This is a genomic window from Pseudomonas sp. NBRC 100443 (assembly GCF_030268185.1).
GTDB lineage: Bacteria > Pseudomonadota > Gammaproteobacteria > Pseudomonadales > Pseudomonadaceae > Pseudomonas > Pseudomonas citronellolis.
Genome location: NZ_BSQE01000004.1, coordinates 108742 through 221810, shown reverse-complemented (window position 1 = coordinate 221810; position 113069 = coordinate 108742). Strand labels below are relative to the sequence as shown.

The 113069-nt window shown below is 63.9% G+C and carries 101 protein-coding genes and 1 pseudogene (1 of these 102 running past the window's edge); 47 read left to right on the top strand and 55 right to left on the bottom strand.

What is annotated here, in order from left to right:
• From QSJ95_RS07265 to QSJ95_RS07230, 8 genes are all read right to left on the bottom strand, one after another.
• Positions 1–188, bottom strand: partial view of an enoyl-CoA hydratase gene (locus QSJ95_RS07265; protein ID WP_285641187.1) — the start only. It extends 586 nt beyond the left edge of the window; the window shows 188 of its 774 coding nt (coding positions 1–188); the start codon lies at positions 186–188; its stop codon lies beyond the left edge, outside the window.
• Positions 189–209: 21 nt separating this feature from the next.
• Positions 210–1721, bottom strand: coding sequence for a CoA-acylating methylmalonate-semialdehyde dehydrogenase (locus QSJ95_RS07260; protein WP_285641185.1), 1512 nt, complete (start codon positions 1719–1721; stop codon positions 210–212).
• A 70-nt stretch (positions 1722–1791) separates the two neighbouring features.
• Complete coding sequence (locus QSJ95_RS07255; protein WP_285641183.1) at positions 1792–2568, bottom strand: SDR family oxidoreductase; 777 nt, start codon at positions 2566–2568, stop codon at positions 1792–1794.
• 10 nt (positions 2569–2578) lie between these two features.
• Entirely contained in the window at positions 2579–3580 is a 1002-nt protein-coding gene (locus QSJ95_RS07250; protein ID WP_285641181.1) for a zinc-dependent alcohol dehydrogenase family protein, read from the bottom strand.
• A 55-nt stretch (positions 3581–3635) separates the two neighbouring features.
• A complete protein-coding gene (locus QSJ95_RS07245) occupies positions 3636–4799 on the bottom strand; it encodes an acyl-CoA dehydrogenase family protein (protein ID WP_285641179.1) in 1164 nt (387 codons plus the stop codon).
• A gap of 116 nt (positions 4800–4915) precedes the next feature.
• Entirely contained in the window at positions 4916–5707 is a 792-nt protein-coding gene (locus tag QSJ95_RS07240) for an antibiotic biosynthesis monooxygenase (RefSeq protein ID WP_285641177.1), read from the bottom strand.
• A gap of 2 nt (positions 5708–5709) precedes the next feature.
• The gene (locus QSJ95_RS07235; protein ID WP_285641175.1) at positions 5710–6138 is read right to left on the bottom strand and encodes a MaoC family dehydratase; all 429 of its coding nucleotides are present in this window, start codon (positions 6136–6138) and stop codon (positions 5710–5712) included.
• The gene (locus QSJ95_RS07230) at positions 6135–6578 is read right to left on the bottom strand and encodes a hypothetical protein (RefSeq protein ID WP_285641173.1); all 444 of its coding nucleotides are present in this window, start codon (positions 6576–6578) and stop codon (positions 6135–6137) included. Before QSJ95_RS07230 ends, QSJ95_RS07235 begins: the two co-directional genes overlap by 4 nt.
• 204 nt (positions 6579–6782) lie before the next feature.
• Between QSJ95_RS07230 and QSJ95_RS07225 the strand changes: the two genes are divergently transcribed.
• From QSJ95_RS07225 to QSJ95_RS07215, 3 genes are read left to right on the top strand one after another with little or no spacing between them, the layout of a single operon-like run.
• The gene (locus tag QSJ95_RS07225; protein WP_285641171.1) at positions 6783–7994 is read left to right on the top strand and encodes a cytochrome P450; all 1212 of its coding nucleotides are present in this window, start codon (positions 6783–6785) and stop codon (positions 7992–7994) included.
• Between the two features lie 11 nt (positions 7995–8005).
• On the top strand, positions 8006–8332 hold the full coding sequence (locus QSJ95_RS07220) for a 2Fe-2S iron-sulfur cluster-binding protein (RefSeq protein WP_285641169.1): 327 nt from the start codon (positions 8006–8008) through the stop codon (positions 8330–8332).
• Complete coding sequence (locus QSJ95_RS07215; protein ID WP_285641167.1) at positions 8332–9570, top strand: NAD(P)/FAD-dependent oxidoreductase; 1239 nt, start codon at positions 8332–8334, stop codon at positions 9568–9570. Before QSJ95_RS07220 ends, QSJ95_RS07215 begins: the two co-directional genes overlap by 1 nt.
• A gap of 8 nt (positions 9571–9578) precedes the next feature.
• On the opposite strand, the gene QSJ95_RS07210 is transcribed toward QSJ95_RS07215, so the two are convergent.
• From QSJ95_RS07210 to QSJ95_RS07185, 6 genes are all read right to left on the bottom strand, one after another.
• Complete coding sequence (locus QSJ95_RS07210) at positions 9579–10256, bottom strand: TetR/AcrR family transcriptional regulator (RefSeq protein WP_285641165.1); 678 nt, start codon at positions 10254–10256, stop codon at positions 9579–9581.
• Between the two features lie 210 nt (positions 10257–10466).
• A complete protein-coding gene (locus QSJ95_RS07205) occupies positions 10467–12965 on the bottom strand; it encodes an efflux RND transporter permease subunit (RefSeq protein WP_502945263.1) in 2499 nt (832 codons plus the stop codon).
• A 39-nt stretch (positions 12966–13004) separates the two neighbouring features.
• Positions 13005–14015 carry a WD40/YVTN/BNR-like repeat-containing protein gene (locus QSJ95_RS07200; protein ID WP_285641161.1) on the bottom strand — a complete coding sequence of 337 codons (1011 nt, stop codon included), beginning with the start codon at positions 14013–14015 and terminating at the stop codon, positions 13005–13007.
• 179 nt (positions 14016–14194) lie between these two features.
• Positions 14195–15553, bottom strand: a complete 1359-nt coding sequence (locus QSJ95_RS07195; RefSeq protein ID WP_285641159.1) for a DUF1329 domain-containing protein — start codon at positions 15551–15553, stop codon at positions 14195–14197.
• Between the two features lie 33 nt (positions 15554–15586).
• The gene (locus QSJ95_RS07190; RefSeq protein WP_285641157.1) at positions 15587–17284 is read right to left on the bottom strand and encodes a DUF1302 domain-containing protein; all 1698 of its coding nucleotides are present in this window, start codon (positions 17282–17284) and stop codon (positions 15587–15589) included.
• Between the two features lie 97 nt (positions 17285–17381).
• Positions 17382–17648: a ferredoxin gene (locus QSJ95_RS07185; protein WP_285641154.1), complete on the bottom strand. Its 267-nt coding sequence runs from the start codon at positions 17646–17648 to the stop codon at positions 17382–17384.
• Positions 17649–17909: 261 nt separating this feature from the next.
• Between QSJ95_RS07185 and QSJ95_RS07180 the strand changes: the two genes are divergently transcribed.
• The 9 genes from QSJ95_RS07180 (at position 17910) to QSJ95_RS07140 (ending at position 26963) form a co-directional block, all read left to right on the top strand.
• On the top strand, positions 17910–19301 hold the full coding sequence (locus QSJ95_RS07180) for an aromatic ring-hydroxylating dioxygenase subunit alpha (RefSeq protein WP_285641152.1): 1392 nt from the start codon (positions 17910–17912) through the stop codon (positions 19299–19301).
• Positions 19302–19336: 35 nt separating this feature from the next.
• Positions 19337–19888 (top strand): 3-phenylpropionate/cinnamic acid dioxygenase subunit beta, encoded by a 552-nt coding sequence (locus QSJ95_RS07175; protein ID WP_285641150.1) that lies wholly within the window; start codon positions 19337–19339, stop codon positions 19886–19888.
• Positions 19888–21039 (top strand): NAD(P)/FAD-dependent oxidoreductase, encoded by a 1152-nt coding sequence (locus QSJ95_RS07170; RefSeq protein ID WP_285641148.1) that lies wholly within the window; start codon positions 19888–19890, stop codon positions 21037–21039. The genes QSJ95_RS07175 and QSJ95_RS07170 overlap by 1 nt, the downstream gene beginning before the upstream one ends.
• 25 nt (positions 21040–21064) lie before the next feature.
• The gene (locus tag QSJ95_RS07165; protein WP_285641147.1) at positions 21065–21961 is read left to right on the top strand and encodes an SDR family oxidoreductase; all 897 of its coding nucleotides are present in this window, start codon (positions 21065–21067) and stop codon (positions 21959–21961) included.
• Positions 21962–22789 (top strand): SDR family NAD(P)-dependent oxidoreductase, encoded by an 828-nt coding sequence (locus QSJ95_RS07160; RefSeq protein ID WP_285641146.1) that lies wholly within the window; start codon positions 21962–21964, stop codon positions 22787–22789.
• Entirely contained in the window at positions 22786–23592 is an 807-nt protein-coding gene (locus QSJ95_RS07155) for an SDR family NAD(P)-dependent oxidoreductase (protein WP_285641144.1), read from the top strand. The genes QSJ95_RS07160 and QSJ95_RS07155 overlap by 4 nt, the downstream gene beginning before the upstream one ends.
• Before the next feature lie 260 nt (positions 23593–23852).
• Positions 23853–24584 (top strand): TetR/AcrR family transcriptional regulator, encoded by a 732-nt coding sequence (locus tag QSJ95_RS07150; RefSeq protein WP_285641142.1) that lies wholly within the window; start codon positions 23853–23855, stop codon positions 24582–24584.
• Positions 24585–24855: 271 nt separating this feature from the next.
• Positions 24856–26079 (top strand): acyl-CoA dehydrogenase family protein, encoded by a 1224-nt coding sequence (locus QSJ95_RS07145; protein ID WP_285641140.1) that lies wholly within the window; start codon positions 24856–24858, stop codon positions 26077–26079.
• A gap of 68 nt (positions 26080–26147) precedes the next feature.
• Positions 26148–26963, top strand: a complete 816-nt coding sequence (locus QSJ95_RS07140) for an SDR family NAD(P)-dependent oxidoreductase (protein WP_285641138.1) — start codon at positions 26148–26150, stop codon at positions 26961–26963.
• A 51-nt stretch (positions 26964–27014) separates the two neighbouring features.
• Here QSJ95_RS07140 and QSJ95_RS07135 read toward each other — a convergent pair whose 3' ends face one another.
• The 6 genes from QSJ95_RS07135 to QSJ95_RS07110 form a co-directional block, all read right to left on the bottom strand.
• Entirely contained in the window at positions 27015–27818 is an 804-nt protein-coding gene (locus tag QSJ95_RS07135) for an SDR family NAD(P)-dependent oxidoreductase (RefSeq protein ID WP_285641136.1), read from the bottom strand.
• 66 nt (positions 27819–27884) lie between these two features.
• Complete coding sequence (locus QSJ95_RS07130) at positions 27885–28607, bottom strand: alpha/beta fold hydrolase (protein WP_285641134.1); 723 nt, start codon at positions 28605–28607, stop codon at positions 27885–27887.
• Between the two features lie 33 nt (positions 28608–28640).
• Positions 28641–29090, bottom strand: coding sequence for an ester cyclase (locus tag QSJ95_RS07125; protein ID WP_285641133.1), 450 nt, complete (start codon positions 29088–29090; stop codon positions 28641–28643).
• Between the two features lie 40 nt (positions 29091–29130).
• On the bottom strand, positions 29131–30075 hold the full coding sequence (locus QSJ95_RS07120) for a VOC family protein (protein WP_285641131.1): 945 nt from the start codon (positions 30073–30075) through the stop codon (positions 29131–29133).
• A gap of 59 nt (positions 30076–30134) precedes the next feature.
• On the bottom strand, positions 30135–31058 hold the full coding sequence (locus QSJ95_RS07115; protein WP_352230811.1) for a fumarylacetoacetate hydrolase family protein: 924 nt from the start codon (positions 31056–31058) through the stop codon (positions 30135–30137).
• Between the two features lie 268 nt (positions 31059–31326).
• Positions 31327–32061 carry a GntR family transcriptional regulator gene (locus tag QSJ95_RS07110; protein WP_285641129.1) on the bottom strand — a complete coding sequence of 245 codons (735 nt, stop codon included), beginning with the start codon at positions 32059–32061 and terminating at the stop codon, positions 31327–31329.
• A gap of 144 nt (positions 32062–32205) precedes the next feature.
• Here QSJ95_RS07110 and QSJ95_RS07105 point away from each other — a divergent pair, with 144 nt between their 5' ends.
• Entirely contained in the window at positions 32206–32976 is a 771-nt protein-coding gene (locus tag QSJ95_RS07105; RefSeq protein ID WP_285641127.1) for an SDR family oxidoreductase, read from the top strand.
• 50 nt (positions 32977–33026) lie between these two features.
• Here the strand turns inward: QSJ95_RS07105 and QSJ95_RS07100 are convergent, their stop codons facing one another.
• From QSJ95_RS07100 to QSJ95_RS07090, 3 genes are read right to left on the bottom strand one after another with little or no spacing between them, the layout of a single operon-like run.
• Entirely contained in the window at positions 33027–34211 is a 1185-nt protein-coding gene (locus QSJ95_RS07100) for an acetyl-CoA C-acyltransferase family protein (RefSeq protein ID WP_285641125.1), read from the bottom strand.
• 1 nt (position 34212) lies between these two features.
• Positions 34213–35196, bottom strand: a complete 984-nt coding sequence (locus QSJ95_RS07095) for a flavin reductase (RefSeq protein ID WP_285641123.1) — start codon at positions 35194–35196, stop codon at positions 34213–34215.
• Positions 35197–35247: 51 nt separating this feature from the next.
• Positions 35248–37242: an acetoacetate--CoA ligase gene (locus QSJ95_RS07090; protein WP_285641121.1), complete on the bottom strand. Its 1995-nt coding sequence runs from the start codon at positions 37240–37242 to the stop codon at positions 35248–35250.
• A 375-nt stretch (positions 37243–37617) separates the two neighbouring features.
• Between QSJ95_RS07090 and QSJ95_RS07085 the strand changes: the two genes are divergently transcribed.
• The 3 genes from QSJ95_RS07085 to QSJ95_RS07075 are packed head-to-tail and all read left to right on the top strand — an operon-like array spanning position 37618 to position 40026.
• Positions 37618–38586 (top strand): Rieske 2Fe-2S domain-containing protein, encoded by a 969-nt coding sequence (locus QSJ95_RS07085; protein WP_285641119.1) that lies wholly within the window; start codon positions 37618–37620, stop codon positions 38584–38586.
• Between the two features lie 29 nt (positions 38587–38615).
• Positions 38616–39644, top strand: a complete 1029-nt coding sequence (locus QSJ95_RS07080) for an aromatic ring-hydroxylating oxygenase subunit alpha (RefSeq protein WP_285641118.1) — start codon at positions 38616–38618, stop codon at positions 39642–39644.
• Positions 39645–39702: 58 nt separating this feature from the next.
• Complete coding sequence (locus QSJ95_RS07075; protein ID WP_285641116.1) at positions 39703–40026, top strand: 2Fe-2S iron-sulfur cluster-binding protein; 324 nt, start codon at positions 39703–39705, stop codon at positions 40024–40026.
• A gap of 8 nt (positions 40027–40034) precedes the next feature.
• Here QSJ95_RS07075 and QSJ95_RS07070 read toward each other — a convergent pair whose 3' ends face one another.
• From QSJ95_RS07070 to QSJ95_RS07025, 10 genes are all read right to left on the bottom strand, one after another.
• A complete protein-coding gene (locus tag QSJ95_RS07070; RefSeq protein ID WP_285641114.1) occupies positions 40035–40733 on the bottom strand; it encodes a TetR/AcrR family transcriptional regulator in 699 nt (232 codons plus the stop codon).
• Between the two features lie 93 nt (positions 40734–40826).
• Positions 40827–41438, bottom strand: coding sequence for an FMN-dependent NADH-azoreductase (locus tag QSJ95_RS07065; protein ID WP_285641112.1), 612 nt, complete (start codon positions 41436–41438; stop codon positions 40827–40829).
• A 31-nt stretch (positions 41439–41469) separates the two neighbouring features.
• Positions 41470–42654 carry an acyl-CoA dehydrogenase family protein gene (locus tag QSJ95_RS07060; protein WP_285641110.1) on the bottom strand — a complete coding sequence of 395 codons (1185 nt, stop codon included), beginning with the start codon at positions 42652–42654 and terminating at the stop codon, positions 41470–41472.
• 179 nt (positions 42655–42833) lie between these two features.
• A complete protein-coding gene (locus QSJ95_RS07055) occupies positions 42834–44051 on the bottom strand; it encodes a cytochrome P450 (RefSeq protein WP_285641108.1) in 1218 nt (405 codons plus the stop codon).
• A 14-nt stretch (positions 44052–44065) separates the two neighbouring features.
• Positions 44066–45220, bottom strand: a complete 1155-nt coding sequence (locus tag QSJ95_RS07050; RefSeq protein WP_285641106.1) for a CaiB/BaiF CoA transferase family protein — start codon at positions 45218–45220, stop codon at positions 44066–44068.
• Positions 45208–46464: an MFS transporter gene (locus tag QSJ95_RS07045; RefSeq protein ID WP_285641104.1), complete on the bottom strand. Its 1257-nt coding sequence runs from the start codon at positions 46462–46464 to the stop codon at positions 45208–45210. The genes QSJ95_RS07050 and QSJ95_RS07045 overlap by 13 nt, the downstream gene beginning before the upstream one ends.
• Complete coding sequence (locus tag QSJ95_RS07040; RefSeq protein WP_285641102.1) at positions 46461–47459, bottom strand: alpha/beta fold hydrolase; 999 nt, start codon at positions 47457–47459, stop codon at positions 46461–46463. The genes QSJ95_RS07045 and QSJ95_RS07040 overlap by 4 nt, the downstream gene beginning before the upstream one ends.
• Positions 47456–48613 carry an acyl-CoA dehydrogenase family protein gene (locus QSJ95_RS07035; protein WP_285641100.1) on the bottom strand — a complete coding sequence of 386 codons (1158 nt, stop codon included), beginning with the start codon at positions 48611–48613 and terminating at the stop codon, positions 47456–47458. The genes QSJ95_RS07040 and QSJ95_RS07035 overlap by 4 nt, the downstream gene beginning before the upstream one ends.
• Before the next feature lie 31 nt (positions 48614–48644).
• Entirely contained in the window at positions 48645–50819 is a 2175-nt protein-coding gene (locus tag QSJ95_RS07030) for a 3-hydroxyacyl-CoA dehydrogenase NAD-binding domain-containing protein (protein ID WP_285641098.1), read from the bottom strand.
• 10 nt (positions 50820–50829) lie between these two features.
• A complete protein-coding gene (locus QSJ95_RS07025; protein ID WP_285641096.1) occupies positions 50830–52038 on the bottom strand; it encodes an acetyl-CoA C-acetyltransferase in 1209 nt (402 codons plus the stop codon).
• Positions 52039–52386: 348 nt separating this feature from the next.
• On the opposite strand from QSJ95_RS07025, the gene QSJ95_RS07020 reads away from it, so the two are divergent.
• The 3 genes from QSJ95_RS07020 to QSJ95_RS07010 are packed head-to-tail and all read left to right on the top strand — an operon-like array spanning position 52387 to position 57169.
• Entirely contained in the window at positions 52387–54054 is a 1668-nt protein-coding gene (locus QSJ95_RS07020) for an arylsulfatase (RefSeq protein ID WP_285641094.1), read from the top strand.
• 58 nt (positions 54055–54112) lie between these two features.
• Positions 54113–55801, top strand: coding sequence for a DUF1302 domain-containing protein (locus QSJ95_RS07015; protein WP_285641092.1), 1689 nt, complete (start codon positions 54113–54115; stop codon positions 55799–55801).
• A 24-nt stretch (positions 55802–55825) separates the two neighbouring features.
• Positions 55826–57169, top strand: coding sequence for a DUF1329 domain-containing protein (locus QSJ95_RS07010; protein WP_285641089.1), 1344 nt, complete (start codon positions 55826–55828; stop codon positions 57167–57169).
• 20 nt (positions 57170–57189) lie between these two features.
• Here QSJ95_RS07010 and QSJ95_RS07005 read toward each other — a convergent pair whose 3' ends face one another.
• The 3 genes from QSJ95_RS07005 to cysD form a co-directional block, all read right to left on the bottom strand.
• Positions 57190–57861: a TetR/AcrR family transcriptional regulator gene (locus QSJ95_RS07005; RefSeq protein WP_285641087.1), complete on the bottom strand. Its 672-nt coding sequence runs from the start codon at positions 57859–57861 to the stop codon at positions 57190–57192.
• A gap of 264 nt (positions 57862–58125) precedes the next feature.
• Positions 58126–60036 carry a sulfate adenylyltransferase subunit CysN gene (gene cysN / locus QSJ95_RS07000; protein WP_285641085.1) on the bottom strand — a complete coding sequence of 637 codons (1911 nt, stop codon included), beginning with the start codon at positions 60034–60036 and terminating at the stop codon, positions 58126–58128.
• Positions 60036–61019 (bottom strand): sulfate adenylyltransferase subunit CysD, encoded by a 984-nt coding sequence (gene cysD, locus QSJ95_RS06995; RefSeq protein WP_285641336.1) that lies wholly within the window; start codon positions 61017–61019, stop codon positions 60036–60038. Before cysD ends, cysN begins: the two co-directional genes overlap by 1 nt.
• A gap of 1067 nt (positions 61020–62086) precedes the next feature.
• On the opposite strand from cysD, the gene cysQ reads away from it, so the two are divergent.
• From cysQ to QSJ95_RS06965, 6 genes are all read left to right on the top strand, one after another.
• Complete coding sequence (cysQ, locus tag QSJ95_RS06990) at positions 62087–62860, top strand: 3'(2'),5'-bisphosphate nucleotidase CysQ (protein WP_285641083.1); 774 nt, start codon at positions 62087–62089, stop codon at positions 62858–62860.
• Positions 62861–62862: 2 nt separating this feature from the next.
• A complete protein-coding gene (locus tag QSJ95_RS06985) occupies positions 62863–63399 on the top strand; it encodes a VOC family protein (protein WP_285641081.1) in 537 nt (178 codons plus the stop codon).
• A 23-nt stretch (positions 63400–63422) separates the two neighbouring features.
• The gene (locus QSJ95_RS06980) at positions 63423–64667 is read left to right on the top strand and encodes a hypothetical protein (protein WP_285641078.1); all 1245 of its coding nucleotides are present in this window, start codon (positions 63423–63425) and stop codon (positions 64665–64667) included.
• A gap of 37 nt (positions 64668–64704) precedes the next feature.
• Positions 64705–65892 carry a sulfotransferase family protein gene (locus tag QSJ95_RS06975; protein WP_285641076.1) on the top strand — a complete coding sequence of 396 codons (1188 nt, stop codon included), beginning with the start codon at positions 64705–64707 and terminating at the stop codon, positions 65890–65892.
• A 25-nt stretch (positions 65893–65917) separates the two neighbouring features.
• A complete protein-coding gene (locus tag QSJ95_RS06970) occupies positions 65918–66691 on the top strand; it encodes an SDR family NAD(P)-dependent oxidoreductase (protein ID WP_285641074.1) in 774 nt (257 codons plus the stop codon).
• A 433-nt stretch (positions 66692–67124) separates the two neighbouring features.
• Positions 67125–67829, top strand: a complete 705-nt coding sequence (locus tag QSJ95_RS06965; RefSeq protein ID WP_285641072.1) for a GntR family transcriptional regulator — start codon at positions 67125–67127, stop codon at positions 67827–67829.
• Between the two features lie 354 nt (positions 67830–68183).
• Here QSJ95_RS06965 and QSJ95_RS06960 read toward each other — a convergent pair whose 3' ends face one another.
• Positions 68184–68336: a hypothetical protein gene (locus tag QSJ95_RS06960; RefSeq protein WP_285641070.1), complete on the bottom strand. Its 153-nt coding sequence runs from the start codon at positions 68334–68336 to the stop codon at positions 68184–68186.
• Positions 68337–68573: 237 nt separating this feature from the next.
• Here QSJ95_RS06960 and QSJ95_RS06955 point away from each other — a divergent pair, with 237 nt between their 5' ends.
• From QSJ95_RS06955 to QSJ95_RS06940, 5 genes and pseudogenes are all read left to right on the top strand, one after another.
• Positions 68574–70274 carry a class I adenylate-forming enzyme family protein gene (locus QSJ95_RS06955; RefSeq protein WP_285641067.1) on the top strand — a complete coding sequence of 567 codons (1701 nt, stop codon included), beginning with the start codon at positions 68574–68576 and terminating at the stop codon, positions 70272–70274.
• Positions 70271–71122, top strand: a complete 852-nt coding sequence (locus QSJ95_RS06950; RefSeq protein ID WP_285641065.1) for an alpha/beta fold hydrolase — start codon at positions 70271–70273, stop codon at positions 71120–71122. The genes QSJ95_RS06955 and QSJ95_RS06950 overlap by 4 nt, the downstream gene beginning before the upstream one ends.
• A 38-nt stretch (positions 71123–71160) precedes the next feature.
• Positions 71161–71994: pseudogene (locus tag QSJ95_RS32965) on the top strand (HAMP domain-containing protein); the annotation flags it as partial.
• A gap of 132 nt (positions 71995–72126) precedes the next feature.
• On the top strand, positions 72127–72852 hold the full coding sequence (locus tag QSJ95_RS32960; protein WP_502945265.1) for a methyl-accepting chemotaxis protein: 726 nt from the start codon (positions 72127–72129) through the stop codon (positions 72850–72852).
• A 20-nt stretch (positions 72853–72872) separates the two neighbouring features.
• The gene (locus QSJ95_RS06940) at positions 72873–73616 is read left to right on the top strand and encodes a hypothetical protein (protein ID WP_285641061.1); all 744 of its coding nucleotides are present in this window, start codon (positions 72873–72875) and stop codon (positions 73614–73616) included.
• Positions 73617–73649: 33 nt separating this feature from the next.
• Here QSJ95_RS06940 and QSJ95_RS06935 read toward each other — a convergent pair whose 3' ends face one another.
• The 4 genes from QSJ95_RS06935 to QSJ95_RS06920 form a co-directional block, all read right to left on the bottom strand.
• Positions 73650–73892, bottom strand: a complete 243-nt coding sequence (locus tag QSJ95_RS06935) for a hypothetical protein (RefSeq protein ID WP_285641060.1) — start codon at positions 73890–73892, stop codon at positions 73650–73652.
• A gap of 76 nt (positions 73893–73968) precedes the next feature.
• The gene (locus tag QSJ95_RS06930; RefSeq protein WP_285641058.1) at positions 73969–75549 is read right to left on the bottom strand and encodes a phytoene desaturase family protein; all 1581 of its coding nucleotides are present in this window, start codon (positions 75547–75549) and stop codon (positions 73969–73971) included.
• Positions 75550–75607: 58 nt separating this feature from the next.
• A complete protein-coding gene (locus tag QSJ95_RS06925; RefSeq protein ID WP_285641055.1) occupies positions 75608–76813 on the bottom strand; it encodes a cytochrome P450 in 1206 nt (401 codons plus the stop codon).
• A 45-nt stretch (positions 76814–76858) separates the two neighbouring features.
• Positions 76859–77650 (bottom strand): SDR family NAD(P)-dependent oxidoreductase, encoded by a 792-nt coding sequence (locus tag QSJ95_RS06920; protein ID WP_285641053.1) that lies wholly within the window; start codon positions 77648–77650, stop codon positions 76859–76861.
• Positions 77651–77861: 211 nt separating this feature from the next.
• Here QSJ95_RS06920 and QSJ95_RS06915 point away from each other — a divergent pair, with 211 nt between their 5' ends.
• The gene (locus QSJ95_RS06915; protein ID WP_285641051.1) at positions 77862–80561 is read left to right on the top strand and encodes a winged helix-turn-helix domain-containing protein; all 2700 of its coding nucleotides are present in this window, start codon (positions 77862–77864) and stop codon (positions 80559–80561) included.
• 222 nt (positions 80562–80783) lie between these two features.
• Here QSJ95_RS06915 and QSJ95_RS06910 read toward each other — a convergent pair whose 3' ends face one another.
• The 4 genes from QSJ95_RS06910 to QSJ95_RS06895 all read right to left on the bottom strand — a co-directional run bounded on the left by QSJ95_RS06910 (position 80784) and on the right by QSJ95_RS06895 (position 82934).
• Positions 80784–80930 (bottom strand): hypothetical protein, encoded by a 147-nt coding sequence (locus tag QSJ95_RS06910; RefSeq protein ID WP_285641049.1) that lies wholly within the window; start codon positions 80928–80930, stop codon positions 80784–80786.
• On the bottom strand, positions 80915–81286 hold the full coding sequence (locus QSJ95_RS06905) for a histone-like nucleoid-structuring protein, MvaT/MvaU family (protein ID WP_285641047.1): 372 nt from the start codon (positions 81284–81286) through the stop codon (positions 80915–80917). The genes QSJ95_RS06910 and QSJ95_RS06905 overlap by 16 nt, the downstream gene beginning before the upstream one ends.
• Before the next feature lie 85 nt (positions 81287–81371).
• A complete protein-coding gene (locus QSJ95_RS06900; RefSeq protein WP_285641046.1) occupies positions 81372–82322 on the bottom strand; it encodes a YagK/YfjJ domain-containing protein in 951 nt (316 codons plus the stop codon).
• Positions 82323–82727: 405 nt separating this feature from the next.
• Positions 82728–82934, bottom strand: coding sequence for a helix-turn-helix transcriptional regulator (locus QSJ95_RS06895; protein ID WP_024128445.1), 207 nt, complete (start codon positions 82932–82934; stop codon positions 82728–82730).
• 440 nt (positions 82935–83374) lie between these two features.
• On the opposite strand from QSJ95_RS06895, the gene QSJ95_RS06890 reads away from it, so the two are divergent.
• The 4 genes from QSJ95_RS06890 to QSJ95_RS06875 all read left to right on the top strand — a co-directional run bounded on the left by QSJ95_RS06890 (position 83375) and on the right by QSJ95_RS06875 (position 87767).
• On the top strand, positions 83375–84226 hold the full coding sequence (locus QSJ95_RS06890; protein WP_285641044.1) for a hypothetical protein: 852 nt from the start codon (positions 83375–83377) through the stop codon (positions 84224–84226).
• 910 nt (positions 84227–85136) lie between these two features.
• Positions 85137–85448, top strand: a complete 312-nt coding sequence (locus QSJ95_RS06885) for an ArsR/SmtB family transcription factor (protein WP_043273253.1) — start codon at positions 85137–85139, stop codon at positions 85446–85448.
• Between the two features lie 48 nt (positions 85449–85496).
• Positions 85497–86660 (top strand): MFS transporter, encoded by a 1164-nt coding sequence (locus tag QSJ95_RS06880; protein ID WP_285641041.1) that lies wholly within the window; start codon positions 85497–85499, stop codon positions 86658–86660.
• A 57-nt stretch (positions 86661–86717) separates the two neighbouring features.
• The gene (locus tag QSJ95_RS06875) at positions 86718–87767 is read left to right on the top strand and encodes an alkene reductase (RefSeq protein WP_058070295.1); all 1050 of its coding nucleotides are present in this window, start codon (positions 86718–86720) and stop codon (positions 87765–87767) included.
• A 432-nt stretch (positions 87768–88199) separates the two neighbouring features.
• On the opposite strand, the gene QSJ95_RS06870 is transcribed toward QSJ95_RS06875, so the two are convergent.
• The 3 genes from QSJ95_RS06870 to QSJ95_RS06860 form a co-directional block, all read right to left on the bottom strand.
• Entirely contained in the window at positions 88200–88445 is a 246-nt protein-coding gene (locus QSJ95_RS06870; RefSeq protein WP_009615887.1) for a hypothetical protein, read from the bottom strand.
• Positions 88442–88759, bottom strand: a complete 318-nt coding sequence (locus QSJ95_RS06865; RefSeq protein ID WP_285641038.1) for a hypothetical protein — start codon at positions 88757–88759, stop codon at positions 88442–88444. Before QSJ95_RS06865 ends, QSJ95_RS06870 begins: the two co-directional genes overlap by 4 nt.
• A gap of 438 nt (positions 88760–89197) precedes the next feature.
• On the bottom strand, positions 89198–90037 hold the full coding sequence (locus QSJ95_RS06860) for a kinetochore Spc7 family protein (protein ID WP_043273258.1): 840 nt from the start codon (positions 90035–90037) through the stop codon (positions 89198–89200).
• A 263-nt stretch (positions 90038–90300) separates the two neighbouring features.
• Here QSJ95_RS06860 and QSJ95_RS06855 point away from each other — a divergent pair, with 263 nt between their 5' ends.
• A complete protein-coding gene (locus QSJ95_RS06855) occupies positions 90301–90570 on the top strand; it encodes a hypothetical protein (RefSeq protein WP_024128440.1) in 270 nt (89 codons plus the stop codon).
• A gap of 81 nt (positions 90571–90651) precedes the next feature.
• Here QSJ95_RS06855 and QSJ95_RS06850 read toward each other — a convergent pair whose 3' ends face one another.
• Entirely contained in the window at positions 90652–91641 is a 990-nt protein-coding gene (locus QSJ95_RS06850) for an NAD-dependent epimerase/dehydratase family protein (RefSeq protein WP_043314051.1), read from the bottom strand.
• Between the two features lie 178 nt (positions 91642–91819).
• On the opposite strand from QSJ95_RS06850, the gene QSJ95_RS06845 reads away from it, so the two are divergent.
• Positions 91820–92872 (top strand): saccharopine dehydrogenase family protein, encoded by a 1053-nt coding sequence (locus QSJ95_RS06845; RefSeq protein ID WP_285641035.1) that lies wholly within the window; start codon positions 91820–91822, stop codon positions 92870–92872.
• Here QSJ95_RS06845 and QSJ95_RS06840 read toward each other — a convergent pair.
• Positions 92859–93758 carry a LysR family transcriptional regulator ArgP gene (locus QSJ95_RS06840; RefSeq protein ID WP_285641034.1) on the bottom strand — a complete coding sequence of 300 codons (900 nt, stop codon included), beginning with the start codon at positions 93756–93758 and terminating at the stop codon, positions 92859–92861. The two genes, QSJ95_RS06845 and QSJ95_RS06840, sit on opposite strands and share 14 nt — an antisense overlap.
• Positions 93759–93933: 175 nt before the next feature.
• On the opposite strand from QSJ95_RS06840, the gene QSJ95_RS06835 reads away from it, so the two are divergent.
• From QSJ95_RS06835 to QSJ95_RS06795, 9 genes are all read left to right on the top strand, one after another.
• Positions 93934–94536: a LysE/ArgO family amino acid transporter gene (locus QSJ95_RS06835; RefSeq protein WP_009615881.1), complete on the top strand. Its 603-nt coding sequence runs from the start codon at positions 93934–93936 to the stop codon at positions 94534–94536.
• A gap of 309 nt (positions 94537–94845) precedes the next feature.
• Entirely contained in the window at positions 94846–95427 is a 582-nt protein-coding gene (gene sodB / locus QSJ95_RS06830; protein WP_043314054.1) for a superoxide dismutase [Fe], read from the top strand.
• A 193-nt stretch (positions 95428–95620) separates the two neighbouring features.
• Positions 95621–97693 (top strand): putative bifunctional diguanylate cyclase/phosphodiesterase, encoded by a 2073-nt coding sequence (locus tag QSJ95_RS06825; RefSeq protein ID WP_043314055.1) that lies wholly within the window; start codon positions 95621–95623, stop codon positions 97691–97693.
• A 128-nt stretch (positions 97694–97821) separates the two neighbouring features.
• Positions 97822–99168 (top strand): imelysin family protein, encoded by a 1347-nt coding sequence (locus QSJ95_RS06820; protein WP_285641029.1) that lies wholly within the window; start codon positions 97822–97824, stop codon positions 99166–99168.
• Between the two features lie 174 nt (positions 99169–99342).
• Positions 99343–100761: a di-heme oxidoreductase family protein gene (locus QSJ95_RS06815; protein WP_285641027.1), complete on the top strand. Its 1419-nt coding sequence runs from the start codon at positions 99343–99345 to the stop codon at positions 100759–100761.
• A gap of 10 nt (positions 100762–100771) precedes the next feature.
• On the top strand, positions 100772–101833 hold the full coding sequence (locus tag QSJ95_RS06810) for an imelysin family protein (RefSeq protein ID WP_285641026.1): 1062 nt from the start codon (positions 100772–100774) through the stop codon (positions 101831–101833).
• Between the two features lie 63 nt (positions 101834–101896).
• The gene (locus tag QSJ95_RS06805) at positions 101897–102994 is read left to right on the top strand and encodes a DUF1513 domain-containing protein (protein ID WP_285641025.1); all 1098 of its coding nucleotides are present in this window, start codon (positions 101897–101899) and stop codon (positions 102992–102994) included.
• A gap of 223 nt (positions 102995–103217) precedes the next feature.
• The gene (locus QSJ95_RS06800) at positions 103218–104330 is read left to right on the top strand and encodes an efflux RND transporter periplasmic adaptor subunit (protein WP_009615867.1); all 1113 of its coding nucleotides are present in this window, start codon (positions 103218–103220) and stop codon (positions 104328–104330) included.
• A gap of 88 nt (positions 104331–104418) precedes the next feature.
• A complete protein-coding gene (locus tag QSJ95_RS06795; RefSeq protein WP_285641024.1) occupies positions 104419–107472 on the top strand; it encodes a multidrug efflux RND transporter permease subunit in 3054 nt (1017 codons plus the stop codon).
• 930 nt (positions 107473–108402) lie between these two features.
• Here the strand turns inward: QSJ95_RS06795 and QSJ95_RS06790 are convergent.
• The 4 genes from QSJ95_RS06790 to QSJ95_RS06775 form a co-directional block, all read right to left on the bottom strand.
• Positions 108403–109773 (bottom strand): spinster family MFS transporter, encoded by a 1371-nt coding sequence (locus QSJ95_RS06790; RefSeq protein ID WP_285641022.1) that lies wholly within the window; start codon positions 109771–109773, stop codon positions 108403–108405.
• A 434-nt stretch (positions 109774–110207) separates the two neighbouring features.
• A complete protein-coding gene (locus QSJ95_RS06785) occupies positions 110208–110825 on the bottom strand; it encodes an SOS response-associated peptidase (RefSeq protein ID WP_043314061.1) in 618 nt (205 codons plus the stop codon).
• A gap of 18 nt (positions 110826–110843) precedes the next feature.
• Positions 110844–111110 (bottom strand): putative signal transducing protein, encoded by a 267-nt coding sequence (locus QSJ95_RS06780; RefSeq protein ID WP_058487500.1) that lies wholly within the window; start codon positions 111108–111110, stop codon positions 110844–110846.
• Positions 111110–111292: a CPXCG motif-containing cysteine-rich protein gene (locus QSJ95_RS06775; protein ID WP_043314063.1), complete on the bottom strand. Its 183-nt coding sequence runs from the start codon at positions 111290–111292 to the stop codon at positions 111110–111112. The genes QSJ95_RS06780 and QSJ95_RS06775 overlap by 1 nt, the downstream gene beginning before the upstream one ends.
• 136 nt (positions 111293–111428) lie before the next feature.
• Here QSJ95_RS06775 and QSJ95_RS06770 point away from each other — a divergent pair, with 136 nt between their 5' ends.
• Complete coding sequence (locus QSJ95_RS06770) at positions 111429–112586, top strand: 1-acyl-sn-glycerol-3-phosphate acyltransferase (RefSeq protein WP_043314064.1); 1158 nt, start codon at positions 111429–111431, stop codon at positions 112584–112586.
• 60 nt (positions 112587–112646) lie between these two features.
• Here the strand turns inward: QSJ95_RS06770 and QSJ95_RS06765 are convergent, their stop codons facing one another.
• Positions 112647–112934, bottom strand: coding sequence for a hypothetical protein (locus QSJ95_RS06765; RefSeq protein ID WP_043314065.1), 288 nt, complete (start codon positions 112932–112934; stop codon positions 112647–112649).
• Between the last annotated feature and the right edge of the window lie 135 nt (positions 112935–113069).

The following is a 113069-nucleotide window of genomic DNA, read 5'->3' as shown; positions in this document are numbered from 1 at the left end:
GCGGCGAAGGCCTTGCTCGAGCCGGTCAGCACGATGCAGCCGATGTCCGGGTTCCTCTCGAAGGCATCCAGGGCCAGGTTCAGTTCGCCGATCAGCTGCGAATTCAGCGCGTTCAGGGCCTTGGGCCGGTTCAGCGTGATCAGCCCCACGCGACCTTGCACCTCGGCCAGCAACGTCTCGTATTGCATGGTGTTATCCCCTACACGGATTCACTTGAGATTGATGGTGGTGTTCACCGCGCCACCGACTTCGTTCTCGTCGAACCAGCGCTCGGTGACGGTCTTGGTCTGGGTGTAGAACTGCACCACCTGCTTGCCGTAGGGGCCGAGGTCGCCGAGCTTGGAAGCACGCGAACCGGTGAAGGAGAACAGCGGCACCGGGACCGGGATCGGCACGTTGATACCCACCTGGCCGACATCGATCTCTTCCTTGAAGTGGCGGGCGGCGGCGCCCGAACGGGTGAACAGTGCCGTGCCGTTGCCATTGGGGTTGGCGTTGATCAGCGCGATGGCTTCGTCCAGGGTCGCCGCATACATGACGCAGAGCACCGGACCGAAGACCTCCTCGCGGTAGATGCTCATCTGTGGCGTCACGCCGGAGAACACCGTCGGGGCGACGAAGTTACCGCTCTCATAGCCCTCGACATTGGGGTTGCGGCCGTCCAGCTCCAGCGTGGCGCCTTCCTGCACGCCGCGCTCGATCAGGCTGCTGACGCGATCCAGGGCCGCACAGGAGACCACCGGACCGACATCGGTACCCGGCTCGACGCCCGCGTTGACTTTCAGGCTCCTGGCTTTTTCCACCAGCTCCGGTAGCCAGGCTTGCGCCTCGCCCACCAGCACCACCACCGACAAGGCCATGCAGCGCTGCCCCGCCGCCCCGAAGGCGGCACCGGCCAGGTTGTTCAAGGTCTGGCCCTTGTGCGCATCCGGCAGCACCACGGCGTGGTTCTTGGCGCCCATCATGCACTGCACGCGCTTGCCGGCCTGCGAGGCGCGGTTGTAGACGTGGGTACCGACGCGGGTCGAGCCGACGAAGGACACCGCCTTGATGTCCGGGTGGTCGCAGATGGCGTTCACCGCATCGACGCCACCGTGGATCACGTTCAGCACGCCCGGCGGCACACCGGCTTCATGGGCCAGCTCGGCCAGGCGCATGGTCACCATCGGGTCCTGCTCGGAGGGCTTGAGGACGAAGGTGTTGCCGGTGGCGATGGCCATCGGGAACATCCACAGCGGGATCATCGCCGGGAAGTTGAACGGGGTGATGCCGGCGCACACGCCCAGCGGCTGCAGCAGGGTGAAGGTGTCGACGCCGCCGGCCACGTTGTTGGCCAGCTCGCCCAGTTGCAGGTTGCCGATGGCCGCGGCGTGCTCGACCACCTCCAGCCCGCGGAACACGTCGCCTTCGGCGTCGGGCAGGGTCTTGCCCTGTTCGGCGGTGAGGATGGCCGCCAGTTCCTTCATGTTCTCGCGGATCAGCTGCTGGTACTTGAGGAAGATGCGCGCGCGGGCGCCGATCGGGGTTTTCTTCCAGGTCTTGAACGCGGCCTTGGCGCTGGCCACGGCGCGTTCGATTTCCTCGGCGGTGGCGAAGGGCACGCGCGCCAGGACTTCCTGGGTGGCCGGGTTGATCACCTCGCGCCATTGGCTGGTGACGGACTCGACGAGTTGGCCGTCGATCAGCAGCTTTACCGTAGGGACATTCGCGTTAGCAGTCATGGATAGAGGCCTTGAGATAGGAGTTCAGCCGGGCTCAGCAACGCTCGCCCGATCACGCAGGTAAAGTGGGTTAGCGACAGCCGAGCATTCCGCCGTCCAGCGACAGTTCGCTGCCGGTGATGTAGGCCCCCGCCCGCGAGGACAGGAAGATGCACATGCCGGTGATGTCCTCGGGCGAGCCGAGCCGCTGCAAGGGGATACGCGCTTCCAGTTCTGCGAAGCGCTCCTCCTCCTGGCGCAGATGGGCGGTCATCTTGGTGGGGAAGTAGCCCGGTACGATGGCATTGACGGTGATGAAGGCCGGTGCCAGCTCCGCCGCCAGGACACGTGACAGATGGTGAATGGCTGCCTTGCTGGCGACGTAGGAATACGCTGGCACCGGCTCCACCAGGGCGCCGGCGAGGGAGCCGATGTTGATCACCCGGGCCGGGGCGTCGCGTCGGGCTGCGGCGCGCAATAGCGGCAGCAACTCGCGGACCAGGGTGAACGGCCCCTGCACGTTGACCGTCATCACCGGAGCCCAGGCCTTGTCCGGGAAGGATTCCAGCGGTGCGCCCCAGGTCCGGCCGGCATTGTTGACCAGAATGTCCAGACGACTTTCGCGGGCCTTGAGCTGCTCGGCCAGCGCTACGATCGCCTCCGCTGAATCCAGGTCGGCCACCAGCCCATGGCAACTGCCGAAGGCGGACATCTCTTCCACCGCCGATGCGCACACATCGGCCTTGCGCGAGCTGACGTAGACCTTGGCGCCGGCACGGACCAGGCCCTCAGCGATCATCCGACCCATGCCCTGGGCACCGCCGGTGACAAGGGCGACCTTGCCTTTGATATCGAATAGAGCGTTCACGGCAAGCTCCTCAGATACGCACGACGACTTTACCGAACTGGTGCGCCGACTCCAGGTAGCCAAGGGCATCCTTGGACTGCTCCAGGTCGAACACACGGTCGATGACCGGCTCGATTCTATGTTCTTCGATGAAGGTGACCATCCGCTGGAATTCACCCAGCTCACCGACGTTGGTTCCGATCAGGCTGATATTGCGCAGGAACAGGTCCGGCGCATTGAGGCTGACCTGTGCCCCACCGGTGGAGCCGTAGACCACTACCCGCGCGCCCATTCGCAGGCTGCGCACATAGTTGCCGAAGGAGCTGGCCGGCGCGCCATCGAAGACCACATCGATGCCGCCGCTCTGCTTGCCCAGTACCTTGCGCCACTCGGCGTCGTGGTAGTTGAAGCCTGCCGTGGCACCCAGCTCGATGGCCTTGTCCAGAGTCTCGTCGGAACCGCTGGTGACAAATACCCGCGCCCCCATGGCCACGGCGAACTTCAATGCGAAGGTGGCGACACCGCCACCAACCCCGGTGATCAGAACGTTTTCGCCCGCCCGCAAGGCTGCCTTGGTGGTCAGGCCGCGCCAGGCCGTGAGCGCCGCCAGCGGAATCGCCGCCGCCTGCTCGAAGCTGAGGAAGGCCGGTTTGGCAACCGCGCTCTGGGCTGGTACACAGATGCTCTGCGCCAGGGTTCCCGGGCCGGGCATGCCCAGCAGCCCGAAGTCCGCCGCCGGCAGGCGCGGGTCGTCACCCCAGCCCAGCCCGGGATACAACAGCACTTCGCGTCCGATGAGCGATTGACTGACGCCCTCGCCCACCGCCTCGACGACCCCGGCACCATCGGCCCCGAGGGTGCACGGCAGGGTCATGCCGGGGTACTGGCCACGACTGATCCAAAGCTCACGGTGGTTGAGCGAGGCGGCCTTGAGTGCAACTTGCACTTCGCCCGCCAGCGGCGCACGCGCCTCGATCTCTTCAAGCACGACGCCAGCCAGGCCGTCGGGGGTTTTCAGGGTGAGTGCCTTCATCGGGTGCTCCAGGATTCAGTCGCACCGGCCGGCGCACGGGCGGCCGGTCGTTGGGTCAGAACGAACGCGGCAGACCCATGCCTTCGGCAAGGGTGTTGCGGCACATCTCGCTGGTGATCGGGCCAATCCGCCACAGGCGCGAATCCCGCCAGTAGCGCTGCATGTCAGTCTCCGCGGAATAGCCCATGCCGCCGAGAATCTGGATACCCATGTCGGCGCTTTTGTTGGCGTATTCGGAAGCGAGCAGCTTGACCATGGTCGACTCCATGTGACACGGACGGCCACTGCTCTGCAGCCAGGCGGCGTGGTACATCATCAACTCCACCGACTGGCGCCAGGCGACCATGTCGGCGACGTAGTGCTGCAGGGACTGGAATTTGCCGATCACCTGACCGAAGGCCTTGCGTTGCAGCATATATTCGACGGCATCCTCGATGACGCCATCCATGACCCCGGTGCAGAACGAAGCGACCATGATCCGCTCGTTGTTGAGCGTCGGCAGCAGCGTGTACCAGGCCTTGTTGGGCTCGGCCAGCACCAGCGAGTCAGGCACGAAGACGTTATCGAAGTGCACGGTGCACGAGCCCATGGAGCGCATGCCCAGCTTGGGCAGCGGTGTGATCTTCACGCCCTCCTGCTGAGCCGGCACCCAGAACAGCGTGAGACCCTGGTGGCGCTTCTCCACGTTCTTGTCGGTACGCGCCAGCACCAGCAGGTAATCGGCCACATGCGCCGAAGAACTCCAGATCTTCTCGCCGGAAAGGATCCAACCGCCGTCACCGCGCACGGCTTCGGTACGCAGGGCGCCGAGCACATCGGTGCCGCCATCGGGCTCGGTGAAGGCGATGGCCGCACGCAGCTTGCCCTCGGCGATGCGCGGCAGGAACTCGCGCTTCTGCTCTTCGGTGCCATAGATACCGATGGACTTGCTACCCGCGAACGAGGTGATGCCCCAGATCCAAGCCAGGCCGCCCAACGAACGGGCCAGCTCGCGAGCCAGGATCATCTGCATCAGCACGTCACCGCCGGCGCCGCCGTACTCTTCGCTGATGCCGATGGCGTGAAAGCCGGCTTCGCTGAATTTGTCCCAGAGGGCGAACGGATAGTTGTGCTCGTCCATCTCCAGCTCACGCGCCCAGCTCTTGGGCACTTCCTTGCTCACCCACTTGCGCACCGAATCCTGGAAGGCACGGTGTTCTTCAGGCAGTTCGAAATCCATGTTGGTCTCCAGCTGTCAATCGAGGCCCGACCGGTCGGTGGGCATATGGCGTGTTCGATGCAGGCAGTCTCGGCCCGCAGCGGCGGGCCGGCACCTATCGGAAAAGATAGAGAGCGCTAGCGCGGCGCCACCGGGTCGAGCAGCGCGCTTTGCAGCGCGACGGTACGTCCCAGCTCCGGCAGCGCGGCAACGAAAGCGCGGGTATGCGGCGCATCGGCATGGGCACGCCGGGCCTGTTCGTCGCCCCAGGTTTCCAGTACGTGGAAACGCCCTTCCTCGTCGATGTCGAGGCTGCAGCGATAGTCCACGCACCCGGCCTCTTCGCGGCTGGCGCGGGCCTGCTCTTTCAAGGCTGCAAGTAGTGCTTCCTGCCGCCCGGGCAAGGCCTGCAGCGTTACCCTGACCATGATCGAGGGCTCGGCGAGCGCATCACTCTGCGGATGCCAACGGCCATCGCCATGGCTCTCGTACGGCGAGGCGACTTCGATCAGCACTCCATGGGCACTCTTCGCCGAAACCCAGCCCCAGCGCTGCCAAGGCATCTCGTCATCGACGTAAGTCTCGCGCGAGGCAAGCTCGATCCCGCTGTCGGCCAGACGGGCCAACGAACCTGGTACGTCCTGAGTGGTAAAACACAGGTGGTGCACATGCTCGCCATGTTTTTCCAGGCGCCGCCCCAAAGGCGTTCCCGGCGCCGGCTGGATGAACTGGATCTCCGAGCCATGCGGGTTCACGTAGGTCGCCCAGCGCAACCCCGAGTCGGCCGCACTAGCGAAGTCTTCATAACGCACGATCGGCTCGCGGCGCTGGGCGGGATCGAGCACATCGAGAATCCTGTCCCAGTCAGCGATGGCCTGGTCCAGGTCGTGTACGAGCAGGCAAACATGGGCGAAGGGTCCGCTGGGCATCTTCAGTTCCCCCGCTTCTGGCTGTGGTGAGGCAACGTCAGAACGGCCCGCAGGGCGACGACCTTGTCGCGCCCTTGCGCGCGCAACCAGGCCTCGCAGGTCACCCTCGTGCCCTCCCCCAGCGATTCCACCGCACTGACCTGGCCACCGGCTTCGAGGTTGTCGCCGGCGAAGGCATTGCCCAGGTAACGAGCATCCAGCGTTTCGATACGCCCCTGCGGAAATGCCGCTTGCAGCATGCTGATGACGTAGGCGAGGTTCGCCGGCCCCTGGTTGATTACGCGGTCACCCAGGCCCTGGGCATGCACCGCCTCGGGGTCGAGATGAATCGGATTGGGGTCGCGCAGGATGCGTGCCCAGACCTTCATCGACTCGGCGCTCAGGTCGGTGATCTGCAACGACGGCAGGGTTTGTCCGATTTCGGGCGTCATGCCAGATTCCTCCGCGGCAGCATCCAGGTATTGGTGGTTTCCAGCACTGGCGTGCCGTCGGGCAGGCTCAGCCGCAGCTGGTAATCGAGGACATCCATGGCACCAAACGTTCGACTGGGTTTGCGCACCAGCCCGAGAATCTGACCGCTCACCCGATACGCCTGATCGGTCTGCAGGACGCCACTGAAGGTCGTGCGCGAGGCGCCCATCATCGGCCCGTCGGCAACGTCGAAATCACAGGCGGCGCACAACCCGGCGACGGTCTCGCCCATGCCCACCTGGGTCGCGATGAAGAAGAAAATCGGGTGCGCGGAACCATCGGCAGCCGGCTCGACGCCCAGCGTCTGACACAGCTGGCGATTCTCCTCGGCGCTGATGACATAGGGCTCGTGCCCGGCAAGGGAGTAGCCGGACACCTCTGGCGGAGGGGGAAGACTCATGGACGTGGGGCTCCGGGATGCATCGAGTGGAGTCCACAGGATTGGACCGCCCGGTAGCAGCGTCACCTACCGAAAAAGATAGATAGGCCGGTTGTGCCGTCGCGCCAAATAAAACGAGACCGTTTCGTTCTTCTCGTTGAGGCGTCGGAAAAATGGGCGCTCTAATCCCGCTCAGCTACAACCATAACAACAGAGAGCGCAACCATGACCACAGCCGAGAAGATCCCTGCGCACGTCCCCGCGGAACTGCAGTTCGACTTCGACATTCTCCAGGCGGCAGAGCTCAAGCACTGCCCGCACCACAACGTGGCCAACGCCCTGCACGGAAAGCGCCCGCCGATCTTCTACACCACTCGCAATGGTGGGCACTGGGTCGTCACCGGCGCGGAATGGGCCGCCGACATCATGGCTCATCCGGAACTGTTCTCCAGCAACTCGACCAAGTACGACCCCAACCTCGAACCGGGCGTGCCGCACCTCATCCCGCTGATGGAAGACCCGCCGGAGCACGCCAAGTATCGCCGCCTGATCAACCCCCTGTTCGCTCCGGCGCGTACCGCCGCCATCGAAGACAAGGTGCGCGGCACCGCGCGCAAGCTGGCCGAGAGCGTCAGGGCGGCAGGCAGCTGCGAGTTCGTCAGCCAGATCGCCAAGTACTACTCGGTGTCGATCTTCCTGGAGATGTGCGAGATCCCCGATGAGCAGCGAGACATATTTATGGGCTGGGTCGAAGACATCGCGCGGGCCTCCACCCCCGAGGCGATGGGCGCCGGCTACGCCAAGCTGTTCGGCTTCATGGCGCAGAAGCTCCAGGAGCGCGCGGCGAACCCCGGCAACGACCTGCTGAGCACGCTGATCCAGGGCCAGATCGATGGCCAACCGGTGCCCTTCGAGGCGGCCCTGAGCATGTGCTCCACCGTATTCATCGGCGGGATGGATACCGTCGTCTCGTTGCTCTCGTTCATCATGAACCACCTGGCGCAGCATCCCGAGCAGCGCCAGGCGATCACCGCGCAACGCGAAGCGATCGGCATCGAAGTGGTGGATGAACTGCTGCGCCGCTTCGGCGTGGCCAATATCCGTCGCCTGGCCACCGGTGACTTCAGCTATCGCGGCGTCGACTTCAAGCGCGGCGAACGGGTCGTGATCATCACCCCGCTGCTGACGCTAGACCCCACCTACACGGAAAACCCGCTGGAAGTCGACTTCGCCCGCAAGCAGCCGCTCAACCTGGTGTTCGGCTCCGGCCCGCACCGCTGCCCGGGTGCGCCGCTGGCCCGCTTCGAGATTCGCGTGTTCCTCGAGGAATGGCTGAAGGTGATCCCGGACTTCAGCCTCGCGCCCGGTACCGAGGTCGAGATCGGCACAGGCCTGGTCTGGTGCCCGCTGGCCGTCCCGCTGGTCTGGAACACCTGAGGAGGCCCACCATGCCAACCATTACCCTGATCCAGGCCGACGGCAGCCAGCGCGTGCTGGAAAACCTCCCAAACGACGGCACCCTGATGCAGGCCGCGCTCAGCCACGATGTCCCCGGCATCATCGGCGAGTGCGGAGGCTTCTGTCAGTGTGCGTCCTGCCACGTCTACGTCGATGAGGCCTGGGTCGACGCCCTGCCCGCGCCGGACGAAATGGAGGAAGCGATGCTCGACTGCACCTATTCGCCGCGCCAGTCCAATAGCCGCCTGTGCTGCCAGATTGCCCTGAGCGAACAGCTCGAAGGGCTGGTGGTACGGATTCCGGAGAAGCAGATGTGATGAGCGATGCCACTGCAGTGGTGATCCTGGGAGCCGGCCAGGCCGGCTTCCAGCTCGCCAGTTCACTGCGCGAAGGCGGCTATGACGGCTCCATCGCCCTGATCGGCGAGGAGCCGCACTTGCCCTACTCGCGTCCACCGCTGTCCAAGGCGTTTCTCTCCGGCAAGGTCAGCGAAGGCAAGCTGGCCCTGCGTCCCGAGAGTTTCTACCGCGACCAGCGCATCGACCTGTACCTGGGGCGCCGGGCGGTCGCAGTGGATCGCACCACCCGCACAGTCGCCCTGGATGATGGAGAAAGTCTTGGTTACGACCACCTGGTGTTCGCTACCGGCGCGCGCAATCGAGCGCTGCCGGTGGAGGGCGCGCAAGGGCTGGGCGGTGTGTACGGCCTGCGCACACTCGACGATGCCCGGCAGTTGCGCGGCGCCCTGGCGTCCGCTCGCCGGGCGGTGGTGATCGGCGCCGGTTTCGTCGGCCTGGAGTTTGCCGCCACTGCCCAGCAACAAGGCGTGCAGACCACCGTGATCGAGCTGCAGCCACGCCCGCTCGCCCGGGCGGTGAGCGCGAGCATGGCGGCGATCTTTAGCCGCGAGCATCGGCACAGCGGCGTAGACCTGCGCTTTGACGTCTCGGTACGCAGGTTGCTGGGAGACAACGGCAGGGTCTGCGCCCTGGAGCTCTCCAACGGCGAGCACCTGAGTGCAGACCTGGTGCTGGTAGGCATTGGCGCGCAAGCCAACAGCGAACTCGCCGATGCCTGCGGACTGGACGTGGAAGGCGGGATCGTCGTCGACGCGCAACTGCGCACCCGGGACCCGCATGTTTCGGCCATCGGCGATTGTGCGGTACATCCCAACGCCCATGCCGCCGGGCGCGCCATTCGCCTCGAATCGATCCAGAATGCGGCGGACCAGGCACGTTGCCTGGCCGCGCGCCTGTGCGGCCAGGCAGCCGACTACGGCAGCCTGCCGTGGTTCTGGAGCGACCAGGGAAGTCTCAAGCTGCAGATCGCCGGCCTTATCGATGACCACGACCAACTGGTGGTGCGCGGCGACCCGCAGGGCACCGCCTGCTCTGTGTTCTGCTTCAAGGACAAACGCCTGGTAGCGGTGGAGTCGGTCAACCGCCCTGCCGACCACATTCAGGCGCGACGCTTGCTCAAGGATGGCATCGGGTTGAGCCCCGAGCAGGCCGCCGATCCCCAGGTGGACCTGCGCTCGCTGACAACGCTGGGCTAAGCCGGCGGCTACACGCAGGGGCGCGGCACACAGCCATGCAGAAACATCCTCACGCACCGGCTAATACGCGCCTCCTGTCCCTCCAGCTCTACCTCCCCCAGCAGATCGGCATTGGCGAAAAACGTCGCCTGGATGAAGTAGGCGGCGACGAACTCGGGGTCTTCGAGGATCAGTCGGCCCTTGTCGGTTTGCCGGCGCAGATAGTTGGCCAGCGGCACGCAGGAACGCTCGAAGAAAATCTTCCGGCAGGCCCCGACACTATCGGGCAGCCGTGCGGCCTCGGCGATTAGCAGTCGGGCCAGCTCTCGCGTCAGCGCAGCCGAACGACCGTGCCCACGCACAAGGTTGACGTGGCTGAGCGCGAATCGCAGCAACGCCTCTTCAATCGGCAGATCTTCTTCCAGCACCTGGCCCAGGTCCGGTAACAACTCGGCACTGGCCTCGAGGACGACGCTGCGGAACAGATCGGCCTTGTCGATGTAATGCCGGTAGATGGTGACCTTGCTGATCCCCGCGGCAAGCGCGATCTGCTCGAGGCTCGCCCCCTCGTAGCCGTGGGCGATGAAATGCTGCATGGCCAGCTTGCGCAGGTGCCGTAGACGCTCCGGGACTTCATCCTTGCGCGGCCGTCCTACGCCATGTGCAACTTGACCTGCGACCAGTCGAACTCGTGCCTGTTCTCGCATGGCGATCACCTCGTGATGGTTCAAAGCTGTTATGCCGGCGTGCCCGGCCCGCCTGCGCGGACGGGCTGCGCTGCACGTCCCGCGCGGCCAAAGCGACCTCGCCGGCAACGACCGCTCGACGGGAAGCGCCCGGGACTCCGGGCGCACACTCACACCAATACCCGACCCCTTGCCCCCTCGGCAGAATCGACGGCGCGGCCTACCACCTGGCTAGCGGGCATGGGCATGCCGCCCCGTTATGCGCGGCAACGGGTTCTGCGGATTCTGGGGGCAGGCCTCTTCATCCGCCGGCACCTGGGCGCAGGTCACCGGCAGGTCCCTGGTCGGCAGGAGGAAATGCGACAGCGCGGGAATCAGGACCATCGCGCCGATCATGTTCCAGAGGAACATGAAGGTCAGCAGGATCCCCATGTCGGCCTGGAACTTGATCGGCGACCAGGCCCAGGTGATCACCCCGGCCGCAAGGGTCAGCCCCACCAGGCCGACGACCTTGCCGGTGAACCCCAATGCATCGCGGTAGGCATCGGCCAGGCTAGCGCCGGCACGCTGGCGGGCGACTTGGACTGACAGCAGGTACAGCGCGTAGTCGACACCGATCCCCACGCCCAGGGCTATCACCGGCAGAGTGGCGACCTTGACGCCTATGCCGAGCAGCACCATGAGCGCCTCGCACAGCACCGAGGTCATCGCCAGTGGAATCATTGCTACCAGCACTGCGCGCCAGCTGCGGAAGGTTACGAAGCACAACGCCGCCACCACCAGATAGACCAGCATCAGCATTTCCCGGTTGGCCTGGTGTACGACTATGTTCGTGGCCGCTTCGATCCCGGCGGACCCGGCCGCCAGCAGGAACTGACGCTCACCGTTGTCGTGCTGGGCGGAGAACGCCTGGACCGTATCCACCACCGAGGCCAGCGTCTGCGCCTTGTGGTCCTTGAGGAAGGCCAGCACAGGAGCCACCGTGCGCTCCTGGTTGGAGAGTTCCGGCTGACTGATGATCACGTTGGAGAACGCATCACCCAGTACGAACGGATCGCGGTTGATGGTCATCCACTTGGGATTGCCTTCGAAGTTGCCGGCCGTGTAGACACGCAGGATGCTCGCTGCCGACAGTGTGGCCTGGACCCCCGGCAGAGCCTGCAACTGCTGCTCCAGGCGGTCCATCTCGACCAGCGTGGGAAAACTGGCGACGCCGCCGGGCGGAGTCTTGACGATAATCGCGAACTGGTCGCTGGAGAGACCGTAGTGATCGCTGATGTAGGCGTTGTCGCGGTTGTAGCGTGAGTCGGCTCGCAGCTCCGGGGCCCCCGGGTCCAGGTCGCCGACCTTCAGGTGCAGACTCACGGCGAAGCCAACCGCTGTCAGCAACAGGCTGCCGATCAGCGCGGCACTGGCCCAACGGCGGGTGGTGAAGCACACCAGCAGCTCGATCAGCCGTGCCGACAGGTTGCGCCCCTGCAGGATACCGTCGTCCTCAACCAGACTACGCTTGGCGGCCTTGGCGCTGACACCGATGTACGACAACAGCATAGGCAGCAGCAGCAGGTTGGTGAAGATCAGTACACCGACTCCGATGCTGGCAATCATCGCCAGGGAGCGGATCACCGGGATGTCGATCATCATCAGTACGGCGAAACCGACCACATCCGCCAGCAGAGCGGTCAGCCCCGCGACGAACAGGCGGCGGAAGGTGTAACGCGCGGCCACGTACCTGTGAGTCCCGCGACCGATATCCTGCATGATGCCATTCATCTTCTGCGCGCCATGGGAGATCCCGATGGCGAATACCAGGAATGGCACCAGTACAGAGTATGGGTCGAGTACGAAGCCGAGCAGTTGCGCGATGCCCAATTGCCAGACCACCGCCGCCAGCGAACACAGCAGCAGCAGGATTGCGCTGCGCAGGCAACGGGTATACAGATAGATCACCGCGACAGCGATGCCGGCGGCCACGGCGAAGAAGGTCAGTACCTGGAGCATGCCGTCGATCAGGTCGCCGATCAGCTTGGCGAACCCGACGATATAGACGTGGCTGTCCGTGCCCTGCAGGACGCGAACCTTCTGCTCCAGAGCCTTGGAGAAAGCGGCATAGTCCAGCGGCTTGCCGGTTGCCGGGTCGACGTCCAGCAGCGGCACCACGATCATGCTGGAGCGCTGGTCGTTGGCCACCAGGGAGCCGATGATGCCCGCCCTCTGGATGTTCGCCCGCAGGCGCGCCACCATCTCCGCTGAGGCGTTGTAGTCGTCGGGCATCACCGGCCCACCGCTGAAGCCCTGCTCGGTAATCTCGGTCCAACGTACCGTGGGCGTCCACAGCGACTTCATGTAACTGCGGTCGACCCCTGGCAGCAGGAACAGCGCATCGCTGATCTTCTGCAAGGTCATCAAGTACGCCGGGTCATAGATGTCGCCCTTGCGATTCTCCACCACCACCCGCACCGAGTTGCCGATGCCACGCAGCGCCTCGGCATTGTCGAAGTAATTGCGCACGAAGGGGTGCGACTGCGGGATCATCTTGTCAAAGCTGGCGTTGACCTGCAGACGCGATGCAGACCAGCCGAACAGCACCGTCAGTGCCGCGCAGATCAGCATGATCGGCAGGCGGTAGTTGAAGACCAGGCGCTCCAGCATGCCGCCGCTGCTCGCATCGAAATCTCGCCGGTCCGCGACCACACGCATCGATTGACTTGCCTTTCCCGCTACCGCCATTTCAGACCTCTCATCATCATGTGCTACCGACGTCCGCCACTACTGCTTGGGCGCGCTGATCTCGCCAACGCCTTGAGCTTGCATGCCCGCCAGGCTGCTCAGGACCAGGCGCCCTTGCAGTGAAGCGATCCCGGTGAGGATGGCCGGCCGAGGCGCCATCTGCGGTGTGAAGCTCGACCAGTCGGGGGAACTGGTCCAGAAACGCCCGGCGATGCTCGCCAACGCTACCCGTCCATCGGGCAACAGGGTTCCGGCGCTCAGCAGGGCCTGCTCGCCCACATTGACTGGGATCCAGTGCTGCCCGGCATCCTGACTCAGGTAGGCGGCCCCCCTCAGGCCAAAGGCGAGCAGGCGATCACCCTTGCCGACGAGGCCAAAGAAACTTCCGGTATAGCCGCTATCCAGGCGCTCGAAGCGCTGGCTGCTACGATTGAGACGGAACACGCTGCCCTGCTCGCCGGCGATGTAGACCTGCTCTCCGATGCGGCGAATAGCGTTGAGGTTGAGCAGGTTGGGGTTGTCGATAAGCTCGTAGCCGGGTTGCCAGGTCGCACCGCCGTCGCTGGTCACCGACAGGGTGCCGAAAGAGCCCACCGCGTAACCGTGCCGGGCGTCTTCGAACAGCACATCTAAATATGGCAACCCCGGGCCCGAGCCGTAGTTGCGCTCGATTTCGGCAAGCCAGCGATCCAGCCCCTGCTCACCGGCGGCGCTGCGTCGCTGATAGAAGGATTTAAAATTTTCGGCGGCGGCGCGCCCATCCAGTTGCCGCTGCCAGTGCACACCGGCGTCTTCACTACGCAAGATCATGCCGTCGTGGCCCACAGCCCAGCCGATCTTGGCGTCAACGAAATAAACCGCGGTCAGATCGCTCTGAACCGGTACCTGGGCTTGAGACCAGGTCGAGCCCTGATCATCGGAAAACAGAATGATCCCGCGCATGCCAACGGCGACCAGACGCGAGCCGGCCAGCACCACAGCGGCCACCGGCTTTGCGCCGACGTTCTGCACGCTGATGGCGGCTACGTCCAGCGGGTCGACAAAGGACACGCTGGGAGACACGGAAGAAGCAACGCCCAGGCAGCTCCAGAGAGCCAGGCTGGTCAGGGCAGGTACACGCCAAGCAAGGCAAGTCATCAACAGGTCCCTTCTTGTTCTTGAAAGGTGGACCGTCGGGCGGCCCCTTGACTGCTAAGGGTCCGCCCTCTCATGCACGCGATGTTCGGTGCTTAACGTATCCCGGAAGCAGCCATCGTTTCCGGCGTGAAGCGCGACTGATTGGGCAATTCGTCGTACGGGATCATGTGGGTGCGCGGATCAGCCAGGTAGGCAGTGGCAGCCCAGGTACCCTTGGTCAGGTCATAGACCATCTGGTTCGGCTGCCCCACCCTTGGTTTGTCGTACTGGAAGATATTGGCGGTATTGATGACTCGGTACAGTTGGTTGCTCTGGTCGTAGGCCTCGTACAGGCTGATAAGCCAAGTGTCCTCGTCCACGTAGAACACGCGCTTGCTGTAGATGTGGCGTTTGCCCGGCTTGAGCGTCGCCTCGACCACCCATACGCGGTGCTTCTCCCAGCGCATCAGGTCGGGGTTCTCGTGCTGGGCACCCAGCAATCCCTCGCCGAAGATCGCCCGGTAGTTATTGTAGGGGATCAGCATTTCCTTCTTGCCGATCAGCTTGAAGTCGAAGCGGTCCTTTCGGCCGTTGAAGCCGCCCAACTCGTCGAAGGTCAGCACTCCACCGATCGCTGCCGCAGGAGTGTCGTACTTCAGCTCCGGCGCAACCCGGACACGACGCTGGCCCGGGGTATACACCCAGGTGGTGTCGTCCTTGACCGAGTTGTTGATGGTGTACTTCTGTAGGAACAGCTGGCCGACCTGGGCTGGCGGGCCGAAGTATTTGGTGAGGCCGGTCATGTAGTTCCAGACCCCCAGGTTGCTTGCCTTGGCATCGTAGTAGGACCACATGAAAGAACATTCCTGATCACCCACCAGAGTGGCATGCCCGGTGCGGTCGATAAGGAAGGAGTTGAAACGCATGTCGGTCCGCGGTCCCTGGTAGCGCATGGCCTGGTTCCACATGACCTCCAGACCATTCTTCGGCTGCGGGAAGGGAATGCTGGCGAACACGCCGCCGAAACCATCACCCTCCTCCTGGCCGATCAGCTTGGCCTTGCCGGCATTGTCCAGGGTGTTCTTCAGCACCCAGTCCGGATATTTCATAGTGCGATGGGAGGGATAGACGTCAACACGGTAATCGGGGAAGCGCTGGAACAGCGCAACGGTGCCCGGCGCGAGAAGCTGCTTGTACTGCTCGACGTTCTTTGCGCTGATGCTGTACAGCGGCTTCTCGTCCTTGAACGGATCGGGATAGCGCCCACTCCCAGGCTGGAAATCGGCCGGAATATTCGTGATGCCACCGCCCTCGTAGGCAGGGATGGAACCATCCGCGTTGCCCGCTTTTTCCGCCCCGAACTCGGTCAGGGTGGAACCCAGTTCACCGCCGACGGCGAAGCCCCCCGGCAGGATTGCACCCCACAACAGGGCAACACTGAGCGCGGTGACAGTCGTCTTCAACATCTTCATCGCTTGTTCCTCGTTATTGTTCTAAGAGCGGAATCAGAACGTACTGGAGAAGGTCAGGGACCACCAGTTACGGTCGTTGAGCATGTACACATTGTTGCCGCTGGCGGTGTAGCTGGAGCCATCGAACGGACTGGTGGCAGTACCGGTGGAGAGGCCGTGGTTGCCGTTGTATTGCAGAGTCAGGTTGTACTGCTGATAGAGCACGCCCTTGACGCCCAGGCTGTAGCTAACGTCGCCCTGATACACCGGTACGCCAATGCTGGCGGCGTTGCCGCTGACACCATACATGGCGAACATCGGCGTCGACAGGTCGACCCCCGGGAACACCTGCAGCCACTGCGGCTCGACCATTGTCGCCAGGACCACAGCCTCATCGGTGGAGCAACCGGTGCGGCGGCTTCCCTTGCTCAAGCCCACAGCCGCAGCGGAGGAGTTACAGGCAGCAGTACCCACCCCCTTGTACTCGTCCTCCATCTCGGTGACCTTGACCTTGCGGACGTACCCGAGCTCGACCAGGGCGTTACCGGTATCGTAGAGGTCCGTTCGTTCGAGTGCCTTGAGCGAGTTGATCACGACGTTCAAGGTATCGCCGCGCGGTCCCTTCACCGCCCTCAAGTTGGTCGGATCTACCAGCATGCTGTTGTTGTTCAACGCGGTGTTCTTGCGGTAAGACACTTCCGCCCCCACGCTGTACTCGCCGATCTGCTTGTCCAGGCTGAGGCCGAACATCTTCACGTCGGTGGCATAGGCGACCCTGTAGAACGGGCTGAAGGTGGAGTCTAGGCCGAGGATCGGGTTCCAAGGCTGGGTCTCGTCGAACTGACGGTAGTAAACACCCAGGGTGCCATCCAGCCACGCAGGGGCCCAGCGTGCATTCACGCCGAAGTTGTCGTTTATGTTGTCAGGCTTCTCGGCGTTGTGACGGGGAATACCACCTGCCGCCGCGAACTTGTCCGGACCATTGAACAGAAAATCCACTGGCCCCAAGAATGTACCGCCTTCGGGTAGGCGATTCGGCTCGTATTCCAGGAAGTACTGCATGCCAACCGACAGCTCGTCGGTCAACTGGGTGCTGAAGTTGATCTGGCCACGCGGCAGGGCCAACTCCTTGGCCTGGGTGCCAGGTGCCGAGGACGCCTTGATCAGGTCCGACGCCGACTGCGAGTAGCTGATCCCCAACGAGTTGAAGAACAGCGCGTTGCCCCAGTACTGAGTCAAGCGACCGAAACGCAGGGTAGACGGACGATCAGCAATGTCGAAGTTGCCGAAGACGAAGGCATCAAGCAGCTGACTCCCATGCACGTAATATTTTTTCGTATAGCTGGAGTACTTGCCATCGTCGTAGTTGCTGGGGTAGCCGTCCTTGGTCTCGGCATCGTCATCGTAGGCGAAGTCTTTCCAGGTTGAACCGCTGATCCGGAAACCGAGGCGATCCTGGTAGACAGCATCGAACTCACTGAGCAATGACAAGCGGTTTGTGACGACATCCCCACGGTCGGCGAACTTGTATTCGGACTCCGCGTGTGCCGGATCGTTGCCGATGCTGTTGTCCACGTTGCGAGCACGCATACCCAGGTTGTACTGGATAGTGTTATCCCAGTGCACCGTCCAATCCTGACCCGCATCGATCTGGAAAGCCTGTGCCGAACCCGTCATTCCCATCGCCGCCGTGATGGAAATAGCCATTCTGTGCCTACGGAAAAGCAGTGCTGCCGAAGCGATCGTGTTCATGCTCCCTCCTGGGGGGCTGTTTTTGTTGTCGATCTACTTTTATTAAAAAGTCTACTTTTTGTAAATAGTAGATCACAAAAACAATCATCGATGCCGCTCAGCCGCAGCGATCCGATGCGTCGCCTTCCAGTTCGAGAACCTCGATAGCACCTTGCGGGCAAGACTCAGCCCCCTCGCGGGCCCGCGCTTCAAGGCCCGCAGGGACCAGGTCCTGCTCCAGGTAAACAATGCCGTTTTCATCGAGCTTGTAGAGCTCGGGGCAGGTTTCTGCGCACAGGCCGTAGGCGCAGCAGGCGCTACGATCCACTACCAGGCGGAGCTGCCGTTGCTCATGCGCCACGCCAGGCTGCAAGGACGTCTTCATCGGGAATCACCTCTTGTTCTTATTAGCCGGAGCCCGCCTTGGAGCCCTCTGGATTGCCGCCCGGCGCACGTCCTTCCGGGCGGAACCATTTGCCCACTATGAACATATTTTGTCAATCAGTTCATTCGCTCATTTGGGCCATCCCGCGCCGCACCTGGCGCGCAGGAAATAAAAATACACATTGAACACAAAATAAATATTCTGTTTAATCGCCTCGAACAGCTATCCCGACCACAAAAACAACAATGAGGAGATGCCCAGATGCTGATTCGAGCGAAGCAGCTACTGTCAGACGGCACTGACATTGCCGATCTGGTCGACCTGGGGCGGCGCGAGGTGTCCATGCGCACGCTCCATGACCGCGAGCTCTACGAGATCGAACTGGAAAGGATCTTCGCCAAGACCTGGCTGCTGCTGGGACATGACAGCGAAATCCCCCACTCCGGTGACTACATGGTCCGCTACATGGGCGAGGACGGCGTGATCGTCGCCCGCGACCGCCATGGCGAAATCCATGTATCGCTGAACGTCTGCCCGCACCGCGGCATGCGCATAGCGCTCGGCGACTGCGGCAACTCCCAGGCGCACCGCTGCATCTACCACGGCTGGGCATTCCGCCCCAACGGTGAATTCATCGGTTCTCCCGTCGAGCGCGAACAGATGCATGGCGAGCTCTGCTCCAAGCAGGAACTCGGACTGCGCAAGGCTCGGGTAGCGATCTATGGCGGCCTGATCTTCGCAACCTGGAACATCGAAGGCCCGAGCTTCGATGACTTCCTCGGCGACATGAAGTGGTATCTGGACACTCTCTTCTGCCGAACCGACAAAGGCCTCGAGGTACTCGGCCCGCCACAGCGCTACGTGATCCCGGCCAATTGGAAGACTGCCGGGGAGCAAGCCGCAGCCGACGGTTTCCACACCCTGACCGCGCACCGCTCGCTGCTGGAGATGGGCGTGCTGGGCGGCGATGGCGACTCGGTCTATGACAAGGCGCCGGCGATGTACGGCTTCGACATCGGATCGCCCCACGGCCACGCACTGCGCTGCCTGCCGGCAGAACAGACCTTCTCGCTGGTGATGGGCATGGACATCGCAGGCATCCCTGTCGAGGAGCGTCTGAACATCCTGCCACCCCCCGGCATCGATAAGACCTTGCTGCCGCAGGTGAAGAAGCACATGAGCTCCGACCAGTTGCGCATGATGGCCGAAGCGCCACCGCAGGTCGGCGGCCTTTTCCCGAACATCCTCGTCGGCTTCATCTACGCCCCGCAACCCGACGGCACCATGAGCGCGGCGCTCTCCCTGCACGCCTACGTCCCGCGCGGGCCAGACCAGTTCGAGTTCATCAACTGGATTTTCGCTGAGAAGGACACCCCCGAAGAGCAGAAGAAACGGATGCTGGCCAACGCCGTCTTCCTCCTGGGGACTTCGGGCACCATCGAACAGGACGACGCCGAAATGTGGCCACTGCAGACCAAGGCCGCCCGTGGCGCGATGGCGCGCAAGGGAACACTCAAATACCAGGCCATCTGCAAGCAGGAGAAGCCAGCCGACTGGGTCGGCGGTGGATACGTCTATCCGGGCTTCACCAAGGACGACACGCAATGGAACTGGTGGAAGTACTGGCACCAGTTGATGACCACCCAAGAGTGATCGCCACGCGCCCCTTCCTGTACGGAGCCCTGTCCATGACTGACCTCAACTCCCCCGACTCGCTTGGCAAGCGCATCGCCACCGGTTCGGATTTGTACAACCGCATCCACGAATTCTTGATCGACGAAGCCGCCTTACTGGACAATTTCCAGCTCATGCAGTGGCTCGGCTGCCTGAGCGAAGACCTCAGCTACAGCGCACCGATCCGTAACACCCGCATGCTCACGGACAAGACGCCGACCATCGATCGCCGCACGGCTCATTTCGCCGATGGCTACGGCTCGATAAGCGCGCGCGTGCTGCGCCTGTTCAATACCAAGAGCGCCTGGGCCGAGAACCCGATTTCACGCACTCGGCGCTTCATCAGCAACCTGCGCGTGTTCTCCACCGAGGTACCCGGCGAATACCGGGCGATCAGCTATATCCAGTTGTCGCGAAGCCGCTACGAAGACGCCCATTACGAAGTGCTCACCGGTGAGCGGCACGACGTGCTGCGCGGCCAGGATGACACGTTCAAGCTGGCCCGCCGCGAGATCATCCTCGACCAGGCGGTGCTCGGAATGGCCAACCTCGCGGTATTCCTCTGATGGAGCCGATCATCGTAGTGGGCGCCGGACTGGCCGGTTACGGCGTTCTGCGCGAGCTGCGCAAGCTCGACGGCGAAGCGCCGCTGACCCTGGTCGCCGCCGACAGCGGCGACTTCTACTCCAAGCCGATGCTTTCCACCGCACTCGCCAAGGGCAAGAGCGCTGCGCAACTGGTGGGATCGTCAGCGGAGAAGATGGCCGAGCAGCATGGCTTCGCTCTCCACCCCCGGACGCGCGTCGAACGCATCGACCCGCGCAGTTGCACGCTGCATACCGATGCCGGCGAATTGCGTTACTCCTCGCTGATTCTCGCCCTGGGCGGCCAGCCCGTGCGACTGGCATTGCAGGGCGACGCGGCAGACGCGGTGCTGTCGATCAATGACCTGGACGATTACCAGCAGTTTCGCCAGCAGCTGGAAGGCAAACTCCATGTCGGCATCATCGGTGCGGGGCTGATCGGCTGTGAATTCGCCAATGACCTCTCGGCAAGCGGCTACCAGGTCAGCGTCGTCGACCCGCTACCCACGCCGCTCGGCGCGCTGCTGCCGACGCAAGCAGCGAGGCCGTTGCAGCGGGCGTTGACCGAGCAGGGCGTGCAGTGGCACCTGGGTGCGGCGGCAAGCGCTGTCTGGGCGCATGCCGACGGCTACGAGCTGGAGCTGCAGGACGGCCGGCGCATCCTCGTCGACCTGGTAATCTCTGCTGTGGGCCTTCGGCCACGCAGCGAACTGGCAGCCCGGGCGGGGCTGGCGGTTGGCCGGGGCATTCGCGTGAACGCCTATGGGCAGACCTCCGACCCGCATATCTATGCTGTCGGCGATTGCGCCGAGTATCCCCAGGGAGTCTGCCTTTATATAACGCCAATCATGGCGGCCGCTCGGGCCATTGCCGCGTCCATCCTGCAGCAGCCGACACCGATGCGCTTCCCCCCTCTGTCGGTCATCGTCAAGACCAGCGCCTATCCCCTCGCCCTGCTGCCACCGACGCCGGATAGCAGCGGCGAATGGCTGGCGGTCGAGCAGGACAATCAAGGCATGAAACTGCTGTTCCGCGATCCCGCCGGGCACCTCACCGGCTACGTACTGGCGGGCAGCCACAGCACCTTGCGCGCGGAGATGGATCGCCAGGTCGGCCTGCCCCTCGCTCCCTGAACAACAACAATAAAAGGAGAACACCATGGAAAAGCGGTCTTCGATCGTCGCCATCACCGGCGCCTCCGGGCTGGTCGGCCTCCCGGCCATCGACGCCTTGCTCGCCCAAGGCCTGCAGTTGCGCGTGCTGACCTCCAGCCGCCAGTCACAGGAGAAGCTGGATTCCCGCGGCGTACAGGAAACTCTGCTTGGCGACTTTCGCAGCAGCCAGGATCTCGACCGACTCCTGGCAGGCGCCAGCACGCTGCTGCACATTCCACCCGCGGTCGCCGAAGACGAACACGAAATCGGCTACAAGGTCATCGCCGCTGCCCAGCGCGCCAACCTCGAACACCTGATCTTCGTCTCCTGCTTCCACTCGCTGATCGGTGAGCTGCGCCACCACCGCAACAAACTGCTGGTCGAACAGGCGCTGGCCCGCTCGGGCCTGACCTACAGTGTGCTGCAGCCGGCGATGTTCATGCAGAACCTTGACTACATCTGGCCGAAGATCGAGGCGGGAGTCTTCGAATGGCCCTGGGACCCGGCGCAGCGCTACACGATGGTCGATACCCATGACCTGGCCCAGGCAATCGCCCGGGTCGCGAGCGACTCCAGTCTGCGCGGCGGCACCTACGAGCTTTGCAGTGCCGATAGCATTTCGGTCACGCAGATGGCCGAGGCACTTGGCGCCGCCCTGGGCAGACCACTGCGCACGGGACGCCAGGATCCCGAGGAGTGGGCCGCCGCCATGCGCGCTGCCGGTGCGCCGAACTGGAGCATCGAAACGGTGAAGGGCATGTGCCGCTACCACGACGAGCTCGGTTACGCAGGCGGCAATGCGTTCGTGCTCGAAGCCTTGCTGGGGCGCCCGCCCACGGACTACCGGCAATTCGCTGCACGCGTCGCGGACGCGCGCCTGGTTACCGGGGAGGTGCATTGAATGGAACTGCTCAAGGACAAGATCGCCATTGTCACCGGTGGCGGCCAGGGTATCGGCGCCGGTATCGCCAGGCGCTTCGTCGAAGAAGGCGCAAAGGTGGCGATCGCCGAAATCGACCAGGAGCATGGCACGGAGCTTGCCAAGCAACTCGACCGCCGCTTCCCCGGGCGCGTCCTGTTCATCGAGACCGACGTCTCCGACAAAGCCCAGGTGGAACGCGCGATAGCACGAACGGTGGAGCACTTCGGCGGCCTCGACGTGCTGGTCAACAACGCCGCGGCTGAATCCCCGAACGTGCTGCTGGAGGCCAAGACCGACGCCATGCTCGAGCGTACCCTGGGTGCCGGGCTCTGGGCCACCTGGTGGTTCATGCGCGGCGCGCTGCCACACCTGATAACGCGCGGTGGCGGCCGAATTATCAATTTCTACTCTATCGACGTCGACACCGCGGCCTGGCTGCACGCGGACTACAACGCGACTAAGGCGGCGATCCAGGCCCTCAGCCGCAGCGCGGCGGTGGAGTGGGGGCGATTCAACATCCAGACCAACCTCATCGCCCCGGCTGCCGCCGGCACCGTGTTCGAGAAGCTTGAGCGCGAGTTCCCCGGCTTCGCCGCCGCAGCAGCAGCAAACAACCCCCTGGGACGGGTCGGTGATCCCTATGCTGACATCGCGCCAGCCGCGGTGTTCCTCGCCAGCGACCTGGCGCGATACGTCAACGGTGTGACGCTCGATGTGGACGGCGGGCAGCACCTGCCTCGCTATCAGAGCCGACCAGACAATCTTGCCGAGATGGATGCCCTCACGGGCCACGGAGAACAATCATGAGCAGACTGGATGACAAGGTGGCCCTGGTGATCGGTGGGGGCAACGGGATCGGCGAGCGTATTGCGCACCGATTGGCCGGGACAGGCGCGAGGATAATGATCGTCGACTATCGCGCCGAAGACGCCCAGCGCGTCGCCGCTGACCTGAACCTGCGCGGCTTCATCGCCCTCGCGCAGTGCACCGACATCCTCCATGAGGAACAGGTCGCCGCACTGGCCAGTACCGCGATGGAGCAATTCGGGCGCATCGATGTGCTGGTCAACAGTGCGGCAGCGACCGATCCACAGCACATGGCCCGCGACCTGGACATCATCAACATGGACATGGCCGTCTGGGACCGTACCCTGGCCATCAACCTGCGTGGCGCCATGCTGACCTGCAAGCACGTGCTGCCGCACATGATCGCCCGAGGCGCAGGTTCGATCATCAATATCGCCTCAGCTGCCGGGCTGGCCGGTGACCTGGCGCGCACCGCCTACGGCACCTCTAAGGCGGGACTGATCATGGCCACGCAATACATCGCCACCGCGTACGGCAAACAAGGAGTTCGAGCCAATGCGCTGGCCCCTGGGGTGATCATGACCGACGCGCTGAAGACCGCAATGCCCGCGCAACTGCTCGACCTGCTGCTGCAAAGCCACCTGACCCCCGAGGTCGGCACGCCGGACGACGTGGCCAACGCCACCTTGTTCCTGGCAAGCGATGACAGCCGTTTCATTACCGGCCAGACACTGGCAGTGGATGGCGGCTTCACCAGCCATAGCCCGAGCTACGCTGATTTTCGTCGTCTGATTGGGGGATGACCCACAGCACAGGCGGAAAAAATTGTCAGCCGTCAATTAAATGAACCGAATGCTAACTTTTTGCGCAATCTGTTCATATGTTACCGTAAGCCCTTATATTCTCTACGGAGGGGCGACTCGTTGATGGCGCTTTGCATGGTGGCGAATGCGCCTGTCGCGGTTGCGATTCGAGCAGCGCATTCGATCGATACCACGTCCAACAGCATGCGCTGCATAACGTGTCCTGACTCCCTTCAATCCCCTATATGCAGACCCCAGACATGACGGAAAAGAAAGCAACAACTCGAAAGAAATCGGCCCCAGCCGTCAAGGAAAGCGCCAAGCCTGCCGCCCCGCGCACCGTCAAGGCTGCCGCCCCGGCGGCCAAGCCCGCCCGCCGCGCGCGCTCAAGTGGACCTGAGCAGAGCATCAACCGAATTCTCGAATCGACGCTCGATGCCATTTCACGACAAGGCCTGACACATTTGTCGATGAGCGATATAGGCCGCATTTCCGGTGTCGCCCGCGGAACGCTGTATCGCTACTTCCCGACCAAGGAAGCCGTGCTCGAAGGCATCGCCCAACGGGTGAGGCAACGCTTCGTGGAAGGCCTGGAGGGAGTCTGCGAGGACGGCCAGGCCCCGTATGAACGCCTGTCTGCCGTACTCAACTTCCTGGCCGATTATTCCCGGGAAGCCAAAGGCGATCACATGATGAAAGTGGAGCCGCTGTTCGTCCTGGAATTCCTCGCGCGGCAACTGCCCTACTACTCCGAACAGGTCAGCAAGGCGCTCAAGCCGTTGTTCGCTGAAGTCCGGCAGCAGACTGGCCAGACCATCGACCCACTCATCTGGTCGAACCTCTTGTTGCGGGTGAACATCTCCATCTTCCTTCTGCCGCCGCCTGACGACTCAGCGGAAAACTTCAAGGCACTGCTGGCTTCCACAGCCTTCGCCATGCTCGGCGTCACCCCCCCGCAAAAACCGAAGAAGCGCGCCCGCGCATCCAAGTGACCTCCCCATCACAGGCCGCCACCAGGCGGCCCGTATGCTCCCCCTATTGCACGACCGCCTCTCTACCGCACTTCCCGGCCTTCCTTGCCTCTCACCGACACAGACGATCCTCCATCAGGAAATCAGTGCAGCTTGTTGCTCATGAAAAGCGAACGAACAAATTGAACACATTATGCACTTGTTGACCATTATGTTCGCTCAATGCTAGCTTGACTCGACGATTCACCGAAGAATCGCGCAGCCATCTACCCATCGTCAGAGGATAAGAACAATGTCGACGAATGAGCCTTCGGCCAACGCGTACAACGCCGACGCGGAGTCCGAGCTGATTGCCCGTGCTCGCGCCCTGCGACCCCTGCTGCGGGAGTTCGCACCACGTCATGAAAAGGAGCGCCGCATTAGCCAGGAAGCCTTTGCCGCGCTGACCGAAGCCGGTTTCTGGGCCATGGCCTCTCCGCGCCGCTGGGGTGGCACCGGCACCTCGGCCACCACCATGGCACGCGTTGGCCTCGAACTGGCCAAGGGCGATCCGGCCGTAGGCTGGGTCTATACCATCCTCCACGGCACCACCTGGGTAGCCAGCCTGGGGCCTGATGAGCTGCAGGAAGCCATCTTCGGCACCAAGCAGCAGCACCCAACCATCTGTGGCGTCGCCAGCCCACCCGGCATTGCCGAGGAAGTCGAAGGCGGCTACCGGGTCACCGGCCGCTGGAGCTACTGCTCCGGGTCGCGCAATGCCCAGTGGGGTCAGTTCGGCTGCAACATCAAGAAGGCGGACGGTAGCGTCGTCCCCGGAGGCTTCGCCTACATCCCGATGGATGCCATCAGCATCGAGGACACCTGGTTCATGACCGGCATGCGCGGAACCGGATCGGAGACCAGCGTGGCCAAGGACGTCTTCGTCCCGGCCGAGCGCTTCTTCAAGGTGGCCGAACTGGGCATGGGCAAGCATCCGGAGGGCAAACGCCATGTCGGCGAGCCGAGCGACTACTGGCCATTCATGCCGTTCCTGCGCGCCACCGCCTTCGGCGTGCTGGTAGGAGTTGCCCAGAGCATCCTCGAGCAGGTAACGGTCGCCGCCGGCAAGAAGCCTATCGTCTACACCAGCTACACCCGGCAGAGCGATTCGGCAGCGGCACAGCACAACTTCGGTGTCGCCGCCGCCAAGATCGAAGCCGCCCGCATTCTCGTCGAACACGAAACCGGCACCATCGACCGAGTCGGCCTCAGCCGTATCCCGCTGACCCCGGCCGAACGTGCCCAGAGCAAGGGCGTGGGTTCCCTCACCGTGCAGCTGCTGAGCGAAGCAGTTGACTCGCTGATGACCCTGGCCGGCTCCGGCGCCTTCGCCGAAGCCAACGAGCTGTCGCGCCTGTGGCGGGACTTCAACGTGGCCGCCCGGCATACTGCCAACCTGCCCTACGTCGGCTACGAAATCTTCGGCAAGAACCTGCTGGGGATCGAGCCGAACATCAGCCCGCCGGACTTCATCTGAACGCCACGGGCGAGCATCCAACGGGATGCCCGCCCCTCCCGAACAACGACAATTCCAGGGAAGCCACCATGCAGAAATCCACTGAACTCCAGGGCAAGACAGCCATCGTCACCGGCGCGGTGCGCGGTATCGGCCTGGAGACCGTCAAGCACTTGGCCGCCGCAGGCGCCAACGTGGTGTTGGCCGCCAATGCCCGTACCTCGCTGGACGAAGCCCTCGCCCAGGCCCGCGAATGGGGCACCGTCGAAGGCTTCAATCTCGACATCTCCAACGAAGACAGCGTCAAGGCGCTCTATGCCTTCACCCTCGACAAGTTCGGCCGTGTCGACATTCTCGACAATAACGCCGCCCTGCAGGGACTGCCGCAAGACAGCGACCTGCTGTCGATGAGCCAAGACGTTTGGGATAGCGTGTTCGCCGTGAATGCGCGCGGCACTATGCTGATGTGCAAGCATGCGGTCAGCGCCATGCTCGAGACCGGCGGTGGCTCGATCATCAACATCAGTTCAGGAACCGCGACCGCAGGGCAGCTGTACCAGACCGCCTATGCCTGCTCCAAGGGCGCAATCCAGACCCTGACTCGCTACATCGCCACCCAGTATGGGGAGCAAGGCATCCGCTGCAATGCCATCGCAGTCGGCCTGGTGCAGACCGAGAAACTCGCCGAGGGCCTGCCCAAGCCATTCCAGGACATGATCGTCGAGAACAAGCTGATCCGCCGCCTGGGCACCGGCGCCGACATCGCCGAGATGGTGGTCTTCCTCGCCTCGGGACGCTCGTCCTGGATCACCGGACAGATCTATGCAGTAGATGGCGGCTTCTTCGCCCACTCCCCGCACCTGCAGGGCGAACGCCAGCTGATGGCGCAGATGCAGCACGGTTAAGCTGCATATGGGCCCCGCCAGCCTCTGCCTTGAGGCTGGCGGGGCATTCGATCAAAGCATCGACTCGACCTGGCCGCCGTCACAGAGGATGGTCTCGCCACTGGTGAACAGGCGATTGGAGCTGAGCAGCGCACAAAGCGCAGCCAGGTCCGACGGTTTCCCCAGCCGGCTCAGGGGAATACGCTGGTAGCACCAGCGCTCCACCATCTGCTCGTAGGTGATGCCGTTCTCGGTCGCCCGCAGTTGCATCCAGTCCTTGAACTGCTCGGTCTCCACCGATCCACAGCCGATGGTGTTCAGGGCGATACCGTAGGGGCCGAGGTCCGCAGCCAGCGTCTTGGTCAAGCCGACCGCCGCGATGCGGTGGGTGTTTGCCAGCACGTAGGAGAATCCCGCGCTGGAGCGCACCGGCTGCTTGGCGGTACCCGAACCGACTGTGACGATGCGCCCCCAACGTTTTTCCTTCATCGCCGGGGTGACTGCCCGCACCAGCGCGGCGAAGCAACTGACCACGATGTGATAGGCATAGTCGAAGTCAGCCTGAGTCAGGTCGTCGAAATGCCCGGGCTTCGGCGCCACCAGGTTGAAGATCGCGATATCCGGTGCGCCCAGCTCGCGGGTGGCCTGGTCGACGACGTGCTGGTAGTTCTCCAGCACCGTCAGATCGGCGGAAATGCCGATCGCCGTCCCTCCCTTGGCGCGAATCAGCTCCAGGGTTTCGTCGATCGCCTTCTGTTCCCGTGCGACGACGATGACCTTGCAGCCGTTATCGGCCATTTCCAGGCTGATGCTGCGGCCTATGCCCTTGCTGCCACCGGTGACCAGCGCCACCTTGCCTGCGATTTCCAGATCCATGCTGCCCTCTTCTTGTTCTTCGTTAACCATGAAAAAGGCCGGCGCTAGGCCGGCCTGGTTTACCCATCAGGCGAGACGTTCAAGCAGTTCCACTGTGGCCTCGGGCTCGCCGACCATCACCGCATGGTCGCCTTCCATCACGTGAATCGGCCAGTCCAGCTGGCGCGCCCGGGCGTGCTGGGAAACCATGATGGTCTGGGTACAGGCGATGTACTCCACCGGCAGGCTGACCGCTTCCGCCCCCACCGCTACCGGACTGACATTCGCGCGGGTCGGCATTTCCGAGAGGTGGTCGAGCATCCACTGCTGGCGTTCGGCGCTCATCAGGAACGGCTCGGTCTTGGCCATCTCGCGCTGCATCTCGGCCACCCCGGAATAGATCGAGGCTTCGCCGCGCTGCAAGGCTGCGACAGTAGCCTCACACTGTTCGCGCGTCATGAAGCCCATGGCCTCGGACACCGACTCGCCGGTACGGCACACCAACGCATCGAAGAACACCGCCTTGCGGATGCGCTGCGGCGCCGCCTTGAGCACGCCGGGAATGACCGAGCCGGAGTAGCTATGGCCGACCAGCACCGCGTCCTCGATGTCCTCGAAGAACAGCGTGTTGACCACGTCGGCGACATGGACGTCCTGGTTGACATCCTTGCTGTTGAGGTGGCGGCGCTCGGCGAAACCGGTGAAGGTCACGTTGGTGACCGAGTGGCCGCGCTGGCGCAGCAGATCGCGCACAGGGTTCCAGAACCAGGCGCCGGCGGCGCCACCGTGAAGCAGTACGAAAGTGGACATGACTTGACCTCGCAACGGTAAGGAACGCGGGATTCAACGGTTGGGGTTGTTGGTCGGCAGCGTTGCCTTGTCTATGGCACCGATCTGGATGAGCATGCCGAGCACGTCGGCGATGCTGAAGATGCTCAGGATCTTGCCGTCCTTGAAGGTGATGATCGAGAACCACTCAACGTTGATCTCTGCACCGCTGGGTGGCACGCCCATGTACGGGCCGCCGGTGTGCTTGCCGTAGTGATGGTTGTACGACCAGACCTTGTCGCCCTCGGCGACTATGTCCTTCACCGAGTAGCGGCACGGCGGAAAGGTCTTGTAGTTGGCCATCGGCGATTGCTTCCAGGCCTGGAAGCCACGGAGGTCCGGGCGCGACGGATTGATGTATTCGAAGTCGGGATGGAAGAAGGCATCCATGGCATCGAAATCGCCACGGTTGAGGGTTTCCTGCAGGTCGATCCAGGCTTGTTTGTTACGTTCTTGTTCTGACATCGGAGTCTCCTTGCAAGGCACGCGATGTGCCCTTGGTGGTTCAGACCAGCTCGAAGTTGGTCACGAAATCTTCCGGAACATCCGGCCCCCACAGGTACATGGCGTCCTCGACTGGCTGGTCGGTGCCCTGCCAGTCGAGATCCACCGGGATGTAATCCATGTCCGCGGAATACTCGGCATGGCTGCCCCACGGATCGCGCACGTAGTAGAAGTAGTTGGCGCCCAGCACATGCCGGCCAAGCCCCCAGGCACGGGTGTAACCACGTTCGCTCATCTGCTTGGAGCCCAGACCGATGTCCTGGACCGAGCCGACATCCCAGCTGCTGTGGTGCAGGCCAGGGCCGCCCGACTTCACCAGGGCCAGCAAGTGGTGCTCGCTGCCATGGGCGCCATGCAGGAAAGCAACGATGTCGGCCGAACGATCGGAGAGGCGCAACCCCAACACATCGGCATAGAAGTTCACCGAGCGCTCGACGTCATCGGTGAAGATGGCGATATGGGCGAGACGTCTGGGATGCACGGAAGGCGCCTGGCTGCGGCTCATGGTGCCGCGTTCGCCAGCGGCCGCGGAATGGGCGTCGAAGACCGACTTGGCAGTCGGCGCACAACGCTCGGCAGGACGAACCTCAAGCAGCAGGCCGGAAGGGTCGCGCAGCCAGAGCCCGCCCCCGTCACTGCCCGGTGGCGCCGGCAGAACAGCCACGCCCAAGTCCTGGAAACGCTTGCGGAATGCAGGCAAATCCTCCTCGTAGGCGCCAAAGGAAAGGTACTCGAGGCGCTTGCGTGGCCCCTCGCAAATTCTTCCCCAACGCTGAGGGTGGCCCTCGCAGTAGAGTTCGAGGTCGCCTCCAGCACGCCGAACGTCCAGACCGAAGGCCTGGTAGAAGTCTTCGGCCTCCGCCAGGGCCGGCACGGACAGGCAGAAATGGTCGATGGAATGGACCCCGAGATGACCAGGGCGCCGAAGGATCTGGGGGTAAGGCATATCGCTGCCCTCTTGTTATTGTTCTCGCGTTCGGGGTGGGCGGCGCGGGCCGCCCGCTTTCACTTCTCGTCAGCCACCGTGTTGCTGAGCACGCCCAGGCCTTCGATCTCGACCTCGCAGACATCGCCAGGCTTCATGTACACCGGCGGCGTGCGGGCATGCCCGATTCCCGATGGCGTGCCCATCAGCACCACATCGCCGACCTCGAGCGTCAGCGCTTCACTGAGCAGTTCGATGACGCGTGCCACATCGAAGATCAGGTCATCGGTCTTCGCCTCCTGCATGACCTGACCATTGAGGCGGGTCTGCAAACGCAGGCCGGAAGCACCCGCGGGAAGTTCATCCGGAGTCACCAGGTACGGGCCGAAGGCACCGGTGCCGTCGAAGTTCTTGCCGATGGTCCACTGCGGGGTTTTCAGCTGGTAATCACGTACCGAGACGTCGTTGAAGATGGAGTAGCCGGCGACATGCTCGAGCGCGGCTTCGCGGGAGATATGCCGGCCAGCCTTGCCGACCACGAAGACCAGCTCACCCTCGAAGTCGAACTTGTCGGATACCTTGGGGCGGATGACCGGTTGGCCATGACCGACCAGGCTCGAATTGAAGCGACCGAACAGCGTGGGGTAGTCCGGCACCGCGAACCCACCCTCCTTGGCGTGCGCCGCATAGTTCAGGCCCAGGCAGATGATCTTCGGCGCACGCGACACGGGCGGCAGCACCTTCACCGTTTCGATGTCCACGCGGCGCCCCGCCAGCAAGCGCTGCCCAGCCTGCTGCAGCACCTCACCACCGGCGGCGAGCAAGTCGTCGAGATCACCCGGCCAGGCCGGATCGTCGCTGGACAGCCCGAAGAAGTCTCCCTGTGGGTTGGCTACGGCCACCCCTTTGCGGCCATCGGCCTCGAATGCAAGAAAGCGCATGGTTGCTGGACTCACTTGTTGTTGTGTTGAGCCGATCTTTTCTTCAAAAGATTCTTTTGTCAATAAAAACTACTTTTTATGAAAGTCACCACAGAGACGAATCGAACCGCTCCGGTGGCCACTGCACGGGAGCGCGGCAGGCACGAACGCAATTGAACAATAAAAACATCTTTTGCTCAATCGGTTCACGATCGCTACGATCAAGATCATGGCCGGAACAGGCAGCCGAAAGGCCGCTATCGAGGCGGGAGGGAAGTGATGGGGGCAGGAAAAATCGGACGTGCGGAAGCCGGGTCCAAGGACCCGGCGATCGAGAGAAGCGGCGCCCTGCTCAGTCCATGCTGGCGGGTTGGGTCTTGCTGCTTTTGCGCCGGGAGCCGGTCTCAGCATTCAGTGGGGGGTGCTTGTCCAGCGCATCCAGCAGAATCTGGGAGGTGCGCTGCAGATGCTGCTTGATCAGCTCAATGGCCTGGTCGGCATCACGCGCCAGCGCGGCATCGAGAATCGCCCGATGTTCCTTGTCGGTATTGCGGCGAGTCTTGGCCAGCGGCAAAGACAGCAACCGATAACGCTCGGACTGCGCGTACAGCATGGCGCGGATGCGCAACAGCCAAGGGTTGTCGCAGGCCGCCACCAACGCCTCGTGGTAATGCCGATGGACCTCGGAGAAGGCTTCGGTGAGGCGGTCGGAATCAGCCTCTTCGCGCTCGGGGGTCCGCGACATCTGGTGGTACGCCGCAACCAGCGCCGACTCCCAGGCCACGTCGCCCAACTCTATGGAGCGGCGCAAGCACATCGCCTCGATATCGCTGCGTATTTCCGTCAGGTGCTTCAGGTCTTCCGACGAGATCGGGGCGACGCTGAAGCCTTTCTGCGGCTCGACTACCACGAAACCTTCGGAGCTCAGCCGCGACAGGGCCTCGCGCACAGCGCCCTTGCTCACCCCAAGGGGCTCGCACAGGTCGTTGATCTTCAACCGCATGCCAGGTTGCAAGCGGCAGGTAATCAGGTCCGAGCGCAAGCGCTCATAGACTTCCTGGGTCAAGCTTTGCTGCTCAATCGCCATCGACACCTCGACAACTACAATGGTTGCCCACAAAATAGAGACTATTTTAATTAAAAGATACTTTATTTGAAGGATTCGACGTTACTATCCTCGGGCGACCCACCTGCCAGTGGGTGACAACGACAATCACAAGAAGATAATCGCATGAAAAATCTCTTTTCGGTAAAGGGCAAGATCGCCCTGGTCAGCGGCGGTTCCGGCGGTATCGGGCGCATGATCGCCCAGGGGCTGGTGGAGAACGGTGCGCGGACCTACATCGTGTCCCGCGACGCGGCGCGCTGCCAGGCGGTCGCCAAGGAGCTGTCTCGGCTGGGCGAATGCTTCGCCCTGCCCTGTGACCTCTCGTCGCTACAGGGAATTGGCGAGCTGGCCCAGGCGCTGGGCCAGCGTGAGACGCGCCTGGACATCCTGGTCAACAATGCCGGCGCGTTGTCCGAAGCGCCGCTGGAAACCTTCAGCGAGGCAGACTGGGACTCAGTCCTCGACCTCAACCTGAAATCGCCGTTCTTCCTGGTCCAGAGGCTGCTGCCGCTGCTGCGCGAGGCAGCCACCGCGGAAGATCCGGCGCGCATAGTGAACATCGGTTCGATCGGCGGCCTGCGCATTTCCGGCCGCGAGAACTATGCCTATGTGGCGTCCAAGGCGGGCCTGCATCACCTGACCCGCGCCCTGGCCAAGCGTCTTGGCAGCGAGAACATCACCGTCAACGCCATCGCCCCCGGCCCTTTCCCGTCCAAACTCACCGAGAGCGCTCCGGCCGAAGCCCGTGCCGCGCTGTGCAAGCAGGTACCGCGAGGCCGCTTCGGCGATGAGCAGGATATCGCCGGTACGGTTATCTACCTCAGCTCGCGCGCCGGCGCCTATGTCACCGGCTCGTTGATCCCGGTGGATGGCGGCATCTACGGAACCCTGTAAACGCAAACGGGGCCGTCGACGGCCCCGTTTCCGCTACCGGAATCAACGCACTACAAGCGCTCGAAGATCGCCGCGATCCCCTGTCCACCACCGATGCACAGGGTCACCAGCGCGTAGCGCCCGCCGATGCGCCGCAACTCGTGAATCGCCTTGATGGCAATGATCGCGCCCGTGGCGCCGACCGGGTGCCCAAGGGAGATGCCCGATCCGTTCGGATTGACCCTGGCCGGGTCCAACTCCAGTTCCTGGATCACCGCGCAGGCCTGGGCGGCGAAGGCTTCGTTCGCCTCGATCACATCGAGGTCGCTGACACTCAGCCCCGTGCGCTGCAGCAGCAGGCGAGTCGCCGGAACAGGACCGATCCCCATGTAGGCCGGGTCCACCCCGGCGTGGGCATAGCCCACCAGGCGCGCCATCGGCGTCAGGCCCTCGCGCCCTGCATAGGCGGCCTCGGCCAGGACCAGAGCCGCCGCGCCATCGTTGATTCCCGAAGCATTGCCGGGCGTGATGCTGCCAGCGGGCTTGAACACCGCCTTCATCTTCGCCAGTTGCTCGGCAGTCACCTCGCCACGCACGTGCTCGTCGGTATCGAAAGACTGTGGCCCTTTGCGGGTCGCCAGTTCGACCGAGACGATCTGCTCCCTGAAACGCCCCTCGGCAATCGCCCGGGCGGCGCGCCGCTGGCTCTCCAGTGCCAGGGCATCCTGCACCTGCCGATCGATGGAATAGCGCTCGGCGACATTCTCCGCGGTGATGCCCATGTGGAAACCCTGCCAAGGGTCATGCAGCACGCCATTCATGTAGTCGACCATCGCCCCATCGCCCAGGCGCGCGCCCCAGCGGGCGCTCGGCAGGATGAAGGGGCCACGGCTCATCGACTCCGCGCCACCGGCGACCGCCACCTCGCAGTCTCCCAGCGCGATGCTCTGGGCCGCCGAGACGATCGCCTGCAGGCCCGAGCCGCACAGGCGATTCACATTGAACGCGGGAACCTCCTGGGGAATGCCCGCGTCCATCGCGGCAACGCGGCTCAGGTAGGAGTCGCGCGGCTCGGTAGGAATCACATTCCCCATCACCACGTGGCCCACGCGCTCGGCGGCTACCCCGGCACGCTGCAACGCCGCGCGTACGACGGTGGCGCCCAGCGTGGTCGGCGGCACGTCCTTGAGCGCTCCACCGAAGCTGCCGATGGCGGTCCGAGCGGTTCCGACGACAAGAATCTCCTTCACTGCCATCTCAGTGCTCCTTGCCATCGAGGCCCGGGCAACCCGAGTCCCACATGCGCGGCAGGCCGATGTCAGTAATCTGCACAAGTTGCTTGAGCAACATCTTCAGTGCCACCGCATCCCACTCGCCGAACCGGGTGAGGATGTCGGATTCGATGGCCTTGAGTCCCGCGATTATCTGCACCGTCAACTCCCGCCCCTTGTCGCTCAGATGCAGTGCCTCGCCGTCGGCGGTCACCAGCTCCAGCGTCTCCAGGCCACGCACGACCTCATCGGTGATGTGGTGCCCGGTGAGCGAGAACATCTGCTCGATATCCAACTGGCTGCGGCCATCACGGCCGATCAGGCTGACCATCACGAAGAACTCCGCCTCGGACAGCCCGTGGCGCAGGTGCTCCTGACGCGAGCGCGCATAGATCTGGTAGTGCGCCCGGGGCAGGAGGAAACCGAGGAAGTCGTCGCCGACCTCCACCCCCTGGCCGACACTGGATACCGGTGGCTGGCCGAACTTGCGCGCGGCCACTGCGTAACCGCCGGCATGGAACACCAGGGGCGGGACCTCGTTGCGATCGAAATCGAGCACCTCGCCGACGAAAATTATGTGATCGCCGCCCTCGTACTGGAACAGCGTCTTGCACTGCAGGCGCGACGAGCAGCCCAGGAGCAGCGGCAGGTCAGCGATACCCGCCTGCACCTCGACCCCGGCGAACTTGTCCTCGCTGCTCTTGGCGAAGCGATCGGACAACGGCTGCTGGTCCACCGAAAGAATGTGCACCGCCCAATGCTCGGCGCAGGTGAAGGCCTCCAGGCTGCGCGAGGTCTTGGCCAGGCTCCAGAGCACCATAGGCGGGTCCAGCGACACCGAATTGAAGCTGTTGGCGGTCAGGCCGATGGGCGTGCCATCGGCGGCCCGGGTGGTGATGATGGTCACCCCTGTGGTGAAGGTGCCCAGAGTCCTGCGGAACTCTTTCGGGTCGAAGCGGGCGTTATCCATACAAGCTCCCGTGAATCAGTCTTACCGCCGACAGGCGGCGTTCGTATGCCCTTAGCCAACCAGCTCCGGGCGGTTGCGGAACAGTTCCAGCGCCTGCGGGTTGGCCAACGCCTCAATATTCTTCACCGGCTCGCCATGCACCACGTTGCGCACCGCCAGCTCGACGATCTTGCCGCTCTTGGTTCGCGGAATATCGGCAACCTGCAGAACCCTGGCCGGCACATGGCGTGGCGTGGTGTTTTCGCGCACCGTCTGGCGGATGCGCTGCACCAGCGCCTCGTCCAGTTCGACACCGTCCTGCAGGCGCACGAACAGCACCACGCGCACATCGCTGGGCGCCTCCGGCGGCCACGCCTGGCCGATGACAATCGACTCCAGCACCTCCGGCAGCTTCTCGACCTGGCGGTAGATTTCCGCGGTGCCAATGCGCACGCCGCCAGGGTTCAGGGTCGCGTCGGAGCGCCCATAGACCACCCAGCCGCCGTGCTCGGTGATTTCGCAGAAATCGCCATGGCACCAGACCCCCGGGAATCGTTCGAAATAGGCGGCGCGGTACTTGCTGCCATCGGCGTCGTTCCAGAAACCGACCGGCATGCACGGGAAGCTCTTGACGCAGACCAGCTCGCCTTTTTGCTGGCGGACCGGCCGCCCCTCCTCGTCCCATACCTCGACGGCCATGCCCAGCCCGGCGGCCTGGATCTCGCCACGCCAGACCGGCAGGCTCGGCGCCGCGCCGACAAAGGCGCTGACGATGTCCGTGCCGCCGGAGATCGACGACAGCTGCAAATCGGAGCCGATCGACGCATAGACGTAGTCGAATCCTTCCGGCGACAACGGGCTGCCAGTCGAGAGCAGCACCCGCAGCGCCCCCAGGTCGTAGTCGCGCCCCGGGTGCAGCCCGGCTTTCGCCTGGGCGTCGATGAACTTGGCGGAGGTGCCGAAATGCGTGATGCGCTCGGCCTGGGCGTACTCCCAGAGCACCCTGCCGTCGGCGACGAAGGGGCTGCCATCGTAGAGCATCAGCGTGACATCGGAGGCCAAGGCGCTGACCAGGCAGTTCCACATGGTCCAGCCACAGGTGGTGAAGTAGAACAGCCGGTCGCCGGCATCGATGCCCCACTGCAGATAGTGTTCCTTGAGGTGCTGCAACAGGGTGCCGCCGACACCATGGACGATGCACTTGGGCACCCCGGTGGTTCCCGAGGAGTAGAGGATATACAGCGGATGATCGAAGGCCAGGCGCTGGAACTGCAGGGGGCCGGCGTCGGCGTGCTCGGCCAGGAAGTCGTCGAAGTCGCGTGCAGCGGGAATCCCCAATACCGCGGCATCGTGGGGCGTGCCCAGGTAGGGGACCAGCAATGTCAGCTCGACGCTTGGCAGACCGGCGACTATTTCACCGAGCTTGCCCAGGCAATCCACGGCCTTGCCGTTGTACCAGTACCCGTCGCAGACCAGCAGCACCCGTGGCTGGCACTGACCGAAACGGTCAAGCACACCCTGCGGGCCGAAGTCCGGAGAAGCCGAAGTGAAGATCGCTCCGAGGCTGGCCGCCGCAAGCATGGCGATAAGCGTTTCGGGCACGTTCGGCAGGTAGGCGGCGACACGGTCGCCAGGCTGGATGCCCAGCTTGCGCAGGCCACCGGCCAGTTGCTGTACGGCCAGGCGCAGTTGAGCGCGGCTCATGCGCCGCTTGACCTTGTCCTCGCCCCAGAACACCAGCGCCTCCGGGTTCTCCCCCTCGCGCAGCAGGTTCTCGGCGAAGTTCAGTCGCGCGTCGGGAAACCAGCGCGCGCCGGGCATCCGCTCAGCGTCGAGAAGAACGCGCTCGCCCCGCTCGCCGATTACCCCGCAGAAATTCCAGAGTTCGCTCCAGAAGGTCTCGGCCTGTTCAACCGACCACCGCTGCAAGGCATGGAAATCGCCACCACGGGGCGCTCCCAGGGCCTCGGCGCGAGCGCTGAAAGCGGCCAGTCGGCTGCGTGCCAGGCGCTCCTCGGAAGGTGCCCACAGCGGGCCATCGGTGAACTGCTTGCTGGGTCGTTGCATCAGGCTACTCCGTGATGATCGCGTCCGGCCGAAGGGGCCAGCCAGGGACGCGCTGGCATAAGTCAGCGGGCGGTCGATGGCGACGTCTTCGGCAACACACCGGCACAAAGGCATTGGAAGCCGATGCGGATACACCTGGGGAGTAACACTGCCGGCTGGCTCACTGTCTTTCCCATACGCACCAACGCTGTCGCCGTCGTTGCATGGGGTCAGCTTGGCGGCGCGCCAGCCGGCCGGCACCTATCGGAAAAGATAGCCAGTGCGCGGGTCCGGCTCGCTCGAGCCAAGGGCAGCGAGATTAATTTGACAGCTGTCAAATTTAGACCTAGTTTCGGCCAAAACAACAAAAGCCCGAAGGGCATCCGAGAGGTCGACATGAGCATTACGTCTCCCCTCGCTGGGACGACCGCCAACTGGTGGGCACTGGCGCTGAGTGAGGAAGTGAGCGGGAAAAAGCCCCTGGCGGTACGCTGCGGCCAGCATGAAATAGTCCTGTTCCGCGACGCCGCGGGCCAGGTACGCGCCCTCGAGGATCGCTGCCCGCATCGACGCGCCCCGCTTTCGCTGGGGCGCATCCGCGCCGAGGGCACGCTGCAGTGCGGCTATCACGGCTGGACCTTCGACGGCTCCAGCGGCCAGTGCGTGCAGATCCCCAACCTATCCGCCGATGAGCGCGTGCCGCCCAAGCACAAAGTCGAGCCTTATCCGGTCTGCGAGCGTGACGGACTGGTGTACGTCTGGGTCGCGGGGAACGGTCAGGCGCCGAGCGCCGAGCCCGCCGCCCTGCCCTTCGGTGCCAGCGACGACGCCCATGGCAGCCTCAGCCTCAGCCTGAACCACGAACAGTTCGCCGCCGCCCTGCTCGACGGCCCGGAGGTCATCCTGCGTCTGACCGGCATGCGCATCACCGATCACCTGCTTGGCGATCCCAAGTGGCGCAACGGCTGCTGGGTCAGCGAGCGCGGCATGATGTGGGCCGGCCCCACCCTGCCGGCGCGCTTCGTCCGCGACTACCCGCTGATCCTCAAGGTATCGGTGACACCGGCCAACGGTCTGTGCCAGGTCGAAGTGCTGAATCAGGACGAGGAACTCCTGGCCTCCGCGATACTCGCCAGCGCCCCGGGTGCGCGAGGCACCACGGCGCTGCGCTGGCGCAGCCGGAGACATGCCGCCGCAGGCTGGCGGGTTCGGCTGGCTCGTGTCCTGGAACGCTTCCACTACGGACCGATCGAGCCGCTGCCCCATGTCGATGGCAGCGCCCTGGGCCAGTTGCTGGAAGGTCCTTCCCGCGTCCTGCGTGCCCCTCAACTGATCGTCAGCAGCGCCGAACAACTGGCCAGCTGAGCCACCTACCTGGCCGAGGAGGTCAGTCGATGAACGCAATTCTCGAGTCGAGCAGCGACGAAGGCAGGATTCTCCTGCGTGATTGGCAGCCGGGCGAATACGCCCTGCGTGATGCCTGGTTCCCGGTGGCCCTGAGCCGCCATGTGACGGACAAGCCGATCCGTCGCTTCGTCCACTCCCAGCCCTATTACCTATGGCGCCCGCGAGGACAGCTGGAAGTGCTGGAGTTCCACCCACGCGACTTCCAGCGCCTTGCTGGCCAAGCCGGCGAATTCACCGCTGGCAGCGGCCGCTATCCAGCACTGGAACGCTACGGCTACGTCTGGGCCTGGTATGGCAACCCAGCCAACGCCGACGAGTCGTTGGTGCCCCATGTGCCGTTCCTGCCGCGCGACGGAGGCCTGCCCAGCTGGTTCAGCGGCACGGTCCGCTTTGACTGCTGCTCGGACCTGTCCCTGGAGAACCTGATTGACCTCACCCACGCCGACTTCCTCCACGCCAACGTCGTCGGCAACGAGGTATCGGAAAGTGATGAAGTCACGGTGGAATCCACCTCCGAGACCGTGACCATGATCCGCACCGTGAAAAACAAGAGCGCCGCCCCCGTGATGCGCCTGTTCGGTGGCATCCGCGAGAAGGTCCAGGATGTACGCGCAGTGATCCACGTACACCTACGCAGCCGCGTGGCGCTGGCCTACGGTCGCTACCGTCCGGGCTTCGATGTCCCGCTGTTCCATCCCTGCGTACCGGTGGCGAAGAACCGCTGCCGCCTGGACTTCAGCTTCAACCTGGTGGAGGCGCCCTGGTTCTTCCGCCAGGTCATGCCGCAGTCGTCCTACATCGTCTCCGGGCAGGACAACCTCATGACCCGCCCGCAAAATCCGCGCTACGCCGAGGCGACCGAACGCCGCGACCTGCACTCGCGCTTCGACGGCCCCGGCATGCGTTACCGCTTCCTGATGCAGCAGTTGGCCAAGCGTCAGGCAGCCGGAGACTACAGCTACCTGCCCGACGGCGACCCCGGCCGCGACGTCAGCGAACTGCTCGGCATGCGCTGAGTCATCCCTCAACCCGGCCTGCCGCAAGGTGGGCCACCCTTGCCGAAGTAGTCAGAACATGCCGACCATCACCTACATCGAACACGACGGCACCCCCCACCAGGTCGAGGTCGCCAGCGGCGACAGCCTGATGCAAGGCGCCGTCAATCATGCGGTACCGGGAATCGACGCCGACTGCGGAGGCGCCTGTGCCTGCGCCACCTGCCACGTCTACGTCGAGGAAAGCTGGCTGGAGCGCCTCGCAGCCCCCGATGCCATGGAACGCGCCATGCTCGAATGCGCCCAGGAAGTCCGCGGCAACTCGCGGCTGGCCTGCCAGATCGCCATCAGAGACGAACTGGACGGCCTACAGGTGCGTATGCCGAAGTTCCAGGGCATGTAACGCCCATCTCAGCTGTGCTGGGTCACCGCCGTCAGCATAACCTCAGCGAATATCTCGCCCTGACGGCGGACTTCCTCAAGGCTGAGCTTCTCCGGGAAGCCCAGTTTGCGGATCAACGGATAGAGCACGAAATAGCTGCCGATGCCATGCACCATCAACACCATGAAGGTCGCGGTGGACATCGGCATGCGCCCATGGGTGCATGCCAGGCGCTCGAGCAGGGCCGCTAACTGGCGACTGAACGGCGCGACGAAGGCCTGGTAGAGATGTTCCAGACGCCATGAGTCGCGACGCCCTTCATGATGGATCAAACCGACCACCGCCGGGTTCGCCGCCGCCGACTCGGTGAAGCTCACAACTAACGCGCGCAACCTCGCCTCGTCGCTCGGATAGTCGTCGATAAATACCTGGAACGCCTCCTGACTGTGCTGCGTCAAGCAGTAGTCGACGGCGCGTAACCAGAGCGCATCCTTGGAGCCGAAGCGCGAGTGGATGAGGTTGTGACTGACTCCCAGGCGCCGGCACAGATCGCGCAGCGCGGTACTCTCGAAACCGAGTTCGGCGAAGGTCTCGAAGGCAAGTTGCAACAGGACTTCGTCGGGCGCCACGGGAGATGCATCGCGGGACGGGCGACCAGGCTTGCGGGTGGATGGCTTGCTCTGCGGCTGATTATTGTTGTCGTCTTGTTCGGCAGATTTGCGCGGCATTCCTACCCCTCCATTGCGGTCAGCCATTCTAGAACCGAATGGAAGGCACGTCGCCCTATCGTGCAAGTCGATACTTCAAGTCCATCAACTTACCTACTGGAGCCCAGGCAACTCTTCGAGCAGCGCCAACGCACGGCTTTCCGCCTGTTCAGCGTCGTAGGCGACCCCCTCGACGTTGATCACATGTCCAACTACCAATCCCATGTAACCCAGCAATACAGTGATCAATGGCTGCTGGAAATCATTGGCCTGATAGCGCTCGTGAGAGTAGTCAGCACCGCGAGCCTGTACCAAGTAGACTTGCTTGCGCCTGATCAAGCCGAAGGGTTTACCACCATCCTCGTAGAGAAAGGTCACACCGTGGCGAAGGACATGGTCGAACCAAGCCTTGAGCGTGCTACTCATGCTGAAGTTGATCATCGCCGAGGCGACGATCAGTACATCATGCTGGCGCAGCTCGGCTATCAATTGATCGGAGACTGCCACAGCGGCCTGCTGTGCAGCCGTACGTTGCTCTCGCGGCAGAACCCGGCCAGAAACGTAATCCTCGCCGATATGCGGCAGAGGGTCACCTGCCAGGTCACGTACCGTCAGCCGGCTACCCGGCTGACTGGCCAACAGGCGCTCTGCCAGGGCTCGCGCGACTCGCGTGGAGTGCGAGGCAGAACCGCGCGGGCTGGACAGCAACAGCAGTATGTCGGTCATTACGGGGCTCCCAGCAGGCGAGACGACGGCGTCAGTTGAGGTTGGACAGCGGCGATACGCCCCAGCGCGCACGCGAGAAGCTCTGCGCCGGCTCGTCCCAGGTCAGGTTGGCCTGCAGGCCAGCCATGTTGATATCGCGGGCGAGCCGGCCCAGTTGTTGGCTGTCGAACATCGCACTGGCGTCGCCGGAGGTGATCAAGCGGTTACTCGCCTGCAGGCTCAGGCGGGTGGCGTACGCCACGTCACGGCGAACTCGTGCGCGCTCGGCATCGCTCGGCACATGTCCAGCCCGCCCCCATTCGGCCAGGGTCACGCAATTGTTGCGGATGAACATCATCGCAGCATCAATCTCGGCCGCCGACTCGGCGAAGCGCAGCTGGGTGCCGGCGCCCTCCGACGCGGGCTTGAAGGTGTGCAGGTCGAAACGTTTGGTCACTCGCTCCTCGAACAGGTCGAGGATGCCGCGGCCCATGCCGATGGTCGCCGCCAGCAGGAGTTGATTGACCACCAAGTTGAACGGAACCTGGTAGTACGGGTTTCCCGTGTAGATCTTCGATCCGGGCGTGCTTCCCATGCGCAGGTCCGCCAGCGACACACAGCGGTGCGGCGGGATCCATGCGTCCTTGACCACCACCGACTTACTGCCGGTACCCCGCAGGCCGGAAACGTGCCAGTCATCCAGCACCTCGAAGTCCGACCTGGGTATCAGGCCCATGCCGTGCTGGGTGGTGAAGAAGATCCACTGCGCGTAGTCGCAGCCGCTGGAGAAGCGCATCTGGCTGTCGCGCACGCGGAAGCCGCCACGCTCCGGCTCGATGTTCACCCGCGCCTGAGCCGACGCGGTGGACGACATGGTGTCCGGGTCCTGCGCCCAGTACTCCTGCTGCGCCTCCTCGGAGAAGTAGCCGACCATGAACTGGTGCCCCGGCCACTGACCGGCCATCCAGGCCGACGAGCCACAGCCCCGGCCGATTTCCATGCCCACTTCGGCGATGGTGTCGATGCCGTGGCCCCACCCCTGGAACTGGCTGGGCTGGGCGATGCGCAGCAGGCCAGCGTCACGGAAGTCGTCGAAGGTTTCCTGCGGTATCCGGCGCAGTTGCTCGCAGTGCTGGCTGCGCTCACGCAGGGTCGGCACCAGCGCACGGGCGCGGGCTACCAATTCGGCGGGCTGCGGGACGGTATCGAGCGCAGGGGTCTGTGCGTTGGCATTCATGGTCGATGGCTCCACTTGTTTTTGTCGTTCAGGGACCCGCCGGGAAAAGCCGGCTTGACTGGCGCGGGTCCGAAGTTGTCTGGCCGATGCGGATCGAGATTAAGAGTCGGCGATGGCGCGCAGCACCTATCGAAAAAGAAAGGCCGCCTCTTCCCGACGGCGGCCCCAAGAGCGCCGTCCTATGGCGCGCCGAACAAAACGTATAAAGGCTTGAAGGATCGCGTGAACAGGCCGCTGAAGCGCGGTGCTGGCGCCCCCGGTTCCAGGCGCAGGTCAGGCAGGCGGTCGATCACCTGTTCGAGGGCCACGCGGAGCTCGGCACGCGCCAGCGACAGACCGGCGCAAGTCCGCGGACCGGCATTGAAGGCCAGGTGGTCGCGCGGCTTTTCGCGCGCCAGGTCGATCCGCGCCGGGCAGCCGTAGTGCTCCGGATCCCGATTGGCGGCGGCATTGAGGGTGAATACAACCTGGTCCTTGCGCACCTGCACACCACCGACCTCGATGTCCTGGTTGGCCACCCGGTAGCGGTATTGCACCGAACCCCAAACCCGCAGCACCTCCTCGATGAATACCGGCAGGCGCTGGCGGTCGCTGCGCAGCGCAGCGGCCAGCTCCGGCTCGGTGAGGAGCACATGCAGGGCGTTGGAAAGTGCATGGACGGTGGTATCGCTCCCCCCCAGGTAAAGCTCGCGACAGGTGGCCAGCATGTCCTCCTCGCTGACATCGTCGAGAACCCCCGGCGCCTCGGCCCACAGGCGAGTCATCAGGTCGGCGGCGGGCTTCTCCCGCCGCGCGCGGATGTACGGAAGCAAGATGTCGTTGAGTGCATGGGAGGCGGCCAGGGCCTTGTGCGTTGCGTCCTCGCCCAGGAAGTGGCGGCCACCGGCCCAGACCATGATGTCGTCATGCAATTCCAGCACCCGGGCGACAAAGGCATCATCGCGGGCGTCCATGCCGAACAGCGACATGAACACCCGGCACGGCAGTTGGTCGGCGAACTCGGCGACCAGTTCCGCACGGCCCCGCGCGACGAATCGCTCGATGAGAAAGTCGGTGATCGGCCGCACATGGTGTTCGACGTACATCTCGACGTTCTTCGGGGTGAACAGCTGGATCACATAGCGCCGCATGCGCTCGTGTTCGGCGCCCTGTAGGACGACGATATTGCGCCGCCCCCCCTTGACTTCGACCATGGTCGCGTCGGCGTCCGCGTAAGGATGGCGGAACAACTGCTCATTCACCAGGACGTACTTGCAGGCCTCGTAGCTCAGGGCTACCCAGCCCTTCATGCCCTCGTCCCAGACCACCTCGCCCTGGCTGCGCAGGGCATCGAAGTAAGGATGTGGATCGCTGTCCCGGGTGGACAGAACCGATGCGTGGGGGCAGGTTCCGCTCATTACTGTTCCCTCCCTCAGGCCAGCGCGCCGGCGGCACGCGCGCGCGCCACCAACTGCGGATCCAGGCGCCATTCGCCGATCACTTCATCACGGCTGCTGCCGACCGCCACCGGCGCCTTCGGCGCTGCCGCCACGCTGCGGCTGAAGCGCGGCGCCGGGGCGTTCTGCAGAATGCCACCGACCTCGACGAACGCCTCGCGAGCCCGGTTGTGCGGGTGCGACGGCGCCTCCTCCAGGCTGAGCACCGGCGTCACACAGGCATCCAGGCCCTCGAACAGCGCCGCCCATTCGTCTCGCGGGCGGGTCTTGAACAAGCCCTCCAGCTCGCGCTTTAGTTCCGGCCAGAGCTGCTCGATCTGCTCCTTGCCATAGGCCGGATAGCCGGCCGGCAGGAAGCGCTCGGCATCCAGCTCCAGACGTTCGATGAAGGCGCGGTAGAAAGCCGGCTCGATGGGAGCCACCGAGAGGAACTTGCCGTCGGCACAGGCATAGACGTCGTAGTAATGCGCACCGCCACCGAGGAAGTTGGCTCCCGGCGCGTCGATGAACTGGCCTTCGGCGCGGTAGCCGAAGAACATCGCCATGAACGACAGCGCGCCATCGAGCATGGCCGCGTCGACCACTTGGCCCTTGCCCGAACGAGTCATTTCCAGCAACGCGCAGACCAACCCGTAGGCCATGAGCAGGCCGCCACCGCCGAAATCGCCGATGACGTTCAACGGCACCACCGGTTTGCCTCCGGTCGGGCCGATCTGGTTGAGCAGGCCGGTCAGGCCGATGTAGTTGAGGTCATGCCCGGCGCTCTGGGCCAGCGGGCCCTGCTGGCCCCAGCCGGTCATGCGCCCGTAGACTAGGCGCGGGTTGCGCGCCCTGCAGGCTTCCGGGCCGATGCCCAGCCGCTCGGCGACGCCTGGGCGGAAGGCTTCGATGAGTGCATCGGCCTTTTCGCACAGCGCCAGCACCGTCTCCACCCCCTCGGGCTTCTTCAGGTCGACCACGATCGAACGCCGGTTGCGCAGCAGAGGTGAATTCGCCGGCGTGTCGGCATTGCCGCCGGCACGGTCGACCCGCACGACCTCCGCGCCGAGGTCGGCGAGCATCATGGCGGCATAGGGCGCAGCCCCCAGGCCGGCGATCTCGATGATACGAAAACCCTTCAGTGGACCCATCGCTGACTTACCTCCGTGGCAGGATCACTGGGCACGCGTGGCGGCCTCGCCAGCAGCAGGGCGAAGGCCGAGATCACGAGCAGTGCGGTGATGGCGAGAAAAGCCGGGGTGTAGCTTCCATAATGGTCGAACGACAACCCGGCGAGGAAAGGCGAGAGCGCAGCCAGCGGCGTCATCAGCGCCATCTGCAGGCCCATGAGCCCGGCGAAGGCGCGGGCGCCGTAGTAGTTGGCCAGCAACGCCGCCCAGCAGACGATGCTGGCGCCGCCGCCGAGACCGACGACGAAGGTCGCCAGGTAGGCCACTGCCATCCCGCGCGCATCCAGGAACAGCAGCACGCCCGCCGCACACATCAGCAAGGCCACGCTCCACACCGCTCGCGGCTCGAAACGGTCGCAGGCATACCCGGCGCCCAGCTTGCCGACGACGCCGGCCAGGGACATGCAACCCAGCGCCATGGCCGCCTGGGCCCCCGGGTGACCGAGCCCCTGCAGATGCGGCAGCAAGTGCGCGAGCAAGGTGAAGGCCACGACATTGAAGGCGATCGCCGAGATCACGCTGAGCCACATGGCCGGCGTAGCCAGGGCCATGCGCAGCGACCAGTCATGCTCACTTCGGTGCACGCCGCGCACCTTGACCAATGGGGCGCCGCCGGGCTGCCGATGTTCCCGGGCCGCGGGCTCGCGCACCCACAGCAGGGCAATGACAGCTGCGAACAGTGCAGCGGCCGCAACGGCGTACCAGCCGATACGCCAGTCGCCGCCGGCGACCATCATCGCCGCCAGCAGCGGCGCGGCGACGAAGCCGCCGACCGAACTCGCGGTCATCACCATCGCCATAGCCAGTCCGCGCCCCTGTTCGAACCATTGCGCCGTGCAGCTCTGCAGCGGAATGCCGCCCGCCAGCGCGCAGGCGCTGCCCAGCAGTACACCGAACAGCAACAGGTAGTGCCACGGCTGGTTACCAACGAGCGCCAGCAGCGCCGCCGCGGCCGCCATGCCGCAGGCACCGAGCAACAGGGTGGCCAGTATCCCGCAGCGCCTCGACAGCCAGGCCACCAGCGGCGCGGTACCGCCCTGGGTCAGTACGAACAGCGTGAAGCCAAGGCCCAGGGTGCTGCGATCCAGGCCCCATTCGGCGGCCATCGCGGTGTTGATTACCGAGGCGCCATAGTTCGGAACCCCCTGGGTGATGAAGGCCACCGCCCAAAGCGCCGTGAGTACCGTCCAGGGCGAAGGTTTCATCGCCCGGGCTCCGACAGCCCCGGGCGGACGAACAGCCCCTTAGCCGGATGCGCCGAGAGAAACTGCACCAGGTCGCGCGCCAGCTCGTCGGCGGCTTCCAGCGGCGGGATATGACCGACATCCGGCAGCAGCCGCAGACTCGCCGACGGCATCGCGGCCAGCAATGCCCGGGCACTGGCTACCGGGAGAATCCGGTCGCGTTCGCCCCAGAGAATGCGCAACGGCACCTCACACCCCCGTAGCGACTCGCTCAGCGGCACCGAGCCCCAGAAGTCAGCCTGGATCTCACGCAGCACGCGCAACGGCCGCTCGCGCTCGACTATCATCTGTACCAGGCACGCGGGCACCCTTGGCGGTCGGACCATCGCGAGCGCCATGGTCGCGCGGAAGCTTTCCAGGCTGTCGACGATCAGCGGATTTCGTCCTTCGCTGGCAGCCCGCTGCTGCACCAACACGGGTACGCCCGCTTCGGCGCCGGCGGGCGCCACCAGATAGGCGCTGGCCAGATCCTCGGCGAAGCTCGCGGCATAGTTGCCCGCCACGTACCCGCCCATGGAATGCCCGACCAGATGCAGCGGCCCCGCTCCCAGCGCCCGGACGAAATCTCGCAGGCGTTGGGTCTGGGCGGGGATCGAATAGTCGGCGTCGGCCGCCGGCGGACTCATGCCGAAGCCGGGCAGGTCCGGCAGCAGCAGACGATAGCCCTGGCCGCGCAGGCGCGTGGCGAGCTTCAGCCAGCTCTCCTTGTTCGCCGCGTAGCCATGGACCAGCAGCACGGCCTCGCCATCGCCGCCACTGTCGAGGTAACACCAGGCCTGGCCGTCGACTTCCAGCCAGGCGCGGCGCAGTCCGGCACGCCAGATGGCCACGGCGACGCCGGCATCGAGCAGCCACGCCGGCGCGCAGCGCAAGGCTGCGGTCCACCCCAGCAACCCCAGCGGCGCCGCCGCCAGGCAGGCGATGGCAACCCAGGACGGCCAGGGCAAGGCGATCATCGCAGTTTGCGCTCGTCGAGCCCGAGACCGCGACCGATGATCTCTTTCATGATCTCGCTGGTACCGGCAAAGATCCGGGTGATCCGTGCATCGGTGTACATCCGCGAGATGCGGTACTCCTCCATGTAACCAGCGCCGCCATGCAGCTGCACGCACTGGTCGAGCACCCGCCCTTCGAGCTCGGTGGACAGCAGCTTGGCTTCGGCGGCGAGCTCGGCGGTGAGGCGGCCGGCGTTGTACTCGAGCACGCACTGGTCGACGAAGGTCTGCACGGCATCGAGCTGCGCGCGCAGTTCGGCCAGCACGAACCGGCTGTTCTGGAAGGCGCCGATGGGGCGGCCGAAGGCGTTGCGCTGCAGCACGTACTCGTGGGTCAGGTCGAATGCGGTCTGCGCCGAGGCCATGGCACCGACGGAGCAGATCAGCCGTTCGCCGCCGAGGAACTTGCCGAGGTAGGCGAAGCCCTTGGTCGGGTCCCCCAGCACATTGGCCTTGGGAACCCTGACGTTGTCGAAGAACAGCTCCGAAGTGTCCTGGGCGTGCAGGCCCATCTTGTGCAGGCGCTGACCACGGGCGAAGCCCGGCATGCCCTCCTCCACCAGGAACAGTCCGATGCCGTGGCGCTGGTCCGGCACGGTACGGGCGGCCACCACGAACAGATTGCCGATCTGGCCATTGGAGATGTAGGTCTTGGCACCGTTGAGCAGCCAGTAGTCGCCCTTGTCCTCGGCGCGCGAGCGGATCCCGGCCAGGTCGCTGCCGGCGCCCGGCTCGGTCATCGCCACACCGAGAACGGTCTCGCCGCTGATGCAGCCCGGCAGGTAGCGCGCTTTCTGCTCATCACTGCCCAGTTCGCCGATGTAGGGCGCCACCAGGCCGGAATGCAGATTGATGTAGAAGCCGATCTCGCCGTGGCGGATGTTCTCTTCATAGACGATCTGCTCGTAGCGGAAATCGCGGATGCCGGCACCGCCGTACTGCTCGTCGGCCCACATCAGCAGATAGCCCAGCTCGCCCGCCTTGGTATAGGCCCAGCGGTCGACATAGCCCTGCGCGCGCCACTTGGCCGCATGCGGGGCGATTTCCTTCTGGAAGAAACGCCGCACGCTGTCGCGGAACTGCTCGTGCTCGGACTCGAAGATCAGCCGGCGCATTGGTACATACCCCCTTGCCAGGTCATGCTCATCAGGCCACAGCTCCCTGCACATAGAAGGGTTCGCCACGCAGCGCGCGGTCACGCAGCCAGGCCGAGGGTTTGAAGCGGGAGCCGTGCAGCTTGGCCAGGCGCTCGCAGTCGGCGACGAAGGCTTGAACCCCAACCGTGTCGATCAGCGACAAGGTGCCGCCAGTCCAGCTCGGGAAGCCCCAGCCCAGGAGCGCACCGAGGTCGCCGTCGGCCGGATGGGTCAGCACGCCCTCTTCCATGCAACGCGCGGTTTCCAGCGCCTGGATGTAAAGGATGCGCTTGCGCAGCTCGCCAACCTCGGGTTGCTCCGGCGCCAGCGGGAAGGCTTCGGCTAAGCCCGCCCACAGGCGCCGGCCCCCTTCGGCCGGATAGTCGTAGAAACCACCGCCGGCACGCCGGCCGATGCGCTTGAATTCTTCAACCATGCGCTGCATGACGGTGTACGAGCAGGGCCGTACGTAGGCATCGCCCAGCGCCTCGATGGACTGCTGCACGATCTTCCACGGCAGTTCCACTGTCACCTCGTCGAGCAACGCCAGAGGGCCGACGGGCATGCCGGCGAGCTTCGCAGCGTTCTCGATTAGCGCCGGCGCGACCCCCTCCTCGAGCATCCGCATGCCTTCATGGATGAAGGTCTGGAACACCCGGCTGGTGTAGAAGCCACGACTGTCGTTGACCACAATGGGAGTCATGCGCAGTTGCGCGATCAGGTCCAGCGAACGCGCCAGGGTTTCCTGGCTGGTCTGCTTGCCGACGATCACTTCCACCAGCGGCATCTTGTCCACCGGCGAGAAGAAATGCAGACCGATGAAGTAGGCAGGCCGACGGGAGGCCTCGGCCAGCCCGGAAATCGGCAGGGTCGAGGTGTTGCTGGCGAAGACCGCCCCGCTGCCCAGCATCGCTTCGGCCTTGGCAATCACCGCTGCCTTTACGGCCTGGTCCTCGAACACCGCCTCGATCACCAGTTCGCAACCCTCCAGGTCGGAATAGTCGGTGGTGGGGCGGATACGTCCGAGAATGGCGGCAGCCTGGTCCGGCTTGCGGGAGCCCCGTTCGACGGCCTTGTCCAGCAGCTTGCGGGAGTAATCCCTGCCCTTCTCCGCCTGCTCCTGGGTAGTGTCCAGAAGGATCACGTCCAACCCGGCCTGCGCAGCGACATAGGCAATGCCTGCGCCCATCATACCGGCGCCCAGCACACCAAGCCGGTTCACCTTGCTCTGGGGAACGGCCTGCGGGCGTCGTACCAGGCGATCGGCCTGGCCCTTGCTGACAAAGGTGGTGCGGATGATGTTGCGCGCCACCGGATCGGTGAGCAGCCGGGCAAAATACTTGGACTCGAGGTTCAGGGCCTTGTCGAAAGGCATCAGCATGCCCTCGAACACCGAGTCGAGGATGGCTATCGGCGCCGGGTAGTTGTGCCAGGTCTTAGCCGCGATGCGTCCGACCTGCATCGTATAGGCTGCGGCTTGCGCCGAATTCAGCAGGCCCAGGCCCTCGGCCGGGCGATAGCCCTTCTTGTCCCAGGCACGCTGCGCATCCGGCGTGCCCAGCAACCAGGCACGGGCGGCGCCCAGCAGCTCTTGGGCAGGGAGCACAGCGTCAACCATGCCCAGTTTGAGCGCTTCGGCCGGGCCAACGGTCTTGCCTTCAAGCAGCAACGGCAGTGCCTTCTGGATGCCAATCATGCGCGGTAGGCGCTGGGTGCCACCGGAGCCGGCGAGCAGGCCGACAGTGACCTCGGGCAGGCCCACGAGCGCCTTGGGATTGTCCACCAGAATGCGGTGATGGCAGGCCAGGGCCAGCTCGAACCCGCCGCCCAGGGCCAGGCCGCTCAGCACGGCAACGAAGGGTTTGCCACAGGTTTCCATACGCCGATGCAGATCCCGCGAGGCACGCTGGCTGAAGACGTAGGCATCCTGCAGCGACATCTCCGCATCGAAGCGGCCCATCAGGTATTTCAGGTCGGCACCGGCCATGAAGGCGGGCTTCGCGGAAATAATCATTGCGCCTTTGATCGCATCGTCGCTTGCAATCCGCTCGACGGTGGCAATCATCTCTTCGAGCCATTCGGGCGAGACCACATTCATCGGCCGCAACGGATCGTCGAGGATGATCAGCGCTAGGCCGTCCTTATCGACTTCCAGTCTCAGGGTGTTGGTGTTCGGGCTACTCATGCAAAGGCTCCTAGATACGCTCGATGACGGTGGCGGTGGCCAGGCCATTGCCGGCGCACAAGGTGATCAGGCCGGTGCTCAAGTCGCGGCGCTCCAGCTCGTCCAGCAGGGTGCCGAGAATGATCGCGCCGGTGGCGCCCAGGGGATGGCCAAGGGCGATGGCGCCGCCGTTGACGTTAACCCGCGCCGGGTCCAGTCCCAGGGCACGCTGGTAGCGCAACACCACGGAAGCGAAGGCCTCGTTGATCTCGTAGAGGTCAATGTCGCTCGGGCGCATGCCCAGGCGGCCGAGCAGCTTCTCGGTGCAGGCGGCCGGGCCAGCGAGCATGATGGTCGGCTCGCTGCCCATGGAGGCGAAGCCCTTGATCCGGGCTCGCGGCTTGCGGCCGATGCGCCGGCCGAACTCGGCGCTACCGAGCAGCACCGCGGCGGCGCCATCGACGATGCCGCTGGAGTTGCCGCCGGTATGCACGTGATCGATGGTAAGCACCTGCGGGTAGCGTTGCAGCGCCACCGCATCGAAACCGCCCTGCTCACCGAGGTCGGTGAAAGCCGGCTTCAGGCTGGCCAGGCCCTCCAGGGTGGTCCCCGGGCGCATGTGCTCGTCGCGTTCCAGCAGGACCTCGCCGAGCAAGTCCCGAATCGGCTCGATGGAGCCGTCGAAGTAGCCGCTCTGCCAGGCATGGGCAGCGCGGCGCTGGCTCTCCAGGGCGTAGGCATCGACATCCTGGCGCGAATAGCCGTCGAGGGTGGCGATCAGGTCCGCGCCTATGCCCTGCGGGGCGAAGTAATTGTGGTAGGCCACCCAGGGGTCTGCGCTCCAGGCGCCGCTGTCGGCGCCCATGACGGTACGCGACATCGACTCGACGCCCCCCCCGATCGCCGCCAGTGATTGCCCAGACATGATCTGCGCCGCCGCGTTGTTCACCGCCTCCAGCGCCGACGCGCAGAAGCGATGTACCTGCTGGCCGGCCACCGACTCGGCGTATCCGGCGCTGAGCAAGGCCGCGCGAGCGATGTTGCCGCCCTGCTCGCCCACTGGCTGTGCGCAACCGAGAATCACGTCGTCGACCAGGGCGGTATCCAGATCGCTACGCCGCGCCAGCGCCTGTAACACCTGGGACGCCAACTGTGCCGCGGATATCTCGTGCAGGGCGCCATCCGGGCGGCCACGGCCGCGCGGCGAGCGCACATGATCGTAAATGAAGGCTTCGCCCATGATCTTGAAAGTCCTCTGTGTCTGCCATGGCAAGTACCCGCTGGCGGGCATTGCGATCGATCCCAGACTCACAGAGGGCGTCGGCTGGGGCACCTATCGAAAAAGATAGAGTGGTAGCGGCCATTCGAGCCCCAAGTCAGACATGTCCAGCCCCTGCCCCACTCGTTGCACAGAGCAGAGCATTCAACCCGCAGATGCGCTCCAAAAATCACGGCTGGCAAAGTCCGTGGCAGAGCGACTCCCTTCCAACACGTCGTCGACTTCGCAGCAAACTGGTTGACAGCGTGAAAGAAATGCTGCCAGTTTTTAAGTAGTAATTACTTAATAAAACTGATCGGAGACCTGGGAATGGAATTGAGCAAGCTCGACCGGGCAGCGTGCCTCCGCACCGAACTCATCACTTGGATCGCACTGGCCCTGGCCATGCTGCTCTGCAGCGGGGCGTACGCGGCAACCGGTAGCAGTGCACGCCCCAACATCATCCTGATAGTGGCAGACGACCTCGGCTATTCGGACCTGGGCACTTTTGGCGGAGAAATCTCCACACCGAACATCGATGCCCTGGCAGCCTCCGGCGTGCGGCTAACCAACTTCCATGCGTCCCCTACCTGCTCGCCGTCACGTTCGATGCTTTTGACCGGGACCGACAACCACACCGCCGGCGTTGGTGCGATGGCCGAAATTCTTCCCGAGGCAGCGCGCCGCCGATGGGGCTACGAAGGCCGCCTTACGGGCCGAGTAGCGACCATCGCCGAGCGCTTGAAAGCGGCGGGCTATAGCACCTACATGGTCGGTAAATGGCACCTCGGCAGAGAGCCGGGAAGCATTCCGAGCGCGCGCGGATTCGACCACAGCTTTGCTTTGTTGCAAGGCGCTCATAATCATTTCGGCCAAGGCGGCTTTGGCCCTGACTCGTCACCCGAGCTCTCGGCTACCTACCTGACCGATGGCAAAGCAACGACTGTTCCCGCCGACTTCTATTCCACCGACTACTTCACTGACCAAATTATCCAGCGCATCGATCAACGCAACGATACGGCCCCCTTCTTCGCTTACCTCGCCTACACCGCCCCGCATTCGCCCCTGCAAGCGCCGGACGACATCCGCGACAAATACGCCGGACATTACGACCAAGGCTGGTCGGCGATCTATCAGCAGCGCCTGAAGCAAATGCAAGCGCAAGGCGTCTTGCCTGACAACGCGCAGATTCCAACCTCCGGGCTTCAATCCCAGTGGAATGCCCTGCCAGAAAACGAGCGCAAAATCGAAGCGCGCAAGATGGAAATCTATGCCGCCATGGTCGACCGCCTCGACGCGAACGTTGGACGGCTAAACGACTACCTCAAGCGCAAAGGTCTTGCCGACAATACTGTAATCATTCTGCTTTCGGACAACGGCCCCGCAGGAGAGACCGCCAACACCTTCCGCATCATCCCTGGCGTAGCTGAATACATCGAAAGCCATGACAACAGCCTGGCGGCGATGGGTACCGCGAAATCCTTTCTCTTCTACGGCAAGCAATGGGCACAAGTCGCCAGCGGCCCCTATGCCGGTACCAAAGGAGCAGTTTCCGAGGGTGGCGTACGTGTGCCCGCCATCATTCATGCTCCGTGGTTAGCGAGCCCCGGCATCAGTCGCTCGTATGCCACGATCATGGATATCACGCCGACCCTGCTGGATATCGCTCATGTCGATTCCGACACCAGGATCGCCGGCAATCAGGTCGCACCAATTAAGGGATTGTCTCTGCTCCCTTTGTTCAGCAACCCGATGCAAACCATCCACGACGACTCCAGTTCCTACACATACGAACTCCATGGACAGCGATCAATCACCCAGGGCGGTCGCTGGAAGCTCAGTTGGGTGCCGAAGCTCGCCGGCGGCAGTGGGGAGTGGGCGCTGTATGACTTGGAACAAGACCCCTATGAGCGCAGCGATCTGTCAAAAACCAACCTGGCAAAGTTCAAGCAACTTGAAAACGCGTGGAATGAATACGCAAAAGCCGTGAAGCTGTAAGCCTTCCGCTGTCTGAAAGTCACTCTTCTTGTAAAACAAAAATAAAAAAGAGACTGATATGAAGCCGCTACCAAGACAAACCCCGGCAATCCGCATGTCATTATTTACGATTGCCCTTGCGAGCCTACCTGTACATAACGCGACAGCCTTCGAGATCGACACGCCTCGAGACTGGAAGGTGCGCTGGGATAATACGCTGCAGTACAACCTTGGCTGGCGCGCAAAGAATATGGACAGTCGAATCGCCAATGATCCGACGCGCGCCGAGTCAGACCACAAGTTCCCCGACCGTGGTGACGTCGTCACCAACCGCGTGGCCTTATTGAGTGAGTTCGACGTGGTATTCCAAGATGATTATGGCGCACGCATCAGTGGATCCGGCTGGCACGACTATGCCTATGACGATGATGCCAAGTCCAAATCCGGGTACCCGAGCAACTACGATGAACGAAAATACTCCAGCTACACCAAGAGATATTACATCGGTGGCGGACAGTTGCTGGACGCCTTCGTCTTTGGAAACTTTGATCTGGCCGGCCGCCCAGCATCATTGAAGTTGGGAAGATTGAACCAGTACTGGGGAAACTCGCTGTTCTTTGGAGTACTGGGCGTAAGCTATTCCCAGTCAGGCTCCGACCAAATCAAAGCGGTCACTTCACCCGGCACCCAGGCAAAGGAACTGGCGCTGCCACGCGGACAAGTCAACTTCAGCTACCAAATCACCGATGAACTATCGCTTGGTGCACAGTACTTCTACCAGTACGAACCCAATCGCATGCCAGAGGGGGGTACGTTTCTAGGGGCTGTAGACTTCCTTTTCGACGGCCCCGATAAATTCGCCGCCGCTGGCGGCCTGTCTCGCCACCATGCGAACCGTCCGGACGACAATAATGGGAACTTCGGCCTGATGGTTCGCTGGGAGCCGGATTGGTTGCAGGCGGCAGTAAGCATCTACTACCGCAAGCTCGATGAGACCCAGGCCTGGGGTCCCATCCTCGGCCGGGAAGGTGCGACACCGTTCTATCGTTTGTCATACGCGACCGATGTAACGCTATACGGTGTGAGCTTCGACAAGCAGATTGGCGAATACAGCATCGGCGCCGAGATGTCCTACCGCGAAAACACAGCACTCAACGGCAATAACATGCAAGTTGTCGCGTCCGACCTCGACGCCACGAAAGGACCTCGTGGCGACACCCTGAACGTAGTGCTCAATGCCGTAAAAACCTTGGGCAGCACGCCGCTGTATGACACCGGTAGCCTGGCCGCCGAGTTGGGCTATGTCCAACGGCTCAGGACCACACATTACGCATCCCGCTACAAGGGCGTTGACACGCAAGCCTGCGATGCCTCCGTGGCTAGCGTCGGATTGAGCTCAGGCGGACACAAAACCGGCTGCTCCACGGACGAAGCAGTAATGTTGGCAGTGAACTTCGAGCCGCAATGGCTGCAGGTATTACCCAACCTGGACCTGTCCGCCCCGATGTTCCTCATGTACGGGGTTGCGGGCAATGGTGCCAGTGTCGGCATGCCGGTGTACGAGAGAGATGCGAACTTCAGCATTGGGTTAAAGGGCATATTCGCCAAGCGCTACAACGCAACCTTCCAATACAACGGATACGCCGGCCGCTCCGTCGGAACTGCGCGCAGTCCCATTGATGGTTCGCTTTACAACGCCAGCGGTAACAACCTCTACGGGCTCGAAGACCGAGCCTGGTGGTCGCTCGCATTCAGCACAACTTTCTAAGACGGATGTAGGAAGGTCTCTACGATGAAAATGAAAACAACAAGTTGGATCGCAGGTTATGCCCTCACGCTATCACTCGCTGCCTCGGCCGCGGTCGCAGCCGACGGAGAGTTGACCGACTTCGGTGCAATAAAAGCCGCTAATACTGATGGCTCTATTCCGGCATACGCAGGGATTGGAGTCGGTAAACTACCGGCGGACTTCAAGCCTGGATCAGGTCGATACACCGATCCGTTCCGCGATGAAAAGCCACTATTCAGTGTTTCTGCCCGAAATGCTGCGCAATATCGCCAGTTCCTGACCCCCGGGGTTCTGGCATTGATGGAGCGCTTTCCCGACTATCGAATTGACGTCTATCCCAGCCACCGAACCATGGTTTACCCCGATTGGGTCTTGGAAAACACACGGAAGAATGCCATCAGCGCCAAGCTCGTTGGCGAGGTCGAGGGCGATGGAGTGGAAGGTGCCTATGCGGGGATCCCGTTCCCTCAGCCGAAGTCAGGCTACGAGGTAATGTGGAACCAACTGCTGCGCTTCCAGGGCGCCCGAACGGACATGCGCAACCAATCCTTCTTCGTGGATCGTAGCGGCAGCAAGACACTGATCGGTGAGCAGGAAACAAAGTTCATGTGGCCGTACTACGATCGCTCGACCAAGGGGCTAGAGCAGTGGAACTTCATGACCGGACGGACCCAGTACTTCGCCCCACCGGCACAGGCCGGACAGTTGTTCCTGCAGAAATACACGATGAACAATAGCGTGCAGAACGATCTGACCTGGATTTACTCACCAGGACAGCGGCGCGTACGCGTTGCACCCGAGGCCAATTACGATACCCCGGCCGCATCGATGGGTGGCGTCATCACCTTCGATGAGATCGGCGGCTTCAACGGCCGTATGGACCGGTTCGACTTCAAGCTGGTAGGCCGCGAGGAAAAATTCATCCCCTACAACAACTACCGTGCGCTATTCACGGACGGCTTGGTGGGTGAAAAGCACGAAAACCCGGATCTGATGCGCTGGGAGAAGCATCGCGTATGGGTAGTCGAAGCGACGCTGAAACCTGGCAAGCGCCACATCTACCAGAAGCGCACCTACTACATCGACGAGGATACCTGGCTGAGCTCCCTGTACGAGGCATACGACCACAGCGGCCAGCTCTATCGCGTCGCAAATACCATGAACATCTTCATGTACGACAATCCCCGTCTCGGGCAACCAGGGCGCAATGTCTACGACCTGACCAAAGGCACCTGGGCTTCCAATGTCATCCTGGCGGATCCCAACAACTACATGATTCCGTATGACGAAGTCCCCAACCAGTCGCGATTCACACCTGCCACCCTGGCAGCATCCGGAGTCCGATAATCGGCTTACGCCACCTGGGGCTATGCCCCGGTGGCGATATTCCGGCCAGTGGCTGATGCAGATGAAAATGCCAGACAAGCGAGATCGATCGAGGTATTCAGCAACAGATGTTCATTTTCCGACGGAGCGGTATTGCTCATTTTTTTCTTGTGTTGATCAATCAGCAATAAAGTTCGAATAAGCATCTCGCAGACTAGGCGTACGCGAGCATCGAACATCTCGTCGCTCATGTCCTGGCACACGGAGCGGATTCTCCTGAATATCTCCGAAGTCGTCTTGAAGTGTGCCGATGAGCACCATATACGCTCGCCATCCGCCGTTTCAAGCATACGCTCAGCGAATCGAACATAGGGGTGAAAACCGTTTTCATCGACCTCTTCATAAACCGGATATATGAATGCCTCCAACAACTTTCTCACACTCACTGACTCACATGTGTTCAAGGCATCGAGAAGCACCATCCGACGCTGGCTTATACTTTGCAAACGGCAATCGAATATTGCCCTTACCAGGTCTTCCTTACTGCCGAAATGATACTGCACAGCATACTTATTGGACTGCCCCGCATGCCTTGCAATTTCAACTAGTGAGACACTTTCAAAACCTTTGATCCCGAACAACTCTTCTGCCGCCGCCATCAAGCGCCGCGCCGGTGCCTTCCACGTCGAACTTACCGCAATACTTTCTTTCATAGATAGTCGGCCTGTACCTGGCAGCGACTGCAGTATCGCAAAAAACTGTTTTCTCAGCTATTGCCTTGCGGCACAGACCATGGCTGGTGTCGGTGGAAGTGTGTGTTTTTGGCACTCAAGATTAAAAATAAACACTCTTGTCCTCATCCAAATCGCAGAACGAGGAGCGGCACTCAAGCCCCCAGGCACTAACGGCAAACCCAGACGGTCCTCGCAACGCGATAGCGCAGCGTCTCGAGGACCTTACGCCTGACAGCCTCTTTTCTATTCCGCCGGAATACATCCGCGTGCAAGCAGAAAATCGATGATCAGGCCCACTGCTTCATCAGTGGTCTGTCTCGTGGTATCGATGCGTAACTCGGGGTTGAGTGGTGCTTCGTAAGGCGAATCGATGCCGGTGAAGTTCTTCAACTCGCCGCGCCGGGCCTTCTTGTACAGACCCTTGGGGTCGCGCTCCTCGGCAATCGCCAGCGGCGTATCGATGAACACTTCGATGAACTCGTCGGGTTGCAGCAGGCTACGCGCCAGGTCGCGCTCAGCGCGGAACGGTGAGATGAAGGCAGTCAGCACGATCAGCCCGGCGTCGACGAACAGCTTCGCCACCTCGGCGATGCGTCGGATGTTCTCCACCCGGTCGGCGTCGGTGAAGCCGAGATCGCGATTCAACCCGTGGCGCACGTTGTCGCCATCCAACAGGTAAGTATGCCGGCCCAGCGCATAGAGGCGCTTCTCCAACTGGTTGGCGATCGCAGATTTGCCCGCCCCGGACAGCCCGGTGAACCACAGTACCACCGGCTTCTGCCCGTTCTGTTCGGCACGTGCGCCCTTGCTGACATCGACGTGCTGCAGATGGATGTTCTGCGCCCGGCGCAGGGGGAACTCCAGCAGACCGGCCGCCACCGTGGCGTTGCTCAGGCGATCGATGAGGATGAAGCTGCCGGTCTCGCGATTGTCCTTGAAGGCATCGAAGCAGATCGCCATGTCGGTCGACAGATTGCAGACGCCGATCTCGTTGAGTTCGAGCTGCTTGCCAGCCAGGTGCTCCAGGGTGTTGACGTTGATCTTGTACTTGGGCACCGCCAGGGTCGCGTTGACGGTCTTGCCACCGATCTTCAGCAGATACGAGCGTCCCGCCAGCATCGGGCTCTGGTCCAGCCAGACCAGGGTGGCCTGGAACTGGTCGGCCACGCTGACAGGGTCGTCCGCCGTGGAGATGATGTCGCCGCGACTGATGTCGATTTCGTCGGTCAGGGTCAGGGTGATCGACTGCCCCGCCACCGCCTGCGGTAGGTCGCCATCCAGGGTGACGATACGCGCCACCCGGCTTTCGCGCCCGGACGGCTGCACACGTACCCGGTCGCCGGGATGGATCACGCCACTGGCTATGGTCCCGGTGAATCCACGGAAATCCAGGTTGGGCCGGTTCACCCACTGCACCGGCAGGCGGAAGGACAGCTTGCGCTGCCGCTCTTCGTCGATCTCGACGGTTTCCAGGTAGCCCATCAGCGTGCAGCCGCGGTACCAGGGCAACTGTTCGCTCTGTTCGAGGATGTTGTCGCCGCGCAGCGCCGATAGGGGAATCGCCGTGACGTCCTCGATGCCGATCTGCGTGGCGAACGCCCGGTACTCGTCGACGATGGCGTTGAAGACCTTCTCCGAGTATTCCATCAGGTCCATCTTGTTGACCGCCAGCACCACCTTGCGGATCCCCACCAGGGACACCAGGTAGCTATGGCGGCAGGTCTGGGTCAGAACACCACGCCGGGCATCGACCATCACCACCGCGACATCGGCCGTCGAGGCGCCGGTGATCATATTGCGCGTGTATTGTTCGTGGCCCGGGGTGTCGGCCACGATGAACTTGCGCCGTTCGGTGGAGAAGAAGCGGTAGGCCACGTCGATGGTGATGCCTTGCTCGCGCTCGGCGGCCAGGCCGTCCACCAGCAGGGCGAAATCCAGTTCGCCGCCCTGGGTGCCGACTTTCTTCGAATCGGCCTCGAGGGCCGTGAGCTGGTCATCGAAGATCATCTTCGACTCGTAGAGCAGGCGACCGATCAGCGTGCTCTTGCCATCGTCGACGCTGCCGCAGGTGATGAAGCGCAACAGGCTCTTGCGCTCATGGGCCTGCAGGTATTGCTCGATGTCTTCGGCGATCAGGCTGGATACATGTGCCATCAGAAATACCCCTCTTGTTTCTTCTTCTCCATCGAGGCCGCGGCATCATGGTCGATGACCCGCCCCTGGCGCTCCGAGGTGCGGGTCAGGAGCATTTCCTGAATGATCGCGGGCAGCGTGTCGGCCGTGGACTCGACCGCGCCGGTCAACGGGTAGCAACCCAGGGTGCGGAAGCGCACGCTGCGCATCATCGGCACCTCGCCAGGCCGCAGCGGCATGCGCTCGTCGTCGACCATGATCAGTGCCCCGTCACGCTCGACCACCGGGCGCATGGCCGAGAAGTACAGGGGAACGATCGGAACGTTCTCCAGATGGATGTATTGCCAGATGTCCAGCTCGGTCCAGTTCGACAGGGGAAACACCCGTATCGACTCCCCCTTGTGCTTGCGCGCGTTGTACAGGTGCCATAGCTCGGGCCGCTGGTTCTTCGGGTCCCAGCGGTGCTGCGCGGAGCGGAACGAAAAGATGCGCTCCTTGGCCCTGGACTTCTCCTCGTCGCGCCGGGCGCCGCCGAACACCACGTCGAAACCATGGTGATCCAGCGCCTGCTTGAGCGCCTGAGTCTTCATCACGTCGGTGTGGATCTGCGAGCCATGGGAAAACGGGTTGATGCCCATCTCCAGGCCTTCCTGGTTGACATGCACCAACAGCTCGACGCCAAGGCGGCTGACCATCTGGTCGCGGAAACGGTACATCTCCTGGAACTTCCAGGTGGTGTCGACATGCAGCAAGGGGAACGGCGGCTTGGCCGGATAGAAGGCTTTCATCGCCAGGTGCAGCATGACCGCGCTGTCCTTTCCGACGGAGTAGAGCATCGCCGGGTTGTCCGCCTCGGCGATAACCTCCCGCATCGCATGAATGCTCTCGGCCTCCAGTCGCTGGAGGTGGGTCAGGGCCATGGTTCTTTCCTCTCGTTGTCGTGGCTTTTTTCCAACATAGGGAGAGGCTGTCGGCGGCGTATCGGCTGCTTGAAGTTTTAACATCACGCGCAGCATTTTCAGCATCGGGTCGGCCGTCGCCACCAGGGGCTTGGCGAGGAACTCCGCCCAGGGACCCGTGGGGCGCGACTCCCCATTGGGCGCGCTGGCCGTCGGCCGCAGCTGTGTCGCCAACGACTGCGCTGCCCAAGCCATGCCATGGCGGTCCGGCAGGTGATAGGCCTGGATCTGGCTGGCGCGCTCTCCCAGCCAGGCACCGAAAGTGGCCGCACGCTGCCAGTGCATCCCCTCGAAGAGGATGAACACCTTGCAGCCGGACTCGAGCATCAGGCGGCTGAAGAAATCGATCAGGTAGGGGGCGCGCAAGCCGCCTTCATAGGTCATCCAGCGCAAGTGACCGCGATTGCTTACGCAGCGCATCAGGCCAAGGCGTCGCTGATCGGTCGGCAGGCGCAGGCTGACATCGTCCACCCAGAAGATCTCCCCCCCCTCCTCCCGCGCTTTGTTGCGGACCTCCGGATAGGTGTTCGCGTACCAGCGGCGTACCGCCGGCGTGGCTTCGGCCATACGTTGCGCGGGCTTCGGGGCATTGAGTTGCCAGCGTTGCAGATAGTGGCTGGCCGTGCGTGCCGGCAGGCGCAGGCCGAGGCGCTGCTCGGCCAGCGCCTGCAATGCCTCCATCTGCCAGAGCAGGAACGGCAGGTCGAGATCGTCCGGGCGCACGGAGGTCAGCAGTTCCAGCAACTCGGCTTCCTGTTGCGCGCCGAGCACCCGCCCATCGCCCGCCTGGCGCCCGCGAGGTTTCGCCGGGACCGCAGCCCATCCGCCAGCGAGGTAAGCCTTGTAGGCCGCAATGATGGTCGGCGCACTCAGGCCGGTGCTGGCAGCGATGTTCTTCAGCGTTTGTCCCGCCAGGCGCAACTCCACCGCACGCAGACGCTGGCGGTTGAGCTGCTCCAGGGAATGGCTTCGCGGCCCCGGCATGTCGGCGTCTCCGATTGTTGTTCTTAAAGATTTATCGGCCGAGTGGAAAAGAACACTTTGAATCAATATTGTCCAACAAGTACAAACAATAGCGCATGGTCACGTCCCAGCAACAGGAGAAACCCGCGATGCATGCAAGCGAACAAGAGCACCTTCTGGAACAGGTCATAGCGATTGCGCGCCACGCAGGCGCATTGATCCTGGATATATACGGCGGAGATATCGAGGTGCGCGGCAAGGCCGACAGTTCCCCGGTCACCGCCGCCGACGAGCGCGCCGAAGCCCATATCGTCGAGGCGCTGCGCCAGCTCACCCCGGACCTGCCGATCGTTGCCGAGGAAGCCGTTTGCGCCGGACGCATCCCCGCACTGGGTAAGCGCTTCTGGCTGGTCGACCCACTGGATGGCACCAAGGAATTCATCCGCCGAAATGGGGAGTTCACCGTCAACATCGCCTTGATCGACGATCAGCAACCGCTGCTCGGCGTGGTGCTGGCTCCAGCCCTTGGCAGGATGTTCGCCGGCACGCGCGACCTGGGGGCCTTCATCGAAGACATCGACGGCCGTCGCCCAATCAACGTCCGCCGCATCCCCGAGGCCGGGATCGACGTGGTCTCCAGCCGCTCCCATGGCGATGCCGAAGCGCTGGACAAGTTCCTCGCCGGCTACCAGGTGAACGCCCGCCTCAGCGCCGGCTCCTCGCTCAAACTGTGCCTGGTGGCCAGCGGTCAGGCCGACCTCTACCCACGGTTGGGCCGCACCATGGAATGGGACATCGCCGCCGGACATGCGGTGCTCAACGCCGCCGGCGGGTCACTGCGGACGCTGGCTGGCGACGAACTGGCGTACGGCAAGGCCGACTTCGCCAACCCGCACTTCGTCGCCAGCGGTGCGGAGGCCTGAACATGCTGCAGCCAGACGGAAGCATCATCGAACTCTGCCATGTGGTCAGCGACATGGACGCAGCCCTGTGGCACTGGACTGAAGTCCTCGGTGCCGGCCCGTTCTTCGTGGGCGAGATGCACTTCAGCGACGGACAGTTCCATCGTGGCGTGGCCACCCCCGTGGCACTGCAGGTCGCCTTTGGCGGTAGCGGCGGCCTGGTCATCGAGCTAGTCAAACCGCTGGGCGAGCATCCGTCGGTGTTCCGCGAGGTCCTGGACAGTCGCGGCCCGGGCTATCACCACGTCATGCCGCGGATCGACTACGACGAGGGCTTCAGGCGCTTCAGCGAAGCCGGCTACGCGCTGGCCTTCAAAGGCAGCATGCCCGGTGGCGAACGCTGTGCAATGTTCGACAGCCGCGCCGACAACGGCGGGTTCATCGAGCTGATGGACCTGTCGCCGATGATCGTCCAGCAACTGCAACGGATTTCCCTGGCCCACCAGGCATGGGACGGGTACAGCGATCCGGTGCGCCCCATGAGCGAGCTGTTCGCATGAGCCGCCCCAGCGAGGAACCTGCGATGAATCCCCTTGCCACAACGCAGCAACTGGACACCGAACGCCTGGCCCTGCGTCTAAGCGAACACCCGGCAGTGCGCAGCGCGCGTGAACAGGCGCGCTGCCGCCTGCTCGCCGACGACCCCGCGATAGCCACCGGCGAAGGACGCCTCGGCCTGGAGCGCGCACTCGACCAGTGGACCCTCGCGCTCGCCATGCGCGAGGCCAACGGCAATCCCGGCGCCCCCCAGATAACCTGGAACGTCGACAACACCCCGCGCCCCTGGCACGGCCACTTCTACCCAGGAGCGGCACTTGCAGTCGACAACCCGGACAACGTAAACCGCGAAATGCCCATCGACGGCGCGAGCCGCTACCTGCTACGCGGCCACTTCGCCGCCAACCGCACGGCCAATTTCAGCCTCAAGCTGGAGGTCGAGCCGCAGGACCACGCTGGCATCGGCGAGCACCTGTGGATGCTCACAAGCCAGGAAATCGAGTGCGACGAGCAGGGCCGCTTCAGCGTCGGCATTGGGCCGCAACCAATTGAAGGCGTCGCCAACCATATACAGACTCGGCCCGGCCGCCTCACCCTGTATGCCCGCGACAGCTTTTCCGACTGGCGCCAGCAAGCCACCATGCTGAGCATTGAACGGCTGGACGGCCCAGCATTCCCAGTAGGACTGGACGAGGGGCAGTTGGTCCGGCGCGTGGCGGACTTCCTGCCGGCCTTCGTGAGCTTCTGGTCCGGCTTCAAGAACGGCTTTCTCGACCAACCCCGTCCCAATACTCTAGTCGGTCCGATCGGCCGCCAGGCTAACTGGGGGTATCTGGCGGGCGGCCGCTTCGAGCTCGCCGACGATCAGGCGCTGCTGATCACCATCGAGCACGCCGGAGCGCGCTACAGCGGCTTCCAGGTCGCCGACCCTTGGACTGTGGCACCCGACCCGCTGTATCGCCAGAGCAGCCTCAATAGCAGCCAACAGGCGACCAACCCCGACGGCAGTGTGACCTTCGTGGTCAGCGTTAGCGATCCGGGCGTGCATAACTGGATCGACACCTGCGGCCTGCACCACGGCTGGCTGCTGCTGCGCTGGCAAGGCTTCGCCGCCGAGATCGACGCCAGTAGCCTGATTCGCGGCTGCCAGCTCGTCGACCTGGCAGCACTGGCGGCACACCTCCCCCCCGGCTGCCCGACGGTCACCCTGGAGCAACGCCGCGCCCAAATAGAACCGCGTGCCTTGCAGTACCGCCTGCGCTTTCGCTAATCCGCTATCGACCACAACAACAAGAACGGAGATCAGCATGAATCAGCCATCCCCTGCTACCACCGCCCGTGGCGCAGCGCTCGACGTCCCGCAACTGATGCGCGCCGCCCAGCAGGAAAGCGGCCTCAGTGACTGGGGCGATGACGCTAGCTTTCAGATCGGACTTGAGCGCCTGGTCGACTCGCTCAACCAAATCCAGGCGCCGGCCGAGTTCTTCCAGCAGGCTCAGGCCCGCCTGCAACACAGCCTTGTCACTCGCTTGCGCCTGACCGAAGACGCGCGCCTGAACCCGGAAATCGTCCAGGCCAGCATCGAACGTCCGATCATCGTCATCGGCCTGCCGCGCACCGGCACCACCGTTCTCTACGACCTCCTGGCGCTCGATCCGGACACCCGTACCCCGCGCGACTGGGAGTTCGCCATGCCCTGGCCGGCCACCGAGGCGGCGACCTTCGACAGCGATCCACGAATCACCATCCTTAACCAGCAGTTCGCCCAGATACTCCAGCTCGCCCCAGCGCTCGCTGATATCCAGCACTTCGAAGCGACCAACCCTAGCGAGTGCAACCTGGCCCTCACCCACCACTTCGCCACAACGCAGTTCTTCGCCGAATGGTCGGTGCCGAATTACTCCGAGTGGCTGCGCGAAGTGCGTCCGCCGGGCCAGTACCGCACCCACAAGCGCCTGCTCCAGCAACTGCAATGGAAAGGCCCGCGCGGGCGGTGGACGCTGAAGTCGCCGGGTCACCTATTCGACCTGGATGGCTTGATCGAAGCCTATCCCGATGCGGGACTGATCTGGACACATCGCGACCCGCTGTTCGCCCTATCGTCGCTGACCAGCATGATCTGCCAATTCCGCCAAATCATCGGCATCGACTTCGAACCCAAGCGCGTAGGCCGCCAAGTGCTGGACATGTGGAGCACCGCCATCGAACGGGCCTGCACCAGCCGCCTATCCGACCCGGCCATTGAGCGCGCGGTCATCGACATCCCCCACCGCGATGTGATCGCCGACCGCAATGCGGTAGTGCGGCGCATCCATGAGCACTTCGATCTGCCATGGAATGCAGAACATCAACGCCGCCTGGAAGGCGATGCAGCAGGCAACGCGACACAGCGCCTGGGCAAGCACAAGCATCGTCCGGAGGAGTTCGGCCTCAGCGCCGAAGAAGTCCGCGAGCGGCTGCCTCTCTACTACCGCCTCTGCGGCGACTTCTTCTAACCCCCTCCCCTTCAGGAGCCAGAACATGTCCCATGTACTCGATCGTTTCCGTCTCGATGGTCGCACCGCCATCGTCACCGGTGTCGGCCCCGGCGTTGGCGAGCATGTCGCCAAGGCCTATGCCGCGGTAGGCGCCAACGTCGTCCTCGCCGCCCGCTCCGAAGAGCGCCTGGCCCGGATCGTTGATGAAATCCATGCCGCCGGCGGCAAAGCCATCGGCGTACCCACCGATGTCGGCCAGGCCGACCAACTGCATAATTTGGTCGAGCAGGCCCACCTGGCCTTCGGCCCAGTACACGTGGTGTTCAACAACGCCGCCGCAGGAGTGGTGGAAATCGACGCCGGCATCTGGGGCAACACCGATGTGGTCTGGCAGACCGCCCTCGCGGTCAACGTACTGGCGCCCTACCGCCTGGCCGAACTGCTACACGCCGACTTCCTCGGCCACGGCAAGGGCAGCTTCATCACCGTGCAGAGCTGCGGCGGCTTCACTCCGATCGCACCGTCGCTAGCTTACGGCTCGAGCAAGGCTGCGCTGAGCATGCTGACCCGCCAACTGGCCAAGGTGCTGGCACCCCATGCCCGGGTGAACTCGGTGTGTATCGGCTCGATGAGCCCCGATGGAGTGGAACTTGAGCACCACAAGGGCTACAACCTGGCCGCCCGCAACGCCATCCAGCGTATCGGCGGCGCCGACGAAGCGGTCGGTGCAGCGCTGTTACTGGCCAGCGATGCGTCCAGCTACACCACTGGCAGCATCATCTACACCGAGGGAGGTCGGGTCGGCACGCTTTCTTGATGACCTAGACGGAGAGAGGTCGTCGCGTGCCATCAGTACAACCCGAGCGGCACGCGGCGGCTACTTCCAAACTCCATCCGGGTGACTCACAAGCTGGTTCGGTGACTCGAGACTGTAACGACAGGAAAGGTGCGCAAGCTCAGATATCCAGCCCCACACCGCGAACCAACGGCGATTCATCGCCGAGCCCCGTCACCGTCGGCAGTGAAAACGCGCCATTGCGGGGCGACCTTGCTGAGAGGAGCGAACGTAGCGCCTGAAACTGACTTCTTGCGGTGGTTCATGACAACCACCAGGCGGGACGGCATGGGCTCCAAGCCAATCCGGGGAAAACAGCCATCAACGATAAAATATATTTCCCTGTAATTATCGATAAAAAGCGCTCGCGTGTATCATTCGTTCCAACCTCCTCCATCCGTGGTACATACAGCCCATGAACCGAGCTGAACGCTGGGCGGAACAGCCCGAAGTCTCGGAAAAGCGCACCATGGCCTCGCAACTGGAGGCCCGGGTCCGCGAAGACATCATCAATGGTCGCCTTGCACCCGGCAGCCGCCTGCGCTTGAAGGAGCTGGCCGAACACTACGACGCCGGGGTCATCCCGCTGCGCGAAGCCTTGTCGCGCCTGGCCGCCAGCGGCTTCGTCAACTCCGAGGACCAGAAGGGCTTCAGCGTCGGACGCATCTCCGCCGAGGAGATCCGCGACATCACCAACACCCGCGTGCTCATCGAATGCCAGGCCCTGGCCGAATCCATCGGCAACGGCGACCTGGAATGGGAAAGCGAATTGATTGCAGCCCACCATCGGCTGAGCCGCCTCCCCATAGTCGAAGGCCCGGAACGGCTGATACGGCCGGAATGGGAGAGGGCCCATGAGGCCTTCCACCAGGCGTTGCTCGCCAACTGCCGCTCTCGCTGGCTGTTGCGCCTGTCGCAGCTTCTGCGCGACCAGACCGCACGCTATCGCATGCTCTCGGTGCACTACGAGGACGGCGCCCAGCGCAACATTCCCGGCGAACACCACGAGTTGCTAGACGCAGCCTTGGCGCGGGAAGTAGACAAGGCCTGCCTGCTCCTCGCCCAGCATTACGAAACCACCACGTGCAGTGTGCTCACCCACGAAACACTGAAGGGCTAAGTCAGCTTCGGGATTAGCCCGTGATGGCCGGCCTCGCGATATTCGGTAAGACACATACGGCACCACCGCCCGCCCCGTTACGATACGTTAGCGCGCGACAGACTCACGAGAGTTGAGCCATAGGTGGGTTTCCTGGGGGTCGCTGGGCAGTTCGGGGCTCTTGGCTGTCATGGCCATTTCTAAGGCCGTGAGCCTTCCACGCTCCACCGTTCATCATCGGCGACCTGGAGGCCACGGCCCCGTCGGAGGCGGTACGCCTTGGCAGCAGCTACGTCGTGACCCAGTAGTCACTGGAACAACTCCGCGACGCGCTTCAGGAAACCGTCTCGCTCTCCTGTATCCGCGGGCGGTAACTCAACCGCGCGCTTCCAGGCGCGCGAATTCAAATTCCGCAATGCGGCGGAAATCTACAAAACCGGGATCAGCCTGCATGCTGGTAGATAACAACGCGATCCCATTATCGGATTCTGGCTTTCGTAGCAGTAGAACCTGAAGTCTTTGCTTCATCTTCAACACTCCCCCCGCTTACGCAAAGTTCTAAGTGTTGCGCTCATCGGTTGGATCCACAACTGAGAGCAGCCGTTCGAAACCATTGCTCCCTCAGAGCATGGCAGCCCACGCCTCTCCTCCACTCCTCACCTACAGCACCCCACCTATCGAAAAAGATAGAAGTCGTGGTTCAGGGCATCTGCAATAGTCGCCGGCATAAGAACAGCCAGCTCAGCTGCCGCGAGGAGAATGCCCATGAACCAGCCCCTACCCCACGCTTTCGAGCCCTACGTGGGAGAGGACCCGGTACGCAGCCGTATCGAGGTATCCACCATTGGCGACCTGTTGCTCAAGGCCTATGACCGCTACCCGGACAGCCCCGCGCTGGTGTTCCCCGACTGTCAGTGGACCTATGCCGAACTGGTCGAGCGGGCCATGCACACCGCGCGCGGGCTCAAGGCCATGGGGGTAAAGCCGCGGGAACACGTGGGCATCCTCATGCCGACGTCGCCGGAACTGGTCCAGGTGTTCTTCGCGGTGGCTTTCTGTGGCGCAGTGTCCGTACTGATCAACGCTCGCTACAAAGCCAATGAGCTGGCCTATGTGGTCGAGAATGCCGACCTGGTGACCCTGGTCACCACCGATACCGTAGCCGAGCACGTCGACTTCGTCGAACGTCTCAACACTGCTCTGCCCAGCCTTGCGGGCAGCACCGACGCCTACCGGCTGGTCCTGGACGAAGCCCCTCGCCTGCGCAACCTAGTACTGCTGGGCGACAGCCAACCCACCGGCTTCGTCGGCCGTGCCGCCTTCTACGATCACGCCAGCCGGGTCAGCGAACTGGAAGTTCACCGCACCCGCGTCTCGGTACGCCTGCGTGACTACGGGCTGATCCTCTACACCTCCGGCACCACCTCCAACCCAAAGGGTTGCCTAATCACCCATGAAGCCATGGCACGCAATAGCAGCGTGCTGGGTCGCCATCGATTCCAACTGACCCACGACGACAAGCTCTGGTCGCCGCTACCGCTGTTCCATATTGCAGCCATGCTGCCGTTGCTGGCGATCATCGACGTGGGTGGCTGCTACCTCGGCATGGGGCACTTCGAACCAGGGTTGGCGCTGAAAATGCTCGGCGAGCACAAGGTGAGCATGGTCTTCAGCCCCTTCGTCACATTCCTCCAAGCATTGATCTATCACCCGGATTTCGGCGCAACTGATCTCTCCAGCGTGCGATTGATGAACAGCTGTTTCGCTGCCCAGCCCAAGAGCGTCGGCGTGGCATTCCGCAAGGCCATGCCGCAGACACTGCAGGCAGGTACCTTCGGCATGACCGAAGCCTCGGGCATCGTCTCCACCGCCCACTGGGGCATGGACCCCGAACTGGGCTTCAGCCGCCTTGGCCTGCCGATGATCGGTCAGGAAGTCCGCATCATCGACCCGGAGAGCGGACTGGAGATGCCTGTGGGTGAACGCGGCGAGGTATTGGTGCGCGGCTATAACCTGTTCGATGGCTACTACCGTGATCCGCAGAAATCGGCCGAAGCCCTGGATACCGACGGCTGGTTCCACACCGGCGATATCGGCTCGCTCGACGAGAATGGCCACGTCATGTTCTATGGCCGTTTCAAGGATATGCTCAAGGTCGGCGGCGAGAACGTCGCTGCTGCGGAGATCGAGGTCCAGTTGGCCCGCCACCCCGCCGTGAAGCTGGCCCAGGTGGTGGGCATACCGGATGAGAAGTACAGCGAAGTTCCCGCCGCTTTCATCGAACTGGCACCCGGCAGCCAGGTCAGCGCCGACGAGCTAATGGCGTTCTGTCGCAGCGAGATTTCCTCGTTCAAGGTGCCGCGCCTGGTGCGCTTCGTCGAGGAGTGGCCGATGTCCGCCTCGAAGATTCAGAAGTTCCAGTTGCGCAATGCCCTGCTGCGTGAGCTGGGAATTCACGAGCAATGAGCCGCCCACACCTGCGTAGCACCCTCTACCACAACGGCAGCCAGCGCCTGGCGGTGAGCTTCGGTGGTGCGGAGGATGCTCCCGGCGTGGTCTTCCTGCATGGTGGTGGGCAGACCCGCCATGCCTGGAGCGCCAGTGCCGGAAGGATCCAGTCCGCCGGCTATCGCGTGGTCAGCATGGACCTACGCGGTCACGGCGACAGCGATTGGGCAATAGATGCCGACTACCGCATCGAGACACAGGTCGGAGACCTGCTGGCAGTACTCAGGCGTCTGCCTCGACCACCGGTCCTGGTCGGTGCATCCCTGGGCGGATTGATCGCCCTCAACACCCTGGCCCGGCACCCCTACTGCGCAGTTGCCCTGGTGCTGGTCGACGTTGCACCGAAGGTCGATCGACAAGGAGCCGAGCGAATCAGGGCGTTCATGCAAGCCAATCCACAAGGGTTCGCCAGCTACGCGGAGGCCGCGGAGGTGATTGCTCGCTATCTCCCGCACCGCCCCAAACCCAAGGATCTGTCAGGACTACAGCGCAACTTACGTCTGCGTGACGGTCGCTACTACTGGCACTGGGATCCTCGCCTCTTCAGTAGCCTGGACAGCACACCACAAACCCTCCCATCGCGCCATGAGCTGGCGGCAGCTGCAATCACACAACCAACCCTACTGATTCGCGGCTCCCGCAGTGAACTCGTGGGAGAGGAACACGTGCGTCACTTCCTCAAACTGATGCCACACGCACGCTATATCAACGTCCTCGATGCCGGCCACATGGTCGCGGGCGATAGCAACGAGACCTTCACCCACGCACTGCTCGGCTTCCTTACCGAGGTCCACCCTCCCGCCTGACTCTCCCGCTGCCTCGTGTGCATGGATGGATAACAACAATGAGAAAGCTCACCATCAGACTTAAGCTGGCCCTTCTGGTCGCCCTGGCCATCGTCGCTCTGGTATTGCTCGGCATCGCAGGCCACCTGGGGGTGCTCCAGGTCGATCGCTCACTCGAGCAGATCAGCCAGAAGAACCTGCCGGCCCTCAACGAACTGGTTTCGATCCGCATGTGGCAACTCAAGGCCCTCCTGATCTCCCGCGAGGCCGCTGCCTGGAACCCGCAGCAGTACGAAAGCGTCGACAATCCCGTGGCGGAAGCTCAAGGCTTCTTCTCCGCGTTGCTCGATGAAAAACGCAACACCGACAAGCAACTCGAAGAGGCCTACCAGCGCCACGCCCAACGCGCCAAGGACGCTGACGAGCAGGCGCTTTGGAATGCCCTGAAAGACGACTGGAAGGCCTGGGCCCAGGCCTCGCAGAACAGCACCAAGGCCATCGTCGATATTGCCTCGGCCAGCGACTGGCCATCGGTCACCCAAGGCAGCACCATGCTGCAGAGCCTTGATGAATTCGTTTCGATGCCGCTCAACCGCGCAGACGGCACGATCAGCAAGATGATCGAGGCGGCCGATGCCGCGGCGCAGGGCGCTCAGCGGGAAGGACAACGCGTCGGCGAGCATGCCCAGTTGTCGATCGCCTCGGTATTCGCCGCCGCACTCCTAGGCCTGGGCCTGTTCGCCGCGCTGCTGGTCCGCAACATTAGCGGTAGCCTGGACATGGCCCGCAACAGCATCGTCCTGATCGGCCGCGACAGCGACCTCACGGCACGGGTTGGGGTGCACGGCCAGGATGAAATCGCGCAGACCGCCGGCGCCTTCAATCATCTGCTCGACAGCGTGCAGGACAGCCTGAGGGAAGTGCTGGAGAATGCCTCGCGCCTCACCGAGGTCGGCGCCGCCACCCATGAGGCCGCCCGGCAGCTGGCCAACGCGGCGGAAACCCAGAACGACGCTTCGACGGAAATGGCCCAGTCCATCGAAGAAGTCGCGGCGAGCATTCAGCATATTTCCAACGAAGCCCGCCAGGCACGCGAGCAATCGGAAGCAGCCGGCAGCGCCGCCAACGAGGGCAACCAGGTCATCCAGCAAAGCGCCAGCGAGATGGACAGCATCGTCGCCACCGTTGGCCGTACCGAAAAGGCGATCCTCTCGCTGGGCAATCAGTCCGCACAGATTTCCAGCATCGTCCAGGTCATCCGCAGTGTCGCCGAACAGACCAACCTCCTGGCCCTCAACGCGGCCATAGAGGCAGCTCGCGCCGGCGAACAAGGCCGCGGCTTCGCGGTGGTCGCGGACGAGGTGCGCAACCTCGCCCAGCGCACCGCGCATGCCACCGATGAGATCCAGCAGATGGCCAGCGCTACCGAAACGCTGTCCCGCGAGGCGGTGAGCGAAATGCTCACGGTGGTCCGACAAGTTGACCGCGGCCGTGAACTGTCGAGTCACGCGGCCGAGCGCATGCGGGACATCCAGCACAACGCCGACCAAGTGCTGCAGGCGGTGATGGCCATCTCCAGCGCCCTGGAACAACAGGCACAGGCCATTGGCGGTATCGCCGAGCGGGTCGAGGGAGTTGCCGGCCTGAGCCGCAGCAACAGCCAGGCGGCCGACTCCACGGTGTCGCTGTCGGCAGAGCTGCACAGCATGGCCGAGGCCCTGCGCGGCACCGCCAACCGTTTCAAGGTTTGATCGACGGGAATCACTCGAGAATGAACGCCAGAACCGCCCTGCCCTTGTTATTGATCACCCTGAGCCTGCTCGCCAGCCAGTGCCGTGCCGATGTCGAGCAGGCGTCGCGGCTGCAGGAACTGCGCAGCCTTGGCTACCGCTTCTGTACCAAGCTGTTGCTCTACTACGATCCCTCGGAGAAGTACCCGGATCCCGGCCTGCTTGTCGCTGCTCAAGGCGACTTGCAGCAGATGACCCAGCTGAGCCCTACCATTACCGGCGGCAACAGCCTGGCAGAGCCGCTCCAGCGCATTGAGGTCCTGCTCGGCGAGCTACGCAAGCAGCCACTGGCAGTGGTGCGCTCCAGTTACCCGAGCTGGCTGAATCCCTTGCTAGAACAGCAGGCGAAGCTCGATCGCGGTGCAGCCCAACTCCAGGCCGACCAGCTTCCGGCTGGCAGCCTCGCCGAGCAGATGCATGACCTGAGCCTGCTCAACAGCCAGTTGCAAGTGTTGTATCTCGCCCGCGGGTTCCAGTCGTTAAGCGTCGAGTTCCTCGACATGCGCGAGCAGGACTATGCCCTGCTTGATGGCAGGATTGTCCAGGGGTTCGCCGCACTGGAAAGCGGCGACCGCGACCAGGTCGAGTCGTTGAAGAAGCTGCGCCGCAACTACGAATTCATCCGCCACAACCTGCTTGACCCGGCACAGCGCGCAGCACCGGGGAGCGTGGCACTGTACCTGGGGCGCAACGCCCAGGCGCTCGACCAACTCGCCGACCGCTGAGCGCCAGGCGCGCGGTTTCCAGACGCCGCCTTTTCAGGAGGTCGCCGACGCGCTCTTGCGCCGCTGACGCAGCAGGCCTTTGAGGAAGATCATTGGTAACCGAACGATCACGCTCCAGGGCATCAGCGACAGCACCTGAGACATATCCTCGGGCTTGAGGTAGACCGCCATATTCATCGAGCCCATCATCTTGCCTTTCATGACCAGGTTGTCGCCGTCGAGCTGGAAGGACTTCAGGTCCATCATCTCCAGGCCGTCCTTGCTGAACATCTTCATCGTTGAGTCTCTCGCTGTGGGAGGTGGAAGAGACGGCGGGCCGCCGGAACGCCAGCCCAGGCCGCCGCCTGGCCGATCAGCCGATCAGCCGGTCGAAATCCAGGCCAAGGTCTTCGAACAGAACCTGCGCGACATTACGGCCCGAACCGCCGGTGATGCCGCCGCCCGGATGGGTACTGGCGCCAGCCATGTAGAACTTCGCCAGCGGCGTCTTGTACTGACCCCATCCCGGCACAGGCCGGTTGCCCCCCAACTGCCAGTTGTAGGCACCGATGTGCAGGATGTCAGCGTTAAGCATGGCGGGGTTGTGCCGCTCGATGTCCAGCGGCGTCTTGTAGGCCATGCCGATGATGTTGTCGTCTCCCATGTTGGTGGTCAGCTCGCGCATGTCGGCGACGAAACCGTCTGCCACTTCCTTGCCGATCTCGTCCCAGCGCTGCGCACCGCCCTTCAGGTTGTAGGGCGCGAAGGCATAGATGTGCATCATGCTCTTGCCCTCGGGTACCCGCGTCTTGTCGACCTTGTGCTGGCCGACATACGCAGCAAAGTCACGCCGCGGCTTGCCGTACTCCATGTCGCGGAAGGCCTGCGCGAAGTCCTCCAGGTGCGAGTGGGACTTCTCGATCCAGAAGAACTCATCGACCTGGGAGCCGATCTTGTACTGGGGCTCTTCGTGCAGCGCCAGATGCACCACGAACGGCTGAATGCTGCTGAACTTGTTGTTCTGCACACGCCGCTCGAAGCCTTCCGGCAGTTGCGCACCGGGCAGCATCTGGGGGAACACCTGCTTGGCGTTTAGGGTGGAGACCACAGCCTTGCTGGCGAGGATTTCCTCACCGCTGTCCAAAACGATGCCGCGAACCTCCTCGCCATTGTGAATGAACTCCTTGACCCTGCTGTTCAGCTTGATGGTGCCGCCGTGGTCCTCCAGGCAGCGCGCCAGCGCCTGAGTCAGTGCGCCAGAGCCACCCACGGGAATGCCGGAACCGAATTTGTGCATGAACGGCAGGATGATGTAGAAGCCGAAGCCGGTGCCATTGTCGAACGGGTTGGTCATGGCCTCGGAAGCGTAACGGGTGAGGCCGATCTTGACCCGCTCATCCTCGAACCATTCATCGATCAGCGCCCAGGAACTGATCGACTGGGCACGCATCATTTCCTGCCCCTGGGGACTCTGGTCGAGCATCGCCGCCTGCATGCCAGCGCTCGGTGGGATGTTGTACATGCCCATCACCAGCATATCGAGCATCTGGAACACCTGCTGGTTGAAGCGGCGATAGGCATCGGCATCGTGCTGCGAGAACTGCGCGATGGATTGGCAGGTCCGCTCCATGTCAGTGTAGAACTCGAGCACGCGGCCATCCTCGAAGATCGCCGCGGTCATCTTCTCCGGATTGACATACTTCAGGCCGTACCTGGACTGCAGCTCCAGCTCGTCATTACGCAGCAGCGGGTTGGCCTGCAGCATGGTGTGCGCAACCGAGCAGATGTCGTTGAGGAAGCCCGGCGCGATGAGTTCGCGGGTCATGGCGCCACCACCGATGCGATCGCTCTGCTCTACCACGCAGACGTTCACACCGGCCTTGGCCAGGTAGCACGCGGCAATCAGGCCATTGTGGCCACCACCGACTACGACTACTTCATACTTTTCCGTCATTCTTGTTTTCCTTCTCTGGGTTAAGGGTTGAGCCTCGGCCACCTTTTTCCGCGGGCCGTCATTCGCCGTGCCTGAAACCCAACTGCAAGCGAAGCGGACCGCGCAGAAAATCGTTCTGCAGCCACTCGACCTCTGCCAGCAACCGGATGTCCTGCATCGCTGGCAACAGCATCTCCAGCGCAATACGAACCTCGGCGCGCGCCAACTGCAGGCCGAGGCAGCTGTGGTTACCGTCACCGAACGCAAGGTGGCGTGAACCGGCCGGACGCTGGATATTCAACTGGGTCGGCTCGGCGAAAGCGCACTCATCGCGGTTGGCCGACACGAGATACGCCATCACCATGGCGCCAGCCGGAATGACCACACCGTCGAACTCCGCGGCGCCGGTGGTCTTGCGAATCACCGCCTGGGCCGGTGCCTCCAGGCGCAACATCTCTTCAATGAAACCTGGCAGCAGGTCCGTTCGCTCTCGCAGGCGCGCCGCCAGTTCGGGCTCCCCGGCCAGACGTAGCAGGCAGTTGCCCAGGAGGAAGGTAGTGGTCTCGTTGCCACCGACCATGAAGGTTTCCAGCACGTTGACGATGGCCACGTCTTCCAGCGCTTGTCCGTCGTCGGTACGGGCGTTGGCGACCAGCGAGATCAGGTCTCCCGTCGGGGCCTTGCGTCGCGCGGCGATGCGGTCGAGAAAATAGCGCCCCATCTGCGCAACGTTGCGCGCCACCTCCAACTGTCGCTCCGGCGCCTGCGGGCCCGCAACCCGGGACATGATTTCCCCGGCCCAGAAGCGAAAACGCTCGCGCATCTCTGGCTCGCCGCAGATGAAATCGGTGGTCACAGAGCCAGGCAGCGGCATGGCGAACTCGTTGACAAATTCCACGCTGCCGCGCCGGATCCAACACGCCATCAACTCGGTGACGATGGCGCGAATGCGTGGCTCGAACTTCACCACTTCAGTAGGTGTCAGCACCCGCGCCACCACGTTACGCACACGCTTGTGCTCGGGCGGGTCGGTGCGCATCAGCACAGGGCGCTCGGGATAATCGGCCATGATCTCATCGATCTGCGCTTGGACGGGACTGGGTCCGAACAGCGCAAAATCATTGCCGTCACTCACCCTGGCCGAGAATCCTTGCGGGTCGCGCAGCACTCGTTGCACATCGGCATGGCGGGTCACCGCCCAGACACCGGGGGCGATCTCACTGACGGGTGCCTGCTCACGCAGTTGAGCGAAACGGGCATGGGGACAGCCAGTCGAAGCGGACATCGGCGAGCACCTCCGAGGGCAAGTGCGGGAAAGAAAACAGGCGACTCAGCGCCGCCAGGGGTCGCCCATGGCGGAAGCCATCATCAGCATGTTCTGCAGGCCGCCATCGACCACGATGTTTTCGCCCGTGATGTAGGCAGCGTCGGACCCCGCGAGAAAGGCGATCACGGCCGCCTGGTTGTCCGGCGAGCCCACCATCTGCAGCGGATTGCGCTTGGCCGCGGCGTCGCGTTGCTGCGGATCGGAATAGCGGTTGTCGGTCATGCCGGTGTGGGTCGACCCTGGAGAAACGCTGTTGCAGCGAATCCCATCGGGCCCCCACTCCACCGACATCTGCCGTACCAGCATTACCAGCGCCGCCTTGCTTGCGCTATAGGCGCCCAGCGGTGGCGTAGGCTGGCCAGCGGAAACCGAAGCGGTAGCGATCAGCGCGCCACGCGACTTCGCCAGCCAGGGATGCGCCGCCTTGCCCAGGAGCCAGGTGGCACGGGTGTTGATCGCCAGCTCACGGTCGAATTCATCGGTGCTGAGCTCCAGCAGGCTATTGCGCTGGATAATGCCGGCATTGCTGACCAGCACATCGAGCCCGCCAAATGCTGCCACCGCGGCGCTCACTATCTGCGTCGGGACATTCGTGTCGCTCAGGTCACCGACGAAGGTTTCAACCTGCACCCCGTCCTCGCGCATCACTTGGGCAAGGGCCTCCAGCCCCGGCGCCGAAATATCGGCCAGCAGCAGTTGAACATCTGCGTCGCCACGCGAACGCGCATCCTTGGCCAGGCGCAATGCGGTTGCGCGGCCGATACCGCTGGCGGCACCAGTGACGATGGCTTTCATCCGAGAAATCTCCAGTGAATGGGTTCCAGCCAGCATCACGCGCCACTTCAGGGATGACACCTGCCAGAAAAGATAGGTTCGTCAGACGTCGTCCAGCAGTATGAAGCGCCTTGACAGGAAATAGCCACTTTATTCATATTGTGTTCAATTAGCTCAGTAAGAACCTAGCCTTCACGAGCAGGTCGTCCAATAACAATAAGAGAGACGAACCATGGAACTACTGGTAACCAAGCTGGTACCTCCGCTGGAGTCCACCCACCTGCTCGGCAGGCAGCGGTTGTTCCGGCAAGTCGACGAAATCACCTGCCATCGCCTGACGCTGGTCCAGGCCGCCGCCGGATTCGGCAAGACCAGCCTGCTCAGTCAGTGGTGGCATGCCTTGGGTCAGGTGCATTGCGCTGCCTGGCTGACTCTGGACCCCTCCGACCAGGAGCCGGTGCGCCTGCTCAGCTACGTTGCCGCTGCAATTGGCCATGCCGCCCCGACCCTGGCCCGGCCGCTGGACAAGCTGATACAGACCGAGCGCTACCTCAGCTCCGAAGTCATGCTCACTTCGCTGGTCAACGTTCTGGGCGAGAGCTCCGAACGGCTACTGCTATTCGTCGACGACGTTCATGTACTGGATGCCGCGGCGCTGCATACGCTGGCACGCCTCATCGAAACGGCGCCGCGCAACCTGCATCTGGTTCTGGCGTCACGAGTGCAGTTACCGATAGGCCTGTCCAAATGGCGGGCGCAGGACCAACTGCTGGAAATCGACGCACAATCGCTGCGTTTCACCAGCAACGAAGTGGAGAAGTTCTTCCGCTTCTCCGGCCATGTCGAATTGCCCGGACAACTGCTCGAGACACTGGAGAAGCGCACTGAGGGTTGGGCGGCGGGCCTCAAGCTGGGCAACCTGCTGCTGCGGCGCGCCGCCGACGCGAATACGGTTATCGAAGGTTTCTGCGGGAGCCACAGCGCTGTTGCCGATTTTTTTGCTGAGGAAGTGCTAGCTGCACAAAGTGCCGAAGTCCGCGACTTCCTGTTGATGACCGCCCCACTCGGACGCTTCTGTCCCGACCTGTGCGCGGCTGTGAGCGGCAATCCCGAAGCCCGACGCGTCCTCGATCAGATCGAAGCCTCCGGGTTGTTCCTGCAGCAGCTTGACGACCAGCGCCGGTGGTACCGCTATCACCACCTGTTCGCCGAGTTCCTTCAGCGACGTCTGCTCGATCAGGCCCCGGCAGCTCAGGCCAAGGTGTATGCCAGCGCCTCGGCTTGGTTCGAACAAAACGAGGCGTTCATCGAAGCCATCGACTATTCGCTCAAGGCCGGAGAACACCGCAACGCAGCACGGATACTCGAAACCTGCTGCCAGGACATGAGCTACAACGGGCGCATCCGGCTGGTCGCCCAGTTCGCCGAGCGCATTCCAGCGCCCATTCTCGACGATCACCCCACGGTGTTGCTGACGTGGGCCTGGCTGTTGACGCGCAGCCTCGACTACGAGGCTGCGCGGCGCCTGCTTCGGCGCGTCAAGGCCTGGCTCACGGCAGCGCAATGTCCGCCAGTGCGCCTGGCCGAAGTGCAAGGCCTGCTACGCCATCGGGAGATGACCCTGGCCGCTGCCGAGGACAAACTACCGCTGGTCGAAGAACATTGCCGCGCACTGATCGATGAGTCCGTCACCGACGCCCATCCCTATCTGACCGGGACCATCTATGCGCAGCTGCAATATGCCCAACGCGAACAGTACAAGCTAAACGACATCGAGCGCCTGGCAGCCATCGCCCAGGGCACCCTGCGCCGCTCCGGGTTCAAGTTCGCGCTGATCTCCGTGCAGTCGTTGATCGGACCGTCTCTGCATGCCTTAGGCAACAGCGAGGGAGCCATCAGCGCGCTGGAGGAAGGGCTCGACGAAGCCCAGCACTACGGTGGTCCCCACTCCGCCCTGAGTGCCCTGCCCGCCCTTCCGCTGGCGGCCATCCTTTACGAACGCAATGACTTGACTCGCGCGCAACGCCTACTGGAGGAAAACCTCCCGGTGGTCAGCGAATTCGGTTTCGTCGATCAGCTGCTTTGCGGCTACCTCACCCAGTCGCGGCTGCAATGCAGCAACGGCGACCGCGAAGGCGCGCGCCAGACTCTGGACCATGGCATGTCGGTGGCCCTGGATCGAGGTCTCGAGCGCCTGCGCCTGACTATCGTCGGCGAACGCATAAAGCAGTTGCTCGACGATCAGTGCTTCGAGCAAGCGCAGCAGTACGCCCGCTCTGCCGGGTTGCCTACGGCCGCCAAGATGGTCATACCCCGGCCTTCGAGCACCGGCAAGGACGAAGCCCAGGCGATTGCCTGGATACGCCTGGCTCTCATCCAGAACCATGTCGGTGAAGCACTCAACGTTGCCAAGCAGTGGCGTAGCTTCTGCAGTTCACGCAATGCCACGCGCTCGCTCATTGCCTGGAACCTCTTACTGGCCCAAGCTCAGCTGCTCGCTGGCGAACAACGCTGCGCGCTGCGCTCACTGCGGGACGCGATCACCCTAGCAGCCCCCATGCGCGCCATTCGCTGCTTCATCGACGAGGGGCCGGCCATCGCCGGGCTGCTGGCGAACTTGCACGAATCGCCATCGCAGTCCCGGCACTCGACGGACCTATTCGCCCGAGAACTCCACGAACTCTGCAACCCGGCTAGTGACGAACCTGCCACCACCTCAGGCTCCGAAGGCCTCTACGGACGCCTAAGCAAGCGCGAACTGGAAATCCTTTCGCTGGTCGGGATCGGCATGCGCAACCGCGAAGTCGCCACTCGACTGGGCATGACTGAAGGTTCGATCAAGTGGTACATGCAGCAGGTCTACGACAAGGTCGGTACTCGTCGTCGACTGAAGGCCGTCGAGCATGTCCGGCGCTTAGGGTTAATTCGCTGATGGTGCACCAAGAGTTTGACCACAATTGGGACGAAAGGAAGCAAACATCGGCTCCCAGGCCTAAAGTCGAAGCACTCCGAACGGAATAACCCGCCCTTACCTGATATCAATACTTGTGGTGGACCATCGTCGATTGATCGCTATTGCTGCAACTAACCGCTTCGACTACACAGGCGCCAACTGGCGGATATCGCCACTACCGTCGTGCTGCCCGGCATCCACCTACAACAGGTACCCGGCATAGAGGTTGCACTGCAGGCTCGCCAGCGGCAGGCCCTGGTCCTCGCCGAGCAGTTGCGCCGACAATGCCGTACCCGGAGGGTCCAGGCGCGGATAGTGGCCGAAGTTGCTTGCTAGGCTTGGAGCCAAGACTCAACCACATCGTTACCGTATTCAGCCTTCCAAGCCTTCAGCACCTTGTGGTTTCCCCCCTTAGTCTCCACCACTTCGCTAGTGTTCGGATTCTTGTAGACCTTCACCACACGCTCACGGCGCTTGGATTGCGATACGCGCGCACCGCGGATACTCGCTGCAGCAGTTACTGATGGATCGAGGATTGCCACGATGTCGCGAAGAGACTTGCCGTACTCGCCCATCAGCGCTTTCAGCTTTTCTTCGAACTCAATTTCCTTTTTGAGGGCTGTATCGTTCTTAAGGGATTCGAGATGAGCCAGTTGGTCAGCAAGAGCCTTTTCTGCAGCACGGAACTCAGCAAGCTTCGACATCAAGATAATCCCAATAAAAATGGATGACCCGCAGAGCATATCCGACTCTGCAGATCATCCCAACTAGCGGATCTGTGGTTAGCGATTAGTAACCACGAGGGATGCGACCGACGCGGAGCATCCTGGCCCCCACAGACTTCACCCGCAACGACTGCCCATCCTCGATCAGGTAGTGGCAGGCCTTGATCACATTGCGCCTACCAACTGCGTCCTTACGGCTGAACATCCCTACCCCACGGTCATCCTCATACTTTTCTTTCTCGTGGTTGCAGCTGTGGATATACCCCCGGCCTTTGGTGATCTTCCTCCACAGCCCACCGATGGCTTCAGCCTTGGCATAGTCACTGCGTACCTCCCGACCATCGAAGAAGAACGCCGCATGGATGTGGTAACCCATGTCCTCGCCCTGCTCCACTGCACAGATGTAGCCCGTCTCATACTGGAAGATCGGGTTGTGCTCCCTCGCTCGAATCAGCCTGTCCAGGTCCTCGAAGACGTCCTCTACCTTCAAGCGATTACGTACAGCCTCCCGGTAGTACAGATTCACCCTCACCACCACAGTGCGTGAACGGCTATCCAGCACCCGTTCCACGTATTCAGTCACTGTCTGCCGATTCAGCTTCTCCCGATAAGCACGGTCATTCTTCCCACGCTTGAACCACTTGGTCTGTACGTGCTCCCGGATCCTCTCCACGAGCCAGTTGTAGGTCTGGGCCTCTGACAGGAGCCCTCCCTCGCTCTCGTCCATGCACGTCATCCCGAACATCCCGAACTCAATGCCGATGTCGTAGCACGCCTCCTTGAATGCGAGCAGGTGTTCACTCAAGGCGTACGTCTCGTCATGCACCAGGTGATACATCTGCCGAACGTGATCGAAGTACCGAGAGAGCCTGGTTCTCTCGATGACCTCATCCCCCTGTGCGTCGTAGCTGATCCTGAATGCAGGACAGTCATGACGGATCACTGCGTTCACGAGTCGTTCGATCTGGATAGCGATGTCGGATTGGGATAGGTGTTTGGCTGTTTGCTTGATCATGCTGTGTACCTGGTTGTTGGAAGACATACCAAGTACGGAGTGGGTATTTTTAAACTGGAGAGGTGGGTAGCTAGTCACCTCGCTATAGCTATCCATCTGTGGCTATAGGTGAGTGGGTGTAATTGGAGAAAGGTAGGTGATTAGAGATAGGTTATTGGAGATGGAGTAGGTGTATGGATTAGATAGATGGTTAGAGATAGTTAGTAGCTATATCAATAAACCACACCGCCCTGCTCGCCAAACAACAAGCGCCATCGAGCATCCAGACGAAGAACACCAAGCGTAACCGGGGAAAATCACAGAGCAGGCAACTGGGAGTTATCTGAGAAAGAGCACTAACCTAAGCAGACGGCAGAGCTACCCGATGACCAGGGAGTCCCTGGTCATCGGGTAGCTCTATCGCCATTAATGCTTACCTACTGCCTGGAGTTTCTCATCACGTTCAGCGATCCGCTCAAGGATCCACTCGTGCACTTCGCTCTCCAACCAACGAACGCAACGCTCCCCCACAGATAAGGGAAGCGGGAACGTGCCGAGAGCTATGTACTTATAGATGGTCGAGCGCGCAAGGCTGGTGAGGTCCATGACCTCTTTCAAACTGATGATCCTCATGGACATGGATGGTGCTCCTGTATTGGTCCAGAGGATGGGCAGACAGAGGAAAAATTAACCAATACTGGCAACTAGAACACCTCATCCGTCCTAGCTATACAGGAAGCCTTGAAGAACTACTGAGCTAGTCCCTCACAGTAAAAGCTACGTATTGGGTTACGATGCTAGGCAGCCGAGCCACGAGCGATCGAAGCCTGCATCAGGCCCTACGACCTCAACACAGGCCATCCATAGGCGGAAAAAATCGAGCTAAGCCAGCAACCATCAGCAATGGCACCTCAAACCCAATAGACTAGACAAAAGTAAAATTCATGTGGTATTTATAAATTTTATCTACTATAGATGACCTATGATGACGATAGAGATGAATTAGAATTAAGCTTCAGAACAACTATAAAAATAACATTAAAAGAATACTTTTTTAATTTTGAGATAGAAGAATGGCAGTAAATACAAACGATAATTTATCTAGAATTCTTAGTGATACAAAAATAGATAACCGTAGAGACATATGGCTCTGGTTCACATTAATAAGAAATGGAATAGATCTTGGGCCATACATAAGTTTCGACAGAGGAATGCGAGACAAGATTGCCGACGCCCTTCATCACGACAGGCAACTAAAAATAGCTGTACTCGAAGAAGTACCGAACCAACTTCTTCCCGACGTTGAATTAAAATGGATAACCGAAGAGAAAAGGCAACTAGAATGGATCAACACCAAAATCTTAGAAAAGACCAATATTAGCCATCTAAAACTTCCAAGAGAACTATCCGGAAGAACACTAACAATAGCCTTAATTGACCTAATGGATATTGGAGTTACTGCAAAGAAAATATTACTAGAAGAAATCAAAGGTAAATGGTCGGAACAGAAAGCAAATGACAAGTTATTTTCTTGGTTCAAAGATGATAAAGAAAAATGCGAGCTTGCTTGGGAGTGGATAAGAAGAAACGAACCAAGCAGATATCTACCGAAAGAAAAATTCGAAGACCAGGAAGACCTTCTTATGTTCTTCGATCGAACAAAATTCAGAAGAGAGCAGTGTCTTTACTATATTGAAAAAATCAAGAAAAGCCACAGCCAAGCAAAATACAAAAGCAGGCTAAAAGATAAAAAACAGTACAATTTCATCCTCCACAACAAAACAATAGAATCTCTAGATCGAATTGCAAACGCATACGAAATAAGTCGAGCCAGAACTATAGAGATACTAATAGAAATGGAAGAATTCAAAAAAGAATACATCCCAGAAAAAATAAAGAACATAAAGCTTCTTAACGGGGACTAACCTAGCAAATGAACATCTTAAAACTGCCAAGAGATAAACTTGGCAGTGTCAACAGAAAAAGGAGGGGCATCACGCCTTACCTAGACACTGGAGTGCATCCCCCCTAGCGAACGAGCGCCTACAGGCTCAAAGGCCACTTCCTGATAGATTGCTAACATGTTTCCGCCGTTGCGACCGAAAATGGCAATCTGGGCAGTCACCAAGCAAGCGAGGCCCTAGTAAAGGGTGCCCATCAAACAGGTCGGAAATGCGGGATGCAAGGTGAAGAGGGACCGAGCAGTTCGGCACATACCGCCGACACGTGCACCAGCACCTTGAGCCATACAAGAAATGTATCAAATTCCAGCGAGCTTCAAAGTATGGGTAAAGGTGTGGGTTAAAGGCATATTTAATATAAAAATATCTTAAAAATCAATAAGATGATAAATTAAAATGCCGCCCACAAGCCGGCTTTTTTAATGCCTGCAGGAATCCCCCATCCGCCCGGGAGACACTTCGTCTCGACCGCTGCCAGGGCAACACAAGTCACCATCGAACGTGCGTAGGGATCGATATGAGACCTCGAGGCGTCGATGCTCCCAAGGTGCTTGTTTCCTGTGAACCTGGCGTCCTAAAGAAGCGCCAGGCCCAGAGAGGGGGCGAAGCGCTCGAGAAACTCGTCCAACGCGGCGTACTCCAGGTACGGCAGCCCACTGGAGTCCTCTGCCTCTCTTCGCACCAGTTGCCTGTTACTGGCAATCGGGATACCCCAGCCACCGCTCCGGGTTCTGCAGGAGACAGGATCTAAAGCCGGACCGCCCTCCGCTCGCCTACTATCAACCCCATCGATCATCATCATCAGCTCAAACGAATTCATATCGCTTTTCACCGATATATAGTTCGTTCCCAAGCGATACACACAAAGGCAGCGATGAGCGAAGCACTGAACCTCGACGAGATCTTCAAGGCCCTGGCCCACCCCGTGCGGCGCGACATGTTGCGCTGGCTGAAGGAGCCGGAGCGCTATTTCGACGAGCAGGAGCACCAGCCTTTCGCCATCGGCGTCTGCGCCGGGAAGTTCGACCAGCGCACCGGGTTGTCGCAATCCACCGTCTCGGCGCATCTGGCCACCCTCCAGCGCGCCGGATTGGTGACCAGTCGGAAAATCGGCCAGTGGCACTTCTTCAAACGCAATGAAGACACCATCGCGGCCTTTGTTCGCCACTTGAGCGAAGCGCTGTAGTCGCAGCGATCTGCCTAGAACGTCCCACTTTTTTTCAGGAGCAGGCGCATGCCCCTTCCGCTTCTCGTCCTCGCTTTGTCCGCGTTCGCCATCGGCACCACGGAATTCGTCATCATGGGGCTGCTGCCGGACGTGGCCGGCGACCTCGCGGTGTCCATCCCCAGCGCCGGCTGGCTGGTCAGCGGCTATGCCTTCGGCGTGGCCATCGGCGCGCCCATCATGGCGCTGCTGACCGCCAGGCTGCCGCGCAAGCGCGCGTTGCTGATGCTCATGGGCATCTTCATCCTCGGCAACTTTCTCTGCGCGGTGGCCGCCAGCTACGGCATGCTGATGCTGGCGCGGATCGTCACCGCGCTGTGCCATGGCGCCTTCTTCGGCATCGGTTCGGTGGTCGCCGCCGGCCTGGTGCCGGCCAACCGCCGGGCTTCCGCCGTGGCGCTGATGTTCACCGGACTGACCCTCGCCAACGTGCTCGGCGTGCCCCTGGGCACCGCGCTGGGCCAGGTCGCCGGCTGGCGCTCGACCTTCTGGGTGGTGACGGTGATCGGCGTGTTCGCACTCATCGGCCTGTGGCGCATCCTGCCCGCCGGGCACGACGAAGAGGCCGTGGACCTGCGCCAGGAAGCCGCGGCCCTGCGCAGCGGCCAGCTGTGGCTGGCGCTGGCCACCACCGTGCTGTTCTCCGCCGCGGTGTTCGCCCTGTTCACCTACGTTGCGCCGCTGCTCGGCGAGGTCACCCAGGTGTCGCCGCGCGGCGTGACCTGGACCCTGGTGCTGATCGGCCTGGGCCTGACCTTCGGCAACATCCTCGGCGGCCGCCTCGCCGACTGGCGCCTGGGCACCACCCTGGCCGGAGTGTTCGCCACCATGGCCGTGGTTTCCGCGGCGCTGAGCTGGACCAGCCACGCGCTGCTGCCGGCCGAGATCACCCTGTTCGTCTGGGCCGCGGCCGCCTTCGCCGCCGTGCCGGCCCTGCAGGTCAACGTGGTGCGCGTCGGCCAGGCCGCGCCCAACCTCGTCGCCACCCTGAACATCGGCGCCTTCAACGTCGGCAACGCCATCGGCGCCTGGGTCGGCGGCAGCGTCATCGACCACGGCCTGGGCCTGACCCGCGTGCCCCTGGCCGGCGCCCTGCTCGCAGTACTGGCGCTGATCGCGGTGATGATCGCCTTCAGCGGCAAGCCCAACCAGGCGCAGCCCGTCCTGGACTGAACCCACCATGCATCTACCGAACATCCACCGAACATCCCGTAACGGAGCACCGCAGCAATGACCACGCTCTTCGACCCGATCACCCTCGGCGACCTGCAACTGCCGAACCGCATCATCATGGCCCCGCTGACCCGCTGCCGCGCCGACGAGGGCCGCGTGCCCAACGCGCTGATGGCCGAGTACTACACCCAGCGCGCCGGCGCCGGCCTGATCCTCAGCGAAGCCACCTCGGTGACTCCCATGGGCGTCGGCTACCCCGACACCCCCGGCATCTGGTCCGACGACCAGGTGCGCGGCTGGAGCAACGTGACCAAGGCCGTGCACGCCAACGGCGGGCGCATCATGCTGCAGCTGTGGCACGTCGGCCGCATCTCCGACCCGCTGTACCTGAACGGCGAAACGCCGGTGGCGCCCAGCGCCATCAAGCCGGCCGGGCACGTCAGCCTGGTGCGTCCGATCAAGGAGTTCGTCACCCCGCGCGCGCTGGAGACCGAGGAAATCGCCGACATCGTCGAGGCCTACCGCCAGGGCGCCGAGAACGCCAAGGCCGCCGGCTTCGACGGCGTGGAGATCCACGGCGCCAACGGCTACCTGCTCGACCAGTTCCTGCAGAGCAGCACCAACCAGCGTACCGACCAGTACGGCGGCTCCATCGAGAACCGCGCGCGCCTGCTGCTGGAAGTCACCGACGCCGCCATCGAGGTGTGGGGCGCCGGCCGCGTCGGCGTGCACCTGGCGCCGCGCATGGACTCCCACGACATGGGCGACGCCGATCCGCTGGCGACCTTCGGCTACGTGGCCCGCGAACTGGGCAAGCGCGGCATCGCCTTCATCTGCACCCGCGAGAAGGAAGGCCCCGACAGCATCGGCCCGAAACTGAAGGAAATCTTCGGCGGCCCGTACATTGCCAACGAGCGCTTCACCAAGGCCAGCGCCAACGCCTGGCTGGCCAGCGGCAAGGCGGACGCAGTGGCCTTCGGCATCCCCTTCATCGCCAACCCGGACCTGGTGGAGCGCCTGGCCAAGGACGCGCCGCTGAACGAGCCGCATCCGGAGACCTTCTACGCCAAGGGGCCGGTCGGGTACCTGGATTACCCGCGGTTGTAAGGACAGGGTATGAAGAAAAGGGCGTCTCCTGGAGGCGCCCTTTTCGTTTGTGGCGGATATGTTGCCAACTGCGCCGGCGCGCTTTTCGTAGGATGGGTTGAGCCTGCGAAACCCATGCCGTGGTGGGTGATGGGGTATCGCTTCGGTTGAGGGTTAAGAGCCTAGAGCCCCTCTCCCCAGCCCTCTCCCTGAAGGGAGAGGGGGCTAGACCGTGCCGAGAGGGGGCCTGGCTTTAACCGGCAGTCTCTGGGCTAGCCGGCTGACTCCATCCAAGCGCTCCGAACGGTCCCCTCTCCCTTCAGGGAGAGGGAACGGAGCCAACCCAAAGCACGAAAGCCACCGATGAATACCGTTACAAACCATGCAGGAGCGCGCCCTGCGCGCGAATCGCGGGCAGGGCGCGCTTGAGACAATAAATCTTAGCGAGGTCCCTCACTCGTCTGCCGCCTTGTTGCGTTCGTAAAAGAAGCAGACGCCGATGATGAAACCGAACAATCCCACTGTCGGCAAGTCGATCATCCACAGCCGGAATGGTGGCTGCCAATACATCAACACACCCCCTATCAACACCAGCGCCACCGCCAGCCAAGTCCTGCTGGAACTTTTCCTCACACAACGGAACAGCACCAGCATCAGGACAAAGGCGACGAACAGATGGATCAACTCGCTGAGCATCATGTCGGGTGGGCTCGGGTAATCAGAGTCGATTGCAAGGTGGCCAGGGGACCGATACCGCCACCGACACTGGCCGCCACGCTCAATATCCTGTCGCCGGCATGAAAACTCCTCAGCCGAGAAAGTGAGTACTTTCTTACCGCCCCACCTGCGGCAATACCGGCAAACTTGTTGCCGAAGCCTACCAGGCCCCCGGCAATGCCACTCAGGGTGAGCGCGACCTGGAGATTCTGCGTATTTAGAGCATCCGCCACTTGTCGAATCAGCGGTTCGGACAGGGCGACTTCAAGACTGCATTCCCTGTCTTTGACCTGCATATAGTCGAATAGTCGAAGACTTCAATGACGAAGTCGGCGACATCCTGATTCGGCAGCGACGTCGATGAATAGCGCAGCAACCTCAGGCGATTGCGTTCATGGAGCTGCAAACGGATGCTGGTCAGCGCAAAACAGATGCCCCGGCTGCTGCAAATCGATCGTTGTTGCGTCTCCACATACCGAGCCTTTGTCCATAAAAGGCCCTAGCAGAATGGAATCGCTTTGCCCGGCATAGCCCGCGGAGCACAAAGACGAAAGTGCTGACATGCATACAAGAGCCTGGACATTCCAGGTCGTATGAGCGCTATAGGATTTATCCGCGATCCAGCCCCAGTGCAGGCCTGATGCTTATCGCGGATAAGATTCGCTCCGCACATTCCCATGTAGGAGCGCGCCCTGCGCGCGAATCGCGGGCAGGGCCCGCTCCTACACGGGCGCTCAGCGATTGGTCAGCTGCTGCTGGAGGTTCTGCACCTGCGCCTGCAGCGCGTTGATGTTGCGCGTGACCTGGGCGCGGAAGGCGTCGAATTCGGCGGTGCTGCCGCCCTGCTGGCCCTGCTTGCCTTCAACTTCGCTGCGCAGGATCAGCAGGTCGTCCTGGATGCTCTTGATCGACTGGCTCTGGTCGCCGCGCTTCTTCAGCGCCGCGACGTCGGCGCTCAGGTTCTGGATCTGCGCGTTGGCGGTGGCCAGGTCGCCCTGCAGGCTCTTCACCTTGGCCTGTTCGTCGGCCAGCGACTTGATCTTGCCGTCGAGCTGGGCGATCAGCTGCGCGGCGCTGTCCTGCTGGGCCTTGAGTTCGTTGCTCAGTTGGTCGAGGCGCTTGGCCTGCTGGCCGTCTATCTGCGACAGCGAGTCCTGCTGCTGGCGCGCCTGGTCGGCGAGCCGGCCCTGCAGCTGCTTGACCTGCAGCTTGAGCTGCTCGCGCTCGCTGGTCACCGAGGACTCGTTCTGGACGAACTTGCCGCGGATGTCGTCGAGGCGGCCGGCGGCTTCCTCGCTGATCTTGGCGAAGCTTTCCTGGGTGGCGATCAGCTGGTGCTCCATCAGCGCCAGCTGCTGGTGGCTCCACCAGGCCAGGCCCCCGAGGGCGATGGCCATGGCCGCCACCAGCGCCCACAGCGGCCCGGTGCTGGCGCCGCCCTTGGGCTGGGGCGCCAGGCGCTGGCCACCGGGCTCGTAGACGCGGCGCGGATGGTGGCCGAACTCGTCGCGGTCGGCGGCGTCGGTGGTCAGGCTGGGCACATCGTCGAAGTCGTCGAAACTGTCGTTACGCATGAAGGAAACCTGTGGGGGAAAAGCGGCATGGCGCCTGCGCAGGGCGCAGTATATCCGTTCGCGCCGGCGGCTTGGACAGCGCGCCATCGGGGGGCGCGGCGCACCGCGGCGGCGCGTGCGGGCCCTGGCAGAGACCACGCCGGCGCGGCCGGGGTTCCCGCCAGGCCGCGGAAATAGTGGCAAGGCGACAGTATGGCATATGCCTTGCTCCGCCTCCGCACCGGCGCCGCCCTGGCGCCCACTGCGGGGGAGGGAGTTGGGTGATCGAATTCAACAAGGCCATCCTGGACTGCATGCGCGAACTGCGCCGCCGTCTGCGCGAGGAACAGGCGCTGGACATCCGGTTCCAGCAAGCCGATGCCATCGCGCTCATGCTGCGCGCCTGCGAGGGCTCCAGCCGGGACGACACCCGCGAGCTGGGCCAGCGCCTCAGCGAGCTGAGCGGCGTGCGCCTGCCGCGGGTGGTGCAGGAGCCGAGCTTCCTGCCCAGCGAGTCCGGGCAGCGGCATTACTCGGGGCCGTTGCGCGGGTGACGGCGGGGTCGGGTGCAGCAAGACCCCGGGCGATGGGTTTCGCTGCGCTCTACCCATCCTACGAAAGCCGCGACGGATGCTTCAGAGCCCGCTGGCTTTCCACCAGTCGCAGAACTCGTCCACCGCGTCCCACAGGCTGGCGCGCGGCTCGTAGCCGAGGAACTGGCGGGCGCGGCTGATATCCAGGCTGAAGTCCTTGGCCAGCACCGCCATGCCCATGCGCGTGAGCACCGGCTCGGGGCGGCCCGGGCGCAGGTAGCAGAGACCCTCGTTCAGCGCCGCCACCGACCAGGCCAGGGGATAGGGCATGTGCGCGGTCACCGGCGGCAGGTCGAGGCGGCGCATCACGTAGTTGACCACGTCCCACAGCGGCACCGGCTGGCCGTTGCTGATGTTGTAGGCCTGGCCCAGCGCGGTGCCGGTGACCAGCAAGGCGCTGAAAAGGGCGTCGTTGAGGTTCTGGATGCTGGTGAAGTCGACCTTGTTCAGACCCTTGCCGATGATCTTCAGCTTGCCCTTGCGCTGCGCCGCGATCATCCGCGGGAAGATGCTGGTGTCGCCGGCGCCGGTGACGAAGCGCGGGCGCAGCGCCAGCACCTCCAGGCCGAACTCGGCGGCGCCCAGGGCGACCTTCTCCGACTGGTACTTGGTGGCGCCGTAGTGGTTGGCGAAGCGCGTCGGCACCTGGTCCTCGTTCAGGCCGACGTGGGCGCGGCCGTCGAAGTAGATCGACGGCGAGGACAGGTGCACCAGGCGCCGCACGCCCTGTTTCAGGCAAGCCTCGACCACGCTCTCGGTCATCACCACGTTGGCCTGGTGGAAGTGTTCGTAGGGGCCCCACACGCCCACCGCGCCGGCGCAGTGCACCACCGCATCGACGCCCTCGCACAGGCGCCGCACCAGGGCCGCGTCCGCCAGGTCGCCCGGCATGAACTCCGCGCCCCGCCGCACCAGCGGCTCCAGGGCCTCGGCGCGACGGCCGTTGACGCGCACCGCCAGGCCCTGTTCCAGGGCGAAGCGGGCGAAACGCCCGCCGATGAACCCGCTGGCGCCGGTGACCAGAATCTTCATGCACGCACCTCTATAGTTGTTGTCTGCCGACTCTAGCAGGCCACCCGCCCGGCCACGCTGGCCGCGCACGCCAGAACGGCGTCCTTGCGAGCCGCCCGACTCGCGGCCGGGTGACAGCCGGCGTCGAGGCCGGTTAGAACCACGGCGATCCTTCCCCGTTCCCTGTGCGAGGCCCCGAATGAGCAAGCCCTACTGGATGATCTACGGCGCCAACGGCTATACCGGCCGCCTGGTGGCCGAGGAGGCCCGACGCCAGGGCCTGAGCCCGCTGCTGGGCGGGCGCGATCCCGCCGCCGTGCAGGCGCTGGGCAGCGTGCTGGGCCTGGAGTGCCGGGTATTCGGCGCCGAGGGCACGGGCGCGGCCCTGGCCGACGTCGCCGTGCTGGCCAACTGCGCCGGGCCCTTCTCCGCCACCGCAGCGCCGCTGCTGGAGGCGTGCCTGGCCAATGCCACGCACTACGTCGACATCACCGGCGAGATCGGCGTCTTCGAACACGCCCACGGCCTGGACGAGCGTGCCCGCGCCGCCGGCTGCGTGGTCTGCCCCGGCGTCGGCTTCGACGTCATCCCCACCGACTGCGTCGCCGCCTGCCTGGCCGAGGCCTTGCCCGACGCCACCCAGCTGGCGCTGGGCTTCGACACCGGCAGCGGGCTCTCGCCGGGCACCGCCGCGACCACGGTGGAAGGCCTGAAGCTGGGCGGCAAGGTGCGCCGCGACGGCCGCCTGGTGGAGGTGCCGCTGGGCTACAAGCGCCGCGACATCGACTTCGGCCGCGGCCTCAAGCATGCCGTGAGCATTCCCTGGGGCGACGTCGCCACCGCCTTCTACAGCACCGGCATCCCCAACATCGAGGTGTACCTGCCGGCGCCGCCGCTGGCGGCCCTGGGCATGCGCCTGATCGACCCACTGCGCCCGCTGCTCGGCCGCGACGGCGTCCAGCATTGGCTCAAGCGCCAGGTGCAGCAGCGCGTGAAGGGCCCCGACGAGCAGGCCCGCAGCCGGTTGCGCACCTGGGTCTGGGGCGAGGTGCGCAACGGCCGCGGCGAGCGGCGCACGGCGCGCCTGGAGACCGCCAACGGCTACGACGTCACCGTGCACGGCGTGCTCCTGGCCGTGCGCCACCTGCTCGGCCACGACGGCCCCGGCGGCTACTTCACGCCCTCGCAGCTGTTCGGCCCGCGCTGCGTGGAGGCCCTGCCGGGCAGCGGGCGCATCGTCATCCGCGGCTGATCGGCACCAGGCTGGCGGCGGCCCGGCGCAGCAGGTGGGCGGTCAGCGCGGCGAGCAGTTCGCCGCCGTTGCGCCAGTGGTGCCAGTACAGCGGCACGTCGATGACCTGGCCCGGCAGCAGTTCCACCAGTTCGCCGCGGGCCAGTTCGCCCTGCACCTGCTGCTCCGGCACCAGGCCCCAGCCCAGGCCGCCGCAGGTCATGCGCACGAAGCCCTCGGACGAAGGGCACAGGTGGTAGATGAAGGTGCCGTCCACGCCGAGGTCGGCAAGGTAGCGGTGCTGCAACTGGTCATCCGGGCCGTAGACGATCGCCGGCGCCCGCACCAGGGCCTCGACGCGCACGCCCTCGGGGAAATGCCGGGCGACGAACGCCGGGCTGGCCAGCCCGCGGTAGCGCATCGCCCCCAGCGGCTCGCTGCGCGCGCCCGCCACCGGCCGCGGGCTGGCGCACAGGCAGCCAGCCACCTCGCCGGCGCGCATGCGCTTGAGGCCCACCTCCTGGTCTTCCACCACCAGGTCCAGCAGCACCCGGCGCTCGGCGCAGAAATCACCGATGGCAGCGGCCCACCAGGTCGCTAGGCTGTCGGCGTTGAGCGCCAGGCGCAGGCGCTCGGGCGAGCCGCCCTCGTCCAGCGCCGGCACCCACTGCTGCAGGTCGCCCTCCAGCAGGCGCACCTGCTGCACGTGGTTGAGCAGGCGACGGCCCAGCTCGGTGGGCTGCGGCCGCGCCGCGCGCACCAGCACCGGCTGGCCGACGCGCGCTTCGAGCAGCTTGATGCGCTGCGAGATCGCCGACTGCGACAGGCCCAAGGCCTGGGCGCCGCGTTCGAAGCCGCCCTGCTCCACCACCGCCGCCAGGGCGGCCAGCAACTTGTAGTCGAACATCAGTTTTCCTAATGAGCCATCAACAGGATTCGTTTTCCTTATACAGGCACAAGCCCCAGACTCGCCAGGCATTCCCCCTCGAACCCGCCCACCGGAGCCCGACCATGCCTGGCCTGACCCTCTCCGTTTCCTCGCTGCCCCGCCAGTGCTCCAACTGCCAAGGGAGGGCCTGAACATGTGGCAGAGCTACCTCAACGGCCTGCTAGTGGCCGCCGGCCTGATCATTGCCATCGGCGCGCAGAACGCCTTCGTCCTGGCCCAGAGCCTGCGCCGCGAGCATCACCTGTCGGTGGCCGCGCTCTGCGTGCTGTGCGACGCCGTGCTGGTCAGCGCCGGGGTGTTCGGCCTGGCCAAGGTGCTGGCGGAGAACCCCACGCTGCTGGCCGTGGCCCGTTGGGGCGGGGTGATCTTCCTGACCTGGTACGGCGCCAAGGCGCTGCGTCGCGCCATCGCCCCGCAGGCCATGGCCGACGCCGGGCAGACCGGCCCGCGCTCGCGCCGCGCGGTGCTGATGGCGGCGCTGGCGGTGACCCTGCTCAACCCCCACGTGTACCTGGACACCGTGCTGCTGATCGGCTCCCTCGGCGCCCAGCAGGCCGCCCCCGGCGCCTATGCCATGGGCGCGGCCAGCGCCTCGCTGCTGTGGTTCTTCACCCTGGCCCTGGGCGCCGCCTGGCTCGCGCCCTGGCTGGCGCGCCCGGCCACCTGGCGGCTGGTCGACCTGATGGTGGCGGTGATGATGCTCGGCATGGCCAGCCAACTGGTGTTCGCCGCCTGAGCCCGACGACGAAACAGATCGAACCCCGAAGCCTCGCGGCAGTCGACCCCAGTGCGCGGGAACGCCCCGCATCGGCACTGGCGCGCGGCTTTGCCCCTACAGTTGCTGCGTGGATATGCCGGGGGGCGGGTGCTATGATCCGAGGTTCGCGGCGCCAGCCTGCCAGGCCTGCTGGACGCACCCGACGCGCGCCTCGCTCTGCGGAGCAGGGGCGCTACGTACGGATGCCGCGACAATCACGAACCGGCCCCGTGTACCGGTCGCGCGTTCGCCGCGCTAGCCCTGACCTGAGGAAATAGGAGAAACACCATGGCTTTCGAATTGCCGCCGCTGCCTTACGCCAAGAACGCCCTTGAGCCGCACATTTCCGCGGAAACCCTCGAGTACCACCACGACAAGCACCACAACACCTACGTCGTGAACCTGAACAACCTGATCCCGGGCACCGAGTTCGAAGGCAAGAGCCTGGAAGACATCGTCAAGACCTCTTCGGGCGGCATCTTCAACAACGCCGCCCAGGTGTGGAACCACACCTTCTACTGGGAATGCCTGGCTCCCAACGGCGGTGGCCAGCCCACCGGCGCCCTGGCCGATGCCATCAACGCCGCCTTCGGTTCCTTCGACAAGTTCAAGGAAGAGTTCACCAAGACCGCCATCGGCACCTTCGGCTCCGGCTGGGCCTGGCTGGTGAAGAAGGCCGACGGCTCCCTGGCCCTGGCCAGCACCATCGGCGCCGGCAACCCGCTGACCAGCGGCGACACCCCGCTGCTGACCTGCGACGTGTGGGAACACGCCTACTACATCGACTACCGCAACCTGCGTCCGAAGTACGTCGAAGCCTTCTGGAACCTGGTCAACTGGGACTACGTGGCGAAGAACTTCGCTGCCTGATACCCTCGGTTGCTCCGCGGAAACCCGGCCTGAAGCCGGGTTTCTGCTTTCTGCGCGCCAGAAGGACAAGGCTCGGCTAACCTGAGAGTCGGATTTGGTCGGAAAAAGGGTGATGGCCCTTTGACGTCAAAGCTCCGTTTGCCAATACTCAGACCTGTCTTTCGCCGGATGGCGATGAACAAGGAAAGCACCCTTGAAACTGGACCCCCGGCACAGGCTCTCCCTCAAGCTGCTGCGCGTCGTATTGCTCGCGGCGCTGGTGGTGGGTGTCGTCCTGAGTTGCGCGCAGATCGTCTTCGACGCCCACAAGGCGCGGCAGGCGGTGCACAACGATGCCCAGCGGATCCTCGCCATGGTCCGCGACCCGTCCACCCAGGCGGTGTACAGCCTGGACCGCGACATGGCCATGCAGGTGCTCGAAGGCCTGTTCCAGCATGAAGCGGTGCGCTACGCCGCCATCGGCCACCCCGACGAACCCATGCTGGCGGAGAAATCCCGCCCGCTGCTGGACTCCCCCACCCGATGGCTCACCGACCCCATCCTCGGCCCCGAGCAGCACTATTCCATCCGCCTGGTCGGCCGCGGCGAGCCCGGCGAATACTACGGCGATCTGAAGATCACCCTGGACACCGCGCCCTACGGCCAGGACTTCGTGGTCACCTCGGTGATCATCTTCCTCTCCGGCATCCTCCGCGCCCTGGCCATGGGCCTGGTGCTGTTCCTGGTCTACCACTGGCTGCTGACCAAGCCGCTGTGGCGCATCATCGACCACCTCACCAGCATCAACCCCGACCGCCCCGGCGAGCACAAGCTGCCGATGCTGGCCGGCCACGAGCACAACGAACTGGGGCTGTGGATCAACACCGCCAACCAGTTGCTGGAATCCATCGAGCGCAACGGCCACCTGCGCCGCGAGGCGGAGAACAGCCTGCTGCGCATCTCCCAGTACGACTTCCTCACCGGCCTGCCGAACCGCAAGCTGCTGCAGCAGCGCCTGGACCAGATCCTCGCCGACGCCGGCCGCGAGGAACGCCGCGTGGCGGTGCTGTGCCTGGGCCTGGACGACTTCAAGGGCATCAACGAACAGCACGGCTACCAGTTCGGCGACCAGCTGCTGATCGCCCTGGCCGACCGCCTGCGCGGCCACAGCGCCCAGCTCGGCGCCCTGGCGCGCCTGGGCGGCGACCAGTTCGCCCTGGTCCAGGCCGACATCGAGCAGCCCTACGAGGCGGCGGAACTGGCCCAGCAGATCCTCGACGACCTGGAGCTGCCCTTCCAGCTCGACGAGCAGCCGGTGCAACTGCGCGCCACCATCGGCATCACCCTCTACCCCGAGGATGGCGAGAGCACCGAGAAGCTGCTGCAGAAGGCCGAGCAGACCATGACCCTGGCCAAGACCCGCTCGCGCAACCGCTACCAGTTCTACATCGCCAGCGTCGACAGCGAGATGCGCCGCCGCCGCGAGCTGGAGAAGGACCTGCGCGAAGCGCTGTCGCGCAACGAGCTGCATATCGTCTACCAGCCGCAGGTGGACTACCGCGACCACCGCGTGGTCGGCGTCGAGGCCCTGCTGCGCTGGCAGCACCCGACCCAGGGCTGGGTCGCGCCGGACCTGTTCATCCCCCTGGCCGAACAGAACGGCAGCATCTTCTCCATCGGCGAATGGGTGCTCGACCAGTCCTGCAAGCAACTGCGCGAATGGCACGACCAGGGCTTCGACGACCTGCGCCTGGCGGTCAACCTGTCCACCGTGCAGCTACGCCACAACGCCCTGCCCAGGGTGGTCAGCAACCTGTTGCAGATCCACCGCCTGCCGCCGCGCTCGCTGGAGCTGGAAGTCACCGAGACCGGCCTGATGGAAGACATCTCCACCGCCGCCCAGCACCTGCTCAGCCTGCGCCGCGCCGGCGCGCTGATCGCCATCGACGACTTCGGCACCGGCTACTCCTCGCTCAGCTACCTGAAGAGCCTGCCGCTGGACAAGATCAAGATCGACAAGAGCTTCGTCCAGGACCTGCTGCAGGACGACGACGACGCCACCATCGTCCGGGCCATCATCCAACTGGGCAAGAGCCTGGGCATGCAGGTCATCGCCGAGGGCGTGGAGACCCTCGAGCAGGAGGCCTACATCATCGACCAGGGCTGCCACGAGGGGCAGGGCTACCTGTACAGCAAGCCGCTGCCGGCGCGCGAGCTGACCCTCTATCTGAAGCAGGCGCGGCGCCTGGCCGAGGCCGCCGGCAGCTCCAGCATCGAACGCCGCTGATCCCCCCGCTGTGAAGGCTGCTGGCAAATCGCAAGCGCGGCCTTTTCAAAAATGCAAATCTTTCGCATTATGTTGCCGCTTTCGTTGCGCACACCTTTTTGCGCCACCCTCATGCTAAGGAACCCGCCATGACTCGTATGCCCTGGGCCACCGCCAGCCTGCTGGCCATCGCCATCTCCCTCGCCGGCTGCGGCGACGACAAGAAAGAAGCTTCCGCCCCGGCCAGCCAGGCAGCCACCCCGGCCGCCAGCACCCAGAGCGCCGCCCCGGCCGCCGCCAAGGTCGACGAGGCCGCGGTCAAGGCCGTGGTGAAGAACTACGCGGACATGGCGGAGGCCGTCTTCAGCGACTCCCTGACTACCGCCCAGGCCCTGCAGAAGGCCGTCGACGCCTTCCTCGCCAAGCCCAGCGAAGAAACCCTCAAGGCCGCCCGCGAGGCCTGGCTGGCCGCGCGCGTGCCCTACTCGCAGAGCGAAGCCTTCCGCTTCGGCAACAAGGTCGTCGACGACTGGGAAGGCGCGGTCAACGCATGGCCGCTGGACGAAGGCCTGATCGACTACGTCGCCAAGGACTACCAGCACGCCGAGGGCAACCCGGCCGCCAGCGCCAACATCGTCGCCAACACCGAGATCCAGGTCGGCGAAGACAAGATCGACGTCAAGGAAATCACCGGCGAGAAGCTGGCCAGCCTGAACGAAGTGGCCGGTTCCGAAGCCAACGTCGCCACCGGCTACCACGCCATCGAGTTCCTCCTCTGGGGCCAGGACCTCAACGGCACCAAGCCCGGCGCCGGCAACCGCCCCTACACCGACTACGTCCAGGGCAAGGACTGCAGCAACGGTCACTGCGACCGTCGCGCGGCCTACCTGAAGGCCGTCACCGACCTGCTGGTGACCCAGCTGGAAGAAATGGTCGGCAACTGGAAGGCCGGCGTCGCCGACAACTACCGCGCCAAGCTGGAAGCCGACGGCGCCGACGCCAACCTGCGCAAGATCTTCTTCGGCATGGGCAGCCTGTCCCTGGGCGAGCTGGCCGGCGAGCGCATGAAGGTGGCCCTGGAAGCCAACTCCACCGAAGACGAGCACGACTGCTTCAGCGACAACACCCACCACACCCTGTACTTCAACGCCGAAGGCATCCGCAACATCTACCTGGGCGAGTACAAGCGCGTGGACGGCAGCGTGGTCAAGGGCCCGAGCGTGGCCGACCTGGTGGCCAAGGCCGATGCCCAGGCCAACACCGACCTGAAGGCCGACCTCGACGCCACCCAGGCCAAGATGCAGGCCATCGTCGACCGCGCCGAGAAGGATGGCGTGCACTTCGACCAGATGATCGCCCCGGCCGACGAAGCCGACCACAAGATCATCAGCGACGCCATCGCTTCCCTGGTCAAGCAGACCGGCGCCATCGAGAAGGCCGCCGCCGCCCTGGGCATCCAGGACCTGAAGCCGGACAACGCCGATCACCAGTTCTGATCGACGCCCGCGCTGCGGCAACCGGCCGCAGCGCACTGGCCAAACCAAGGCCCCGCGAACCGGGGCCTTGGCGTTTCATCCGGGCCACACGGCAATAGCGAATACAAATTTTTCATATTTGCATTTGCCCAACTGCTAAGATGGCCCGCCCGTTTTTCAGCCTGGATCGCCTCGATGTACCGCCGTCCAACCGCCGCCCTCGCCGCCCTGCTCGCCACCCTGGCCCTCGCCGGCTGCGGTCGCGAAGAGCCCAAGGCGGTGGCCGAACCGGGCGAGGCCCTGTCCGGCGGCGGCGCCACCGTCTACCAGGCCGACCGCAACGCCTACTCCATGCCCTCGGGCAACCTCACGCCCAGCCGCCGCCTGGACTTCAGCGTGGGCAACAGCTTCTTCCGCAACCCCTGGGTGATCGCGCCCACCACCACCACCGCGCGCGACGGCCTGGGGCCGCTGTACAACACCAACGCCTGCCAGAACTGCCACATCAAGGACGGCCGCGGCCATCCGCCGGGGCCCAAGGACATCAACGCGGTGTCCATGCTGGTGCGCCTGTCGATTCCCGCCGGCGCCGAGGACGCACGCACGCTCAAGCGCCTGGGCGTGGTGCCCGAGCCGGTCTACGGCGGCCAGCTGCAGGACTCGGCGATTCCCGGCGTGGCCCCCGAGGCGCGGGTGCGCCTGGACTACCAGCCGCTGAAGGTAAGCTTCAAGGACGGCACCGAGGTCGAGCTGCGCAAGCCGATCCTGCGCCTCACCGAGCTGGGCTACGGCCCCATGCACCCGGACACCCAGTTCTCCGCCCGCGTCGCCCCGCCGATGATCGGCCTGGGCCTGCTGGAGGCCATCCCCGAAGCGGCGATCCTGGCCAATGCCGACGCCGAGGACCGCAACGGCGACGGCATCCGCGGCCGCGCCAACCGCGTCTGGGACGACGCCCGCCAGCAGACCGTGCTCGGCCGCTTCGGCTGGAAGGCCGGGCAACCCGACGTGGCGCAGCAGAACGCCCACGCCTTCTCCGGCGACATGGGCCTGACCAGCCCCCTGCTGCCCAGCGACGACTGCACCGAAGCCCAGGTCGACTGCCGCCAGGCCGTCGACGGCGGCAAGCCCGAGGTCAGCCAGCGCATCTTCGACCAGGTCGCCTTCTACGCGCGCAACCTCGCGGTGCCGGCGCGGCGCAAGGTCGACGACCCGCAGGTGCTGACCGGCAAGGCGCTGTTCCACCAGGCCGGCTGCGCCGGCTGCCACACCCCGAAGTTCACCACCGGGCCCGACGCCGCCGAGCCGGAGCTGGCCAACCAGGTGATCCGCCCCTACAGCGACCTTCTACTACATGACATGGGCGAGGGACTCGCGGACAATCGCCCGGAATTTCTCGCCAGCGGACGCGACTGGCGCACCCCGCCGCTGTGGGGCATCGGCCTGACCGAGGTGGTCAACGGCCATACCCAGTTCCTCCACGACGGGCGCGCGCGCAACCTGCTGGAGGCCGTGCTCTGGCACGGCGGCGAGGCCGAGGCGGCCAGGCAGCGGGTACTGGCCTTCGACGCCGCGCAGCGCAGCGCCCTGCTGGACTTCCTGAATTCACTCTAAGGAGCCGAACATGTTCCGCCCCCGACTACTGCTCACCAGCCTCGCCATCGCCCTGGGCGCCTGCTCGCCGCAGGACCCGCAGGCGACCACCAGCGCCGCGCTGGCCCAGCAGGTGATCCTGCCGGCCTACAGCCGCTGGGTCGACGCCGACCGCGCCCTGGCCGCCAGCGCCCTGGCCTTCTGCCAGGGCAAGGAAGAGCTGGCCAAGGCTCGCGCCGATTTCGTCGCCGCGCAGAAGGCCTGGGCCGAATTGCAGCCGCTGCTGATCGGCCCGCTGGCCGAGGGCAACCGCGCCTGGCAGGTGCAGTTCTACCCGGACAAGAAGAACCTGGTGGCGCGCCAGGTCGAGCAACTGCTCAACGGCGACGCGCAGATCACCCCCGTCACCCTGGCCAAGTCCAGCGTGGTGGTGCAGGGCCTGACCGCCTACGAATACATCCTCTTCGACGCCAAGATCGACCTGGCCGACGCCGCCACCCGCGCGCGCTACTGCCCGCTGCTGGAAGCCATCGGCGAGCACCAGCAGGCCCTGGCCCAGGACATCCTGACGCGCTGGAAGGCCGACAACGGCATGCTCGCGCAGATGAGCAAGTTCCCCAACGAGCGCTACGCCGACGCCCACGAGGCCATCGCCGAGATGATGCGCGTGCAGGTCACCGCCCTGGACATGCTGAAGAAGAAGCTCGGCACCCCGCTGGGCCGCCAGAGCAAGGGCATCCCGCAACCGTTCCAGGCCGAGAACTGGCGCAGCGACATCTCCCTGGCCAGCCTGGAATCCAGCCTCAACGGCGCCGAGGCGCTGTGGAAAGGCACCGACGGCAAGGGCCTGCGCGCCCTGCTGCCGAGCGAGCAGAAGGACCTGGCCGGCAAGATCGACGCCGCCTACGCCGACGTCCACGGCAAGTTCGCAGCGCTCAAGCAGCCCTTGGGCGAACTGCTCAAGGACGACGCCGGCGTCAAGCAGCTCAACGAGCTGTACGACAGCCTGAACGTGGTCCACCGCCTGCACGAGGGCGAACTGGCCAAGGCGCTGAACGTGCAACTGGGCTTCAACGCCAACGACGGCGACTGATCGGCCGAGCGCCGGATTTCAGCTCGCCAGGTCAGGGTGAATGAAGTGAAAGAGGTGAACGCCATGCTGCGACGTCACGTGATCGGCCTGGGCAGCCTGCTGCTCGGCGCCCTCTCCTTCGGCGGCTGGACGCTGTCGCGCAAGGGCAAGGAGCCCCTGCTGCTGTCCGCCCGCGACGACGCGGATGGCAAGCACTACGCGGTGGGCTACCGCCTGGACGGCAGCTGCGCGTTCGCCACCGAGGTGGGCCTGCGTTGCCACGCCATCGTCCAGCACCCGACGCTGCCGCTGGCGCTGTTCGTGGCCCGCCGCCCGGGGCGCCAGAGCTACCTGGTGAGCCTGGAGGACGGCCGCCTGCTGCAGACCCTGGACTCGCAGCCGGACCGCCACTTCTACGGCCACGGCGTGTGGCACAAGGACGGCGAGTGGCTCTACGCCACCGAGAACAACACCACCGACCCCGGTCGCGGCCTGCTCGGCATCTACCGCTTCGACGGCGAGAAGCTGGCGCACGCCGGTGAAGTACCGACCCACGGCCTGGGCCCCCACGAAGTGGCCTGGCTGCCCGACGGCGAAACCCTGGTGGTGGCCAACGGCGGCATCCGCACCGAAGCCGAAAGCCGGGTGGAAATGAACCTCGACGCCATGGAACCGAGCCTGGTGCTGATGCGCCGCGACGGCTCGCTGATCTCCAAGGAAACCCTGGCCCAGCAGATGAACAGCGTGCGCCACCTGGCCATCGCCGCCGACGGCACCATCGTCGCCTGCCAGCAGTTCATGGGCGACGCCCACGAGGCCGCCGACCTGCTCGCCATCAAGCGCCCCGGCCAGAGCTTCCAGCCTTTCCCGCTGGGCGAGGAACAGCGCCAGGCAATGGTCCAGTACACCGCCAGCGTGGCGGTGCACGACGAGCTGCGCCTGGTGGCCCTGACCGCGCCGCGCGGCAACCGCTTCTTCATCTGGGACCTGGACAGCGGCGCCCTGCGCCTGGACGCGCCGCTGCCCGACTGCGCCGGCGTCGGCGCGGTGAAGGACGGCTTCGTGGTCACCTCCGGCCAGGGCCGCTGCCGCCTCTACGACTGCCGCGGCGAGAAGATCGCCGCCGAGGCGCTGCAACTGCCGCCAGCATTCTGGGACAACCACCTGCACCTGGCCTCCTGAACCGCGCAGGGCCGCGCTAAATCCCCCGCGAGGGGAAACGTCCTGCAATCAAGGCACTTTGACGCGGCAGCGAACTCCGTCTAATGTGCGCACTTCTGCCCCGCAACGGGGCATTCCCGCCAGGCTCCGGGAACCGATGCAGTCCCGCGAAGGCAGGGCCGGTCATACAGGAACGGGCCCCTCGCAGCGCAGAGCCGCCAGGCACTTACCAAGGAACAGGAACATGTTGCGCCGCATGCTGATCATGCTCGGCGCGGTCGCCGTCATAGTCGCGGTGCTCGCCGGCTCCAAGTACTTCTCCATCCAGAAGCAGATCGCCCAGTTCACCGCGCCGCGCCCGCCGGTCAGCGTCACCGCGGTCAAGGCCGAGGAACTCACCTGGCAGAGCCGCCTGCCGGCCATCGGCACCCTGCGCGCCAACCAGGGCGTGGTGCTCACCGCCGAAGCCTCGGGTACCGTGCGCCAGGTGCTGTTCGCCTCCGGCGAGAAGGTCCGCGTCGACCAACCCATCGTGCAGCTGGAGAACGACGTCGAGGCCGCCACCCTGCGCACCGCCGAGGCCGACCTCAACCTGGCCCAGGTGGAGTTCGAGCGCGGCCGCAGCCTGGTCGGCCGCCAGGCCATCTCCAAGAGCGAGTTCGACCGCCTGGCCGCGCAACTGCAGCGCTCCAGCGCCACGGTCGCGCAGCTCAAGGCGGCGCTGGCGAAGAAGCGCGTGCTGGCCCCCTTCGGCGGCACCATCGGCATCCGCCAGGTGGACGTCGGCGACTACGTCTCGCCGGGCACGCCCATCGCCACCCTGCAGGACCTTTCCACCCTGCTGGTGGACTTCTTCCTGCCGGAACAGGACTTCCCCCGCCTGCAGGTCGGCCAGCGCGTGCTGGTCACGGTCGCGGCCTACCCGGGCCAGGTGTTCGAGGCGCGCATCCAGGCGCTGAACCCGCGGGTGGACAACGAGACGCGCAACCTGCAGGTGCGCGCGGCCATGGCCAACCCCGACGGCAAGCTGCTGCCGGGGATGTTCGCCAGCCTCGAGGTGCAGCTGCCGGAAACCGCGCAGCGCGTGGTGGTGCCGGAAACCGCCATCGCCTTCACCCTGTACGGCAACTCGGTGTACGTGGTGGGGCCGAAGCAGGACAAGGACGGCAAGCCGCAGAACGATGCCAAGGGCCAGCCGCTGCTGGCCGTGGAGCGCCGCTTCGTCAAGGTCGGCGAGCGCCGCGAAGGCAAGGCGGTGATCCTCGACGGCCTGAAGGTCGGCGACCAGGTGGTGACCAGCGGCCAGCTCAAGCTGGACAGCGGCACCCCGGTGGCCATCGTCGACGACGTGCGCTGAGCCGCAACCCAAGCACCAGGGCGGCCCGCGCGGCCGCCGAACCCCGCCCGGCCACGGCCGCGCGGGCGCAACGACAAAGGACTGAACCATGGCCTTTACCGATCCCTTCATCCGCCGCCCGGTGCTGGCGACGGTGGTCAGCCTGCTGATCGTCCTGCTCGGCATGCAGGCCTTCAGCCGCCTGGTGATCCGCGAATACCCGCAGATGGAGAACGCGCTGATCACCGTCACCACCTTCTACGCCGGGGCCAACGCCGAGACCATCCAGGGCTACATCACCCAGCCGCTGCAGCAGAGCCTGGCCAGCGCCGAAGGCATCGACTACATGACCTCGGTGAGCCGGCAGAACTACTCGGTGATCTCCATCTACGCGCACATCGGCGCCAACACCGACCGCCTGGTGACCGAGCTGCTGTCGAAGATCGGCGAGGTGAAGACGCAGCTGCCGCCCGACGCCGAGGACCCGGTGCTGGACAAGGAAGCCGCCGACGCCTCGGCGCTGATGTACATCAGCTTCTACAGCGAGCACATGGACAACCCGCAGATCACCGACTACCTGTCGCGGGTGATCCAGCCCAAGCTCGCCACCCTGCCGGGCATCGCCGAGGCCGAGATCCTCGGCAACCAGGTGTTCGCCATGCGCCTGTGGCTGGACCCGGTGAAGATGGCCGCCTACGGCATCACCGCCAGCGACATCGACGACGCCGTGCGCAAGTACAACTTCCTCTCCGCCGCCGGCGAAGTGAAGGGCGAACTGGTGGTCACCAGCGTCAACGCCGCCACCGACCTGAAATCGCCGCAGGCCTTCGCCGCCATCCCGCTGAAGACCCTGGGCGATCGCCGCGTGCTGATGAGCGACGTGGCGCGGGTGGAACTGGGCGCGGCCAGCTACGACTCGGTCAGCTCGTTCAACGGCATACCCTCGGTGTACATCGGCATCAAGGGCACGCCCAGCTCCAACCCGCTGGACGTGATCAAGGAAGTCCGCGCCAAGATGCCCGAGCTGGAGGAACAGCTGCCGCCGGACCTGAAGGTGTCCATCGCCTACGACGCCACGCGCTTCATCCAGGCCTCCATCGACGAAGTGGTGAAGACCCTCGGCGAGGCCATCCTGATCGTCATCGTGGTGGTCTTCCTGTTCCTCGGCGCCTTCCGCTCGGTGCTGATCCCGGTGGTGACCATCCCGCTGTCGATGATCGGCGTGCTGTTCTTCATGCAGCTGATGGGCTACTCCATCAACCTGCTGACGCTGCTGGCCATGGTGCTCGCCATCGGCCTGGTGGTGGACGACGCCATCGTGGTGGTGGAGAACATCCACCGCCACATCGAGGACGGCAAGTCGCCCTTCCAGGGCGCCATCGAGGGCGCCCGGGAAATCGCCGTGCCGGTGGTCACCATGACCATCACCCTGGCCGCGGTGTACGCCCCCATCGGCTTCCTCAGCGGCCTGACCGGCGCGCTGTTCAAGGAGTTCGCCTTCACCCTGGCCGGCGCGGTGATCATCTCCGGCGTAGTCGCGCTGACGCTGTCGCCGATGATGTGCTCGCGCCTGTTGCGCCACGACGAGAACCCCAGCGGCCTGTCGCACCGCCTGGACCTGCTCTTCGAAGGGCTGAAGCGACGCTACCAGCGCAGCCTCCACGCCACCCTGGACAACCGCCCGGTGGTGCTGGTGTTCGGCGTGCTGGTGCTGGCGATCATCCCGCTGCTGCTGGTGTTCACCCACAAGGAACTGGCGCCGGAGGAAGACCAGGGCATCGTCTTCCTCATGGCCAACGCGCCGCAGACCGCCAACCTGGACTACCTGAACAAGTACACCGGCGAGTTCGAGCGCATCTTCCGCAGCTTCCCCGAGTACTATTCGGCGTTCCAGATCAATGGCTACAACGGTGTGCAGAGCGGCATCGGCGGCATGTTGCTCAAGCCCTGGGACGAGCGCGAGCGCAGCCAGATGGAGCTGCTCCACGCGGTGCAGGCCGAGCTGGACAAGATCCCCGGCCTGCAGATATTCGGCTTCAACCTGCCGTCGCTGCCGGGCACCGGCGAGGGCCTGCCGTTCCAGTTCGTGATCAACACCGCCAGCGACTACGAGTCGCTGCTGCAGGTGGCCGAGCGGGTGAAGAAGCGCGCCGAGGAATCCGGCAAGTTCGCCTTCCTCGACCTCGACCTGGCCTTCGACAAGCCGGAACTGGTGGTCGACATCGACCGCGCCAAGGCGGCGCAGATGGGCGTGTCCATGCAGGACCTGGGCATCACCCTGGCCAGCCTGCTGGGCGAGGGCGAGATCAACCGCTTCACCATCGACGGGCGCAGCTACAAGGTGATCGCCCAGGTCGAGCGGCGCTTCCGCGAGAACCCCGAATGGCTGGGCAGCTACTACGTGAAGAACGGCCGCGGCGAACTGCTGCCGCTGTCCACCGTGGTGACCCTGCACGAGCGCGCACGGCCGCGCCAGCTCAACCAGTTCCAGCAGTTGAACTCGGCGATCATCTCCGGCGTGCCGCTGGTGAGCATGGGCGACGCCATCGACAGTGTGAAGCAGATCGCCGAGCAGGAGTCGCCGCGCGGCTTCGCCTTCGACTACGCCGGCGCCTCGCGGCAGTTCGTCCAGGAAGGCAACGCGCTGCTGCTGACCTTCGGCCTGGCCCTGGCGGTGATCTTCCTGGTGCTGGCCGCGCAGTTCGAGAGCTTCCGCGACCCGCTGGTGATCATGGTCACGGTGCCGCTGTCGATCTGCGGCGCGCTGGTGCCACTGTTCCTCGGCCTGTCGAGCCTGAACATCTACACCCAGGTGGGCCTGGTGACGCTGATCGGGCTGATCAGCAAGCACGGCATCCTCATCGTCGAGTTCGCCAACCAGCTGCGCCACGAACGCGGCCTGGGCGTGCGCGAGGCGGTGGAAGAAGCCGCGGCCATCCGCCTGCGCCCGGTGCTGATGACCACCGCGGCCATGGTCCTGGGGGTGATCCCGCTGCTGCTGGCCACCGGCGCCGGCGCGGTGAGCCGCTTCGACATCGGCGTGGTGATCGCCACCGGGATGACCGTGGGCACGCTCTTCACCCTCTTCGTGCTGCCGTGCGTGTACACGCTGGTGGCGAAGAAGGACCTGACGCCCGTGGCCGAACCGACGCCGGCGCATTGAACGAAAAAGCCCCGCAGCAGCGTAATGCTGTTCACTTAAGCGATATGTGGTGGTTCAGCGAAGGTGCGCCAGCCTGGCTTCGCTCCGTCACCCCAGCCCTCTCCCGCAAGCGGGAGAGGGGGCCGTTCGTGCCACCGGGGTGTCCGGCGGGGGCGTTGAGTCCAATCGCGGACAAGGTCCGCTCCTACGCCCGTGCTTCCTGGAACCGTAGCGGACCTTGTCCGCGATTCGGATTTCCAGAGAAATAGCCGCGCACTCCGAAACGCCCCTTCAGCAGGCCGAGCGAAACCGGCGCTCAGGAGGTCATGCGACATGGATGTCGCGAGAGCCCCGATGGGCTACAGGGACGTACCCTCGGGGCGGGCCTCCGTGGCGGGGGAATTCGCGAGGGTAGCCCGGCTCCATCGGGCCCGTATGTCGGGGCAAGCCTTTTTGGTTACTTTTGTGGCGACTGACAAAAGTGACTCGCCCGAGGGGGCGAAACAAGACGGTCGGGCAGACTCGGTGCGGCGCAGAAACACCCAAGCCAAGGCAACTGGGTTATTCCCCTTCGGGCCAGCGCAAGTATTGTTCGCGGCAATCACCAGGTTAAGGCCGGAGTGGGGCAAGCTTCGCGAGCCAAGCCATAACCCCAAATGAAAAATACCGTTTCCCCAGGCAGAGAAACGGCATCCTTTCTTAAGTGAACAGCATTACCGCAGCAGCGGGGCTTTTTCTTTGCCGGCCTTACGGCCGGATCGCGGACGGAGTCCGCTCCTACGGGGGAATGGCGTGGGTGGGGTGGCGTAGGAGCGGATCTCATCCGCGAATCGCGCCGGAACGTCCGGCTATCGCGGACAAGGTCCGCTCCTACAACGGTATTCCCCGTGGGAGCGGGCTCCGTCCGCAATGGCCCGGCCCCAGCCACGGTGCTGGCCGGGGCATGACAGCCTACGCCGGCTGCCGCTGCATCCCGCCCTTGTCCTGCCCGGCCTCGCGCTGCAGGCTCCAGTTCTGCAGGTGCTCGCGGCTCTGGCGGTAGGGCTTCAGGCCCATGCCCAGCAGCAGCACGCCGCCCAGCAGCGCCAGGCTGGTGACGATCAGCAGCGAGTAGCGCAGCGCCATGTCGTCGTGGAACACGAAGTCGGTGACCAACGCCACCGCGGTGGGGCCCACGCCCAGGCCGAACAGGGTGACCACGAACAGATAGATGGCCGAGGCCTGGCCGCGCATGGAGTTGGGCATGATCTCCTGGATCGCCGCCGGCGCCACGCCGAAGGGCATGCTCAGGCAGAACACCGTGGGCGCCATCAGCAGGGCCACCAGGTTGGCGTCGTCCAGCAGCGGGAAGGTCACCGACAGCGGCAGCGCCAGGCAGGCCGCCAGCAGGCCCACGCGCATGTTGGCGTCGGTCCTGCCGCGCTTGGCCCAGCGGTCGGCCAGGCGCCCGCCGAAGACGATGCCCAGGCAGCCGAACACCGCCACTATGCTGCCGTACACCACGCCGACGTGGCCGGCGTCCCAGCCGTAGGTGCGGACGAAGAAGGTCGGCACCCAGGCGCCGCTGCCGTAGCTGGCGAAGGAGATGCAGGCGAAGCCGAAGTTGTGGCAGATCACCGTCTTGCGGTTGGCCCGCAGGTAGGCGCCGACCTCGCGCATCGGCACCTCGACGCCGGCGCCCACGCCGTGGCGCTGCGGCTCCTTCACCGCCAGCATCAGCAGGGTGAAGAGCACCCCGGCGGCGCCGAGAATGAGGAAGATCAGCTGCCAGGGGCGCACTTCGCCGAGCAGCGGCAGGTGCACGTCGCCCTGGGCCGAGGCGAACTTGATCACCAGCCCGCCGAGCAGGAAGGCCAGCCCGGAGCCTAGGTAGATGCCCATGGAATAGACGCTGATGGCGGTGGCCCGGCGCTGCGCCGGGAAGCTGTCGGCGATCAGCGAATAGGCCGCCGGCGACAACGCCGCCTCGCCCACGCCAACGCCAACGCGGAACAGCAGGAACTGCCAGTACTGCCGGGCCAGGCCGCAGGCCGCGGTCATGGCGCTCCAGATCAGCACGCCGACGGTGATCAGCCCGCGCCGGCTGCGGCTGTCGGCCATGCGCCCGAGGGGGATGCCGCAAAGGGTGTAGAAGAGCGCGAAGGACAGCCCCATGAGCAGGCTCATCTGGGTGTCGCTGATGGCCAGATCGCGGCGGATCGGCCCGACCAGCAGGTTGAGGATCTGCCGGTCGATGAACGACAGGACGTAGGCAACCATGAGGATCGCCACCGTGGACCAGGCCACGGCACTAGAGGGGTAGCCGTTGTTGTTATTGTGCATGCCGAACTCCTGTTCGCCGCCAACGCGGCCAGAGCGAAGGGGTGGAGTGCAGCTTAGGCAAGCGCAGGGGAAACTGGCGCGCACTATCAGGCTGCTGAATGCGAGTGGGGGCCTCTGGATGATAAGGCGGAGGGGGGGGGCGAACCGTGTTCACCGGTGACTTCTGTGTCTTGGTTTGGCTCCTTTCCCTCTCCCTAACCCTCTCCCTGAAGGGAGAGGGAACCGTTCGGCGTGGTCTGGTTTTCCCGAGTCAGCCGGCTAGCGCAGAGATTGCCGGCTGGAGCCAATTCCTCTCTCGGCACGGCCTGGCCCCCTCTCCCTTCAGGGAGAGGGCTGGGGAGAGGGAGCGGAGTCAATCTGTCGCACCTCGACAACCGGGAGGCGCCATTCGCGAGCAAGCTCGCTCCTACGAAAAGCCCCTCAACGCTCCTACCCTAAGCCGGCGTCAAACACTCCGGCCCATCGCAAGCCGGATCATTGACTATGCTCGCCAACGCCTGCTCCCGCAGCCGCACCTGCGGCCGCGCCAGCAGGCTCAGCAACTTGGGCAGCGGCGTCTCGTCCCCCAGCCAGAGGGCCCTGTCCTCCTCGCTCTCCAGCAGCAACGGGCGGCGCAGCGGTCCGGCCGCCTGGGTCACCAGGGCCAGGCTCAGCCAGGTGTGGCCGTCCACCGGGTAGGCCTCCCAGACTGCGGCGAAATAGCTCAGGCCGCTGGCGCCGGCCACCCAGTAGGGCCGCTTGCGCACCCCGCGCCATTCGTAGAAACCGTTGGCCGGCACCAGGCAGCGGCGGCGGGCGAAGGCTTCGCGGAACATCGGCTGCTCGTGCAGCGTCTCGGCGCGGGCGTGGGCCGGGGTGCGCGACAGGTCGGTGAGCCAGGCCGGGGTCAGGCCCCAGCGCGCCAGGTCGGCGCGGCGCACGCCGGCCTCCTCGCGCAGCATCAGCAGCTGCGCGCCGGGGGCGAGGTTCCAGTGCGGCGGGTGGTCCTTGGGAAAGCCCGGCAGCTCGGCGAGCTCGCGGGTCCAGCGGAACAGGGCAAAGCGGGCGGTCATCGGCGCTCCAGCGCGGCCTCAACAGAGCAGCACGCCGCTGGCCGGGCCGAACTCGTCGGCCGGGCCGGGCAACGGCTGCGCGGCATTGTACGCCTGGATCAGCTCCCGCGCCTGTTGCGCCGCATCGTCGTCGACCCACAGGTGCAGCAGCCCGTGCAGCGGCAGCTCGCCGATGCCACCGAGCAGGTGGCGGCCGCCGAGGTGGCAATCGATGCCCTCGCTGGCCAGCATGCCGGCCAGCAACTCGGCCTCGGCCAGGTCGGCCGGTTCGTAGACTCGCTGCATCAGTCGTCCTCCCGGTGAACCTCCAGCGTCCACTGGGCGCCGTCGGTGTACAGCTGGAACAGGATGGGCCGGCAACACACCGGACAATCTTCATAGTAGCTCTGGTCGCCGCCGGAGAGGTCTAGCACGGCCTCGACCGCTTCCCCGCAATAGGGGCAGCGGTAAGCCTGGGTCTCGAGCATCTGAAGGTCCCCTGTGACTTCCGTTATACTCCCGCGGTCTTTTTATCCGGCCAGGCCCGCGGGCATGGTCGGTTTTCCGGGGGAGAGGCCCGCGCCAGACGCGTGCCGTGCCAGTTACACCCATGAACAAGAGAGCATGATGGGCGAGTTCGAAGCCATCCGACCGTACAACGACGCCGAAGTCCCGGCCGTTCTCCAGCGCCTGCTGAGCGACGACGCCTTCCTGGGTATTCTGGCGCGTTATCGTTATCCGCGCCTGTCGCGCCCCTTCGGCTGGCTGCTGCGCCCGCTGATCGCCCACCGCCTGGCCCGCGAGGTCACCGGCATCCGCAGCGTGGTGGAACTGCAGGACAAGTGCGAGCCCTACGTCGACCGCACCATCGAGCACGCCACCGACGGCGTCACCTACTCCGGGCTGGACAACCTCAAGAGCGGCCGCGCCTACCTGTTCATCGCCAACCACCGCGACATCGTGATGGACCCGGCGTTCTGCAACTACGCCATCTACCACGCCAAGCTGCCGACGCCGCGCATCGCCATCGGCGACAACCTGCTGCAGCGGCCCTTCGTCAGCGACCTGATGCGCCTGAACAAGAGTTTCATCGTGCACCGCTCGATCAGCGGCCGGCGCGAGAAACTGGCGGCCTATACCACCCTCTCGGCCTACATCAACCACTCGATCCGCCACGACGGCGAGTCGGTGTGGATCGCCCAGGCCGAGGGCCGCGCCAAGGACGGTGACGACCGCACCGACTCGGCGATCCTCAAGATGTTCCACATGAGCCGCAAGGACGAGCCCTTCGCCGAGGTGGTCCGCGAGCTGCACCTGATCCCGGTGTCGATCAGCTACGAATACGACCCCTGCGACGCCGCCAAGGCCCGCGAGCTGTACACCCGCGCCACTACCGGCGAGTACCGCAAGGCGCCGGGCGAGGACGACGCCAGCATCGCCCAGGGCATCACCGGCTACAAAGGCCGCGTGCAGATCAACTTCGGCGCCGAGATGGACGGCGACTACGCCGACGCCAAGCAGTTGGCCGCCGCCCTGGACCGGCAGATCCTCGGCAACTACCGGCTGTTCCCGGTGCACTACCTGGCCTACGAGATGTCCGAGCTGCGCGACCCGGCCCTGGCCGTGCCCGGCGCCGAGAGCCTGTTCGGCGCCGAGGAACTGCGCCGGGCCCGCGAGCAGTGGCAGCAGCGCCTGCAGGCCTGCCCGCCGGAGCACCGCCCCTACCTGGTCCTGCAGTACGCCAACCCGGTGCTGAACCAATACCGGCTCAAGCAGGCCTGAGCCACCGCATGAACGAAAAGGGCGCCCATGGGCGCCCTTTTGCATCGTGACGGTGCGTTTTCAGCCCGGCAGGTGCGTGCTGTACTGGCTCAGCGCGACGGCCAGGGCCAGGCAGGCGAAGCCGAAGAGGTAGAAGAAGCGGTTGATCTTCGCCGTCGACGGCTCGGCCTCGGCCAGCGGCGCGGCCACGCCCTCGCCACCGGCGACCAGGCGTTGCAGGGCTTGGCGCTCGCGCCGGCGGGTGGCCAGCAGCAGCCAGGCGCCGGCCAGGGCGAAGAACAATGCCAGGTCGTTGAGAACCCGGGCGGGATGGGCCTGGAACAGATTCCAGAGCGCCTGCAGCGACATCACGACCTCCACACTTCAGGACTGCACGCCCGGAAGCCAGAAAGCGCCAAGGCCGAGTTCTGTACGAAGCGACGAACCGCAGCGGGTGCGTCACAGGACTGAAAGAAAGACGCCCGATTGTATCTGTCAGGAGGA

Excerpts from the sequence above, each read along its gene's own strand:
- QSJ95_RS07260 (WP_285641185.1), bottom strand. The coding sequence starts at position 1,721 with ATGACTGCTAACGCGAATGTCCCTACGGTAAAGCTGCTGATCGACGGC.
- QSJ95_RS07250 (WP_285641181.1), bottom strand. The coding sequence starts at position 3,580 with ATGAAGGCACTCACCCTGAAAACCCCCGACGGCCTGGCTGGCGTCGTG.
- QSJ95_RS07245 (WP_285641179.1), bottom strand. The coding sequence starts at position 4,799 with ATGGATTTCGAACTGCCTGAAGAACACCGTGCCTTCCAGGATTCGGTG.
- QSJ95_RS07240 (WP_285641177.1), bottom strand. The coding sequence starts at position 5,707 with ATGCCCAGCGGACCCTTCGCCCATGTTTGCCTGCTCGTACACGACCTG.
- QSJ95_RS07235 (WP_285641175.1), bottom strand. The coding sequence starts at position 6,138 with ATGACGCCCGAAATCGGACAAACCCTGCCGTCGTTGCAGATCACCGAC.
- QSJ95_RS07230 (WP_285641173.1), bottom strand. The coding sequence starts at position 6,578 with ATGAGTCTTCCCCCTCCGCCAGAGGTGTCCGGCTACTCCCTTGCCGGG.
- QSJ95_RS07225 (WP_285641171.1), top strand. The coding sequence starts at position 6,783 with ATGACCACAGCCGAGAAGATCCCTGCGCACGTCCCCGCGGAACTGCAG.
- QSJ95_RS07220 (WP_285641169.1), top strand. The coding sequence starts at position 8,006 with ATGCCAACCATTACCCTGATCCAGGCCGACGGCAGCCAGCGCGTGCTG.
- QSJ95_RS07215 (WP_285641167.1), top strand. The coding sequence starts at position 8,332 with ATGAGCGATGCCACTGCAGTGGTGATCCTGGGAGCCGGCCAGGCCGGC.
- QSJ95_RS07210 (WP_285641165.1), bottom strand. The coding sequence starts at position 10,256 with ATGCGAGAACAGGCACGAGTTCGACTGGTCGCAGGTCAAGTTGCACAT.
- QSJ95_RS07205 (WP_502945263.1), bottom strand. The coding sequence starts at position 12,965 with ATGGCGGTAGCGGGAAAGGCAAGTCAATCGATGCGTGTGGTCGCGGAC.
- QSJ95_RS07195 (WP_285641159.1), bottom strand. The coding sequence starts at position 15,553 with ATGAAGATGTTGAAGACGACTGTCACCGCGCTCAGTGTTGCCCTGTTG.
- QSJ95_RS07190 (WP_285641157.1), bottom strand. The coding sequence starts at position 17,284 with ATGAACACGATCGCTTCGGCAGCACTGCTTTTCCGTAGGCACAGAATG.
- QSJ95_RS07185 (WP_285641154.1), bottom strand. The coding sequence starts at position 17,648 with ATGAAGACGTCCTTGCAGCCTGGCGTGGCGCATGAGCAACGGCAGCTC.
- QSJ95_RS07180 (WP_285641152.1), top strand. The coding sequence starts at position 17,910 with ATGCTGATTCGAGCGAAGCAGCTACTGTCAGACGGCACTGACATTGCC.
- QSJ95_RS07175 (WP_285641150.1), top strand. The coding sequence starts at position 19,337 with ATGACTGACCTCAACTCCCCCGACTCGCTTGGCAAGCGCATCGCCACC.
- QSJ95_RS07170 (WP_285641148.1), top strand. The coding sequence starts at position 19,888 with ATGGAGCCGATCATCGTAGTGGGCGCCGGACTGGCCGGTTACGGCGTT.
- QSJ95_RS07165 (WP_285641147.1), top strand. The coding sequence starts at position 21,065 with ATGGAAAAGCGGTCTTCGATCGTCGCCATCACCGGCGCCTCCGGGCTG.
- QSJ95_RS07160 (WP_285641146.1), top strand. The coding sequence starts at position 21,962 with ATGGAACTGCTCAAGGACAAGATCGCCATTGTCACCGGTGGCGGCCAG.
- QSJ95_RS07155 (WP_285641144.1), top strand. The coding sequence starts at position 22,786 with ATGAGCAGACTGGATGACAAGGTGGCCCTGGTGATCGGTGGGGGCAAC.
- QSJ95_RS07150 (WP_285641142.1), top strand. The coding sequence starts at position 23,853 with ATGACGGAAAAGAAAGCAACAACTCGAAAGAAATCGGCCCCAGCCGTC.
- QSJ95_RS07145 (WP_285641140.1), top strand. The coding sequence starts at position 24,856 with ATGTCGACGAATGAGCCTTCGGCCAACGCGTACAACGCCGACGCGGAG.
- QSJ95_RS07140 (WP_285641138.1), top strand. The coding sequence starts at position 26,148 with ATGCAGAAATCCACTGAACTCCAGGGCAAGACAGCCATCGTCACCGGC.
- QSJ95_RS07135 (WP_285641136.1), bottom strand. The coding sequence starts at position 27,818 with ATGGATCTGGAAATCGCAGGCAAGGTGGCGCTGGTCACCGGTGGCAGC.
- QSJ95_RS07130 (WP_285641134.1), bottom strand. The coding sequence starts at position 28,607 with ATGTCCACTTTCGTACTGCTTCACGGTGGCGCCGCCGGCGCCTGGTTC.
- QSJ95_RS07125 (WP_285641133.1), bottom strand. The coding sequence starts at position 29,090 with ATGTCAGAACAAGAACGTAACAAACAAGCCTGGATCGACCTGCAGGAA.
- QSJ95_RS07120 (WP_285641131.1), bottom strand. The coding sequence starts at position 30,075 with ATGCCTTACCCCCAGATCCTTCGGCGCCCTGGTCATCTCGGGGTCCAT.
- QSJ95_RS07110 (WP_285641129.1), bottom strand. The coding sequence starts at position 32,061 with ATGGCGATTGAGCAGCAAAGCTTGACCCAGGAAGTCTATGAGCGCTTG.
- QSJ95_RS07105 (WP_285641127.1), top strand. The coding sequence starts at position 32,206 with ATGAAAAATCTCTTTTCGGTAAAGGGCAAGATCGCCCTGGTCAGCGGC.
- QSJ95_RS07100 (WP_285641125.1), bottom strand. The coding sequence starts at position 34,211 with ATGGCAGTGAAGGAGATTCTTGTCGTCGGAACCGCTCGGACCGCCATC.
- QSJ95_RS07095 (WP_285641123.1), bottom strand. The coding sequence starts at position 35,196 with ATGGATAACGCCCGCTTCGACCCGAAAGAGTTCCGCAGGACTCTGGGC.
- QSJ95_RS07090 (WP_285641121.1), bottom strand. The coding sequence starts at position 37,242 with ATGCAACGACCCAGCAAGCAGTTCACCGATGGCCCGCTGTGGGCACCT.
- QSJ95_RS07085 (WP_285641119.1), top strand. The coding sequence starts at position 37,618 with ATGAGCATTACGTCTCCCCTCGCTGGGACGACCGCCAACTGGTGGGCA.
- QSJ95_RS07080 (WP_285641118.1), top strand. The coding sequence starts at position 38,616 with ATGAACGCAATTCTCGAGTCGAGCAGCGACGAAGGCAGGATTCTCCTG.
- QSJ95_RS07075 (WP_285641116.1), top strand. The coding sequence starts at position 39,703 with ATGCCGACCATCACCTACATCGAACACGACGGCACCCCCCACCAGGTC.
- QSJ95_RS07070 (WP_285641114.1), bottom strand. The coding sequence starts at position 40,733 with ATGCCGCGCAAATCTGCCGAACAAGACGACAACAATAATCAGCCGCAG.
- QSJ95_RS07065 (WP_285641112.1), bottom strand. The coding sequence starts at position 41,438 with ATGACCGACATACTGCTGTTGCTGTCCAGCCCGCGCGGTTCTGCCTCG.
- QSJ95_RS07060 (WP_285641110.1), bottom strand. The coding sequence starts at position 42,654 with ATGAATGCCAACGCACAGACCCCTGCGCTCGATACCGTCCCGCAGCCC.
- QSJ95_RS07055 (WP_285641108.1), bottom strand. The coding sequence starts at position 44,051 with ATGAGCGGAACCTGCCCCCACGCATCGGTTCTGTCCACCCGGGACAGC.
- QSJ95_RS07050 (WP_285641106.1), bottom strand. The coding sequence starts at position 45,220 with ATGGGTCCACTGAAGGGTTTTCGTATCATCGAGATCGCCGGCCTGGGG.
- QSJ95_RS07045 (WP_285641104.1), bottom strand. The coding sequence starts at position 46,464 with ATGAAACCTTCGCCCTGGACGGTACTCACGGCGCTTTGGGCGGTGGCC.
- QSJ95_RS07040 (WP_285641102.1), bottom strand. The coding sequence starts at position 47,459 with ATGATCGCCTTGCCCTGGCCGTCCTGGGTTGCCATCGCCTGCCTGGCG.
- QSJ95_RS07035 (WP_285641100.1), bottom strand. The coding sequence starts at position 48,613 with ATGCGCCGGCTGATCTTCGAGTCCGAGCACGAGCAGTTCCGCGACAGC.
- QSJ95_RS07030 (WP_285641098.1), bottom strand. The coding sequence starts at position 50,819 with ATGAGTAGCCCGAACACCAACACCCTGAGACTGGAAGTCGATAAGGAC.
- QSJ95_RS07025 (WP_285641096.1), bottom strand. The coding sequence starts at position 52,038 with ATGGGCGAAGCCTTCATTTACGATCATGTGCGCTCGCCGCGCGGCCGT.
- QSJ95_RS07020 (WP_285641094.1), top strand. The coding sequence starts at position 52,387 with ATGGAATTGAGCAAGCTCGACCGGGCAGCGTGCCTCCGCACCGAACTC.
- QSJ95_RS07015 (WP_285641092.1), top strand. The coding sequence starts at position 54,113 with ATGAAGCCGCTACCAAGACAAACCCCGGCAATCCGCATGTCATTATTT.
- QSJ95_RS07010 (WP_285641089.1), top strand. The coding sequence starts at position 55,826 with ATGAAAATGAAAACAACAAGTTGGATCGCAGGTTATGCCCTCACGCTA.
- QSJ95_RS07005 (WP_285641087.1), bottom strand. The coding sequence starts at position 57,861 with ATGAAAGAAAGTATTGCGGTAAGTTCGACGTGGAAGGCACCGGCGCGG.
- cysN (WP_285641085.1), bottom strand. The coding sequence starts at position 60,036 with ATGGCACATGTATCCAGCCTGATCGCCGAAGACATCGAGCAATACCTG.
- cysD (WP_285641336.1), bottom strand. The coding sequence starts at position 61,019 with ATGTTAAAACTTCAAGCAGCCGATACGCCGCCGACAGCCTCTCCCTAT.
- cysQ (WP_285641083.1), top strand. The coding sequence starts at position 62,087 with ATGCATGCAAGCGAACAAGAGCACCTTCTGGAACAGGTCATAGCGATT.
- QSJ95_RS06985 (WP_285641081.1), top strand. The coding sequence starts at position 62,863 with ATGCTGCAGCCAGACGGAAGCATCATCGAACTCTGCCATGTGGTCAGC.
- QSJ95_RS06980 (WP_285641078.1), top strand. The coding sequence starts at position 63,423 with ATGAATCCCCTTGCCACAACGCAGCAACTGGACACCGAACGCCTGGCC.
- QSJ95_RS06975 (WP_285641076.1), top strand. The coding sequence starts at position 64,705 with ATGAATCAGCCATCCCCTGCTACCACCGCCCGTGGCGCAGCGCTCGAC.
- QSJ95_RS06970 (WP_285641074.1), top strand. The coding sequence starts at position 65,918 with ATGTCCCATGTACTCGATCGTTTCCGTCTCGATGGTCGCACCGCCATC.
- QSJ95_RS06965 (WP_285641072.1), top strand. The coding sequence starts at position 67,125 with ATGAACCGAGCTGAACGCTGGGCGGAACAGCCCGAAGTCTCGGAAAAG.
- QSJ95_RS06960 (WP_285641070.1), bottom strand. The coding sequence starts at position 68,336 with ATGAAGCAAAGACTTCAGGTTCTACTGCTACGAAAGCCAGAATCCGAT.
- QSJ95_RS06955 (WP_285641067.1), top strand. The coding sequence starts at position 68,574 with ATGAACCAGCCCCTACCCCACGCTTTCGAGCCCTACGTGGGAGAGGAC.
- QSJ95_RS06950 (WP_285641065.1), top strand. The coding sequence starts at position 70,271 with ATGAGCCGCCCACACCTGCGTAGCACCCTCTACCACAACGGCAGCCAG.
- QSJ95_RS32960 (WP_502945265.1), top strand. The coding sequence starts at position 72,127 with ATGGCCCAGTCCATCGAAGAAGTCGCGGCGAGCATTCAGCATATTTCC.
- QSJ95_RS06940 (WP_285641061.1), top strand. The coding sequence starts at position 72,873 with ATGAACGCCAGAACCGCCCTGCCCTTGTTATTGATCACCCTGAGCCTG.
- QSJ95_RS06935 (WP_285641060.1), bottom strand. The coding sequence starts at position 73,892 with ATGAAGATGTTCAGCAAGGACGGCCTGGAGATGATGGACCTGAAGTCC.
- QSJ95_RS06930 (WP_285641058.1), bottom strand. The coding sequence starts at position 75,549 with ATGACGGAAAAGTATGAAGTAGTCGTAGTCGGTGGTGGCCACAATGGC.
- QSJ95_RS06925 (WP_285641055.1), bottom strand. The coding sequence starts at position 76,813 with ATGTCCGCTTCGACTGGCTGTCCCCATGCCCGTTTCGCTCAACTGCGT.
- QSJ95_RS06920 (WP_285641053.1), bottom strand. The coding sequence starts at position 77,650 with ATGAAAGCCATCGTCACTGGTGCCGCCAGCGGTATCGGCCGCGCAACC.
- QSJ95_RS06915 (WP_285641051.1), top strand. The coding sequence starts at position 77,862 with ATGGAACTACTGGTAACCAAGCTGGTACCTCCGCTGGAGTCCACCCAC.
- QSJ95_RS06905 (WP_285641047.1), bottom strand. The coding sequence starts at position 81,286 with ATGTCGAAGCTTGCTGAGTTCCGTGCTGCAGAAAAGGCTCTTGCTGAC.
- QSJ95_RS06900 (WP_285641046.1), bottom strand. The coding sequence starts at position 82,322 with ATGATCAAGCAAACAGCCAAACACCTATCCCAATCCGACATCGCTATC.
- QSJ95_RS06895 (WP_024128445.1), bottom strand. The coding sequence starts at position 82,934 with ATGAGGATCATCAGTTTGAAAGAGGTCATGGACCTCACCAGCCTTGCG.
- QSJ95_RS06890 (WP_285641044.1), top strand. The coding sequence starts at position 83,375 with ATGGCAGTAAATACAAACGATAATTTATCTAGAATTCTTAGTGATACA.
- QSJ95_RS06885 (WP_043273253.1), top strand. The coding sequence starts at position 85,137 with ATGAGCGAAGCACTGAACCTCGACGAGATCTTCAAGGCCCTGGCCCAC.
- QSJ95_RS06880 (WP_285641041.1), top strand. The coding sequence starts at position 85,497 with ATGCCCCTTCCGCTTCTCGTCCTCGCTTTGTCCGCGTTCGCCATCGGC.
- QSJ95_RS06875 (WP_058070295.1), top strand. The coding sequence starts at position 86,718 with ATGACCACGCTCTTCGACCCGATCACCCTCGGCGACCTGCAACTGCCG.
- QSJ95_RS06870 (WP_009615887.1), bottom strand. The coding sequence starts at position 88,445 with ATGATGCTCAGCGAGTTGATCCATCTGTTCGTCGCCTTTGTCCTGATG.
- QSJ95_RS06865 (WP_285641038.1), bottom strand. The coding sequence starts at position 88,759 with ATGCAGGTCAAAGACAGGGAATGCAGTCTTGAAGTCGCCCTGTCCGAA.
- QSJ95_RS06860 (WP_043273258.1), bottom strand. The coding sequence starts at position 90,037 with ATGCGTAACGACAGTTTCGACGACTTCGACGATGTGCCCAGCCTGACC.
- QSJ95_RS06850 (WP_043314051.1), bottom strand. The coding sequence starts at position 91,641 with ATGAAGATTCTGGTCACCGGCGCCAGCGGGTTCATCGGCGGGCGTTTC.
- QSJ95_RS06845 (WP_285641035.1), top strand. The coding sequence starts at position 91,820 with ATGAGCAAGCCCTACTGGATGATCTACGGCGCCAACGGCTATACCGGC.
- QSJ95_RS06840 (WP_285641034.1), bottom strand. The coding sequence starts at position 93,758 with ATGTTCGACTACAAGTTGCTGGCCGCCCTGGCGGCGGTGGTGGAGCAG.
- QSJ95_RS06835 (WP_009615881.1), top strand. The coding sequence starts at position 93,934 with ATGTGGCAGAGCTACCTCAACGGCCTGCTAGTGGCCGCCGGCCTGATC.
- sodB (WP_043314054.1), top strand. The coding sequence starts at position 94,846 with ATGGCTTTCGAATTGCCGCCGCTGCCTTACGCCAAGAACGCCCTTGAG.
- QSJ95_RS06820 (WP_285641029.1), top strand. The coding sequence starts at position 97,822 with ATGACTCGTATGCCCTGGGCCACCGCCAGCCTGCTGGCCATCGCCATC.
- QSJ95_RS06815 (WP_285641027.1), top strand. The coding sequence starts at position 99,343 with ATGTACCGCCGTCCAACCGCCGCCCTCGCCGCCCTGCTCGCCACCCTG.
- QSJ95_RS06810 (WP_285641026.1), top strand. The coding sequence starts at position 100,772 with ATGTTCCGCCCCCGACTACTGCTCACCAGCCTCGCCATCGCCCTGGGC.
- QSJ95_RS06805 (WP_285641025.1), top strand. The coding sequence starts at position 101,897 with ATGCTGCGACGTCACGTGATCGGCCTGGGCAGCCTGCTGCTCGGCGCC.
- QSJ95_RS06800 (WP_009615867.1), top strand. The coding sequence starts at position 103,218 with ATGTTGCGCCGCATGCTGATCATGCTCGGCGCGGTCGCCGTCATAGTC.
- QSJ95_RS06795 (WP_285641024.1), top strand. The coding sequence starts at position 104,419 with ATGGCCTTTACCGATCCCTTCATCCGCCGCCCGGTGCTGGCGACGGTG.
- QSJ95_RS06790 (WP_285641022.1), bottom strand. The coding sequence starts at position 109,773 with ATGCACAATAACAACAACGGCTACCCCTCTAGTGCCGTGGCCTGGTCC.
- QSJ95_RS06785 (WP_043314061.1), bottom strand. The coding sequence starts at position 110,825 with ATGACCGCCCGCTTTGCCCTGTTCCGCTGGACCCGCGAGCTCGCCGAG.
- QSJ95_RS06780 (WP_058487500.1), bottom strand. The coding sequence starts at position 111,110 with ATGCAGCGAGTCTACGAACCGGCCGACCTGGCCGAGGCCGAGTTGCTG.
- QSJ95_RS06775 (WP_043314063.1), bottom strand. The coding sequence starts at position 111,292 with ATGCTCGAGACCCAGGCTTACCGCTGCCCCTATTGCGGGGAAGCGGTC.
- QSJ95_RS06770 (WP_043314064.1), top strand. The coding sequence starts at position 111,429 with ATGATGGGCGAGTTCGAAGCCATCCGACCGTACAACGACGCCGAAGTC.
- QSJ95_RS06765 (WP_043314065.1), bottom strand. The coding sequence starts at position 112,934 with ATGTCGCTGCAGGCGCTCTGGAATCTGTTCCAGGCCCATCCCGCCCGG.